This window comes from Streptomyces sp. Je 1-332, assembly GCF_040730185.1.
Classification (GTDB): Bacteria; Actinomycetota; Actinomycetes; order Streptomycetales; family Streptomycetaceae; genus Streptomyces.
The window spans coordinates 7,962,442-8,073,296 of sequence record NZ_CP160402.1; the positions used below are offsets into that span (position 1 = coordinate 7,962,442).

Annotated in this window: 107 protein-coding genes and 4 pseudogenes (1 of these 111 running past the window's edge); 63 read left to right on the forward strand and 48 right to left on the reverse strand. The window is 69.4% G+C overall.

The genetic code is table 11. The features are described 5' to 3' along the window. A protein-coding gene (locus ABXJ52_RS35905; RefSeq protein ID WP_367048158.1) for a hypothetical protein crosses the window boundary here: on the forward strand, positions 1 to 818 show its 3' portion. It extends 358 nt beyond the left edge of the window; the window shows 818 of its 1,176 coding nt (coding positions 359–1,176); the start codon falls outside the window, past its left edge; it ends in the stop codon at positions 816 to 818. Positions 819 to 894: 76 nt separating this feature from the next. On the opposite strand, the gene ABXJ52_RS35910 is transcribed toward ABXJ52_RS35905, so the two are convergent. Next, on the reverse strand, positions 895 to 1,413 hold the full coding sequence (locus ABXJ52_RS35910) for an Rrf2 family transcriptional regulator (RefSeq protein ID WP_367048160.1): 519 nt from the start codon (positions 1,411 to 1,413) through the stop codon (positions 895 to 897). A 106-nt stretch (positions 1,414 to 1,519) separates the two neighbouring features. Between ABXJ52_RS35910 and ABXJ52_RS35915 the strand changes: the two genes are divergently transcribed. From ABXJ52_RS35915 to ABXJ52_RS35935, 5 genes are all read left to right on the forward strand, one after another. After that, on the forward strand, positions 1,520 to 2,260 hold the full coding sequence (locus ABXJ52_RS35915; RefSeq protein WP_367048162.1) for an NAD(P)H-binding protein: 741 nt from the start codon (positions 1,520 to 1,522) through the stop codon (positions 2,258 to 2,260). Between the two features lie 104 nt (positions 2,261 to 2,364). Then, on the forward strand, positions 2,365 to 2,547 hold the full coding sequence (locus tag ABXJ52_RS35920; protein WP_367048164.1) for a DUF1272 domain-containing protein: 183 nt from the start codon (positions 2,365 to 2,367) through the stop codon (positions 2,545 to 2,547). 412 nt (positions 2,548 to 2,959) lie between these two features. Beyond that, positions 2,960 to 3,472: a transglycosylase SLT domain-containing protein gene (locus ABXJ52_RS35925; RefSeq protein WP_367048166.1), complete on the forward strand. Its 513-nt coding sequence runs from the start codon at positions 2,960 to 2,962 to the stop codon at positions 3,470 to 3,472. Between the two features lie 86 nt (positions 3,473 to 3,558). Beyond that, positions 3,559 to 4,695 (forward strand): LCP family protein, encoded by a 1,137-nt coding sequence (locus tag ABXJ52_RS35930; RefSeq protein ID WP_367048168.1) that lies wholly within the window; start codon positions 3,559 to 3,561, stop codon positions 4,693 to 4,695. 296 nt (positions 4,696 to 4,991) lie between these two features. Next, positions 4,992 to 5,333 carry an STAS domain-containing protein gene (locus ABXJ52_RS35935; RefSeq protein WP_367048170.1) on the forward strand — a complete coding sequence of 114 codons (342 nt, stop codon included), beginning with the start codon at positions 4,992 to 4,994 and terminating at the stop codon, positions 5,331 to 5,333. On the opposite strand, the gene ABXJ52_RS35940 is transcribed toward ABXJ52_RS35935, so the two are convergent. Both ABXJ52_RS35940 and ABXJ52_RS35945 read right to left on the reverse strand, forming a co-directional pair. Next, a complete protein-coding gene (locus ABXJ52_RS35940) occupies positions 5,317 to 5,913 on the reverse strand; it encodes a HutD family protein (RefSeq protein WP_367048172.1) in 597 nt (198 codons plus the stop codon). The two genes, ABXJ52_RS35935 and ABXJ52_RS35940, sit on opposite strands and share 17 nt — an antisense overlap. 70 nt (positions 5,914 to 5,983) lie before the next feature. Then, the gene (locus ABXJ52_RS35945) at positions 5,984 to 6,538 is read right to left on the reverse strand and encodes a DUF6417 family protein (RefSeq protein WP_367048174.1); all 555 of its coding nucleotides are present in this window, start codon (positions 6,536 to 6,538) and stop codon (positions 5,984 to 5,986) included. 222 nt (positions 6,539 to 6,760) lie between these two features. Between ABXJ52_RS35945 and ABXJ52_RS35950 the strand changes: the two are divergent. Both ABXJ52_RS35950 and ABXJ52_RS35955 read left to right on the forward strand, forming a co-directional pair. After that, positions 6,761 to 6,877 (forward strand): annotated as a pseudogene (locus ABXJ52_RS35950) (oxidoreductase); the annotation flags it as partial. 234 nt (positions 6,878 to 7,111) lie between these two features. Further along, positions 7,112 to 7,486, forward strand: a complete 375-nt coding sequence (locus ABXJ52_RS35955; protein WP_367048176.1) for an ANTAR domain-containing protein — start codon at positions 7,112 to 7,114, stop codon at positions 7,484 to 7,486. Between the two features lie 12 nt (positions 7,487 to 7,498). Here ABXJ52_RS35955 and ABXJ52_RS35960 read toward each other — a convergent pair whose 3' ends face one another. Next, positions 7,499 to 8,563 (reverse strand): AsnC family transcriptional regulator, encoded by a 1,065-nt coding sequence (locus ABXJ52_RS35960; protein ID WP_367048177.1) that lies wholly within the window; start codon positions 8,561 to 8,563, stop codon positions 7,499 to 7,501. Positions 8,564 to 8,655: 92 nt separating this feature from the next. Here ABXJ52_RS35960 and ABXJ52_RS35965 point away from each other — a divergent pair, with 92 nt between their 5' ends. The 4 genes from ABXJ52_RS35965 to ABXJ52_RS35980 all read left to right on the forward strand — a co-directional run bounded on the left by ABXJ52_RS35965 (position 8,656) and on the right by ABXJ52_RS35980 (position 13,028). Next, positions 8,656 to 9,966, forward strand: coding sequence for an amidohydrolase family protein (locus ABXJ52_RS35965; protein WP_367048179.1), 1,311 nt, complete (start codon positions 8,656 to 8,658; stop codon positions 9,964 to 9,966). Beyond that, positions 9,963 to 11,555, forward strand: coding sequence for an AbgT family transporter (locus ABXJ52_RS35970; RefSeq protein WP_367048181.1), 1,593 nt, complete (start codon positions 9,963 to 9,965; stop codon positions 11,553 to 11,555). The genes ABXJ52_RS35965 and ABXJ52_RS35970 overlap by 4 nt, the downstream gene beginning before the upstream one ends. Positions 11,556 to 11,574: 19 nt before the next feature. Continuing rightward, the gene (locus ABXJ52_RS35975) at positions 11,575 to 12,075 is read left to right on the forward strand and encodes a hypothetical protein (protein WP_367048182.1); all 501 of its coding nucleotides are present in this window, start codon (positions 11,575 to 11,577) and stop codon (positions 12,073 to 12,075) included. 86 nt (positions 12,076 to 12,161) lie between these two features. Continuing rightward, positions 12,162 to 13,028, forward strand: coding sequence for an LLM class flavin-dependent oxidoreductase (locus tag ABXJ52_RS35980; protein ID WP_367048184.1), 867 nt, complete (start codon positions 12,162 to 12,164; stop codon positions 13,026 to 13,028). Positions 13,029 to 13,080: 52 nt separating this feature from the next. Here ABXJ52_RS35980 and ABXJ52_RS35985 read toward each other — a convergent pair whose 3' ends face one another. Then, the gene (locus ABXJ52_RS35985) at positions 13,081 to 13,707 is read right to left on the reverse strand and encodes a maleylpyruvate isomerase family mycothiol-dependent enzyme (protein ID WP_367048185.1); all 627 of its coding nucleotides are present in this window, start codon (positions 13,705 to 13,707) and stop codon (positions 13,081 to 13,083) included. Between the two features lie 134 nt (positions 13,708 to 13,841). Here ABXJ52_RS35985 and ABXJ52_RS35990 point away from each other — a divergent pair, with 134 nt between their 5' ends. After that, positions 13,842 to 14,786 carry a TIGR01777 family oxidoreductase gene (locus ABXJ52_RS35990; protein WP_367048187.1) on the forward strand — a complete coding sequence of 315 codons (945 nt, stop codon included), beginning with the start codon at positions 13,842 to 13,844 and terminating at the stop codon, positions 14,784 to 14,786. Between the two features lie 203 nt (positions 14,787 to 14,989). On the opposite strand, the gene ABXJ52_RS35995 is transcribed toward ABXJ52_RS35990, so the two are convergent. Both ABXJ52_RS35995 and ABXJ52_RS36000 read right to left on the reverse strand, forming a co-directional pair. Continuing rightward, positions 14,990 to 15,670: a hypothetical protein gene (locus ABXJ52_RS35995; RefSeq protein ID WP_367048189.1), complete on the reverse strand. Its 681-nt coding sequence runs from the start codon at positions 15,668 to 15,670 to the stop codon at positions 14,990 to 14,992. Between the two features lie 355 nt (positions 15,671 to 16,025). Next, on the reverse strand, positions 16,026 to 17,216 hold the full coding sequence (locus ABXJ52_RS36000; protein WP_367048191.1) for a MalY/PatB family protein: 1,191 nt from the start codon (positions 17,214 to 17,216) through the stop codon (positions 16,026 to 16,028). A gap of 138 nt (positions 17,217 to 17,354) precedes the next feature. On the opposite strand from ABXJ52_RS36000, the gene ABXJ52_RS36005 reads away from it, so the two are divergent. Beyond that, a complete protein-coding gene (locus tag ABXJ52_RS36005; RefSeq protein WP_367048193.1) occupies positions 17,355 to 17,915 on the forward strand; it encodes an MSMEG_1061 family FMN-dependent PPOX-type flavoprotein in 561 nt (186 codons plus the stop codon). A gap of 288 nt (positions 17,916 to 18,203) precedes the next feature. Beyond that, positions 18,204 to 20,636 (forward strand): RICIN domain-containing protein, encoded by a 2,433-nt coding sequence (locus ABXJ52_RS36010; protein WP_367048195.1) that lies wholly within the window; start codon positions 18,204 to 18,206, stop codon positions 20,634 to 20,636. 91 nt (positions 20,637 to 20,727) lie between these two features. Here the strand turns inward: ABXJ52_RS36010 and ABXJ52_RS36015 are convergent, their stop codons facing one another. From ABXJ52_RS36015 to ABXJ52_RS36025, 3 genes are all read right to left on the reverse strand, one after another. Next, entirely contained in the window at positions 20,728 to 20,901 is a 174-nt protein-coding gene (locus tag ABXJ52_RS36015; protein ID WP_367048197.1) for a CsbD family protein, read from the reverse strand. Positions 20,902 to 21,009: 108 nt separating this feature from the next. Further along, positions 21,010 to 21,753 carry a class I SAM-dependent methyltransferase gene (locus tag ABXJ52_RS36020; RefSeq protein WP_367048199.1) on the reverse strand — a complete coding sequence of 248 codons (744 nt, stop codon included), beginning with the start codon at positions 21,751 to 21,753 and terminating at the stop codon, positions 21,010 to 21,012. Between the two features lie 195 nt (positions 21,754 to 21,948). After that, positions 21,949 to 22,620, reverse strand: coding sequence for an AIM24 family protein (locus tag ABXJ52_RS36025; protein WP_367048201.1), 672 nt, complete (start codon positions 22,618 to 22,620; stop codon positions 21,949 to 21,951). A 208-nt stretch (positions 22,621 to 22,828) separates the two neighbouring features. Here ABXJ52_RS36025 and ABXJ52_RS36030 point away from each other — a divergent pair, with 208 nt between their 5' ends. Beyond that, positions 22,829 to 23,173, forward strand: a complete 345-nt coding sequence (locus tag ABXJ52_RS36030) for a hypothetical protein (RefSeq protein WP_367048203.1) — start codon at positions 22,829 to 22,831, stop codon at positions 23,171 to 23,173. A gap of 85 nt (positions 23,174 to 23,258) precedes the next feature. Here ABXJ52_RS36030 and ABXJ52_RS36035 read toward each other — a convergent pair whose 3' ends face one another. Beyond that, positions 23,259 to 23,591 (reverse strand): hypothetical protein, encoded by a 333-nt coding sequence (locus ABXJ52_RS36035; protein WP_367048205.1) that lies wholly within the window; start codon positions 23,589 to 23,591, stop codon positions 23,259 to 23,261. A gap of 145 nt (positions 23,592 to 23,736) precedes the next feature. On the opposite strand from ABXJ52_RS36035, the gene ABXJ52_RS36040 reads away from it, so the two are divergent. From ABXJ52_RS36040 to ABXJ52_RS36060, 5 genes are all read left to right on the forward strand, one after another. Further along, entirely contained in the window at positions 23,737 to 24,000 is a 264-nt protein-coding gene (locus tag ABXJ52_RS36040; RefSeq protein WP_367048207.1) for a BatC protein, read from the forward strand. Further along, the gene (locus ABXJ52_RS36045; protein ID WP_367048209.1) at positions 23,997 to 25,202 is read left to right on the forward strand and encodes a cupin domain-containing protein; all 1,206 of its coding nucleotides are present in this window, start codon (positions 23,997 to 23,999) and stop codon (positions 25,200 to 25,202) included. Before ABXJ52_RS36040 ends, ABXJ52_RS36045 begins: the two co-directional genes overlap by 4 nt. 7 nt (positions 25,203 to 25,209) lie before the next feature. Continuing rightward, positions 25,210 to 26,109: a sucrase ferredoxin gene (locus ABXJ52_RS36050; RefSeq protein ID WP_367048211.1), complete on the forward strand. Its 900-nt coding sequence runs from the start codon at positions 25,210 to 25,212 to the stop codon at positions 26,107 to 26,109. Positions 26,110 to 26,232: 123 nt separating this feature from the next. Beyond that, entirely contained in the window at positions 26,233 to 27,918 is a 1,686-nt protein-coding gene (locus ABXJ52_RS36055; RefSeq protein WP_367048213.1) for a ribonuclease J, read from the forward strand. Positions 27,919 to 27,980: 62 nt separating this feature from the next. Further along, entirely contained in the window at positions 27,981 to 28,694 is a 714-nt protein-coding gene (locus ABXJ52_RS36060; RefSeq protein WP_367048216.1) for a spermidine synthase, read from the forward strand. Between the two features lie 32 nt (positions 28,695 to 28,726). Here the strand turns inward: ABXJ52_RS36060 and ABXJ52_RS36065 are convergent, their stop codons facing one another. The 4 genes from ABXJ52_RS36065 to ABXJ52_RS36080 form a co-directional block, all read right to left on the reverse strand. After that, positions 28,727 to 29,473 (reverse strand): DUF1838 family protein, encoded by a 747-nt coding sequence (locus ABXJ52_RS36065; protein WP_367048218.1) that lies wholly within the window; start codon positions 29,471 to 29,473, stop codon positions 28,727 to 28,729. 158 nt (positions 29,474 to 29,631) lie between these two features. Further along, the gene (locus tag ABXJ52_RS36070) at positions 29,632 to 29,871 is read right to left on the reverse strand and encodes a chaplin (RefSeq protein ID WP_367048220.1); all 240 of its coding nucleotides are present in this window, start codon (positions 29,869 to 29,871) and stop codon (positions 29,632 to 29,634) included. 169 nt (positions 29,872 to 30,040) lie between these two features. Next, positions 30,041 to 30,430 carry an STAS domain-containing protein gene (locus ABXJ52_RS36075; protein WP_367048222.1) on the reverse strand — a complete coding sequence of 130 codons (390 nt, stop codon included), beginning with the start codon at positions 30,428 to 30,430 and terminating at the stop codon, positions 30,041 to 30,043. A 91-nt stretch (positions 30,431 to 30,521) separates the two neighbouring features. Beyond that, positions 30,522 to 31,754 (reverse strand): cytochrome P450, encoded by a 1,233-nt coding sequence (locus ABXJ52_RS36080; protein ID WP_367048224.1) that lies wholly within the window; start codon positions 31,752 to 31,754, stop codon positions 30,522 to 30,524. A gap of 229 nt (positions 31,755 to 31,983) precedes the next feature. Here ABXJ52_RS36080 and ABXJ52_RS36085 point away from each other — a divergent pair, with 229 nt between their 5' ends. From ABXJ52_RS36085 to ABXJ52_RS36095, 3 genes are all read left to right on the forward strand, one after another. Continuing rightward, positions 31,984 to 32,178 carry a hypothetical protein gene (locus tag ABXJ52_RS36085; protein ID WP_367048226.1) on the forward strand — a complete coding sequence of 65 codons (195 nt, stop codon included), beginning with the start codon at positions 31,984 to 31,986 and terminating at the stop codon, positions 32,176 to 32,178. A 134-nt stretch (positions 32,179 to 32,312) separates the two neighbouring features. After that, a complete protein-coding gene (locus ABXJ52_RS36090) occupies positions 32,313 to 33,281 on the forward strand; it encodes a DUF3500 domain-containing protein (protein WP_367048228.1) in 969 nt (322 codons plus the stop codon). 142 nt (positions 33,282 to 33,423) lie between these two features. Continuing rightward, the gene (locus ABXJ52_RS36095; protein ID WP_367048230.1) at positions 33,424 to 34,644 is read left to right on the forward strand and encodes a lipase family protein; all 1,221 of its coding nucleotides are present in this window, start codon (positions 33,424 to 33,426) and stop codon (positions 34,642 to 34,644) included. A gap of 100 nt (positions 34,645 to 34,744) precedes the next feature. Here the strand turns inward: ABXJ52_RS36095 and ABXJ52_RS36100 are convergent, their stop codons facing one another. After that, positions 34,745 to 37,705 carry a family 16 glycoside hydrolase gene (locus ABXJ52_RS36100; RefSeq protein ID WP_367049478.1) on the reverse strand — a complete coding sequence of 987 codons (2,961 nt, stop codon included), beginning with the start codon at positions 37,703 to 37,705 and terminating at the stop codon, positions 34,745 to 34,747. Positions 37,706 to 38,355: 650 nt separating this feature from the next. On the opposite strand from ABXJ52_RS36100, the gene ABXJ52_RS36105 reads away from it, so the two are divergent. Genes ABXJ52_RS36105 through ABXJ52_RS36125 form a run of 5 tightly spaced genes read left to right on the forward strand, consistent with a single transcriptional unit; the run spans position 38,356 to position 42,267 of the window. Beyond that, a complete protein-coding gene (locus ABXJ52_RS36105) occupies positions 38,356 to 38,538 on the forward strand; it encodes a hypothetical protein (protein WP_367048232.1) in 183 nt (60 codons plus the stop codon). 12 nt (positions 38,539 to 38,550) lie between these two features. Then, positions 38,551 to 39,261, forward strand: coding sequence for a hypothetical protein (locus tag ABXJ52_RS36110; RefSeq protein WP_367048234.1), 711 nt, complete (start codon positions 38,551 to 38,553; stop codon positions 39,259 to 39,261). Continuing rightward, the gene (locus ABXJ52_RS36115; RefSeq protein ID WP_367048236.1) at positions 39,258 to 40,253 is read left to right on the forward strand and encodes a hypothetical protein; all 996 of its coding nucleotides are present in this window, start codon (positions 39,258 to 39,260) and stop codon (positions 40,251 to 40,253) included. The genes ABXJ52_RS36110 and ABXJ52_RS36115 overlap by 4 nt, the downstream gene beginning before the upstream one ends. Further along, positions 40,250 to 41,173: a hypothetical protein gene (locus ABXJ52_RS36120; RefSeq protein WP_367048238.1), complete on the forward strand. Its 924-nt coding sequence runs from the start codon at positions 40,250 to 40,252 to the stop codon at positions 41,171 to 41,173. The genes ABXJ52_RS36115 and ABXJ52_RS36120 overlap by 4 nt, the downstream gene beginning before the upstream one ends. Next, positions 41,170 to 42,267, forward strand: a complete 1,098-nt coding sequence (locus ABXJ52_RS36125; protein WP_367048240.1) for a serine hydrolase domain-containing protein — start codon at positions 41,170 to 41,172, stop codon at positions 42,265 to 42,267. Before ABXJ52_RS36120 ends, ABXJ52_RS36125 begins: the two co-directional genes overlap by 4 nt. Before the next feature lie 30 nt (positions 42,268 to 42,297). On the opposite strand, the gene ABXJ52_RS36130 is transcribed toward ABXJ52_RS36125, so the two are convergent. Then, entirely contained in the window at positions 42,298 to 43,728 is a 1,431-nt protein-coding gene (locus ABXJ52_RS36130; RefSeq protein WP_367048243.1) for a carbohydrate-binding protein, read from the reverse strand. 216 nt (positions 43,729 to 43,944) lie between these two features. After that, positions 43,945 to 45,303 (reverse strand): NADP-specific glutamate dehydrogenase, encoded by a 1,359-nt coding sequence (gdhA, locus tag ABXJ52_RS36135; protein WP_367048246.1) that lies wholly within the window; start codon positions 45,301 to 45,303, stop codon positions 43,945 to 43,947. A 323-nt stretch (positions 45,304 to 45,626) separates the two neighbouring features. On the opposite strand from gdhA, the gene ABXJ52_RS36140 reads away from it, so the two are divergent. Both ABXJ52_RS36140 and ABXJ52_RS36145 read left to right on the forward strand, forming a co-directional pair. Continuing rightward, positions 45,627 to 46,454 (forward strand): PP2C family protein-serine/threonine phosphatase, encoded by an 828-nt coding sequence (locus ABXJ52_RS36140; RefSeq protein ID WP_367048249.1) that lies wholly within the window; start codon positions 45,627 to 45,629, stop codon positions 46,452 to 46,454. Between the two features lie 78 nt (positions 46,455 to 46,532). After that, positions 46,533 to 47,555 carry an MASE1 domain-containing protein gene (locus ABXJ52_RS36145; protein WP_367048251.1) on the forward strand — a complete coding sequence of 341 codons (1,023 nt, stop codon included), beginning with the start codon at positions 46,533 to 46,535 and terminating at the stop codon, positions 47,553 to 47,555. 29 nt (positions 47,556 to 47,584) lie between these two features. On the opposite strand, the gene ABXJ52_RS36150 is transcribed toward ABXJ52_RS36145, so the two are convergent. Further along, positions 47,585 to 48,760 carry a PP2C family protein-serine/threonine phosphatase gene (locus tag ABXJ52_RS36150; RefSeq protein ID WP_367048253.1) on the reverse strand — a complete coding sequence of 392 codons (1,176 nt, stop codon included), beginning with the start codon at positions 48,758 to 48,760 and terminating at the stop codon, positions 47,585 to 47,587. A gap of 239 nt (positions 48,761 to 48,999) precedes the next feature. Between ABXJ52_RS36150 and ABXJ52_RS36155 the strand changes: the two genes are divergently transcribed. Further along, positions 49,000 to 49,377: an ATP-binding protein gene (locus ABXJ52_RS36155; RefSeq protein WP_367048254.1), complete on the forward strand. Its 378-nt coding sequence runs from the start codon at positions 49,000 to 49,002 to the stop codon at positions 49,375 to 49,377. Between the two features lie 65 nt (positions 49,378 to 49,442). On the opposite strand, the pseudogene ABXJ52_RS36160 reads toward ABXJ52_RS36155, so the two are convergent. From ABXJ52_RS36160 to ABXJ52_RS36170, 3 genes and pseudogenes are all read right to left on the reverse strand, one after another. After that, positions 49,443 to 49,574 (reverse strand): annotated as a pseudogene (locus tag ABXJ52_RS36160) (SAM-dependent methyltransferase); the annotation flags it as partial. A 97-nt stretch (positions 49,575 to 49,671) separates the two neighbouring features. Further along, entirely contained in the window at positions 49,672 to 50,175 is a 504-nt protein-coding gene (locus tag ABXJ52_RS36165; protein WP_367048256.1) for a metallophosphoesterase, read from the reverse strand. A 105-nt stretch (positions 50,176 to 50,280) separates the two neighbouring features. Further along, positions 50,281 to 51,162 (reverse strand): UbiA family prenyltransferase, encoded by an 882-nt coding sequence (locus ABXJ52_RS36170; protein WP_367048258.1) that lies wholly within the window; start codon positions 51,160 to 51,162, stop codon positions 50,281 to 50,283. Between the two features lie 146 nt (positions 51,163 to 51,308). Here ABXJ52_RS36170 and ABXJ52_RS36175 point away from each other — a divergent pair, with 146 nt between their 5' ends. Genes ABXJ52_RS36175 through ABXJ52_RS36185 form a run of 3 tightly spaced genes read left to right on the forward strand, consistent with a single transcriptional unit; the run spans position 51,309 to position 53,944 of the window. Further along, the gene (locus ABXJ52_RS36175) at positions 51,309 to 52,367 is read left to right on the forward strand and encodes a 3-oxoacyl-[acyl-carrier-protein] synthase III C-terminal domain-containing protein (RefSeq protein ID WP_367049479.1); all 1,059 of its coding nucleotides are present in this window, start codon (positions 51,309 to 51,311) and stop codon (positions 52,365 to 52,367) included. A 27-nt stretch (positions 52,368 to 52,394) separates the two neighbouring features. Next, a complete protein-coding gene (locus ABXJ52_RS36180; RefSeq protein WP_367049480.1) occupies positions 52,395 to 52,934 on the forward strand; it encodes an isoprenylcysteine carboxylmethyltransferase family protein in 540 nt (179 codons plus the stop codon). Next, positions 52,931 to 53,944 carry an FAD-dependent monooxygenase gene (locus ABXJ52_RS36185; RefSeq protein ID WP_367048260.1) on the forward strand — a complete coding sequence of 338 codons (1,014 nt, stop codon included), beginning with the start codon at positions 52,931 to 52,933 and terminating at the stop codon, positions 53,942 to 53,944. Before ABXJ52_RS36180 ends, ABXJ52_RS36185 begins: the two co-directional genes overlap by 4 nt. Positions 53,945 to 53,997: 53 nt before the next feature. On the opposite strand, the gene ABXJ52_RS36190 is transcribed toward ABXJ52_RS36185, so the two are convergent. The 3 genes from ABXJ52_RS36190 to ABXJ52_RS36200 form a co-directional block, all read right to left on the reverse strand. Next, positions 53,998 to 54,555: a hypothetical protein gene (locus ABXJ52_RS36190; protein WP_367048262.1), complete on the reverse strand. Its 558-nt coding sequence runs from the start codon at positions 54,553 to 54,555 to the stop codon at positions 53,998 to 54,000. A 310-nt stretch (positions 54,556 to 54,865) separates the two neighbouring features. Next, positions 54,866 to 55,147 carry a hypothetical protein gene (locus ABXJ52_RS36195; RefSeq protein WP_367048264.1) on the reverse strand — a complete coding sequence of 94 codons (282 nt, stop codon included), beginning with the start codon at positions 55,145 to 55,147 and terminating at the stop codon, positions 54,866 to 54,868. 108 nt (positions 55,148 to 55,255) lie between these two features. Then, positions 55,256 to 56,002 carry a phosphotransferase gene (locus ABXJ52_RS36200; RefSeq protein ID WP_367048266.1) on the reverse strand — a complete coding sequence of 249 codons (747 nt, stop codon included), beginning with the start codon at positions 56,000 to 56,002 and terminating at the stop codon, positions 55,256 to 55,258. Between the two features lie 132 nt (positions 56,003 to 56,134). On the opposite strand from ABXJ52_RS36200, the gene ABXJ52_RS36205 reads away from it, so the two are divergent. Continuing rightward, entirely contained in the window at positions 56,135 to 56,509 is a 375-nt protein-coding gene (locus ABXJ52_RS36205; RefSeq protein ID WP_367048268.1) for a VOC family protein, read from the forward strand. A gap of 10 nt (positions 56,510 to 56,519) precedes the next feature. Here ABXJ52_RS36205 and ABXJ52_RS36210 read toward each other — a convergent pair whose 3' ends face one another. Then, the gene (locus ABXJ52_RS36210) at positions 56,520 to 57,707 is read right to left on the reverse strand and encodes an acyl-CoA dehydrogenase (RefSeq protein WP_367048270.1); all 1,188 of its coding nucleotides are present in this window, start codon (positions 57,705 to 57,707) and stop codon (positions 56,520 to 56,522) included. A gap of 281 nt (positions 57,708 to 57,988) precedes the next feature. Between ABXJ52_RS36210 and ABXJ52_RS36215 the strand changes: the two genes are divergently transcribed. Beyond that, positions 57,989 to 58,726 carry an alpha/beta hydrolase gene (locus ABXJ52_RS36215; RefSeq protein ID WP_367048272.1) on the forward strand — a complete coding sequence of 246 codons (738 nt, stop codon included), beginning with the start codon at positions 57,989 to 57,991 and terminating at the stop codon, positions 58,724 to 58,726. 90 nt (positions 58,727 to 58,816) lie between these two features. Here ABXJ52_RS36215 and ABXJ52_RS36220 read toward each other — a convergent pair whose 3' ends face one another. The 4 genes from ABXJ52_RS36220 to ABXJ52_RS36235 form a co-directional block, all read right to left on the reverse strand. Next, on the reverse strand, positions 58,817 to 60,793 hold the full coding sequence (locus tag ABXJ52_RS36220; protein WP_367048273.1) for a glycogen debranching N-terminal domain-containing protein: 1,977 nt from the start codon (positions 60,791 to 60,793) through the stop codon (positions 58,817 to 58,819). Next, positions 60,790 to 62,175 (reverse strand): trehalase family glycosidase, encoded by a 1,386-nt coding sequence (locus tag ABXJ52_RS36225; protein ID WP_367048275.1) that lies wholly within the window; start codon positions 62,173 to 62,175, stop codon positions 60,790 to 60,792. Before ABXJ52_RS36225 ends, ABXJ52_RS36220 begins: the two co-directional genes overlap by 4 nt. Next, positions 62,172 to 62,972 (reverse strand): sugar phosphate isomerase/epimerase family protein, encoded by an 801-nt coding sequence (locus ABXJ52_RS36230; RefSeq protein ID WP_367048277.1) that lies wholly within the window; start codon positions 62,970 to 62,972, stop codon positions 62,172 to 62,174. Before ABXJ52_RS36230 ends, ABXJ52_RS36225 begins: the two co-directional genes overlap by 4 nt. A gap of 91 nt (positions 62,973 to 63,063) precedes the next feature. Beyond that, the gene (locus ABXJ52_RS36235; RefSeq protein WP_367048279.1) at positions 63,064 to 64,110 is read right to left on the reverse strand and encodes a zinc-binding alcohol dehydrogenase; all 1,047 of its coding nucleotides are present in this window, start codon (positions 64,108 to 64,110) and stop codon (positions 63,064 to 63,066) included. Positions 64,111 to 64,245: 135 nt separating this feature from the next. Between ABXJ52_RS36235 and ABXJ52_RS36240 the strand changes: the two genes are divergently transcribed. From ABXJ52_RS36240 to ABXJ52_RS36260, 5 genes are all read left to right on the forward strand, one after another. Continuing rightward, positions 64,246 to 65,652 carry an extracellular solute-binding protein gene (locus ABXJ52_RS36240; RefSeq protein WP_367048281.1) on the forward strand — a complete coding sequence of 469 codons (1,407 nt, stop codon included), beginning with the start codon at positions 64,246 to 64,248 and terminating at the stop codon, positions 65,650 to 65,652. Between the two features lie 76 nt (positions 65,653 to 65,728). After that, positions 65,729 to 66,760, forward strand: coding sequence for a sugar ABC transporter permease (locus ABXJ52_RS36245; protein ID WP_367048283.1), 1,032 nt, complete (start codon positions 65,729 to 65,731; stop codon positions 66,758 to 66,760). Further along, positions 66,757 to 67,713: a carbohydrate ABC transporter permease gene (locus ABXJ52_RS36250; RefSeq protein ID WP_367048285.1), complete on the forward strand. Its 957-nt coding sequence runs from the start codon at positions 66,757 to 66,759 to the stop codon at positions 67,711 to 67,713. Before ABXJ52_RS36245 ends, ABXJ52_RS36250 begins: the two co-directional genes overlap by 4 nt. 119 nt (positions 67,714 to 67,832) lie before the next feature. Further along, on the forward strand, positions 67,833 to 69,044 hold the full coding sequence (locus ABXJ52_RS36255) for an ROK family protein (protein WP_367048287.1): 1,212 nt from the start codon (positions 67,833 to 67,835) through the stop codon (positions 69,042 to 69,044). 132 nt (positions 69,045 to 69,176) lie between these two features. Further along, the gene (locus ABXJ52_RS36260) at positions 69,177 to 70,079 is read left to right on the forward strand and encodes a Gfo/Idh/MocA family oxidoreductase (protein WP_367048289.1); all 903 of its coding nucleotides are present in this window, start codon (positions 69,177 to 69,179) and stop codon (positions 70,077 to 70,079) included. A 117-nt stretch (positions 70,080 to 70,196) separates the two neighbouring features. Here the strand turns inward: ABXJ52_RS36260 and ABXJ52_RS36265 are convergent, their stop codons facing one another. Together ABXJ52_RS36265 and ABXJ52_RS36270 are read right to left on the reverse strand one after the other, a co-directional pair. Further along, positions 70,197 to 70,562: a hypothetical protein gene (locus ABXJ52_RS36265; RefSeq protein ID WP_367048291.1), complete on the reverse strand. Its 366-nt coding sequence runs from the start codon at positions 70,560 to 70,562 to the stop codon at positions 70,197 to 70,199. 198 nt (positions 70,563 to 70,760) lie between these two features. After that, positions 70,761 to 71,486: a nucleotidyltransferase domain-containing protein gene (locus ABXJ52_RS36270; RefSeq protein WP_367048293.1), complete on the reverse strand. Its 726-nt coding sequence runs from the start codon at positions 71,484 to 71,486 to the stop codon at positions 70,761 to 70,763. 276 nt (positions 71,487 to 71,762) lie between these two features. Here ABXJ52_RS36270 and ABXJ52_RS36275 point away from each other — a divergent pair, with 276 nt between their 5' ends. Continuing rightward, positions 71,763 to 72,599: a PIG-L family deacetylase gene (locus tag ABXJ52_RS36275; RefSeq protein ID WP_367048295.1), complete on the forward strand. Its 837-nt coding sequence runs from the start codon at positions 71,763 to 71,765 to the stop codon at positions 72,597 to 72,599. Between the two features lie 94 nt (positions 72,600 to 72,693). Here the strand turns inward: ABXJ52_RS36275 and ABXJ52_RS36280 are convergent, their stop codons facing one another. Beyond that, on the reverse strand, positions 72,694 to 73,437 hold the full coding sequence (locus tag ABXJ52_RS36280) for a metallophosphoesterase (protein ID WP_367048297.1): 744 nt from the start codon (positions 73,435 to 73,437) through the stop codon (positions 72,694 to 72,696). A 176-nt stretch (positions 73,438 to 73,613) separates the two neighbouring features. Between ABXJ52_RS36280 and ABXJ52_RS36285 the strand changes: the two genes are divergently transcribed. Further along, positions 73,614 to 74,228 (forward strand): CGNR zinc finger domain-containing protein, encoded by a 615-nt coding sequence (locus tag ABXJ52_RS36285; RefSeq protein ID WP_367048299.1) that lies wholly within the window; start codon positions 73,614 to 73,616, stop codon positions 74,226 to 74,228. 100 nt (positions 74,229 to 74,328) lie between these two features. Here ABXJ52_RS36285 and ABXJ52_RS36290 read toward each other — a convergent pair whose 3' ends face one another. From ABXJ52_RS36290 to ABXJ52_RS36305, 4 genes are all read right to left on the reverse strand, one after another. Then, positions 74,329 to 74,754, reverse strand: coding sequence for a DUF6069 family protein (locus ABXJ52_RS36290; RefSeq protein WP_367048301.1), 426 nt, complete (start codon positions 74,752 to 74,754; stop codon positions 74,329 to 74,331). After that, positions 74,751 to 75,362, reverse strand: coding sequence for a TetR/AcrR family transcriptional regulator (locus ABXJ52_RS36295; protein WP_367048303.1), 612 nt, complete (start codon positions 75,360 to 75,362; stop codon positions 74,751 to 74,753). Before ABXJ52_RS36295 ends, ABXJ52_RS36290 begins: the two co-directional genes overlap by 4 nt. Positions 75,363 to 75,553: 191 nt before the next feature. Then, positions 75,554 to 76,351, reverse strand: coding sequence for an SDR family oxidoreductase (locus tag ABXJ52_RS36300; protein ID WP_367048305.1), 798 nt, complete (start codon positions 76,349 to 76,351; stop codon positions 75,554 to 75,556). A 120-nt stretch (positions 76,352 to 76,471) separates the two neighbouring features. Beyond that, positions 76,472 to 77,707, reverse strand: coding sequence for an MFS transporter (locus tag ABXJ52_RS36305; protein ID WP_367048307.1), 1,236 nt, complete (start codon positions 77,705 to 77,707; stop codon positions 76,472 to 76,474). A 205-nt stretch (positions 77,708 to 77,912) separates the two neighbouring features. Here ABXJ52_RS36305 and ABXJ52_RS36310 point away from each other — a divergent pair, with 205 nt between their 5' ends. Both ABXJ52_RS36310 and ABXJ52_RS36315 read left to right on the forward strand, forming a co-directional pair. Continuing rightward, the gene (locus ABXJ52_RS36310; protein ID WP_367048309.1) at positions 77,913 to 78,353 is read left to right on the forward strand and encodes a VOC family protein; all 441 of its coding nucleotides are present in this window, start codon (positions 77,913 to 77,915) and stop codon (positions 78,351 to 78,353) included. A 53-nt stretch (positions 78,354 to 78,406) separates the two neighbouring features. Continuing rightward, positions 78,407 to 79,351, forward strand: a complete 945-nt coding sequence (locus ABXJ52_RS36315; protein WP_367048311.1) for a bile acid:sodium symporter family protein — start codon at positions 78,407 to 78,409, stop codon at positions 79,349 to 79,351. Here the strand turns inward: ABXJ52_RS36315 and ABXJ52_RS36320 are convergent. Continuing rightward, positions 79,335 to 80,408, reverse strand: coding sequence for an alpha/beta fold hydrolase (locus ABXJ52_RS36320; RefSeq protein ID WP_367048313.1), 1,074 nt, complete (start codon positions 80,406 to 80,408; stop codon positions 79,335 to 79,337). The two genes, ABXJ52_RS36315 and ABXJ52_RS36320, sit on opposite strands and share 17 nt — an antisense overlap. Positions 80,409 to 80,506: 98 nt before the next feature. Between ABXJ52_RS36320 and ABXJ52_RS36325 the strand changes: the two genes are divergently transcribed. From ABXJ52_RS36325 to ABXJ52_RS36360, 8 genes and pseudogenes are all read left to right on the forward strand, one after another. Continuing rightward, positions 80,507 to 81,079: a helix-turn-helix domain-containing protein gene (locus tag ABXJ52_RS36325; protein ID WP_367048315.1), complete on the forward strand. Its 573-nt coding sequence runs from the start codon at positions 80,507 to 80,509 to the stop codon at positions 81,077 to 81,079. Between the two features lie 142 nt (positions 81,080 to 81,221). Next, positions 81,222 to 81,821, forward strand: coding sequence for a dihydrofolate reductase family protein (locus ABXJ52_RS36330; RefSeq protein ID WP_367048317.1), 600 nt, complete (start codon positions 81,222 to 81,224; stop codon positions 81,819 to 81,821). Between the two features lie 114 nt (positions 81,822 to 81,935). After that, on the forward strand, positions 81,936 to 82,622 hold the full coding sequence (locus ABXJ52_RS36335) for a hypothetical protein (RefSeq protein WP_367048319.1): 687 nt from the start codon (positions 81,936 to 81,938) through the stop codon (positions 82,620 to 82,622). 209 nt (positions 82,623 to 82,831) lie between these two features. Next, complete coding sequence (locus ABXJ52_RS36340; protein ID WP_367048321.1) at positions 82,832 to 83,614, forward strand: phosphodiesterase; 783 nt, start codon at positions 82,832 to 82,834, stop codon at positions 83,612 to 83,614. Between the two features lie 85 nt (positions 83,615 to 83,699). Continuing rightward, complete coding sequence (locus ABXJ52_RS36345) at positions 83,700 to 83,954, forward strand: hypothetical protein (protein ID WP_367048322.1); 255 nt, start codon at positions 83,700 to 83,702, stop codon at positions 83,952 to 83,954. 356 nt (positions 83,955 to 84,310) lie between these two features. Continuing rightward, positions 84,311 to 84,523 (forward strand): annotated as a pseudogene (locus ABXJ52_RS36350) (helix-turn-helix domain-containing protein); the annotation flags it as partial. A gap of 48 nt (positions 84,524 to 84,571) precedes the next feature. Further along, complete coding sequence (locus tag ABXJ52_RS36355; RefSeq protein WP_367048324.1) at positions 84,572 to 85,447, forward strand: alpha/beta hydrolase; 876 nt, start codon at positions 84,572 to 84,574, stop codon at positions 85,445 to 85,447. Positions 85,448 to 85,614: 167 nt separating this feature from the next. After that, on the forward strand, positions 85,615 to 86,919 hold the full coding sequence (locus ABXJ52_RS36360) for a bifunctional GNAT family N-acetyltransferase/ATP-binding protein (RefSeq protein ID WP_367048326.1): 1,305 nt from the start codon (positions 85,615 to 85,617) through the stop codon (positions 86,917 to 86,919). Between the two features lie 71 nt (positions 86,920 to 86,990). Here ABXJ52_RS36360 and ABXJ52_RS36365 read toward each other — a convergent pair whose 3' ends face one another. Both ABXJ52_RS36365 and ABXJ52_RS36370 read right to left on the reverse strand, forming a co-directional pair. Next, the gene (locus tag ABXJ52_RS36365) at positions 86,991 to 88,814 is read right to left on the reverse strand and encodes a ThuA domain-containing protein (RefSeq protein WP_367049481.1); all 1,824 of its coding nucleotides are present in this window, start codon (positions 88,812 to 88,814) and stop codon (positions 86,991 to 86,993) included. Positions 88,815 to 88,819: 5 nt separating this feature from the next. Next, positions 88,820 to 91,276, reverse strand: a complete 2,457-nt coding sequence (locus ABXJ52_RS36370) for a carbohydrate-binding protein (RefSeq protein WP_367048328.1) — start codon at positions 91,274 to 91,276, stop codon at positions 88,820 to 88,822. Between the two features lie 360 nt (positions 91,277 to 91,636). Here ABXJ52_RS36370 and ABXJ52_RS36375 point away from each other — a divergent pair, with 360 nt between their 5' ends. Continuing rightward, complete coding sequence (locus tag ABXJ52_RS36375; RefSeq protein WP_367048330.1) at positions 91,637 to 93,373, forward strand: glycoside hydrolase family 18 protein; 1,737 nt, start codon at positions 91,637 to 91,639, stop codon at positions 93,371 to 93,373. Positions 93,374 to 93,472: 99 nt separating this feature from the next. Here the strand turns inward: ABXJ52_RS36375 and ABXJ52_RS36380 are convergent, their stop codons facing one another. Further along, positions 93,473 to 94,306, reverse strand: coding sequence for an alpha/beta hydrolase (locus ABXJ52_RS36380; protein WP_367048332.1), 834 nt, complete (start codon positions 94,304 to 94,306; stop codon positions 93,473 to 93,475). A 330-nt stretch (positions 94,307 to 94,636) separates the two neighbouring features. Between ABXJ52_RS36380 and ABXJ52_RS36385 the strand changes: the two genes are divergently transcribed. The 4 genes from ABXJ52_RS36385 (at position 94,637) to ABXJ52_RS36400 (ending at position 98,023) form a co-directional block, all read left to right on the forward strand. Next, positions 94,637 to 94,939 (forward strand): phosphopantetheine-binding protein, encoded by a 303-nt coding sequence (locus tag ABXJ52_RS36385; RefSeq protein WP_367049482.1) that lies wholly within the window; start codon positions 94,637 to 94,639, stop codon positions 94,937 to 94,939. A gap of 12 nt (positions 94,940 to 94,951) precedes the next feature. Continuing rightward, on the forward strand, positions 94,952 to 96,181 hold the full coding sequence (locus tag ABXJ52_RS36390) for a beta-ketoacyl-[acyl-carrier-protein] synthase family protein (RefSeq protein WP_367048334.1): 1,230 nt from the start codon (positions 94,952 to 94,954) through the stop codon (positions 96,179 to 96,181). A 250-nt stretch (positions 96,182 to 96,431) separates the two neighbouring features. Then, positions 96,432 to 97,043, forward strand: a complete 612-nt coding sequence (locus ABXJ52_RS36395) for an RNA polymerase sigma factor (protein WP_367048335.1) — start codon at positions 96,432 to 96,434, stop codon at positions 97,041 to 97,043. Next, on the forward strand, positions 97,040 to 98,023 hold the full coding sequence (locus ABXJ52_RS36400) for a CU044_5270 family protein (protein WP_367048337.1): 984 nt from the start codon (positions 97,040 to 97,042) through the stop codon (positions 98,021 to 98,023). Before ABXJ52_RS36395 ends, ABXJ52_RS36400 begins: the two co-directional genes overlap by 4 nt. Before the next feature lie 77 nt (positions 98,024 to 98,100). Here the strand turns inward: ABXJ52_RS36400 and ABXJ52_RS36405 are convergent, their stop codons facing one another. The 6 genes from ABXJ52_RS36405 to ABXJ52_RS36430 all read right to left on the reverse strand — a co-directional run bounded on the left by ABXJ52_RS36405 (position 98,101) and on the right by ABXJ52_RS36430 (position 104,559). Further along, entirely contained in the window at positions 98,101 to 99,057 is a 957-nt protein-coding gene (locus tag ABXJ52_RS36405; RefSeq protein WP_367048339.1) for a winged helix-turn-helix domain-containing protein, read from the reverse strand. Between the two features lie 176 nt (positions 99,058 to 99,233). Then, a complete protein-coding gene (locus ABXJ52_RS36410) occupies positions 99,234 to 100,739 on the reverse strand; it encodes a helix-turn-helix domain-containing protein (protein WP_367048341.1) in 1,506 nt (501 codons plus the stop codon). 269 nt (positions 100,740 to 101,008) lie between these two features. Continuing rightward, positions 101,009 to 101,671, reverse strand: a complete 663-nt coding sequence (locus ABXJ52_RS36415) for a helix-turn-helix domain-containing protein (protein ID WP_367048342.1) — start codon at positions 101,669 to 101,671, stop codon at positions 101,009 to 101,011. A 39-nt stretch (positions 101,672 to 101,710) separates the two neighbouring features. Further along, entirely contained in the window at positions 101,711 to 102,370 is a 660-nt protein-coding gene (locus ABXJ52_RS36420; RefSeq protein ID WP_367048344.1) for a helix-turn-helix domain-containing protein, read from the reverse strand. A 96-nt stretch (positions 102,371 to 102,466) separates the two neighbouring features. Further along, entirely contained in the window at positions 102,467 to 103,792 is a 1,326-nt protein-coding gene (locus ABXJ52_RS36425; RefSeq protein ID WP_367048346.1) for a peptide synthetase, read from the reverse strand. An 83-nt stretch (positions 103,793 to 103,875) separates the two neighbouring features. Next, positions 103,876 to 104,559, reverse strand: coding sequence for a DUF3159 domain-containing protein (locus ABXJ52_RS36430; protein WP_367048348.1), 684 nt, complete (start codon positions 104,557 to 104,559; stop codon positions 103,876 to 103,878). A 327-nt stretch (positions 104,560 to 104,886) separates the two neighbouring features. Here ABXJ52_RS36430 and ABXJ52_RS36435 point away from each other — a divergent pair, with 327 nt between their 5' ends. Both ABXJ52_RS36435 and ABXJ52_RS36440 read left to right on the forward strand, forming a co-directional pair. Then, complete coding sequence (locus ABXJ52_RS36435; protein ID WP_367048350.1) at positions 104,887 to 106,809, forward strand: S9 family peptidase; 1,923 nt, start codon at positions 104,887 to 104,889, stop codon at positions 106,807 to 106,809. Between the two features lie 60 nt (positions 106,810 to 106,869). Further along, positions 106,870 to 107,523: a GPP34 family phosphoprotein gene (locus ABXJ52_RS36440; protein WP_367048352.1), complete on the forward strand. Its 654-nt coding sequence runs from the start codon at positions 106,870 to 106,872 to the stop codon at positions 107,521 to 107,523. Between the two features lie 83 nt (positions 107,524 to 107,606). Here the strand turns inward: ABXJ52_RS36440 and ABXJ52_RS36445 are convergent, their stop codons facing one another. Beyond that, positions 107,607 to 107,792 (reverse strand): hypothetical protein, encoded by a 186-nt coding sequence (locus ABXJ52_RS36445; RefSeq protein ID WP_367048355.1) that lies wholly within the window; start codon positions 107,790 to 107,792, stop codon positions 107,607 to 107,609. 299 nt (positions 107,793 to 108,091) lie between these two features. Between ABXJ52_RS36445 and ABXJ52_RS36450 the strand changes: the two are divergent. Further along, a pseudogene (locus ABXJ52_RS36450) lies at positions 108,092 to 109,546 on the forward strand (NF041680 family putative transposase). A 610-nt stretch (positions 109,547 to 110,156) separates the two neighbouring features. Then, on the forward strand, positions 110,157 to 110,711 hold the full coding sequence (locus ABXJ52_RS36455) for a hypothetical protein (protein WP_367048359.1): 555 nt from the start codon (positions 110,157 to 110,159) through the stop codon (positions 110,709 to 110,711). Positions 110,712 to 110,855 lie beyond the last annotated feature (144 nt).

Here is a 110,855-nt window from a genome sequence, read left to right on the forward strand (position 1 = left end):
TGACCACCGCGGCCTCGGTGCTCCGCCTGGCAGCCGTCGCCCGCTCCGTCGAGGACGTCACCCGGCTGGTGGAACTGCTCGGCCCGCCGGAACACCCCGCCGAGCACATGGACGAGGCCATCCGGCATGCCGCCGAGGAACGGCCCGTTCCGGAGGTGGGCCGACTCGTCCATCTGCTGTCCCGCCCTCCGTACGATCCGCACAGCGGCGCGGAGGCGGTGCACGCCGCCGGTACGACCCGGTCCGTCGAGGATCTGATGCAGTTGATCGGCAGCCTCCGCGAGCACAAGGAAGCCGACTACCCCGACGTCGTGGTCCCGGCCGCGCCGCTCGCGCCGCCCGCCGCGGCGGCGGCCCAGCCCGCGACCGCCCCCGCCTCCGCCTCCGAGGCCGCGGAGGCGACACAGGCGCAGAGCAAGACCCCCCTGGTGTGGCTGCGCCGTGTGGCGGGCGTACTCCTCCTGCTCTGTGCGGCGGCTCATCTCCCGCTGAACTGGTCGGACGCGTCCACCGTCGGTCTCTTCACCGCACTCGGCGTCTTTGCCCTCTGCGCCGTGGCGGGCGCGGCGCTCTGCTTCAGCAGGTCGCCGATCGTGGCCGTGGTGAGCACCTTGATCGCCGGCGGGTTGTCCCTCGGCCACCTCGTGGACGACCGGGTCAACTCCCGGACGCTCGCCTACGTGTTGCGGCCCGACTGGGTGCCGGCGCCGCTGCCGACCCTGGCGGCGGTGGCCGCGACGCTGGCCGCGCTGCTGGTCGTGGCGCTCACGATCGCCGGCCTCAGGGCGGCCAACCGCAAGGCCGCCCCGCGCTTCTAGGCGTGGACGCAACGAATGCTCGCGCTCCTCGGCGAAAGCCGGGGGGCGCGAGCATTTACGTCGGGCCGTATGCCTGTCAGCCGTGCGCGCCGTCGGCGCCCTCGGCGCCGCCGGGGCCGCTGGACCCATCGAGCCACGTTCCGATGGCCGGCAGGGCCTGGGGCCCGCTGTCCTGTTCCACCGAGCCCACCAGGTCGGCGACGGAGACCGCCGCAAGGGACGCTCGCCAGGCGGCGTCGGCCGCGGTCATCGCGCGGGCGATCGGGCACGGCTTGGTGCAGTCGTCGGGCGGCGTCCCGAAGGGCCCACGCTGACGGATCTCGGTGCACGTGAACGCCGGACTCGCGCCGTCGACGGCCTGCACCACGTCCAGGACCGTGATGTCGCCGGCCGCCCTGGTCAGGACGTAGCCGCCCGTCTTGCCCTGAACGGACTTCACCAGGTCGGCCCGGGACAGAGCCTGCATCTGCTTGGCCAGATAGCTGGGCGAGACGTCGTGCAGCTGCGCGAGACGCGCGGCCGGGACCGGCTCGGTTGCCGCGGTCAGGACCACACAGCAGTGCAGCGCCCACTCCACGCCGCCGGACAGTTTCATGCACCCTCCCGATTGACTCGGACACAGGATATCCGAGTATTATCTCGGACATCGGATATCCGAGTTAGAGCCGACCTGGCCACTCGGTACACAGAAGGGCACGATCATGAACATCACGGTCATCGGCGGCACCGGACTGATCGGTTCCCAGCTCGTCTCCCGGCTCCGCGACGCGGGGCACGACGTAGTCGCCTCGTCCCTGTCGACCGGAGTCGACCTGCTCACCGGCGCGGGCCTCGACGAGGCGCTCAAGGGCGCGGACACGGTCGTCAACGTGTCGAACTCGCCTACGTTCGACGAAGCCTCGCCGGACTTCTTCCGTACCACCGTGGGGAACCTGCTGGCGGCGGGGGAGCGCGCGGGCGTCGGCCATCAGGTCGTCCTGTCCATCGTCGGCGTCGACCAGGTGCCGCAGCTGGACTACTACCGCGCCAAGACCCTCCAGGAGGACCTGCTGAGGCAGGGGCCCACCGCGTACTCGATCGTGCGCGCCACGCAGTTCTTCGAGTTCATGGACGCGGTCATGGCCTGGACCGCCGACGAGCGGACCGTCCGGCTGCCCGCCACGCCCGTTCAGCCCATCGCGACCGCCGACGTGGTCCAGGCTCTCGCCGACGTCACCACCGCCGCACCGCTCAACGGCACGCTCGACATCGCAGGACCCGACGTCTTCGCACTCGACGAGCTCGGCCGCCTGACGCTGTCGGCCCGCAAGGACCCCCGCACCGTCGTCACGGACGGGACGGCGGGCATGTTCGCGGCCGTCGAGGGTGACGTACTCGTCGCGGGGCCCGGCGCGCGCGTGGCCTCCACCCGATACGAGGACTGGCTCGGCGCTTCCCGCTAGCCGACCGTCCGCCGAGGCCCTACGTCCGTATCCGCCACCACGGCAGGGCTTTCCTGCGTACTCTTCCTCGCAGACACCGGTCAGCGAGGTACGGGGGAGCAGTCATGGCGTTGGAAATGCGTGAACGGTGCGAGCGCTGCGAGAACGCGGCCCTGCCGTGGGACGCACCGGCCAGGATCTGTTCCTACGAGTGCACGTTCTGCGAACCGTGCGCCGCGGCCATGCAGGACGTCTGCCCCAACTGCGGCGGCCAGCTCGTCAGCCGCCCCACGCGCGCCCAGCCCTGACCGCATCCCCGGAGCCACCGGCAGTCCTGGGTCAGCGCCCGCCGCTACGGGCACCGCCGCCACCTCCAGGGACACCGCGGTCACGGGATTTCACCCGGTGCTTCCGCTCCGACAGGACGCTCCGCGAACCGGCCAAACCCCGCTTCAGCTGTGAGCCCACCCATAGGAGCCACGTCACATGCTATGGCCGGTAGTAGACCCCTCGCCGCGTGCACGGGCGGCCGTGGGCCCCTTGGGCGGCGTCTGACCAGGGGCGTCCTGCGTACCGCGGTAGTACGTCACATCATTGCGTCCTGCTCCCGCCACCGCTAACCCTTGCTGAAGTTCCGGAGAGACGGGATCGATCGGGCGAAATCGCCGGCCCCGGTCCAGTCCCTCCTCAACAGACTTCGCATTGGAGAGTTACCCCCGCATGGCCATTACTCAGACGCAGACCAAGCCCGGCCGCACCACCCGACTGCGCAAGATCTCCGTCGCCGGTATCGCCACCGCCGGTGCAGCTGCCGCCGCCCTCACGCTGGTGCCCTCGCAGGCCCACGCCGCCGAGCCGGCCGCTGCGAGCAAGAACGTCTCTCAGGCCGCCGCGAAGGCCGAGAAGAACTACCCGAACAACCTCGACGGCTGGATCAAGGAGTCCCTGGACATCATGAAGTCCAAGGGCATCCCCGGTTCCTACGAGGGCCTGCACCGCAACATCATGCGCGAGTCCGCAGGTGACCCGAACGCCCAGAACGGCTGGGACGTGAACGCGCAGAACGGCACCCCCTCCAAGGGCCTGCTCCAGGTGATCCAGCCGACCTTCGACGCGTACCACGTGTCGGGCACGCCGAATAACCTGACCGACCCGGTCGCCAACATCACCGCGGCCGCCAACTACGCCGCCGACAAGTACGGCTCGATCGACAACGTCGACTCCGCGTACTGAGCCACGGGCCGACCAGCCCAGGAAGACGCCGGTCGTCCAGCCCGCTGAGCCGCCGGTCAAAGAGAATGAAGGAGAAGGGGCAGCGCATGCCGCACGAGAGCAGTAACGAGCAGCAGGCGCACATGGCCGAAGGCCCCGCAGTGCCCGGCTACGGACCCCCGCGGGTACGGGGCTCCCGGCGCAAGCCGAAGAAGAAGACCCTGCGGTACGTCGCGTGGGGCGCGCTGGGAGTGTTCCTGATCGGCGGGGGAGGTGCCGCCTACGCATGGCAGCACCTCAACGGCAACATCCAGGGCACGGACATGAACGCCGCGCTCGGGAAGGACCGGCCCAGCGAGCAGAAGGACGGCTCGATGAACATCCTCCTGCTCGGGTCCGACTCCCGAGCGGGAACCCACGGCCACTTCGGCAGCGGCATCAGTGGTGCCCGCGCCGACACGGCGATGGTCCTGCACGTCGACAAGACCCACAAGAAGGCTTCGGTCGTCAGCATTCCGCGCGACACGATGGTCGAGCGGCCCCAGTGCGCGAAGCCGCACGGAGGTACGGCGGACGGCGCGCAGCAGGCCATGTTCAACTCGTCCTACCAGGTGGGTGGACCGGCGTGCACCGCGAAGACGGTGGAGAAGATGTCGGGCGTCCGCATGGACCACTACCTCGAAGTGGACTTCAAGGGATTCCAGAAGCTCATCGACGAGCTCGGCGGTGTGGACATCACCACCCGCAAGGCGATCCACGACCCCAACAGCGGTCTCGCCCTGAGCCAGGGCAAGCACACGCTCAAGGGCAAGCAGGCACTGGAGCTCGTCCGCACCCGGCACGGCGTGGGTGACGGGAGCGACCTGGGCCGCATCCAGCTCCAGCAGGCGTTCATCAAGGCACTGATCCACCGCGCCGAGACGGTCGATCCGCTGGGCAGCCCCGCCAAGTCCTACGACCTGGCGGACACCGCGACCAAGACCATCAGCGCGGACTCCGAACTGGCGTCCGCGGACAAGCTCCTCGGTCTGGCCAAGGAGCTGAAGGGCATCAGCCCGGACCGCACCAACATGGTCACGATGCCGGTCACCTACGACTCCCAGGACTCGGGACGGGTTCTGCCGCTCAAGAAGGCCTCGCACAAGGTGTGGAGCGCCCTGCGGCACGACCGGCCCATCCCGAAGTCCGCGACGCAGGACTCCGTGGGCGACCAGGCCGACTCCCCGGTGTCGGCGGGCACCTGACCTGTCCGCAGGGCCACAACACGTCCTGAGTCGTACGGCGTGTTGTGGCCCTGTCGGTCAGGATCCCTACAGGAGTAGCCTGTTGACCTAGTCCGTGGAACGAATGTCTGCCGTCAGCGCGGCAGCGGCGTACCGGCGACCTCTCGGGCTCGGAGTATGGCCCCCACCGCCAGCGGCTGTATCCGCGGGGCTCTGCCCCCGCCACCTGGCACCGCGAAGACGCGCCGCTCCCTCCGGGGCTTTGCCTCCCCTGAGCTCCGCTCCTTCTCGACGGTGCACGGCACCCGGGACTTCTCATGCGTGGCTACTTCGCCGACGATCTGCTGCTCATCGTGCCCTCCACCGCCGCCGCCGGCGTGTGCCTGTTCGGAGAGGTCCTGGGCGCGCACAAGGGCGCGCTGGCCATGGCCCTGAACGCACAGCGCGATGCCACCCAAGAGATCATCGTCGACCTGACGGGCGTGCACTACCTGGCCAACAGTGCCCTGGAGATTCTCGTGGCCCTCGCCAAGAACCTACAGCCACCCCAGCGGCTGCTCGTCCACGCCGCCCCCGAACTGGCATTACGGGAAAGACTCGACGCACGCGGATGGGGGGACATCGAAACCCTGCGGCTCACTGTCAGCTCGCCGCGGTGATCCTGATTTCGGCCACTGCGCCGTCGCCCCGTAGAGCCAGCACCCCGGGGCCCTCCTGCCGCACACAGTCGAGACGGCCGAGCGCCGTTTCCCGTCCGTCCGGGCCGCCCACGGTGATCCCCTCGGTGGCAGCCATGATGAGCAGCACCTCGCCCTCGTCACACCGCACCCCCGCTTCGGAGGTGACGGTGACGACCCGCACCTGTGCGCTCGCGCGGCCCCTGCGGGTCATCGCGTTCAGGTCGCGCACCGCGCCGGCCTCGAGCCGACAGTCCGTCTCAGCGTCACCGGAGAAGGCGAACGGGCTCAACGGGCTTACCACTTCCGGGACCCCGTCCACGGTCAAGACCATGCCTTCGCCCTCGATCAGGGTGATCACGCGATCAATCCCGGGAAAGGAAGAAAACGCTCCTCCCGCGTCCACGTCCGCGATACTCACCCGCCAGTCGAAGCCGTCCACCGGCTCCACCGCGCCAAGAGGCGCTCGCACGACGCCCGACGCGACCTCCCGGGTCACGCCGCCACCGTTCTTCCACGGCATGCTGCGGTAGTCGCTCCAGCGCAGAACATCGCCGCCCATAGGATGCCGCCTCCCTCTTCCTCCGTCGTCCGAGCGGCCACCTTACGGGCTGGAAGGAAGCAGGCCGGTGTCAGCCGAGCTTGCCGCGCTCCGGCTCAGGGATGCTGGTGGGAGGAGGGGGCGTGTAACTCACCCCGTAGACACGGGAGAACCGGTTGGCGGGCGCTGCAGAGCCTGCGAGTCGTTCGAGGAAGAACGCGCGTGCCATCGACTGCATCTGCTCACCGCTCACGTACACGACCCACCGGTTGGACGCGGCGTTGAAGCGGGCCGCGTCCACGACCGACTCCAGGCCCGACGCGGGCTCGTGGTGCAGTCGCCCGCGGAGTTCGACGAACCGTCTCAGGGCGTCCAACTCCGATAGGCGCAGGCCTACTTGCTGCAGGCCGGGCGCCGGATCGCCGATGGGCAGCGGAGCGGCCCTCACCTGTGCGTAGAGGAGCGCGTCCCATCCGTCGGCCGTCAGCTGAACCGCCCACACGACCGGTCGGCCCGCTGCCGAGGACAGCTCCGTCGGCTCCTCGCGGGGCGCCGCCCGGGCGAGCCCGAGTCTCACCAGGGGCGCCGTGGTGCGTTCATCGAGGCCTGGCCCTGCCGTCGCCCATCCATCGGTGGTGCGCTGCATGTCAGCCACCCGTCGCAGCAGCGCGAATTGCTCAGCCGAGCGCCGCATCCCCGCCCCTCCCGCCGAACAGTGAGTTGCCGCGACGCTAGCGTGCATCTCCGCCCGGAGGAGGGCTGTTGCGGCGGACTCCCTCCGAATTGGTGCGTACGGGGGCGCGGGGGAGCGGGGGCGTGGCGGCTCAGCGCGTTGCGCGCGAGGTGGCGGCCAGCGAGCGGACCCCTCTACCGGGCGCACGCGATCGGGCCCGAGGCCATCGCGAGTGCCGTCTCGTACGCCCTGGCGCAGCCGGCCGATGTAGACGTCAACGAAATCGTCGTACGCCCTGTCCGTCAGCGCTGACCCCTGAACCTGAACCTGTCCGTTTGAGATCAATGCAGGTGGCTACCCGATCGCTGCGTAAGCACAGCGCTGTGCGACGTAGGCGCCGGTTGGTTGGGACACACAGCCACCGGCGCTGCCGCACGCACAGAACCGCAAACTATGGCCAGGCATGTGCGGAATCTGCGATGCTCGGCTCATCAGCGGTTCTGCCGGCCCGACAGAGGCAGCCCGAGCGGACGAGAGGCAGAGCAGGTGGCTTCCTCACCGGACTCTCCCAACACATCGGCCCTGAACCCTCGTTGTGGCTCCGCGCCGCAGGCCCCCGACAACGATTGCGCGGAAGAGCTCGCCGAGATCAAGGCGCTGCGCACCGAGGTCAACGACCTGCATCGCGCCATGGAGTCCCACCCGTGCATCGACCAGGCGCGGGGCATGCTGATGACACTGGGTCCGTGTACCGCGGATGAGGCGTGGGAGATCCTCGTCGAGGTGTCGCAGCACTCCAACACCAAACTGCGCGCGGTGGCGGAGGAGTTGATCGCCACGACAGAGGGCGAGCCGCTGCCAAGCCCGGTGCGCGCCGCTCTCGGTGAGGCGCTGAGGAAGCGGCAAGCGGCCACGGGCTGAGCGCATCGGCTCTTATGCGTCCCAGTAGTTGAGCGGAGCGGAACCCAGACTGTGCCCTCGGCGGTCGAGTACCCGCCCCACGTGCTTGATCGTGCGCAGCACCACGGCACGCTCCGTGATGCGCAGATCCAGGTGCGCGAGGCGGCTGTTGAGCAGCGCCTCGGTGGTGTGGACCTCGGACAGGGTCGGCAGCCAGATGTCGAGCACCAGATTGTGCGCGCCCGCCGTGATGCTGCACATGCGCAGGCCGGGCAGGGTACGCAGCGCGCTCACCGTCTCGTCGAGATGCTGGGCGGGCACCGAACCGAAGTAGACGACCGATACCGGGAACCCCGTCAGCGGCCTGGCCAGCGCGCAGCGCAACGAGAGCCGCCCGGTCCCGGTCAGGACGCGCAGCCGGCGCCGGACGGTCGCGGCGGAGGCGCCGACGGTCTGGGCCAGCTCCGTCAGGGGCATACGGCCGTCGGTGCCGAGCGCGAGCGCGATGCGGCGGTCGAGAGGCCGCAGTGGCTCGTCGGGCACCGCGGGTCGTTCCATGGTCAGGGCGCTCCGCTGCTGCCGGGTGAGACTGCGCAGCCGCCAGGAAGCTCCCTCGAAGGGCGCCGCGGTGATGACGTGGCTGCGTACGGCGCGCACGCCGGGCAGCTGCGACACCCGGTCGCCGGAGAGCCGGGCGAGGCCGTCGAGATCGGTGGCGCCGACGATCGCGAGCAGATCACGCCCGCCCGAGGTCTGCTTGAGGCTCAGCACATGGGGATCGCGGGCGAGCTGCCCGATGGTGTCCTCGCTCAGGCGCCCGTCCATGTCGATCTCGATCTGGGCGTAGACGCCCTCGTCGTGGCCGGGTGAAAGGTAGCCGTCGACCCAGGCCATGCCTGCGCGCACCATGCGGTCCCAGCGGCGGGCGACCGTCACCGCGTCGACCTCCAGAACCTCACCCATCCGTACCCAGGACACCCGGGGCTGGATCTGGAGGGCGTGCACGATGGCCAGGTCCAGTTCGTCCAGCGTGTGCGCTCGCTGCGAGTCCACGAGGCCTGTGTCGGCGGTATGGGTGTCCGTGAGGCGCGCGTCCATGAGGTGTGCCGAATCCTGCGTCGATGGCGTTCTGATGAAAGATTCCGGCGATTTTACACAGTCGTGATTCCTGATACCGAGGATCGTCGGCCATGAGCCACGAACAGTTCTCCTCTCTGCGCATCATCCGAGCCCGCCTGGTCGACGGCACCGGCGCGTCCCCTGTCGAGGACGCCGTCATCGACGTCGACGAGGACGGCACGATCGCATACGCCGGACCGGCCGCGACGGCACCGCAGGCGCCCGCAAGGACCCGCACCGTGGACGCGGCGGGGCGCACGGTCCTGCCGGGCTTCATCGACACCCATGTCCATCTCGCCATCGAATCGCCCCGGCAGATGGTCCGCCGCCACGAGAGCGACCCGACCGTGGAGACGTTCCGCACCGCGGAGCGGCTGCGCATCACCCTGGAGGCGGGGATCACCACCGCCCGCGACCTGGGCGGTCTGCAGGCCGGGTACCGGGACGCGGTCGCCGCGGGCCTCACCACAGGACCCCGGCTGCACACCGCGGTCCGCATCCTCAGCCACACCGGCGGCCACGCCGACTTCCGCTCGGAGTGCGGCTTCGACCCCAGCGCCGGGGTGGGCGAGATAGCCGACACCCCGGACGAGGTACGGGTCGCGGTGCGCCGCCTGCTCCGCTCCGGCGCGGACGTGATCAAGGTCTGTGCGACCGGCGGCATGAGCAGCCCCTACGACCAGCCCGACGACGAGGGCCTGACCGTCGAGGAGATCCGCACGGTCGTCGACGAGGTGGCCCGGCACGGCGGCCGCCCCGTGGCGGCCCACGCCCAGGGCACCGCGGGCATCATCAACGCGATCCGCGGCGGCGTGAGCAGCGTCGAGCACGGCTACGGCCTCACCGCCCAGGCGCGCGAACTGGCAGGCGAGCAGGGCACGTTCGTGGTGCCGACCCTGTCGACGGTGTTCGACGGCATCGACCGTTCGACCATGCAGCCCTTCCACTACGAGAAGAAGGTCCGCTGGTCCGGCATCACCCGGGAGAACATCGCCGCGGCCATCTCCGACGGCGTACGCATCGCGATGGGCACCGACGCGGCGATGGTGCCGCACGGCCGCAACCTGCGCGAGCTCTCCCATCTCGTCTCCCTGGGCATGACCCCGGAGCGGGCCATCGAGACAGGCACGCGCAGCGCCGCCGAACTCCTCGGCCTCGCCGCGGAGATCGGCACGTTGGAAACAGGCAAACACGGCGACCTGGTGATGTGCGACGGCGATCCGCTCGCGGACATCTCGGTGCTCGCCGACCCGGCCCGCATCGTGCTCGTCGCCCAGCGCGGCGCCGTACGCAAGGACACGCTCGGCCTGGCGCGGACCGCTCCCGCGGGGAGCGGCGCCTCCGCGGCGAGCGGCACACCATCGCAAGGAGCCGCCGGATGAGCACGTCGACCACCCCCGCGAAGACGCCGGCCGGCGGCGGGCCACCGCAGCACTCCGTACTCGACAAGGTCCTGAACGGCATCGAGCGCGCGGGCAACAAGCTGCCGCATCCGGTGCTGCTGTTCCTCGGCCTGTTCCTGATCATCGGCACGGTGTCGACGGTCCTCGCGGCCACCAACACCACCGTCACGGTGCCGGGCGAGGACAAGACACTCGCGGTGAAGGGGCTGTTCAGCGGGGAGGGTGTGCGCTGGCTGCTCGAGAACTTCATCCCGAACTTCACGGGATTCCCCTCGCTGGGCACCGTCCTGCTGATGATGGCCGCGGTCGGCGTGGCCGAGAAGACGGGCCTGCTGGAGACGGCCGTACGCGCGTCCATCGCGCGGGCTCCGAGGCGACTGCTGCCCTACCTGGTCGCCTTCGTCTCCTGCCAGGCGCACCTGATGAGCGACGTGGCGATCCTGGTGATCCCGCCGCTGGCCGCACTCGCCTTCAAGAACGCGGGCCGCAACCCGATCGCGGGCCTCATCGGCGGCTTCGCCTGCGTCTGCGCGGGCTACGCGGCGGGCTTCTCCATCGGCGCGCTCGACGCGCTCTACACCGGCATCACTCATCAGGCCGCCGCGGTCGTGCCGGGCGGCGGGAGTGCCCCCACGCACATCCTCATCAACTACTTCTACACAGCCGCCGCGAGCTGCGTGCTCGCCCTGATCGGCGGGTTCCTGATCTCCCGCGTCCTGGAACCCCGGCTGCCACGGCCGGACACGACGGCCGACTCCGGGACCGAGCCGACTGAGGCGGATGGAGTGACGGTCGTCACCGTCACCGTCACAGCCCGGCAGCGCACGGGCCTGCTGCGCTCAGGCCTCGCCGTCCTCCTCTACGCGGCTGTCGTCATCACCTGCTGGCTGCTGCCGGGCTCCCCGCTGCGCGGCGAGGGCGGCGCGCTGGTGCCGTCGCCGGTCCTCGACGGCATCGTGCCGTTGCTGTTCGTCGCGTTCGTCCTCGCGGGTGTCGTCTACGGCCGTACCGTCGGCACGCTCAAGCACGCCGAGGACGCGCCCCGCATGATGGCCGATTCGATCACCGGGATGTCCGGGTACATCGTGCTGATCCTGGTGATATCCCAGGTCATCGGAGTCTTCGACTGGTCCAACGTCGGCACCCTGCTCGCGGTGAACGGCGCAGACCTCCTGGAATCCGCGGGCCTGACAGGCTTCACGGGCCTGGTCCTCTTCGTCCTCCTGGTCTGCGTCCTGAACCTGTTCGTCACCTCGGGCTCGGCCCTGTGGTCCCTGGTCGCCCCGGTCTTCGTACCGGCGTTCATGCTCATCGGCATGGAACCCGCGGTCACCCAGGCGGCGTTCCGAATAGGCGACTCCGCGACCCAGATGATCACGCCGCTCAACCCGTACGTCTTCCTGATGCTGACGATCCTGCGCCGCTACGAACCCGGAGCACAACTGGGCACGGTCCTGTCCCGACTCTCGGTGTTCGTGGTCCCGTTCCTGATCGCCTGGCTCGCGGTCCTCGGCCTCTTCTACGGCTTGGGCCTGCCACTGGGGCCGGGGGCGGACATCCATCGGTGACGCTGGGCTACCTTGCGGCGTGAGCAGTCGGCGGTCGGAGCTGCTGTTGCGGTCGGAGGACGGCCCTCTGAGCGATCTGGAGTTCCTCGACTGGGAGGACGAGGCGCTGGTGGCCCAGTTGACCGAGGCCGGATTCCTCTCGCAGCCGGAGGCAATCGTTCGGGCCGGGGCCGTCCCCGGCTGGGCCTACGCCATCGAGAGCCATACCTCCCGTTCGAGATACCACCTGGAAGCGCTCTCGCGCGGCACGCGCGTGTACACGGTGTTCCGCAGCGGCGCGGGAATGCAGCGGGTGGGCCATGCCCGCGACGGCCGCGAACTGTCCGACTACGAACCGCGGGAACCGGTCCCGGGAGTCGTCGCGACGGACGAGCAAATGCCCGGTTTCACCTACACGGGTGAGGAGTTGCCCGACGTGGCCTTCCTCGGGTTCCTCGAGCGAGAGCTCGGGGTCCGTATCGCCTGGGAGGACACCCTGGCGCCGCTTCCCGCGGCCGCCTTCGCCGAGGGCTTCGCCTGAGCCTCCCGGCTCCCGGCTCCCGGCTCCCGGCTCTCGGGTCAGGTACTGCGATTGCCGACCCCCGTGGGGTGCAGCAGGATGCGGAGATGCGTTTCTCGGTGAACATTCCGAACTTCGGTGACTTCGCAGATCCCAGGACCGTGGCGAAGCTGGCCGTGGCGGCGGAACTGGCAGGGTGGGACGGGCTGTTCGTCTGGGACCACGTGCAGCATCGCAAACACGCGGGCAGGCCCTTCGGGGACCCCTGGATGCTGCTGACCGCCGCCGCGCTCGCCACCTCCCGGATCAGGCTGGGCACGCTGGTCACGCCGGTCGCCCGGCGGCGCCCGCAGCAGCTCGCCCGCCAGGTGGCGACCCTGGACGTCCTGAGCGGCGGGCGGGTCACCTTCGGTGCGGGTCTCGGCGGTCCCATCGAGGACGAGTACGGCAGCTTCGGCGACACCACCGACCCGAAGGTGCTTGCCGAGCGGCTGGACGAGGGCCTGGACCTGCTGCAACGCTATTGGTCGGGCGAGCCGGTAAACCACGACGGACGGCACTACCAGGCACGTGACGTGACACTGCTGCCGGCGACGGTGCAACGCCCCCGGCCGCCGATCTGGGTCGCCGGGTTCTGGCCGAACCGTCCGCCCATGCGCCGGGCCGCACGTTGGGACGGCGCGGTCCCGCTGTTCACCGACGCCAAGCACGGATACGTGCCCCCGATCGACCAGGTCCACGACCTCGTGACCTACGTGAAGGAGCAGCGCGAGGGCAGTTCCGACACCCCCTTCGAGATCGTCCTCGGCGGTGCGTCGCCGGGCGACGACGCTGCCAAGGCCCGTGACCTGATCGGCCCGTTGGCCGAGGCAGGCGTCACCTGGTGGGACGAACGGCAGATCCAGACCGGCGAAGGACTCGACCGCCTCACCCCAGTGCTGCGCCGCGTGGAGCAGGGCCCGCCGGTCTTGTAGGGCCCCCGGCGGGGGCTACACACTGAAGCCCGTCCCGTCGGCCGACAGATCGTCAGCCGGACGCCCGTAGCCTGTCCGCCCCTGGCCCGTCCAGCTCGTCCAACGCTCCCCGCCGCCCGGAGACGGCCAACAGCAGGGACAGCGCGGTTCCGCGCACGGGCGGGCCCTCCCCGATCAGCAAATCAGCGTCGCGCGGGGCCAGTTGAACCCCGGCCACCCTCTCCTTGGCTCCGCCGAAGGACACCGACGTACGAGTCTGGAGGCGGAGTGCCCTGACCACGGCCTCTGGCCGGTAGGCGCGGGTGAGTCCCAGGGGGCGACGAATGTCCTCGCCGTGTACGACCTCCTCGACGAGCCGCGTATCGAGGGGCGCCGGCGGTGACGACCTCCGCGAAGCCACCTGACGCAGCCGCTCCAAAGTTTCCTGCGGCGAGGCACCGCGCTGCCGCTCCACCCCGCGTGCGTTCTGGCGGTCGAAATCAAAACGCGCCCGGACCATGGCGCCGACGAAGCCGAGGCGCGTGGCGCGAGCCGTGTCGATCAGATGGGCCGCCACATCATGCACGGACCATCCCTCGCACAGCGACGGGACTTCCCACTGCTCGTCATCCAGACGCGCGAGATCCTCGATCAGCGCCGCGCGCTCCGCGTGGACCAGTGACCAGACATCATCGTTCACGGCTGTTCCTCTGCTCGACCCCAGTGTCTGTCGGAGAGACTCATGACGCGGCGGGAACTCATCGCGGGGCGGGTGCGACCACCGTTGAGAATGGGCAGTCGACGCCGGTGGCGTCCACGAGGGGGGAGTCCCAGATGAAGGTAGTCCTGGCAGGAGGCACCGGGCAGGTCGGAGCCGTCCTGGAGCGTTCGATGACCGCCGCCGGGCATGACGTCGTCGTCCTGACCAGGAGCCCCGTACGTGCCCGGCAAGTAGCGTGGGACGGGCGGACGTCGGGCCCCTGGGTCGAGGAGATCGACGGCAGCGACGTCGTGATCAATCTGGCGGGCCGCAGCGTGAGCTGCCGTTACACCGATGCCAATCTCCGGGACATGATGGACTCACGGGTCCAGTCCGCGGAGGCCGTCGGCGAGGCCATCGCGGCCGCGGCGAAACCGCCACAGGTCTGGCTGCAGATGAGCACTGCCACGATCTACGCGCACCGGATCGACGCACCCCATGACGAGGCAACCGGCGTCATCGGCGGTACGGAGACGGGAGTTCCGGACTACTGGGAGTACAGCGTCCGCATCGCCAAGAACTGGGAACACGCACAGCGGGCAGCCGCCACCCCGCACACCCGCAAGATCGCTCTGCGCGCCGCCATGGTGATGAGCCCCGACCGCGGCGGTGTCTTCGACGTCCTGCTGCGGATGGTCCGCCTCGGTCTCGGCGGGCCGGTCGCGGGCGGAGCTCAGTACCTGTCCTGGATCCACGACCGGGACTTCGTGCGCGCGGTGGAGTTCCTGATCGCCCGCGAGGACATCGCGGGCCCGGTGAACCTCGCCGCCCCCGGCCCACTCCCACACCGCGCGTTCATGCACGGGCTGCGGGCCGCGGCAGGCGTCCCGGTGGGGCTCCCCGCCACTAGATGGATGGCGGAGGTGGGTGCCTTCGTGCTCCGCACGGACACAGAACTGCTCCTCAAGAGCCGCCGAGTCATCCCCGGACGACTACTCGAAGAGGGCTTCACCTTCGAGCACGGAACCTGGCCGGACGCGGCGACCGATCTCGTCCGGCGCGCAAGGGGCCGCCGCTGAGCGGCCACGGTCACCGCACGCGGAAACCGAGCCGCGGGGCGCCCTCCGTACGCACCCGCCCGGGTCCGGGGCGCGCACTCCCGCTGCGCCGTTCACCCGCTGCGCCGGCCCCACCAGCCCTGCCGCCAGCCCGGTCCCGCGTGGTCGACCGGGCTGGGCGGGCAGCGCAAAGCAAGCACCTGTACGTGTGGGTGCGAGCCGCTTCAGCTGGTGGCGCTCTCCGCCTGCGGTGCGGCCGCCGAAGCCGCCGAGGCCGCCGGTGCGGCCGCGGTGTAGAAGACGGAGGAGCCCTGCTTGGTGCGCTGCGCCCGGCCCCTGGCGACCAGGCCCTCCACGGTGGTGCGCACGACCGTGGTCTTGATGGTGCGGTCAGGCAGATCCTGGGCGAGTGCGCTGGTGATCTCGGCGGCCGAGCGCGGCTCGCCCTGCTGGGCGAGGTGGTTGTCGATCAGCTCGACCAGCGTCGGCCCCGACGCCGAATCGGCGGACTTCTTCGCGCCGGTCTTGCCGGTCTTGGGAGCACTCTTGGCTGCCTTGGCAGCCTTCTCCTTGGTGTCCTTGGCCTTGTTGGCAGTGGGCTTCTTCGTTCGGGCCGCCCCGGAATTGTTCGCACTTGCCCGAGGAGCGGGTACTGCCTTCTTGCCGGTTGACGCGCGGCTCGACGCCTTCTTCGCGGTGGCCGTCAGTGCTCCGGAGGAGCCGAGTGCCTGCTGCATGCTCAGCAACAGCGCGTGGTCGTTCTCCAGCGTCCGCAACTGTTCCTGCAGCGCTGTCAGCTGAGCCCCGACGCGCTCCTGCTCCTTGCGGTTGGTCTCGAGATCGGCGGTTACGCGTGCGGCGTATTGGGCCTGAACTCCGGCAGATTCCGGCTGAACGTCCGACATGACATTGACCTTTTCGTGAGCGCACACGGTCGTGCGGATGGTGGGTCGTGCTCACGACTGAGCACTCCTGAAGGGGGGCGCACTTGATGCACCCATGAATGTTGGCTGCCCAACCTGCAACAGCAGTAACTCATGTGTGAGCAGTGAAGGCTACGTTCTGGCGTCCACCGACGAATACACGGAATGAAAAGTGACCCACACCTCCACATCATGTCGATCTCGCGTTCGAAAATGAGGTAGTCGGCGCCTCGGAAAGCATGCGTCCTCCTCGCAAAGCATGCGTTCCGAGCGGAAAGCATGCGCCCTGGGGGGAGTTGCCATGGTGGAGGGAGACACAACACCTCGGCGCTCGCCGTCAGGTGACCGCCAACCCCATCCGCCGGACCGCCTCGGTGACGACCTCCGGCGACGCGGCAAGGTTGAGGCGGACGAAACCGTCGCCGCCCGTTCCGAAGGTGCTGCCCGAGTTCAGAGCGACGCGGCCACGCTGCAAGAAGACCTCGGCCGGGTCGCCGCCGAGCCCCAGTCCCCGGCAGTCCAGCCAGGCCAGGAAGGTGCCCTCCGCCGGCGTATAGCCAATGGCCGGCAGGTGCTCGGACAGGAGGGCGGCCAGCAGTCGGCGGTTGTCGTCAAGGCCGTCGAGCAGCCCGTCGAGCCATGCGCCGCCGTCCCGCAGGGCCGTCGTATGGGCGATGACCCCGAGGTGGCTCGGGCCATGGCTGACCTCTTCGGGCATGCGGGCGAGGTCGCTGGCGGCCTCGGGACCGGCGATGGCGAGGGCGGCCTTGAGTCCGGCCAGGTTCCAGGCCTTCGACGCCGACATCAGCGACAGCCCGTTCTCCGCACCCGCCACGCTCAGGAAGGGCACGAACGACACGCCAGACGCCACGATCGGGGAGTGGATCTCGTCCGCCACGACGCGTACCCCGTGCTCGCGAGCCAGGTGGGCGATCCGCGCCAACTCGGCGGCGGTGTGCACTGTTCCGGTCGGGTTGTGCGGGCTGCACAGCAGGTACACCGGCCGGGCGGCGCCCCGAGCCGCACGCCGGAACACCTCCTCCAGGACGTCGAAGTCGATGCGCAGGTCCGGCCCGAGCGGCGACTCGACGACGAGCCGGTCCAGGTGGCCCACGAACTGATAGAAGGGCGGATACACGGGGGAGTTGACGATGACGGGATCGCCGGGCGACGAGACCAGCTTGAGCATCTCGACGATGCCGAGCATCACGTCGGGCACGATCGCCGTACGCTCGACCGCGAGCCCGTCCCAGCCCCACCGCTTACGGGAGAACTCCGCCAGCGCCTCGGCGTATGCCGTTCCGGCGGGGTAGCCGGTGTCGCCGAGTGCCACGGCCTCGGTGATCGCCTCGGCGACCGGCTCGGCCAGCGGGACGTCCAGCTCGGCCACCCACAGCGGCAGTACGTCGTGCGGATACGTCCGCCACTTCATGCTCGTACGCCGTCGCAGTTGTTCCAGCGACAACCTACGCAGGGGGTTCGTGTTCGTGCTCTCCGGCCCGTCGACATCGCGCGACACATTTTCCATACGTCAAACGTAGGCAGACTCCAGCGGATTTCCGCCTGCTTCGACGCGATCAATGAGCTCGGGTCCACCCATGTAAGGTGAGCCTAACTTACTGGATCACCAGTCAGTTCGCCTGCACGCCGACCCGAGGAACGCCCCGTGCCCGACACCGCGCCACCCACGACCGTTCCGCTCTCGGGCAGTGGCGCCGCGGCGCCGCACGCGTGGCAAGAGCTCCGCTCGGGCGACGAGCTGACCCGGCTGCTCGGCGAACCGCATCCGATCGTCATCGACAAGGTCCATGACGAACTGACCGAGGACGACCTGGGAATCCTGGCCCGCTCCTCGTTCTGTGTCCTGTCCACCGCGGACGCGGCAGGCAACTGCGACACGTCCCCGCGAGGCGACGCACCGGGCTTCGTGCACGCCCTGGACGCGCACACCGTCGCCCTGCCCGACCGCCCCGGCAACCGGCGCGGCGACAGCTTCCGCAACATCCTCGGGAACCCCCACGTGGGCCTGCTCCACCTGGTGCCGGGCAGTGATGACATCCTGCGCATCAACGGCCGGGCGAGGATCCTGACGGACGCCCCGTTCTTCGACTCGATGACCGTCAAGGACCGGCGGCCCCTGCTGGCCGTCGTCGTGGAGATAGACGAGATATTCCGGCACTGCTCACAGTCCCTGCGGCGCGCGGGTCTGTGGCATCCGGAGACATGAGGTCACGACCGCGCAGCCGGTGTAGTTCGTGTCGGACACCATGTCGCCGGTGTCGTCGAGTACCCCCGTCATCGGGTCCCGCGGGCCCTCACTGCCCTCTTTGGCGCTCGGCTATCCCTCCCTCTGGACAACGCCGTCACTCGGTGCTGGGATGCCAGCGGCCCCCTTGTGCTCCAACTGCCCTTGTCTCCCACGTGATCGAGGTCTTGCACGCCGCGGTTTTCCAACGTTGTAAATCTCCCTGTACGGCAGTCACCAGCGAACATGGACAACGACGGGACGGTATTCATGACGCAGTTCGGCCGACGCCTCTTCCTCCTGCGCTCCGGCGCCATCACCCTCGGTGCGGCCGGTGGCACGGCCGCCGTCACCAGCACCTCCGCGCGGGCGGACACCCCGGCGCGCGGCGGCCTGTACGGCCCGAACGCCGCGCCCCTGGCGCCCACCGCGTTCCAGAAGCTGCCGGTGGGCAGCGTCACCGCGTGCGGCTGGCTGCGCGTACAGCTCGACCTGCTGCTCAACGGCCTGTTCGGGCGGTACGCGGAGATCTCCCACTTCCTCGCGTACGACGACTCCGGCTGGGTGCACCCGGAGAAGGCGGGGTGGGAGGAAGTGACGTACTGGCTGCGTGGCTACGTCGACCTCGCCGCCCTCACCGGCGACCGCGCCGCCCTGGCGGAGAGCCGCCGGTGGATCGACGCGATCATCGCCACTCAGGAAGCCGACGGGTTCTTCGGGCCGCGAAGGCTGCGCACCCAGCTGAACGGCGGCCCGGACTTCTGGCCCTACTTGCCGCTGCTCCAGGTGCTGCGCTCGCACGAGGAGTTCACCGGGGACGAGCGGATCGAGCCGTTCATGCTGCGCTTCATGCGTTTCATGAACGCCCAGGGACCCGGCGCCTTCAACTCCAGCTGGGTCTCCAAGCGTTGGGGTGACGGGCTCGACGTCGCCTTCTGGCTCTACAACCGCACCCGGGAGAGCTTCCTGCTCGACCTCGCCGACAAGATGCACACCCATGGGGTGGACTGGGCGGGCGGCGTCGCCGACTGGCACAACGTCAATGTGGCGCAGGGCTTTCGCGAGCCCGCCCAGTACGCGCTGCGCTCCGGAAAGCAGGCCCACACCCGGGCGACCTACCGCAACTACGCGACCGCGCTCGGGACGTACGGCCAGTTCCCCGGCGGCGGCTTCGCGGGCGACGAGAACGCGCGCCCCGGCTTCGGCGACCCCCGTCAGGGCTTCGAGACCTGCGGCACCGTCGAGTTCATGGCCAGCCACGAACTCCTCACCCGCATCACCGGCGACCCGGTCTGGGCGGACCTGTGCGAAGAGCTGGCCTTCAACATGCTGCCCGCGGCGACCGACCCCGCCGGGTCGGGCATCCACTACGTCACCAGCGCCAACAGCGTCGACCTCGACAACACCCGCAAGACCCAGGGGCAGTTCCAGAACGGGTTCGCGATGCAGGCCTTCCAGCCGGGCGTCGACCAGTACCGCTGCTGTCCGCACAACTACGGGATGGGCTGGCCGTACTTCACCGAGGAGTTGTGGCTCGCGACCCCGGACCGCGGCCTCGCAGCGGCCATGTACGCGCCGTGCCGGGTCACGGCGAAGGTCGCCGACGGCACCTCCGTCACGATCACCGAGGACACCGACTACCCCTTCAAGGAGACCGTCACCCTCACCCTGGACATGGACAAGCCGGTGCGCTTCCCGCTACGGCTGCGCATACCCGGCTGGTGCGACGGCCCTCAACTCTCCGTCAACGGCGACCGGTTGCGTGCCCCGGACGACGGACCGGCCTTCGCCGAGGTCGAGCGGACCTGGCGCAAGGGTGACCGCGTCACGCTGCGACTGCCGCAGCGCACGACGGTCCGCACCTGGAAGAGCGGCGCGGTGAGCGTCGACCGCGGCCCCCTGACGTACTCCCTGCGCATCGGCGAGTCCTACGAGCGGTACGCGGGCACGGACGACTTCCCGCACCGAGCGGTGCACGCGACCACCCCGTGGAACTACGCGCTCGCCCCCGACCCGGCGGGCGGCCTGACCTTCACCGCCGACCCCGGACCCCTGACCGGCGACCCGTTCACGCACGAGGACGTTCCGGTACGCATCCGAGCTCGCGCTCGGCGCCTGGAGGAGTGGGTCGCGGACGACGAGGACGTGGTGGCACCCCTCCAGCGAAGCCCGGCCCGTGCCACCGGCGCGCAAGAGGAAGTGACGCTCATCCCGATGGGCGCGGCACGCCTGCGTGTCACCGCCTTCCCCACAGCGACCCCCGACGGCCGCCCCTGGACGCCCGAGCCGCCCTACCGCCGGGTCGAGAACCGGCACAGCGGCAAGGTCCTCGCGGTCGACGGCATGTCCCTGGACGCCGGCGGACGCGTGGTCCAGTTCGACAACTCCGGCACCGGCGACCACGCGTGGCAGCTCATCGACCGAGGCGAGGGCTGGTACACCCTGCGCAACGGATACAGCGGCAAGGTGCTCGGCATCGAAGAGGCGTCAACGGCCGACTCGGCAAGGGCCGTTCAGTACACCGACACCGGAGCCGATCATCTGCGCTGGCAACAGGTCGACAAGGGGGACGGCTGGTTCCTGCTCCGCAACCGGCACAGCGGCAAGGTCCTCGGGGTGGACGGTATGTCGACGGCCGACAGCGCACAGGTCGTGCAGTTCGAGGACAACGGCACGGCGGACCACCTGTGGCGGCTGACCTGACGCCTGGCGCGGGGCGGGCTCGCCCACAGGCCGCTGGGGCGGCCCCCAACAGAGAGGGGCCGCCCCAGCGACATGGTGATGCGAGATCGTGTCAGTGCTTGCCGATGTCCTTGGTCTTTTCCTTGGCCTGGCGTGCGTCGCCCTTCATCTGCTGGGCGCGCCCCTTGGCGGTGAGGCTTTCGTTGCCCACCGCGCGCCCGGCGGCTGCCGCAGCCGCGCCGGTGGCTTGCTCGACCTTTGCCTTGGCCTTCTCGTTGGCGGTCATCGTCCGCTCACGCTCCTTGGCATCGACATCATGTGCTGTCAGTACGCCTGGCCGCTCAGCCGCCCGGTAAACATGTCATCCAGTTGTTTACGAGTCGGTTCTGATTGCTCACGCCCGGCAGCGCAGCATCTCCAGTGGTGGGTTGGTGTGGAAGTCCGCCCAGTGGTCCGCGCCGAACTCGCGCACGCCGGCTTCTGAGACCGTCAGCGGCACCCAGGTCAGATCGCGGAACCCGGCCGCCTGAAGGCACTTCTCGTAGACCTCGCGGCGCGGCAGGTTGGCGAGGAACGAGACCGGTCCCGGGTCGAGCAGCGCCGTGGTCCTCACCTGCGGGCCCGTCTCGACTTCCGTACCGGTGAGCTCGCTGCGGAAGCCGTACTTGTCCGGGCCCGGCCCGTCGAAGCGGAAGTCGGGCGACTGGTTCAGGGCGAACAGTTCGCCGCCCGGCTTCATGTTCCGGCGGATGTTGCGGCACATGCGCTCCGTGGTGGCGATGTCCGGGGCGTAGTTGAGCAGCTGGACCGCGAGCACGATGTCGAAGCGCTCGCCGATCGGCCACAGTTCCGCCACGTCGCCGATCTCGTAGCGCACACCGAGCGGATCGCGTTCCTCCAACTGCTGCGCCACGCTCACCATTTCACCGGAGATGTCGATGCCGAGGACATGGGTGGCGCCGCGCCGCTTGAACTCCCTGCTGTAGAAACCGGTGCCCGAGGCCAGGTCGAGGACCGACTTGCCACGCACGTCCCCGACCAGCCCCAGGAAACTGGGCACTACGGCGTACTGTTCCAAGGGCAGTGCCTTGAACCCCTCGTACGCCTCTCCGATTTCGTCGTACTGCTGCGCGCTCATGACGCCGCCCTTCCATCCTCCGTGGGAATGCCCGTGCGACTGCCCCCCGTTGCCGGGCACGCCGCGGCTCTTGGCTGGCAGTCTCTACGAGCCCCGGCGGCCCTCCGTACTGGCAGAACCCACGAAGATCCGGACGTCGTCCCGGCTCGGCGCACAAAGGCGCCGCGGCACACAAGATGCCGCGGCGCCCACAGATCAGGAGGCAGGGGCGGGCTTGGGTTCGCCGGGGTTGACCACCACGACGCCCTCCCCCTCCAGCTTGAGTTGCACGGCCTCGCCCGAGCCGCCCTTCACCATCGAGCCGACGCTCTGCGAACGGTGCAGCGACGCGGCCAGCTGCGGGCTCCACGCAACGATGGCATCGGTGTCCACATGGACGGGCGCCTGCGGGGTCACGGGCAGCACCAGGGGGATGCCCGCACTGGTCAGTGCCAGCCGACCGGTGCCGGCGAACGTGCAGTTGAACAGGCCGCCGCCCGCCATTCCGGCGCCCTTGACCGTGGTGATGTCGTAGCTCAGCGAGGCGTCGAAGCACAGGATGTTCTTGCCGTTGACCGTGAGGCCGTGGTTGTCGTCCACGTCGACGAGGAAACAGTGCGCCGCGTCGGACGCGAACCACGCCTCGCCCTCACCGCTGACCGCCATCAGGGCCAGGCCCTCACCGGTCACCGCGCGCTTGAGGAAGTTGCCCACCCCCTGGCCCTGCCGCTCGAACTCCAGGTTGCCCCGCCAGGCGACCATCGTCCCCTGCCGGGCTAGCGCCTCGCCCTTGACGGTGTAACGGACCGCCATCGCGTTGTCCTGCGTGAGCCCGGGGGCCGACGCGGGCTGGATGAGATTCTCGGGATCGAAGAGATTTCGCTGCATACGTCCCCGGGTACCCCGTCAAGTCGCCGTCAGCCATGGGTGGTTGAGCGGTGGAATCCCGCCCCTGAAGCCATGGGCTGAGCAGCGGGAACGCGTGTGTGACCGCTGTCGTGACGTGTCGTCGCGCCATCCGCGGGTACCTGCTCCGGCCAGGCGCCGAGCGTCGAAGAACGTAGCGTCAGCGTCGAAGGGCCTAGGAGGAGACATCATGAGCGATCGGATACCGGCTTCCCCCGGCGAGGACGGCAGCACGCCTGTTCCCAGGGACCCCCCGGACCAGCAGGCGACGGACGAGCCGGACGCCTGGGACCTGGACGTGGGCAAGGTCGCCGCCGAGAACGACGACGGCGACGACAGTGGCAACGACAGCGGTGGCGACAGCAGCAGTAACAGCGGCGACGAAAGCAGCAACAGCAACAGCAACGGCGACGGCGAAAGCGGCGCCTCGACCGACGTCCCCCGTACGGACGAGGGCGGCACCGCCAGGCGCGGTGAATCCCGCGCCCTGGAAAGCCACGCGGAGAAGCCGGTACCGGACGAGCCTTCCGGGTGAGCGCGCGTGGGGGAGAGGCTCCGGCCCCGGCTCCGCCCTGACCCGCGGGGCCCCGGAGCCTTCGCGGGGAGTCCGCGTGGCAGCGTCAGGCGTGCTCCCCTTCCTCCCCTCCCTCCCGTTCCTCCAGGCGTCGCAAGCAGTCCTCCCAGCGTTGCCGTCGCTCGGCCGGCGTCTGCTCCCACCAGGCTGTCCCGCGTTCCCCCAGCCCTGTCTTGGCGAGCTGCACACGGGCTCGAGCGGCCTTCACCGCACCTTCGTCGTCACCCGCGGCGGCGACAGCCCGGCGAGCCGCCATGAGGTGGTGGGTCAGGCGCTTCTCCTCTTCGTCGGGTACGAGGGGATCGGTGGCCCGCCAGCGGCGGCCCTTGATGATGAGGAAACGGCCGTCCTCGGTGTACTGCGGGTCGTCAGTCGCCATGCGGCCATCATGGCCCGCACGCCGGGCCGGCTTCAGGTTGCCGACCGCAATCGCGTGAGCGAGCTTGGTGAAAGCAGCAAGGGATCTCGAGGGTGTGCCCCCGTCCCAGCCCAGCCGTTCGATTCCCAGATTCTCAGGAGGAACGATGACCAACCCCGAGCAGGATCCGAACCAGAACGAGGGGCCTGCGGACGGCGGTGCCGCGGGCACGCCCGGTGTCCACGACGGAGGAGCCGACGGTGGGGCCGAAGGGCCCGCGGACGGTGGCGCGGCGGGCACCCCGGGCGTTCACGACGGAGGAGCCGACGGTGGGGCCGAGGGGCCCGCGGACGGCGGTGCGGCGGGCAGGCCGGGCGTCCACGACGGAGGCGCCGACGGCGGAGCCGACGAGTCCGCAAGCGGCTCTTGAGCATCCCCCCGACCGAGCTCCAGAACGCCGACGCCGCAGCAGGCGTCGGCGTTTTGGAGACACGGCTGACCGGCCTGAGCAAGGAGCGGTTCGCCCGCGACGTCTGGGCGCGCACGGCGCTGCTCACACGAGGAGCGAGCGACTTCTCCGACCTGTTCTCCGCCGACGCCGTGGACGAACTGACCTCGCGTCGGGGCCTGCGTACGCCCTTCCTCCGTGTCGCCAAGGACGGCTCCACACTCCCCGAGTCGTCCTTCACCTCACCCGCCGGCGTCGGCGCCACCATCGCCGACCAGCTCGACGACACCGCCCTGTGGCGAAGCTTCGCGGACGGCGCCACGCTCGTCCTGCAAGCTCTGCAGCGCACATGGGCGCCGGTCGCGGACTTCACCGCCGGGCTGAGCACGGAGCTGGGGCATCCGGTGCAGGCCAACGCCTATGTCACGCCGCCGCAGAATCGCGGGTTCGACGACCACTACGACGTCCATGATGTCTTCGTACTGCAGATCGACGGCACCAAGCGCTGGCTCGTCCGCGAGCCCGTCCACCCCGACCCCCTGCGCGATCAGCCGTGGACGGATCGCCGCCGCGCCGTCGCCGAGGCCGCGAAGGGCGAGGCCTGCATCGACACCGTTCTCGAGCCCGGGGACGTCCTCTACCTGCCGCGGGGCTGGCTGCACGCCGCCCAGGCGCAGGGGGAGGTCTCGATCCATCTGACGCTGGGGATCCACAGTTGGACGCGGTACGCGCTGGCCGAACAGCTCGCCAAGGCCGCACTCGCGGAGCTGCGCGACGACCCCGAGATGCGCGGCACCCTGCCCCTGGGGGTGGACGGGCCTGACGGCGAGCTCGACATCGTGCGCGAACGCCTCGCCGCCGCGATCACCAAGGTCGATTCCGCTCCACTGTTCCACCGCACCAGACGAGGCCAGGCACGCCCCGCGCCGCTGGGGCCGCTGACCCAGCTCAAGGCCGTCGACGGCCTCGGCCGGCACTCACGGGTACGTCTTCGCGGTGAGTTGGAAGCGCGCCTCGACGGCCCGCGTCTGTCCACGCGCGTGGGCTGGCTCGACTTCCCCGCGGCTGAACTGCCGTCGGTGGCCCGCATGCTGGACGGCGAGATTCGCACCGCCGGCGATCTCGGCATCGAACTCGTCGAGAGACTGCTGCGTGCGGGCGTACTGGTGCCCGCGGAACAGTGACACAGCCATGGTGATCGCGGCAGACCGCTTCTTCTGCGCCGAGGCCGCGCGGACCCGCGGCGACCCACTGGCGGGCACAGCACCGCACGGTTCCATCTGGGTACTCATCGAGTACGAAGGCGGCTGGCCGCCCAACGGCTTCGACGGACTCCGTCTCGAACCCCTCACCAAAGGGCTCGTGTTCGCCGCCGCCCAGGCGGTGCGGGCACGCATCCTCCTGGTCAGGCGGCACGGACGCCGCACCCCCGAGAATTCCAGGCGCTGGGCCGTGCTGCGCCAGGACAGCTCCGGCGCCTGCCGCCAGCAGTGGGGCACATGGAGCCGTGATCAGGACCTGGCGGGGATCGCCGACGCCCTCAGCGCCCCCGGAGAGCTCGGGCTTCCGCCCGTCGTCCTCGTCTGCACCCACGGTCAGCACGACACCTGCTGCGCCGTGCGCGGCCGGCCCGTGGGACGTGCCCTCAGCGAGCGCTGGCCCGACCTGGTGTGGGAATGCACCCACATCGGCGGTGACCGGTTCGCGGCCAACGTCGTCGTCGCGCCCGACGGCGTCTACTACGGCGGACTCGACGCCCCGTCATCCGTCACGGCGGTGGAGGAACACCTGGCGGGCCGGATTCACGGGGCACATCTGCGCGGTTACACGGATCTCTTCCCGCCGCAGCAGGCCGCTGTCGCGGCCGTTCTCAGACGCTTCGGCCCGGCAGGCCGGCACGACTACGCGGTCGTCGAGACGTCCCGCGAGGACAACCACTGGCGCATCCGCCTCACGGGCCGCCCGCCCCACCCGACGACGCTCGACGTCGAGGTGCACTCCTACCGCACCCCGCCGTGTCAGCTGACCTGCCGCGGACTGTCCATGAGCTCCGCGGCCGTCTACGAGGTCACCTCCATCGGCGTCGGCTGAGCCCCGCTGCCAGGCTCGTTCACCCGTCCGGACCAGCGTGCGAGCGGCCACGATCGCCTGGATCACAGCGGAAGGCCGGCGTCCTTCGGGCCGGCTCTTTCAACTCTCCGGTAGCGTCGGCGTATGAGTCATCCGCACCCTGAGCTGAAGCCCGCCCCGCCGCTCACCAAGGGGGGCCTGCGCGTGGTCGCCCTGGGCGGGCTGGGTGAGATCGGCCGCAACATGACGGTCTTCGAGCACGCCGGCAAGCTGCTCATCGTCGACTGCGGCGTGCTGTTCCCCGAGGACAACCAGCCCGGCGTAGACGTCATCCTTCCCGACTTCACGTCGATCCGGGACCGGCTGGACGACGTCGTGGCCGTGGTGCTCACCCACGGCCACGAGGACCACATCGGCGGCGTGCCCTACCTGCTGCGTGAACGGCGCGACATCCCCGTCGTCGGATCGAAACTGACGCTGGCCTTCCTCGAGGCCAAGCTCAAGGAGCACGGCATCCGGCCGCGCACGGTGCGGGTGCGCGAGGGGGACCGGCGTGGATTCGGGCCCTTCGACTGCGAGTTCGTGGCAGTCAACCACTCCATCCCCGACGGGCTCGCCGTCGCCATCCGCACAGGTGCCGGAATGGTGCTCCACACCGGTGACTTCAAGATGGACCAGTTCCCGCTGGACGACCGGATCACCGACCTGCGCGCCTTCGCCCGGCTCGGAGAGGAGGGCGTCGACCTCTTCCTCACCGACTCCACCAACGCCGAGGTACCGGGCTTCACCACCTCCGAGCGCGAGCTGAACCCCGCGATCGAGCAGGTCCTGCGTACGGCGCCGAGACGGGTCATCGTCTCCAGTTTCGCCAGCCACGTACACCGCATCCAGCAGGTGCTCGACGCCGCCCACCAGTACGGCCGCAAGGTCGCCTTCGTGGGCCGCTCGATGGTCCGCAACATGGGCATCGCCCGCGACCTGGGCTATCTGAAGGTTCCCTCGGGCCTTGTCGTCAGCATGAAGGAGCTGGAGAAGCTCCCCGAGAACCGGATCGCCCTGGTGTGCACCGGCTCCCAGGGTGAGCCGATGGCCGCGCTGTCCCGGATGGCCAACCGCGACCACGTGATCCGCATCGGCAGGGGAGACACCGTACTTCTCGCCAGCTCCCTGATCCCCGGCAACGAGACGGCGATCTACCGCGTGATCAACGGCCTCACCCGCTGGGGCGCCAACGTCGTCCACAAGGGCAACGCCAAGGTGCATGTCTCGGGGCACGCGAGCGCCGGTGAGCTCATCTACTGCTACAACATCGTCAAGCCACGCAATGTCATGCCCGTGCACGGCGAGTGGAAGCATCTGAAGGCCAACGCCGATCTGGCCATCCGTACCGGCGTCGACCCCGACCGGGTCGTCATCGCCGAGGACGGCGTCGTCGTCGACCTCGTCGACGGCCGCGCCTCCATCACCGGCAAGGTCCCCGCGGGCTATGTCTACGTGGACGGGATGACCGTCGGCGGCGTCACCGAGGCCTCGTTGAAGGACCGGCTCACGCTGGCCGAGGAGGGTGTCGTCACGGTGGTCGCCATCGTCGACGCCGACACGGGGGCACTGGCCGAGGCCCCCGACTTCCTGGCCCGCGGTTTCGTCCACGACGCGGCCACCTTCGAGTCCGTCATCCCGGTGATCGAGAAGACCCTGGCCACCGCCGCCGAGGAAGGGGTCGGCGACGCCCACCAGCTCGAACAGCTCATCGCTCGCGCCGTGGCGAACTGGGCGTTCCGCACCCACCGCCGCAGGCCCCTGATCATCCCGGTCATCATCGACGCCTGACCACGCGCCGGTCATCCTGCCCCAGCCGCCCGAACTGCCCGGCCTGCCCAGAAAGTGAACGGATGAGCGTGCGTTTCGAGGAGATCGACTGGCGTCCGACACCGATGGGGGACATCAGCCTGCGACGGCGAAGGGACCCGGCATCGGGCGATGACGTGTACGAGGTGAAGCTCGGTGACGAGTTCCTGATGTCCAGCCTCTTCACCGCCGGCGAGATCGCGCTGACCCGGCTCGGCCTCGCGCAACTGCCGGACACCGAACTGGACGTGGCGGTGGGCGGCCTCGGCCTCGGATACACCGCACGTGCCGCTCTCGACGACCGGCGGGTGCGCTCGCTGACCGTGATCGAGGCACTCGGCGAAGTGATCGACTGGCATCAGCGCGGGTACGTGCCGCTGGGCGCCGCCCTGTCGTCGGACCCCCGATGCCGCCTGGTCCAGGGCGACTTCTTCGCGATGGCGGGCGAGGACGGCGACGGTCTTGACCCCGAGGAGCCGGACCGCCGCTTCCACGCCATCCTCCTCGACGTCGACCACTCGCCCCGCCACGTACTGCACCCCAGCCACGCGGCGCTCTACGAGCCGAGCGGCTTGCGTGCCCTTGCCCGGCGGTTGCACCCCGGCGGCGTCTTCGCCCTGTGGTCGAACGACCCGCCGGACGCGGAGTTCTACGCCGTACTCGGCGAGGTCTTCCCGAAGGCGGAGAGCCACGTCGTCGATTTTCCCAACCCGCTGCAAGGCGGCAGCGCCACCAACACCGTGTACGTGGCGGGGTGAAGAAGAGCAGAGGTCCGTAAGCCGGTGGAGCGCTACTTCGGCGGGTGGAGCTTGCGGAAGTACGTCCAGCTGGTCTCGTTGGGCTCGCTCCACTTCTCCGGGGCGCGGGCGAACTCCGGGTGGTGGGCGGCGATGTAGGCGCGGGTGCGCTCGGGGACCTGGTCGTACGAGCCGAGCTTGCGGCCCCGGCAGTGATAGGTGAGCCCGCCGGGCCGTTGGCCGCGTTCCATCCACGGGAGCCAGGGGGACATGCGGGTCCACGACATGGTGGCTGGGACGCTGGGCGCGGCGCCGGCCAGGTCGGCGCGGTCCGCGAAGAACTGGAAGAGCTCCAGAGCCTTGTACGTGTCGTCGGCCGAGTTGAGGGGGTACTGGGCCACGGGCAGCGGCGAGGGATAGGCGAGCGGGATCTCCAGGCTGAAGCAGACCTGTCCGCCGAGATCAGTCGTCGGAATGGGGAAGGGACGCCATTTCTGGTTCGCTGGGTCGTTCCATATGTGCACCACCGGCAGACCCTGCCAGGTCTTCAGGATCTCGCGCGTCCCGGGGTCCAGGTAGAACGCGGCCTCGCGGGTGAGCAGTTGGTAGGCGTCAGGTCCGGCTTCGACGTCCTGGACGAGCCGGGCGACATTGATCCCCTCGAAGCCGAACAGGCGCTGGTAAGGCTCGTCAGGCGCCCAGGAGTACACGTCTCCGGACCACCAGTACGTGACCTCGTCGCCGTCGAGCGAGGCCCGGGTACGCGCGAAGGAACGGAGCAGCTCTGCGGGTGTCGTCATAGGGACCACTCTGCGCCACCGCCGCCTGTTCCGGCGCGTCCGCGTGGCCTGTCCATCGGCTCCAGCAAAAAAGCGAGCGTGCCACCGAAAAGGAGGGTCGGTGGCACGCTCGCTCAGACCGTGTGGAGCCAGTGGCTCCTACGGTGCTTTACGACCGGTCAGGCGTTGACGCAGGTGTTGCCGAAGGCCGGGTTGAGCAGACCGATGACGTTGACGGTGTTACCGCACACGTTGACCGGGATGTGGACCGGGACCTGGGCCTGGTTGCCCGAGAGCACGCCCGGCGAACCCACGGCAGCACCCTGGGCGCCGGCGTCCGCGGAAGCGAGACCCGCGGCGCCCATCACGAGACCACCGGTGGCCAGCACCACGCTCATCGTCTTCTTCATGGCAGACATACTTCTTTCTCCTAGGGTTCGACCAGCAGGAAGGCGCCAAGCCAGCCTCAACAGACGTCGCGTGGCCGGAGCACCCCGCTTCTTTGGCGCCTCGGCTTGTCAACGCCCCAGTCGGGCTTCGGACACGCTGATTCCCCCGAATGCCAGCCCCCTGGCCCGGCCAGGAGTGTCAGGTGCTGGGAGCGGTCGTGGCGTCGAGGAGCGCGCGCAGTTGCTGAAACCCCTCTTCGCGGGTGTCGGCCAGAGGCAGGACGCCGGCGGCGCCGGTGATCTCGAGTACGCGCTGCACGGACGTGTGGAACGGGCCGGCCAGGACGAAGGGGCGTTCTGCCTGCTCGTGCTCGGTGCTGGTGTGCAGGATCAGGCCGAGCAGGGTGCTGTCGGCGAAGGTGAGTTCGTCGACGGCGAGCAGGGTGGCATCGGTGTCACGGTGCGTCCGGGCGCTCTGGAGGGCAGCGGTGACCGCGCTCGCGTCCTGGATGTCGATCTCGTGGCGCAGCGTGACAACGGCCACCCGTTCCATCAGGGAGAGTTCAATTTTGTTGTCGTCGGGAAACATTCCCCGACCCTGTCATATTCGCGCCCGGGCGTGCACGGAACACTCCTACTCGTGGAGGCCGCCCTGGCGCCCACGAGGAGGAGAGGGAGCGTCAGTTACCAGTGGCCGGGCGGAGGATGACCGGCAGTTCCCGGTGCCCGTTGGAGATGAACGACTCCGCGGGGCTCAGTGTGGAGGCGGGGACGGCGAGGGCGAGGTCCGGGAAGCGGGTGAACAGTGCCCTGAGCGCGGTCTCTGCCTCCATCCGGGCCAGGGCGGCGCCGAGGCAGACGTGGACGCCGTGCCCGAACGCGAGATGGGTCTTGTTGGCTCGGGTCAGGTCGAAGGTGCCGGCGCTCGCCCCGTGGAGGTCAGGGTGCCGGCCCGCTGCCGCGTAGGAGGCGAGGATCGCCTCACCCTGGCGGATCGTGAGCCCCTGTGCCAGCGGAATGTCCTCCACCGCGAACCGCATCGGCAGGTGCGCCACGGGGGCCTCGTAGCGCAGCGTCTCTTCGACGACATCTGTCCACGCGCTCTTGCCCTCGCGGACCAGGGCGAGCTGTTCGGGGTGGCTGAGCAGCGCGGCGATGGCCTGGTCCAGCAGGTTGACGGTGGTCTCGTAGCCCGCGCTGATCACGAGGAGGAGGGTGTCGAGGAGCTCCTGCTCGGCCAGGACGGAGCCGTCGTCGTCCCGGGTGGTGATGAGTACGGAGGTCATGTCGTCGCCGGGCTCGGCTCGCCTGGCCGCGACCAGGTCGGTCAGGATCGCGTACAACTCCTGGGTGTTCGTGGCGGCCTGGTCGGGGTCGAGCGTGGTGTCGAAAACGCGGTCGACGGTACGGCGGAACCGGGCCTGGTGGTGATCGGGCACCCCCATGAGTTCGCTGATGACACGGATCGGCAGCGGGTAGGCGAACCGATCGCGCAGATCGACGGGCTCTCCGGCGGGAAGGGCGGCGAACTCGTCGAGCAACGTGTGGGATATCTCCTCGATACGCGGCTGCAGGGCGGCGATACGGCGCGCGGTGAACGCCGGGCTGACCAGACGGCGCAGCCGCCGGTGGTCGCCGCCGAAGGCGGTGAACATGTTGTCCACGGCCACCCACAGCGCGAGCGGCCAGGTGCCGACGATCTTGTCCGGGAACATCGGCCAGTGCTGACGGGGGTCCTTGGATACCCGCGGGTCGGTGAGGAGCTGTTTGAGCAGGGACGGATCGGTCACGGCCCACGCCTCGACGCCCAGGACATCGACGCGGGCGGCCGGGCCGCGCGCACGCAGGGCGGCGTCCTCGGCGTGCCGGTCGCTGCCGGTGGCGTCCAGGACAAGGATCTGCGGCTGGTCCATGCGAGTGCTCCTCAGGGGTCGGGAATGCGCGGCCGGCGACCAGGCACGGGACACATTAGTTGGCCATCGGCGGGTCGGTGAAGGGCACTTGGGGGAGGGGACGCGCAGGTGGAGAGGACGTCACTCTCGTCGACTTTCCCTCGCTGCGGCGCGTTGACCGCCGAGGGCAAGCGGTGCCAGGTGATCATCGGACTGTACGGCTGACGTGCCCCGGAGGAATGAGAATGAGATGACCGACGCCATCGTCCTGCTCGGAGTGGTCATCGGATTGTCCGTGCAGATCCAAGCCGTGTGGGACATGAGTCGCGCCCCTCTGGAGGGCGAAGACACGGATGCCGTGCAAGCCCAGGCGATCCTCCTGGCGATGGCGGGGGCCCTGTGCGCCGTCGTCGCCCTGTGCGTGGCGCTCTTCGTCCCGAGCTGACCGAGGCGCTCTCCAACCGGAAACCGGCATCGATTCCGGTGTCGCGTCGTCACTGGATGGCGCACCATGGGGCCCAGGAGAACGACATCGTCTTGCGGGTGCGCCGGGTACGGCGCCGTCGGGGAGGAAGAACGGTGGACGGACAGCAGTGGGAGGCGACGGCCGCGGCCGTGCGGGAGGCGGTGCGTGCGCTGCTGCGCGTGCTGGAGCCGGAGCAGGTGCGTGTGCTGCGAGCGGGGCCCGACCGCCTGGACGCGCCCGAGTGGCGGGAGTGGACGTATCTGCCGGGCTCGCGCCCCGGGTTGGCGACCGAGGGTCTCGATGCCCGGCAGCGCGAGGCGGTCGACGCCGTGCTGGCCGCGGCGCACAGCGTCGAGGGGGCCGAACTGGCCCGTGGGGCAATCGAAGTGGAGCGGTACCGCCGCGCCGCCGCCGGCGCCACGGGGGATGACCGCTACTGGGTGCGCCTGTCGGGCGACCCGGACAGCGGCGGCCCGTGGGGCTGGCGGATGAACGGCCACCATCTCGCCGTACACGTACTGATCGCGCCGGACGGCATGCGCGTGACGCCGCACTTCATCGGCGCGGAACCGGCGCGTATCGCGGACGGCCCGCAGGCCGGACGCAGGCTGCTCGGGCCGGAGGAGGACCTGGCGCGGCAGTTGGTCACGGACCTCGACGTCGGTCGGCGGGCCAAAGCGGTCTTCGCCGATTCACCGCCGGACGACATCCTGACCCGCGACGACCCCTTCGCTGATCCGGATCTGTTGCCGACGGGCCTGACCCACGGCGACATGGCTCCCGGTGAACAGCGGCTGCTCGAGCGTCTGGTGCGCCGCTACCTGGACCGCGCACCCGCCGCGTACGCGCGGGAGTGCTGGTCCGACACCGTGGCGCAAGGGCTGGACACCCTGTCGTTCTCCTGGGCCGGTGGCCGCGCGCCCGGGGACCGGCACTACTACTGCGTCCGGGCGCCGGACTTCCTCATCGAGTACGACAACACCCAGGACGACGGCAACCACGCCCACTCGGTCTGGCGGCACGTCCGCCACGACTGGGGCGCCGACCTGCTTCGCGCGCACTACACCGAGCAGCACGGCTAGCCGGGCCTCGGCGCGCGTCGGAGACGGTCCCCAACGCGTGGTCGGCTTCGCGCCGGACCCCGCACGACTATGGCCGTATTACTGACGGGTCAGTACGGTGCTGCCGAACCCCCCTTGCCCACAGGAGAGTTGGGAGAGCTGCATGATGTCAGCCTTACGCGGACGACCGGTGGCCGCGGGTGCCGTCCTCGCGGTGGCGGTGGTCGGACTCCCCGGGTCCGCCGCCGCGCAGAGCACGACCGCGCCGGACGACGCCCCGAACGCGACCCGCTCGGCCCCGGGTGCGAAGACCGCACCCGGCAAGATCATCCGCTCGGAACCGTCCTCGTTCCAGTACACCCCGGGCGTACCGACCCCCACCAAGGCCTGGAAGATCACGTACCGGTCCACTTCCGCCAACGGACGGCCCAACGCCGTCTCCGGCACCGTGATCGTTCCCGACGACGGCAGAACCACCCCTCGCCCGCTCATCACGTACGCCGTCGGCACGGTCGGTCTCGGCGACAAGTGTGCGCCGTCCGCCGGATTCCCGGGCGGTACGACGGCCGAGGCGCCACTCGTCAACGCCGCGCTGGTACGCGGCTACGCGGTCGTCGTCACCGACTACGAAGGCCTCGGGACGCCTGGAGACCACACCTACATGGTCGCCAAGGCTCAGGGCAGCGCCGTCCTCGACGCGGCACGCGCGGCCCAGCGGCACCCGGAAGCGGCGAAGTTCGGCGTCTCCGCGAACGCGCCCGTCGGCATCATGGGCTACTCCCAGGGCGGCGGCGCCAGCGCGAAGGCCGCCGAGATGGCCAGGACCTACGCCCCCGAGCTGAAGGTCAAGGGAACGGCGAGCGGCGGCGTCCCCGCGGATCTCGCCAAGGTCGCCGAGTCACTGGAGGGTGGGGACAGCGCCGGTTATCTGCTGATGTCCGCCGTCGGCCAGAACGCGGCCAACCCGGCCCTGGGACTGAAGAAGTACCTCACCAAGGAAGGCCGCAAGCTCGCCGAGGTGGTGCGGAACGAATGCGTCGGCACGGTCCTGGAGGCAGGGCGCGGCAAGACGATCGAGGACGTCACCACGTCCAACCCGCTGGACCGGCCCGAATGGCAGCGGGCCATCGCCAAGCAACTGATCGGGACCAAGCGGACGTCGGCGCCGACGTTCGTGTACCACGGGGACGCGGACGAGACGATCCCCTACGCGGTCGGGCAGAAGCTGCGGGCCGACTGGTGCGCGAAGGGGAACACCGTGGAGTGGCAGTCCTTCCCCGGGCAGTCCCACGTGGGGACGGCAATCCAGGGCAACGGCCCGGCACTTGAGTGGCTCGGCCGACGCTTCGCCGGCGAGCCCACGTCAGGCAACTGCGGTACCTGACGCGACGACCCGCGGCCGACGGCATCCAGACGAAGACCGGGCCCGCCCTCGTGCTGAGGGGCGGGCCCGGCAGATGTGCGGGATGAATCAGCGCGTCGACTCAGCGGTCGGTGGGCTCGATCCAGACGTTGCGGAAGCGGACCTTGTTGCCGTGGTCCTGGAGCCGGATGGCCCCCGCGGCAGCGGATTCGGCATCCCCTGCTCCCGTGGGACCGTCGACGGCCACGTTGTCGTGGACCTTCTTGCCGTTCCACACCACGGTGATGCGCGCGTCGGCGGTCTTCTTGCCGTCCGCGTCGAAGCGGGCCGCCCGGAAGGTGATGTCGTAGGTCTGCCAGGTTTCGGGCGCCGTGGAGGCGTTCTCGTCGGCGGCTTTCTTGGTGTAGATGGAGGCGGCTTCGTTCGCGGCGAGTTTCTCCACTCCGTAGGAGTCCAGGATCTGGACCTCGTAGCGTTCCTGCAGATAAATGCCGCTGTTGCCCCGGTCCTGTCCGGTCACGTCGTCCGGGAGCTTGGGCACCCGGAATTCGGCGTGCAGTGTGAAGTCGTTGAAGGCTTGTTTGGTGCGGATGTCGCCGCAGCACACCTCGATGGACTTGTCGGCGGTGCGGGGCCATTGAGGGCTGCTGCCGTCCGGATGCTGCCAGGCGGCGGCGGTGCTGCCACCCGAGAAGAGGTCGATGCGGCTGTCGGGGCGGCGTACTTCGATCATGTCGAGGTTGACATGACCGGTGTCCTCGGGCCGGTAGGAATACGTGATGGTGTTGCGCCCCTTGCGCAGGGCGAGTTTCTCGGTCTTGGTCGACCAGCGCTTCCACGTCTCGGTGGAGGGCAGCTGCGTCTGGCGCGCGGACCCGCCGTTCACACTCACGCCGAGGGTCTTGGTGCCGGGGGCGGGGTGGGGGCCGTTGGCGTAGCGCAGGTCCACCGCGTACGTGCCCTTGGCCGGGGCCTGGACGTCGAACGTGGCCGTGGCACCGGGTTCGCCGAAGCCGTCGACGAAGCCGCTGCCGGTGAATCCGGCGTGCTCGGTGTCGATGTCCGCGCCGCCGGACAGCCGCGCCGACTCGGCGTCGTACGACGTGACCGGCTCGGTCTGGCCGGGGCGGGCGTTCAGGGTGTACCAGGCCTCGGTGGACCACAGCTGCTCGTCGTCGGCCGAGGAGAACGGGCGCGGTGAGCGTACGTGCACCACGCGGTCGCTCTTGAGTCCCGGGATGGTGAGCTGGACGGTGCGCCGGTCGTCGGAGATGTCGGCCTTCGTGACGGTCAGGGCCTCCTCGTCGACCTTGGGGCCGCCATAGGCGGGGGTAGGGGCGTAACGCCACTGCTCGACGGAGTACGCCCCGCTGGTCAGCTTCTCGACGGTCTTGTCCGAAAGCGGCTTGGTGTAGGTGAGCTTGAAGCCGTCGGAGGTGGCGCGCATCGTCTTGATGTCGAACGCGGTCTTGCCGTTCGGGGTGAGCTTCTGCAGGCCGAAGCGGAGCTTGCCCTCCTGGCCCCAGTTGCCGTCCGCACCGAGCCCGCCGGTGTAGATCGCCCCGTCAGGACCGGTGGAGATACGGGTGATGCCGGACTCCAGACCCTGCGTGTGGCGGAACACGGCGCCCTGGAACTCGCCGTTGACCTTCTCCAGATCGGCGCGCTGCAGTCCGCCGTACGTGACGTCACCGAACATCAACTGCCCGGCGAAAGTCCCCTTCTTGACCGTCATGGGGGTGCTGGGGGAGTTGGCTATCTCGTTCTGCGGCAGCCACAGCACCGGCTTGGTGACGGTGTTGTCGTCGAACGGGCCTTCCGGGTTCGTGTAGTGATTGAAGAACCGGTCCTGTTTGACGTGCATCAGCTTCGAGGCGGGCAGCCAGCCGCCCTGGTTGTCCGTGACGAACAGCTCGTTATCGGGGCCGCGGCCGATGCCGTTGGGGGTGCGCAGGCCGCCGGCGAGGTAGGTGACCTTCCCGGTGTTCTTGTTCACCTTGATCGTGGTGCCGCGGTTGGGAGCGGGCTGCGGGTCGGTCGTCGCGCCGCCGTAGTTGATGGCGACGGACAGGTTCAGATAGAAGTCGCCCTTGTCGTAGAGCAGTCCGAAGGCGAATTCGTGGAAGTTCCCGCCGTAGGGCCACTCGGCGATCTTCCGCCGCTCGCTCGCGTCGTCGTCGCCCTCCAGATCGGCGAGCTCGGTCAGCTGGTGCTTCTCCGAGACGTACAGCTTCCCGTCCACGTACTTGACGCCCATCGGCTCCTTGAGCCCGTCGGCGATCTTCTCGAAGGTGACCTTGTCCGGTCCGGTGTCGCCGGTGACGTTGTCCAGGACGTACACCTCGCCCTTGGTCTCCTCGCTGCCGCCCCAGGTGGTCACGGCGAGCCGGCCGTCGGGCAGCCAGTCCATCGCGGAGACCTGCGGCTCGAAGCCCTTGGGGCGCAGATCGGTCAGCGTGTAGCCGGGGTTGACCGACGTCAGGGGGAGGCCGTCGCCCGGGGTGTCGTAGCTGCCCTCGCACTCCTTGCGGCCCGGCGCGGTCACCCGCACCACGTCGGCATCCGTACTGAGCACGGAGTTCGGTACGAGGGTGAAGGCGTCGGCGCCGGGCGGCTTCCACTGCAGGGTGACCTGCTGGTCGTTGCTCCGGTCGAAGTGGTCGACGCGCAGCGGGTGATAGCCCGGGGTGAGGGTGATCTCGCCGTCCTTGGGCTCGGCGCCGTGCAGCCCGTCGTGGTCGACGACCTTCTTGTCGCCGATGAACAGGCGCGAACCGTCGTCGCTGATCAGACGGAAGGTGTACGCGCCGTCCGCGGGCACGTTGATGTTGCCGATGATCTGTGACACGAAGTTGTCGCTGAACCCGAAGCCCTCCGTGGAGGACCAGTCGACGGTGGGGATCAGCTTGTCGACGTTGGGGGTCTGGGCGGGCTTGAGGTCGCAGAGCTTGCTCAGCGGCGACTGGACGTCGAACACCCGCAGCGTGACCCCGGGTTCCTGTGGGGGCAGGTCGGCGAAGGGCCTGTCGTCGTCCTTGTCCTCGGCGCCGACGGCCGGCGCGGTGAGTACGCCGCCGGCCATCAGCAGCCCCAGGAGGATCCCGGCGGCTCTTCGCGGTCTCAGCCGCGTACGGGGGCGGATGCGGCGGGGGCGCGGGGGGTGCTCGTGTGGCGTCACTCGGTCTCCTGCTGGGCGCTGTGAGGCGGCCCGGGCCGCCGGAGCCCGTGTCCGCGGAGGGAGTTGGTGCACATGCGGATGGTGCGAGCCGCGGCATGACGCCGCGCGGTGCGCAGAGTGCTGTACGAGAGCGACGCCAAGCGTACGAAGCATGCCTCGCATCGTCCATACTTTGTCCTCAACAAGGAGAAACTGGCGGGGAGTTGGCGCTCGGCGGCTGCCGCGCTCGAGGCGGCCGCCGGGCGCATCGGGGCACGGCCTCGAGCGGGACTTTCCGGTCGGTAAACTCCGCGCAGATCGCGATAGTTCGCGTATGCAATATCGTCTGCGGATGCCGCCCCATGCTTGTTCGTCTAGGCTTATAAGGGCGCCTCGAAGAGAACGGTTCTGAGGCGTGCAGCATGTAAGGCCTTGCCTCGGTCACGCATTTCACTGATGCGGGTGAGGTAAAGGAAAAGAAATGCGCTGAGTTTCCACGATCTGGCAGTACGGGCGGGAAACGCGCTGACAATACGTGGCGAAACCCAGTGTTCTATGATGGAAGAGGTAGAGGCATGGCTTCCACCGAATTCACGGATCAGGACGTGGCTGAAACTCTGGACGTTGAGGCAGCTCTCGATCCGGTCGAGGTCGACGGTTCCTACCGCGACAGCCGCGAGTGTGCGGCGCTGGCCCTGACGAGCGGGACGACCTCGCTTCTGTTGTCGCCTCCGACACCTCGGCCGAAGAAGGGCTGACGGGGCACTGGTATGGAGGAGTCAGGCACTACGACGCCTCTTGCAGGCGCGGTGCATGGCCTCACATCGGAACTGGTCTCCGCTCTTCGGAGCGGGGGCCGCTTCCGGTTGGCCGGCACCATGACCGGCCCCGACGGGCTGGCTGCCGGAAACGGTCTCGCTCTCGCCGCCGTTCGGGTGGTGGGTGCCGATGCCGTACTGCCGGGCATCCTGCGGCGTACACCGCTCGAACCCGACGATCTCGCCGTGTTCAGCAAGGCCGTGCACGCGTATCCTCCCCCCGCCGATGCCTCGCCCACGTCGGTGTGGAGCCACTGGGCCATGCGACGGACGCTGGCGGGGCTGAACACGTCCCTCGACGGCGCACCGGACCATGGAACAGAGCCTCGGGCGGCCTGGCTCGAGGACGCTCCGTGGCAGGTGCTGACCCATCAACTCGCCGTGCTTGCGCCCCTCGCGGTGCCCGGCGTCGACTGCGCGGTGGCCCGGGTGGCCCGCGCTCGGCCCGTGGACGTCGCCCGAGGCTTCGTCCGTGCGGTCCGCCGCCGCGACTGGCTGCAAGCCGCGGGGGCAGGCCGCTGGCTGGTGCTGCTCGACGGCGTGCCGCAGACGCTCGGTCTGGAGACCGGTCTTGAGTTCGTGGCGCAGATGGGCAGCGAGGACCCCCGCGTGGTGCTGCAAGTGGAGGCGGCGCAGCTGATGCGGGCCGGAGTGCCGGGGTGAGGGCGGGCGACGTCCGGGGGGTCGCCGACGCGGCGCTGGCCTGGGTGTCCGAGCACCGCGACGACTTCGCGCTCGGGGATGACGCCCTGGCCGAGTCCGGCAACGTGAACTTCACCTGGAAACCGATCGGGGAACTGGCGCACGTGTGCGTGACCGTCCGACGGCACACCGAACCGTCCACGCCCCTGCACCAGAAGGCGCGTGACCTGCTGACCTTCGCCTGGCGGCAGACCGGGCAGGGCGACCTCCTGCGCCAACTGCAGGGTTTGGAGCCCTTCGCGACGTATCCCTTGGAGATCTACGCGGCGTTCGCATCGGCCGGGCTGCGCCACCACGGCTTCGAGAAGGCCGCCGCGACGGTGGCGCGCACCCGCTCGTGGCAGATGACCGAGCAGCAGCCCAACCGGCGCCTGGGCATCCTGAACTCCGAACGCCACAGCGGGATGCGGCCGCACCAGGGCATGGAGCGGGCGCTTGAGCGCACCTGGCTGGGCGGACTGCCCGAACCCTGGATGTTCGAAGGGGACGCCGGATACACGCTCACCCATGTGATCTTCCACCTCACCGACTGGGGCGCCGCGCCGCACCACGTTCCCCCGCAGGTCGCCGACTACCTGGCGCAGTGGCTTCCGCCGTGGCTCGACACCTGCCTGGAGGACGAGCGGTGGGACCTGAGCTGTGAGCTGCTGGCCGTGGCCGGAAGCCTGCCCGGCCCGCCCGACCGCACGATGCTGCGAGACGCCTGGACGCGACTCGCCCGCGCGCAGGACGCGTCCGGAGCCGTCCCCGAGGTCGGCCCGCAGCGGGACGGTCGGGCCGGGCAGGCGCCCAGGGACGATTTCATCGGTTGCTATCACTCGACTCTCATGACCGCCTTCGCCGCCGTCCTGACCGCCGGCGCACTGCACGAGGACACCGTGGGGCCCGCTCACCAAGGCCGGCTCGCGCATCAGGAACGGGACGGACAGAGGGGACGAGGAGTGTCGAGATGACCAGCACCCGCCTCATGCACACCGTCGGCAGCCGCGCCCTGGAATGGCTGCACGCCCACCGCGACGGGTTCCGCCTGGAACCGGACGTCGACCCGGAAGTGGGCTTCCTGGAGCGCTTCAAACCGGTCGGCGAGCTGGCTCTCATCTGCGCGGTGCTGTTCCGTGAAGGCGTGGCAGGGTCCCGGGAGGCACAGCTGGCGCGGCAACTGCTCGACCATGCCTGGCGCAACACGTTGGACGGCGGCCAGATGCTGGTGCGCGGCCAGCGCATCGAGCCCCTCTCGCCCATTCCCTTCGAGGTCTACCTCCCGTTCAAGGAGCTGGGCTACAGCCACCCCGCCTTCGAGCAGATGTTCCAGCTCAACCAGCGGCTCGAGAGTTTCGCCGCCCGTGAGATGCCACCGGCGCGCCGCCTCGGGCTCTCCGCCTTCCAACGCCGCTGCGGGCTCGAGCCCCGGCCGCCGGAGGCCGAGGTCATCGGCCGGACATGGCTGGGACGTACCCCCGAACCCTGGACCGTGGAGGGGCACACCGCCTACGACATCACCCACACCGTCTTCCACCTCACCGACTGGGGCAAGACCCCCGACAACATCCCCGCCCCCCTCGTCGACTACCTCGCCACCTGGCTGCCGGTCTGGCTGGACGACTGGCTCGACCTGCAACGCTGGGACCTCCTCGGCGAACTCCTCGTCGTCGACGCCTGCCTGCCCCGCCCCACCCTGGACGAACGGGCCTGGGAGGGCTTCGCCGCGGCCCAACAGCCCGACGGGGCGATGCCCGCCGTTCGCACCATCCCACCGGGCGATCCCGAGGAGCTCTTCGACCTCATCTACCACCCCACGCTCGTCGCCGCCTACGCCTCCGTCCTGGCCACCTCCCGCGCCCTGACGCAACTGGCCCACCCCACACCCGCATGACACCCCCACGCGCACCCTGGCCGGGCGAGCAGATCAAGGCCACCGACGACGGGCCCCCGCCCGAGCACCCCCCGGCCGAGGCCCCGTCGGACGACGAGACGGTGAGCCGACGGCTGGATGAGGCCATCGCCGCGGTGGAAGCGCCCGACGTCGTCTTCGCGCTGTCCCGGGAAGGCCGCCGCACGGTGCGCTGCGGCGGTACACAGCCGCCGCCCCCCGTTCCCCGTGACCGGCTGCGTTACGAGATCGGCTCGGCCTCCAAGACGTTCACCGCTCTGCTGCTGGCGCACCTGACTCGATCCGGCGTGCTCTGCGGGGGCGAGCCGGCCCTTTCCTTCCTCGCTCCGGCGCGGGCCACCGGCACAGACCCCATCACCCTCGCCCACCTGATCACCCACACCTCCGGACTGCCCTCCCTGCCCCTGGACTTCTACCCCCGGGCCCTGCCCACCTGGCGCACCGAGCCCTATGCCGGCTACCAGGACCGGCACGTCATCGACGCCTTCGTACGCCGCCGGCCGCTCCGGCGGCCCGGCACCCGCTGGCACTACTCCAACTTCGGTGTCGCCGCGCTCGGTCACGCCTTGGCCGCCGCCACCGCCACCCCCTGGGACGACCTGCTCACCCAACAGGTCCTGCGGCCAATGCGGTTGGACGGCACGGCCCTGCGCCCCGCCGGCCCGGACACGGACGCCACCGGCCACCGCAAGGACGGCATCACGCCCACGCCACCACTGACCATCGGCGGCTTCGAGGCGGCTGGCGCGGTCCGCGCGACCCCGCACGACCTGCTGACCTTCCTCGAAGCCCACCTCGACCCGACGGGCCACCCCTTGGCCGCAGCCCTGCGGACAGCGAGTCGCCCGGTCCTGCGGCGCGGCTGGGGGCACCGGCACACGCACACCATGTCCTGGTTCCAGCACCCCTCCCAGCACGGCCCCCTCTACTTCCACTGCGGAGCCACGCTCGGCCAACAGGCGTTCCTGGGCTACCGGCCTGACACCGCGACGGCCTTGGCCGCCGTCTGCACCCGCCGCTACCGCGCCCGCGAAACGTTCGTCACCACCGCGTACGCCCTGCTCACTCAGGACTGAGCCGACAGCGTCGACCGCACAGGAGGCCCGTCAGATGCGCTGCCACAGGGCCGGCGTGCGGGCGGGCTGCCATACGCCCTGTGACTGGTGGGGCTGCAGGCACACGTAACTGACACCGTCGTACGTCACTCGTGCCCCGGTCTGGTAGACCTTGCCCGTGCCCCAACTGCCCGAGGCGTCCTGAGGGTTGGTGTCACGCTGGGTGGGGGCGGCCTTCAAGGTGAGCCCGAACTCGTTGAGCAGCGGGTTCAGCGGCTGGTGGAAGGTGACCCCGCCGCTCTTGCAGTCGCCGCTGCCCCCGGACGTGATGCCCTGGGCCTGGGCGCCGGAGAGGTAGGAGCCGCCCGAATCGCCCGGCTCCGCACACACCGTGGTCCGGGTGACCCCCTTGATGACCCCCTCGGCGTAACTCACGCTGGTGCCGTGCTGCTCGATGGTCCCGCAGTGCCAGCCGGTGGTCGACCCCGACCGGCAGATCGCCGCGCCCACCAGTGCCTGCACCGAACCGGCGACCTGAACGTCCGCCGTCCCTTCGCTCTTCACCCGAGGTGTGGCGGTCCACTGGTCGTTCACGCCGACCCAGGACATGTCCTTGACCGGAAAGACCGACGCCTCGAAGGCGCCCTGGGCGACCTTGTTGAAGCCGGTGGTCTTGGCGCCCGGCTTGCCGCAGTGCCCGGCGCTGGCGAAGCCCTGCTTGGCGCCCTTGGTCACCGAGAACCCCACCGAACAGCGGGCCTTCTCGTCGATGTAGTACGCGTCGCCCCCTCGCACGTCGTGCAGCGCCCGCGGGCGGTCGGCCGACACCCTGACATCCAGGAGCCGTCGGTCGACCCCGGCCGCCGCGATCAGCTTGTCGGCTGCAGTGCTGCTCGTCGCCTGCACCGTCGCCTTGTTGGCCCGCACATCGACGTACCGCACCGGCGTATCGAGGCCGCCACCCGTCACGGCGGCGGCATCCAGCTTCGCCGTGAGCGCCTCCAGGTCCTGCAGACCATGCTTGACGACCTTGGCCTGCGCCCCTTCCGCCTTGATCGCAGCAACATCCGTGGCCTTCGTGGTCGCCACCACCAGGCGGGCGGAGGTCGTGCCCTGCACCCAAGCACCCGCGAAGTTCTTGCCCAGGGTGTTCTGAAGACGGCCCGCCCGCGTCCCCGCCTCCGCCTCATTGACCAACCGGGTCCGAGCCTGCTCGCCCGACAGGCCCAGATCACGCTGCAGCGCCCGCAGCAGAACCTTCGGCGGCTTGTCGGCGGCCAGCGTCTGCGCGGCCGACGGGGGCGCAGGCGCCGCGGACGACTGCGGCGCCGGTACAGGCGGGGTGGGCGTGGGCGGCACGACAGCCGCGGCGGCCACCGGCAGCCCCGTCAACACGAAGGCACCCAGCACACTCACCACGAGCCACGCGCGCCGGGCAGGTCGGGCGGGTTGGCCGGGTCGGTCGGCGCGTCTGTCAGCCATGAGTGATTCCTCATTCTCGGAAGATCCGGTTCGACGGGTTGGAGGCAGAGAAACGTCGAAACCTAGACCTTGCCGACACCGACTCAGAAAATGCCCCCACACGTCCAGTTCGGCACAACGGACCACACCAACGACCCACCCGGCCCAACACCCGAGATCCATACGCCGACGAGGCGCGAGCCGTGCTCGCGCCTCGTCATGGTGGGGTCTGTCCGGTCAGATGACGCCCTGGGCCAGCATCGCGTCCGCCACCCGCTCGAAGCCCGCGATGTTCGCGCCCGTCACGTAGTCGCCCGGGGCGCCGTAGCGCTCGGCGGTCTCGTCGCAGGTGGCGTGGATGTCGTTCATGATGTGCGTCAGCTCTTCCTCGACGCGCGCCGCCGACCACGACGTACGGGCGTGGTTCTGGGCCATCTCCAGGGCGCTGACCGCGACGCCGCCCGCGTTGGCCGCCTTGCCCGGCCCGAACGCGACACCCGCCTGCTGGAAGAGGCGTACCGCCTCCGGAGTGGTCGGCATGTTGGCGCCCTCCGAGACCACCTTCACGCCGTTGCGGATCAGCGCGCCCGCGTCGTCGCCGTCCAGCTCGTTCTGGGTGGCCGACGGCAGCGCGAGGTCGGCCGGTACCTCCCAGACCCGCCCGCCCGGCACGAAGCGGGCCGAGGCGCCCCGGCGTTCGGCGTACGTGTCGACCCGTCCGCGTTCGACCTCCTTGACCTGCTTGAGGAGGTCGAGGTCGATGCCCTTCTCGTCGACCACGTAGCCGGACGAATCCGAGCAGGTCACGGCATTGGCGCCGAGCGCGGCCAGCTTCTCGATGGTGTAGATGGCGACGTTGCCCGACCCGGATACGACCGCAGTGCGGCCTTCAAGGTCCTCACCGCGCCGACGCAGCATCGCCGCCGCGAACAGGACGTTGCCGTATCCGGTGGCCTCCGGACGGATCAGCGAGCCGCCCCAGCCCTGGCCCTTGCCGGTGAGGACGCCGGCCTCCCAGCGGTTGGTGATCCGCCGGTACTGGCCGAACAGGTAGCCGATCTCCCGGCCGCCGACGCCGATGTCACCCGCGGGCACGTCCGTGTGCTCGCCGATGTGCCGGTACAGCTCCGTCATGAACGACTGGCAAAAGCGCATGACCTCCGCGTCGCTGCGGCCCTGGGGCTTGAAGTCGCTGCCGCCCTTGCCGCCGCCGATGCCGAGGCCGGTCAGCGCGTTCTTGAAGATCTGCTCGAAGCCCAGGAACTTGATGACGCCGAGGTTCACCGACGGGTGGAAACGCAGACCGCCCTTGTACGGGCCGAGCGCGCTGTTGAACTCCACGCGGAAACCGCGGTTGACGTGGACGCGCCCCCGGTCGTCCTGCCACGGAACCCGGAAGAGGACCTGCCGCTCCGGCTCGCACAGTCGCTCGATCAGCCCGGGCTCGGCGTACTCGGGGCGGGCCGCTATGACCGGCGCCAGTGTCTCCAGAACCTCGTGAACGGCCTGGAGGAACTCCGGCTGGGCGGGGTTGCGGTGCTCGATCTCGGTGAGCAGCTGCGCGAGCGTGGTCTTCGTCTCGGATCGCGTGGTCAAGGGAGCCCTTTCTGGCACGGCTGCGGGGGCCCGGTACGGGGCGCGGCTCGCTCCGGTGCAGGCCGGTCGGGGCGCTCGGCGGCGTTGCCGTGCGCGGGACGCTCAGGTGTTACGCGCATGGAAACATACGGACCGGCCCCTGGGTCCAGGGGGTGCGACCACGATGCGAGACCGGGCGCGACGCCGGGACCGAGTGACGGCCGTGACGGGGTGCGGTTCGTGTGATCTGGGGGCAGAGTTGATGGCGTGACTGTGCCGAGTGGTGCATGTGGTGGACGACAGATGAGCTGACGCGGGGTGTTCTCGCGGGTCCGGGGCGACCGATGTTCCGTACGCAGGCGGCCGACGGCGGCGATGAGCTGCTTGCCCGGCTGGGGGCGCTGACCGCCCGGGCCCGGGAGCTGGCACGGATGCAGCGTTCCCGGGTGGAGCTGGCGGTGGCTCTGCAGCGCGGCATGCTGCCGCATGACCTTCCCCAGGTCGCGGGCGTGAGGCTGGCGGTGGGTTACATGCCAGCCAATCGCGGGCTGAACGTCGGTGGGGACTGGTACGACGCTTTCACGATGCCCGATGGCCGTGTGGGCCTGTCCATCGGGGATGTACAGGGGCACAACATCCAGGCGGCCGCGTTCATGGGACAGGTGCGGGTCGGTCTGCGGGCGCTGGCGTCGGTCACCGGTGATCCCGGGGAGCTGCTCGCACGTACCAACGACCTCCTGGTGTCGCTGGGCGCGGACCTCTTCGCGACGTGCACGTTCCTGCGGCTCGATCCGGCCACCGGAGTCCTGGAGTGCGCCAGGGCCGGCCACATTCCCCACATCTGGGCCACGGCGGATGGCCGCTCCGGTGTCGACGAGGGAGAGTGCGGTCCCCCGCTGGGGGTGCTCGAGGGCGCCGAGTACCCGGTCGTGTGCCACCGGCTCACCACGGACGGGGTTGTGGTGCTGCTGACCGACGGGGTGGTGGAGGGGCCGTCGCTGAGCCTGGACGAAGGCCTGCGGCGGGTGAGGCGGCTTGCGGAGATCACCACCGCCGCGAGTCTGGGCATCGACGAGCTGGCGCGCGGTGTGATGCGGCTGGCGGACACGGTGGGGCACGAGGACGACGCCGCTGTCCTGGTCGTGGGCCATGAGGGCGCGGCCTTGGAGTAGGACGCGTCGTACGCCTCTGAAGGGCGGGGGACACGGACAGGCGCCCTGGCCTGGCTGAAGTGGCCCGCCCGGTGTCTGATGGCTGCTGTGTGGGCGAAGCGGCGGTTCCGGGTGTCTGTGGAGGGTGCCCTCAAGACACTGGCCGTGGCCGCCTGCTACTACGTGGCCGGACGGCTGGGACTACTGGGCCGGCTGACTGTCGAGGGAGTGGTCGTCACACCCATCTGGCCGCCCACCGGCGTCGCCGTCGCCGCGCTGCTGGTCTACGGCGCCCGGGTCTGGCCCGGGATCGCGGTGGGTTCCCTGGCCGTGATCTCCTCTCTGACCACCCCGGAGCTGACCACCGTGGTCACCATCGCGGGCAACACCATCGCCCCGCTCTGTGCGTATCTGATGCTGCGCCGGGCCGGCTTCAGGGTGGCGATCTCACGGTTGCGGGATGGTCTGGCCCTGGTCTTCCTGGGCGGACTCGGCGCCATGCTGATCAGTGCCACGGCGGGGGTCGGGCTGCAAGTGCTGACCGGTGCACTGGACACGGGGGAGTTCTGGTCGGTGTGGCTGGCCTGGTGGGTGGGCGATGCGATGGGCGTTCTGCTCGTCACGCCGCTCCTGCTCGTGCTTGCGGGAGCCGTCGGGCCGCTGCGGACCAGACGCTGGAAGGAGATGCTGTTCCTGGGGTTGGCGGCGCTGATCGTCGTTCCGGTGGCCGTGATCGGCGAATTGAGCCTGCTGTTCCTCGTCTTCCCGCTGCTGATCTGGGTGGCGTTGCGCTTCCAGTTGGCCGGGAGCATGTTGTGCGCGCTTTTCGCGTCCGTGCTGACCACTTTCGAGGCGAACAGGCAGCAGGGTGCCTTCTTCGATCTGTCAGCCGTGGAGATCATGACCAAACTGCAGGCGTTCAACGGCGCCACGGCGTTGACGGCGCTGCTGCTGTCCGCCATGGTCGCAGAACAGCGCGCGACCCGGCGATCGGTACAGAGCGCGTGCCGGGAACTCGCGGAGGTACTGGACCACCTCGCCGCCGGCGAAACCCCGCCTGAACCATCCCCGGGCCTCCACCGCAGCGCCACGACGACGCCGGACCGCCACCGAGAGCGGTAGGCGGGCCCACCGCCCCCAGTGCTTCACGGTCATCGCGGGCCCGTGGTGCCGTGCCAGTCCAGGAGGAGGACCGTGGCGTCGTCCTTGAGGTTGCCCCGGCAGGCGTCCAGTACCGCTGTCGTCAGAGTGCGAACCGCCTCCCTGGGATGCATGGCGCGGGTGTCGCGTACGAGAGAGGCCAAGTCGACAGCCGCGGCACCGCGGTCCAGCATGCCGTCGGTGAGCAGGACCAGGCGGTCGCCGGCGTGCAGTTGGAGTTCCTGGAGCCGGTACGAGGTGGGCGACGCGACGCCGAACGGCAAGTTGACGGTGAGCTCGACCTCCTCGGCTTCGGCAGCGCCCTCCCGTAGGCGCAGAGGCCAGGGATGCCCTGCGTTGACCAGTTCGCAGGTGCCCGTCTCGAGACGTACGCAGAACAGTTGTCCCGTGGCCAGGCCGCGTCCGTGGGCCAGCAGGGCCTCGTGCGCACGACGGGCTTGGTGCAGTGCGTCGCACCCCGTGCGGCGGGCGCCGCGCAACGCACCCATGACCAGCGTGGCCAGCAGAGCGGAGTCGGTGTCGTGGCCCATGGCGTCGGTGATGGACAGGTGCAGCGTGTCCCGGTCGAGCGTGTAGTCGTAGGTGTCGCCACCGATGTCGTCGGCCGGGACCAGCCCCGCGGCGAGGGTGAACTGGGGGGCCTCGCAACAGGATGACGAAGGGAGTAGCTGGTGCTGGATTTCGGCAGCGAGGCTGGTCCGGGTGGTGCGCCGGCCCGTGTGGTAAAGGTCGGTGAAACGACGGTCCGTGACGATGATGTAGGCCAGTGCGTGAGCTGCGGCGCTGATCTGTTCGAGCACGGCGTCATCGGCGTACTGCAGCGTTATCTCCAGCACGCCGATGCAGTCGCCGCGATTGGTCACCGGCGAGATCACGCGACATCCGCCCTGCCCGTCCGGTTCGACATGCTGGCGCTGGCTGCGCAGAATCGCGTCGTAGACGCTGCCCTGCAAATCGATTTGTTCCGCGGCGTCCGCGGTCCCTCCCTCGTCGTGCACGCTCAGGCGCAGAAGTCGCTGCCCCATGAGATCGACGAACAGGAACGACACGCGCTCCGCCCCGAAGCGCTTGCGCAAGTCGTGTGCGACGACGCCGACGGACTCTCCGGGCGGCGCGGATTCCGCGGCGGCTAGAAGCTCACCCAGTTCAAGATCTCTGCTTTCCATGGCAACCTCCCATCGTCTGTCGCCACTTCTTCCCCCGGATGTCCCGATCTCACCAAGTAGGTCCGTGACGCTCGGCGACACGGTTGTGCGCCGGGCGCGACAAACAGCCGGTGCCAGGCATTTTCACCGCGGGTTTTACCGGGGCCCTATCGGGGGCACGTGGGCAACTCGGACAGAAGCCATCCCGTACAAGGAGGCGGCTTATGTGTTTTAACGATGTGCGAACGGATGCCGGGCCCATGGACAGGGCAACTCTCGACAAACAGCCGGAGGCCGTTGCTCTGGCTCGCGATTTCACCCGTAACTTCCTGGGCGGGATCCACCCGGCCGTGGATCCCGAAGACGCCGCGAGCGTGGAGCTCACGGTGTCAGAACTCGTCACCAATGTCGTGCGTCACGCACGCGGGACCACGTGCTCCCTGCGGCTGCTGGCCCAGCCGGACGGCATCGCGGTCGAGGTGGCCGACGCCGACCCCCGGCCGCCGCGTGAGCGGGCGCCCGACCTCACCGCCGGCACCGGCGGCTTCGGCTGGCCCATAGTGCAGCAACTGGCCAAGGCGGTCACTGTCTCCGCGGGGGCCGGCGGCAAGACCATCCGGGCGATTCTGCCGCGGTAACGGCCCGCGCGGACCGCGGAGTTGTGGCTGGTCGAGGCCGTATGACGGTGACCCAGCGGACTGCCTCAGGAGGCATCGGTGCGGACGGCGGTCGCGGCCAGGGTGGTGAAGGTCATCGTGAAGCGTCCGCCCAGCGAGTCGATGGTGTCCCCGACGGCGTCCAGTATCTCGGCCAGCTGACCCGGACGGAGTTGGGTCCGTCGGCAAGCTGGTGACGGCGGTCATCGCCGACGCAGTGCAACGACGGCCGAACTGAGAAGGCCTGCGGGACGTCGAGAAGGCGATCTCCTACGCTCAACCTCTCGGCGGCAGCTGATGCAGCGTCACGTCGTGCAGCGCGCCGTCGAGGACGGTCAGGGTGAGGAACGTGCAGTACGGCTGGCGTCTGCGGTCGGTGGGTGAACCGGGGTTGAGCAGTCGGAGGCCTCCGGGCGCCTCGGAATCCCAGGGAATGTGGCTGTGGCCGAAGACGAGCACGTCCAGGTCCGGGAAGCGTTGGGCGCACCGGCGCTCTCGTCCGGTGGCCGCGCCGGTCTCGTGCACGACACCGAAGCGCACGCCGTTCAACTCCGCGCGGGCTACTTCCGGGATACGTCGACGCAGCGGGGGACCGTCGTTGTTGCCGAACACGCCGATCAGCCGACGGGACCTGGACTCGAACAGGTCGAGCGTCGCCTCATCGATCCAGTCCCCGGCGTGAATCACCACGTCGGCCTCGTCGATGCCCGCCAAGAGCGCGTCGGGCAGGGCCTTCGCCCGCGTCGGCACGTGCGTGTCAGAGGTCAGCAGCAGCCGCATGGGACCACCGTAGGCCAGCCCGCGGCCGTGAAGTCTGAACCCCACGGCTCCACGGCTCCACGGCCCCACAGCCCCGCTGCAACCGGCCTTGTCACTGAGGGGCTGTCAAGGTGCTGCCGGACCGGCGATCGCGACGCCGCGCAGCAGCAGCAACGCCACGTCCGCCAGCGCCACGGCCACGGCTGCCGCGAACGCGGCCTGCTCCCAGACGCGTCCGAGCAAGGTCCCCGCTACCGCGATCAGCCCTGTCAGCCCGAGTGCCGTCAATCCCCACGCGCCGGGGGGACCCGTGGGCCCAAGCGCCAGAACCGCGGATGCCATCACCAGCGGAACAGGCAGCAACAGACGCGCACGGTCCGGGCCCAGCCGATGCGGCCATCCCCGTACGCCCGTCGCCAGATCGCGGCGGATGTCCGGCAGCACGTCTCCCAGATGGGCTCCGACACCCAGTAGGGCCCCCGCGGCGACGACCCACCAAGCAGGCCACGGTTGCCCCGGCAGTCCCAGCGTCACGAACGCCGGGAGCGCGGCGAAGCCCAGCGCGTACGGCGCCCACGACCACGCTGTCGCCTTGAGGCGCAGGTTGTACGCCCACGCGGCAGCGACTCCGACCAGGTGAACGACGCCCGCCCACCATCCGCAGACCAGGGAGAGCGGAACGCACAACGCCAGTCCGGCATACGCGGCCACCCACACCTCTCTCGCGCGGACCGTGCCGTCGACGATGGGTTTGCCGCGTCGGCCTGCGGCGATGTCCCGTCTCGCGTCGAAGGCGTCGTTGCACCAGCCGACGGACAGCTGTCCGGTCAGGACGGCGGCGGCGGTGAGGACCGAACGCGCGGAGCCCTGCCCGGCGGTCACGGCCAAGGCGGTGATCAAGACGGTGACCGCTACGACAGGACCCGGGTGGCACGATCCGGCAAGGCCACCCAGCCGGCTGCCCCAGCTCGCGGCCGCGCCGGCCGCCGACTGTTCGGGAGTTCCCACCCGGCCGATCGTAGGCGGCCGGCCCCCAGCCGACGGGACCACGCGGCCCGGGCGAGCCCCCGGACGGGCGATCCATGGTGCGGAAGCGGCGGAACGTGGAACAGGTGCAGAGCAACACTCCACTCGGCACACCGGACGGGGAAGCCATGACGCGGATCGTCGCCGTTCGCGGTGCCCTTGCACCGCATCGTCACACTCAGTCCGAGATCACCGACATAGTGGCCCGCACCTGCCTGCCCGAGGGCGCTGACCGGCGGGTACTCGACCGGCTGCATCGCAGTACGCAGGTCCGCTCGCGGCACATGACGCTTCCTCTCCAGCAGTACGGGCAGCTCGACGGATTCGGTGCCGCCAACGACGTCTTCGTGGACCGCGCACCGGGCCTGGGTGCCAAGGTCGTCCGGGACGCGCTCCACACGGCGGGCCTGAACGCAGCTGACGTGGACCTGCTGATCTATACCTCGGTCACCGGCATCGCCACCCCCTCGATCGACGCACGGCTGGTCGGCCGACTCGGGCTGCGGCCGGACGTCAAGAGACTTCCCTTGTTCGGCCTCGGCTGTGCCGGCGGCGCCGCCGGCTTGGCCCGGATGCACGACTACCTGCTGGGCCGGCCCGACGACGTGGCGGTTCTGTTGTCGGTCGAGTTGTGCTCGCTGACCTTCCAGCGTGACGACGCTTCCCTGGCCAACCTGGTCGCCACCGGGCTGTTCGGTGACGGTGCCGCCGCATTGGTCGCGTGCGGCGTGGAGCGCCGGGGGGAAACCGCCGGCCCGACGATCGTGGACACTCGTAGCCGCCTGTATCCGGACACCGGGCGTGTCATGGGCTGGGACATCAAGGACTCCGGCTTTCAGGTCGTTCTCGACCCGATGGTCCCCGACGTGGTGCGCCGTCACCTCGCCGACGACGTCGAGAGATTCCTCGGGGACCACGGCCTGAAGCCGAAGGACGTGGCTGCCTGGGTGTGTCATCCCGGCGGGCCCAAGGTCCTGCACGCGGTCACCGAGGCGCTTGATCTGCCGGAGGAGGCACTCGATGTGACCTGGCGTCACCTGGCCGACGTGGGCAACCTGTCCTCGGCGTCGGTGCTCCACGTACTGCGCGACACATTGGCCGAACGCCGCCCGCCACCGGGTGCGCCGGGCGTTCTCCTGGCGATGGGACCGGGCTTCGCGTGTGAACTGGTCCTGCTGCGCTGGTAGTTCGGTCGGTCGAAGGGCATGGGACACATGATGTGGTACGGACTGCTGGTGGCCGCCGTCGCTGCCGAGCGCGTCGCCGAACTCGTCGTGGCGCGCCGGAACGAGCGGTGGAGCATGGCTCGTGGCGCGACGGTGGCCGGGGAGGGGCACTATCCGGTGATGGTCGCCCTCCACACCGGCCTGTTGGTCGCCTGCTTCGCCGAGGCGTGGCTCGCGGACCGGCCTTTCGTGCCCGCCCTGGCCTGGGCGATGGTGTTCGTGCTTGCGCTTTCGCAGGCGCTGCGGTGGTGGTGCGTCCACGCCCTGGGCCCACGCTGGAACACCCGGGTGATCGTCGTTCCCGGGCTGCCGTTGGTGACGCGTGGCCCGTATCGCTTGAGGTGGCTGCGCCATCCCAACTATGTGGCCGTTGTCGCCGAGGGCGTCGCTCTGCCTTTGGTGCACACGGCCTGGGTCACGGCCGCCGTGTTCACGGTTCTCAACGCCGCCCTCCTCGCGGTGCGCATTCGCTGCGAGAACCGTGCGCTGGCCGTGATGACCACACCGTCCACGTCTGTTCCGGCGTGATCGACGTCCTGGTGGCCGGCGGCGGGCCCGCGGGACTGGCCGCCGCCATCCACGCCGCGCTCCTCGGACTCGAGACTGTCGTCGTCGAACCCCGGAGCGGGCCGGTGGACAAGGCCTGTGGAGAAGGGGTCATGCCCGGCGGCGTCGCCGCACTGCAAGCGCTGGGCGTCCATGTCACCGGCCGCGAACTGCGGGGCATCCGTTACGTGGACGGCCGCACCCGCGCCGAAGCGTCCTTCCGCGGCCGCGGCGGCCTGGGGATCCGTCGTACGACACTGCATCGCGCCCTGCACCAGCGTGCTCTCGGCCTCGGCGTGCGCATGCTGCGCGGCAAGGTCGGCGAGGTACACCAGAGTGCGGAATCGGTCACCGCCGCCGGGCTGACGGCTCGTTGGCTGATCGCCGCCGACGGCCTGCACTCTCCGGTACGCCGGAGCCTGGGGCTGGAGGTGCCGGGGAGTTCCCACCGCCGCTACGGTCTGCGCCGGCACTATCACGTCGAGCCGTGGACGGACTTCGTGGAGGTCCACTGGTCTCGTCGAGGTGAGGCCTACGTGACACCGGTCGGCGACGGCCTGGTGGGTGTCGCCGTCCTCAGTCCTGTCCGCCGCGGGTTCGACGCGCACTTGGCCGAGTTCCCGGCCCTCGGCGCATCCCTGCGCGGCCCGGTCGCGACCGATGTGCGCGGGGCAGGACCGCTGCGGCAGCAAGTGCGGTGCCGGGTCTCCGGCCGCGTACTGCTCGTGGGTGACGCCGCTGGTTACGTGGATGCCCTCACGGGTGAGGGCATCGCCCTCGGGCTGGCTACGGCTCGCGCCGCCGTCGACGCCCTGGCTGCCGGACAGCCGGGGGAGTACGAGCGCGCCTGGACTCTGCTGACCCGCCGCCACCGGCTGCTGACCGGGGCCCTGCTGGCCGCGAGCCGCCGCTCCGGCACCTCCCGCCTCATCGTCCCCGCTGCCGCCCGGATGCCCTCGGTGTTCTCGGCGACGGTCCACGCACTGCAGTAGCCGACCCATGCTCGCCCCCCGCGAGGATGTGATCGCCGCTTTCCACCCGGGAGTCAGAGCAGGGTGAAGGTGTGGACCGCGCCGAGACTGGACACAGATCCGAGCCCCAGCGTGCAGGCGGTGATCTGGAGGGAGGGGGCGGTCATGGTCTCCACGAAGCTGTGGCCCTGGAGGTAGCCGCCGGTGACGGTGCCGGTGAAGGTGTTGGTGAAGACGGCAGCGGCGAGGTTGGAGACGCGCTGGGCTGTGACGGTGCTGCTGTGACCGTTGCTCCAGTGGATGGTCCAGCTGACAGTCGCCGTGGAGAGCAGCTGCAGGCAGGACCGGCTGGTGGTGTTGGAGGAGTTGTGCGTCCCCCCGGTGATGGCGGCTGCGCCACCGGTGCCCACGCAGGGGCCGTAGGTCTGGTCGATCGTGCGGGTGCTGGAGGCAGTGGTGGAGGTGATGGGCGGGTCGTAGGTGGTGGTCGAGGTGCCGGTGCACGTAAGGGTGTCGAGAGCCTGCGTCGAGGCGTGGGCATCGGCATCGGCAGCCGTGGCCGGGGCGAGGGGGGCGAGCGCTGCCGCAGCAGCTATCACGGTGCTCGCCAACCATTTCGACGTTCTGCGCATGAGCGGTCCTTTCGGGTGGGTCGGGCGAGGAACTCGCCCGGACAGCAGCGCACCGGTCCCCTTGGCGACGCGGGGACTTGGGTCCGGCGTGGGCCGGACGGACGGGCACCGCCCCACCACCTTCGGGGCATGGCCCACGCGCCCCAAGGGCGCGACAGTCGTCTGTGTGGGTGGTGGCAACACACCCCGTGCGAGCGCTCGGGCAGGGCTTGGAGAGCGCCCGACGGCGACGCGGTGAGCCGAGGATCTGACCAACACCTTCCGCCGGGTCGACGCGGAAAGGTCCGGCTCTCCTACGGGCGGTCCGCGGTCAGGCCGGGTCGTTGCCTGCTGCCCTCAGCTTCGTCTCCACCGCTGCCTCGACCTCCTGCCGGGCAACACCCTGCTCGGCCGCATGCTCAGCGATCGCGTTTTGGGCGTCGCGGGCCAGGTCGCGCCACGCGCGCCACGCCGTCTCGTAGGTCTTCTTCTGCGAATCGGACCACTGCGCGGTGGCCGGTGGGCCGTACTCTCCCCGCAATCCAAGGACCTCGCGGTGCGCCGCGTCCGCAGCCTGCTGTCTTTCGGCCAGTTCATCCAGTGTGTGCGCCACCGGCGAATGCTAAGCAAAAGCGACATATCCCCAGACGTGCCGCGCGGGGGACGAGGAAAGTGTCATCGATGGGGCGCCGGAGTACCAGGCAGCTCCATCGCCGATGGGTCACAGCCGCGACCTCAGCACGTCGACCTCACAGCCCGGCGCGAACGGGTCGAAGCCGTGCTCGACCAGCCAGCGAACCGCGAGCAGACTACGCACCGACCACCACGCGTGGATCACGTCGAGGTCGACGTCGGAGCCGTAGCCGGCGATGACGTCGCCCAGGTGCTCTTCGTGTCCCAGCGTGTATGTGGCGAGGTCGAACAAGGCGTCACCCTGGCCCGCCTCGGACCAGTCGATGATTCCGGTGATCTCATCGCCGTCGATGAACACGTGGGCGATCTGCAGGTCGCCGTGCGTGAACATCGGAGTCCACGGGCGGAACGCGGCCTGTGCGACTTGGCGGTTACGGGCGACCAGGTCGGCGGGCAGGACGCCGTTCGTCACGAGCCACTCGCCCTCGCTGTCGAGCTCCGCCGCCAGCTTGTCGAGATCCCGGCCGGCCCGGCCGGGCCATGGCGGCAACGGCGCGTCGTGCAACTTCCGGATGGCGGCACCTGCCGTGGCCCACGCCGCCGGCGGCGCGGTCACCGACTCGCCGAGACGGCCGAGCGTCTTTCCCGGGACCGCGGCGATCGCTACAGCGGGGGGCTTGCGCCACACGATATCCGGGGTCGGGACCGGCGCCAGGGACATCGCTTCGACCTCGCGATCGATGCGCGCTTGATCGGCGTCCACCTTCAGGAACACGTCGCCGACGCGCAGCGTCGCGCGCTCGGAGTGAGCGACGACGACCTCGACTTCATCCATGGCGACCACTATCCCGGATGACTGCCCGTGGGTGCCGGGGAATATCGCGGGACGCAGCGCACCCCGCGAACTCCGGTGCTGGCGGCCCAACTAGGGTGTGGCGCGAATGTCCGTGATCGGATCGGAGCTGCCATGCCCCTGCAGATGAAGTTGAGCGCCATCACGCTCGACTGTCCCGATCCGATGGCTCTGGCGGAGTTCTATCAGCAGGCCACGGGTCTCGAACTCCACCCGAAGTCAGATGACGAGTTCGCCGGCCTCAACGGCGAGGACGGACTCCTCGTCGGCTTCCAGCGGGTCGCGGACTACCGGGCTCCGAGCTGGCCCGACCAGATCGTTCCGCAGCAGCTTCACATCTGTTTCAAGGTCGGGGACGACCTGGACGGGGCCGAGGCCCGGCTGCTCGAGTTGGGGGCGGGCAAGCCCGAGCACCAGCCTCACGGCACCAAGGCGCGGGTTTTCACAGATCCGGCCGGGCACCCCTTCTGTGTGGTCAGAGGCAGATAGTTCATGTAGTTCATGCAGGGGGCGCCAAGTCGAGGAATTCCCAGTGAGCTTGGGGCTGTGCGTCGCTGAGCCACTTCCCGCAGTTCTGCAGGACCGTGGGGCTTGAGGTGATGTGCTGCGTACCCGTGTTGAGATCGCGCAGGAATCGGTCGATCGGACCGCGCCGGATCGCCGCCGTCCCGGCCCATCGATGCACCGTCCGGCCCACTTCCTGCACGGTCCACGTCGTGTGGTTGAGCGCCAGCCTGAGTAGTGTGTCCTGCTCGGTACTCGGCAACTCGCCCGCGTCAAGGGCGACTTCGATGCCCCGCCAGACCTCCATCGCCCACGCCCGCGCGGAACGAAGCTTTGCTTCGGCGCTCGCGTACTCCGCGTGGAACTGCGCGGTGTCGACGGCGGCGTTACGTGTGCCGGACTTGGCCGCGGCGACCAACTTCAGTTCGTCGAGCAGGCGCCGCCCGACACCGAGCGCCCAGCCCGTGTGCCCGATGGCGGACATGTTGACCAGGCCGATGCGGTAGATCGCCCCGCCGTTGGTCGGGTTCGTCGTCGTGGCGACATACGTGTGCGTGGCGGGCACGTGCACGTCGGTGCAGTGGTAGTCGATGCTGTGTGTCGCACGCAGCCCCAGCACATCCCAGTTGTCGACGAGTTCCACCTGCGGTTTCGGCATGGCAAGGACCCGCAGCTCATCCGTGCCCTCGACCTGGACCGCACTGTGGATGTGGGTGGCGTGCGCCATCCCGGAGGCGAACTGCCAACTGCCGCTCACCAGATAGCCGCCCTCCACCGGGACCGCCCGGCCGGGCCGGGTGCCATGCCCTGCCAGTAACGCGTGGTCCCCGCCCGCGACATCCGGGAACAAGTCGGCCGCCGCAGCGGCATCGACGTAAGCCGCGGTGGTGCCTGTCATCAGCTGGAGCGCCATCATCGTCCACCCGGCCGTGGCGTCGTGGTGGCTGAGCCGCTCGACTGTCTCTATCAGTTGGCGCGGGGAGAACTCGTAGCCGCCGAGGTTCTGCGGCAGTGCGGCCCTCACGATCCCGGCACCCAGCAGTGCCCGCGCGGTGTCCTCGGTGAGTCTGCCGAGTTCCTCGGCGGTCTCCGCGTCCGCGTCGACCGCCCCGCCGAGTACGTCGATTCGCTCGAGCAGCGCGGGAAATTCCGGGCTGACGTGCAATCCGGCCGAGACCGTCATGGATGATCGCTCCTCGCAACTAGCGCCGCCGTTCCTGCATTCCTAGGGGGGACGCGCTGTGGACTTGGCGCGGTTCTCCGGATGCGCTCCGGCCCGGACGGTCCCGGAAAACCGTTGGGCGGGCCACGGCGGCCACTGCTAGTCTGCCCGCGGCCGTGCGAGAGAACGAGGAGGTGGTACCCGTGAACGCAGTATCGACATGGGTGCTCCCCTCCGGGGTCACGGCCGGGCGATAGGTCGTCCGGGAGCGCCGCTCAAGCGCACTCCCGAAAGGCACGACCATGCACTTCACTTCAGAACAACGCCTCGACGACGGTGTACTCGAACGCGAATTCACCCTCGGCGAGATCCCAGGCATGGAGATCCCCGGCACCCTGTGGACGCCTGATGCCGCAGGACCCGCCCCGCTGATCCTGATGGCCCACAACAACGGCCTGCCCAAGCGGGAACCGCGGCTGGTGGCCCGAGCCCGGCACTGCGCGGCGTACGGCTATGCGGTGGCGACCATCGACGCCGCAGGGTGCGGCGACCGGCCCCGATCCGCCGCCGACGAGCAGGTGCGCGCCGAGCTGCGCCGGGCGATGCAGGCCGGCGAGCCGGTCGACGAGATCTTCGAGTCCTTCATCGGCCCGCTGGTCGACAAGGCGGTCCCGGATTGGCAGACCACTCTGGACGCCCTCTCCTCACTGCCCGAGATCGGCGGCCAGGTCGGGTACTCGGGGTGGACTGCCCTCGGTATTCGCCTCGCGGCGGTCGAGCCGCGCATCGCGGCCGCCGGTTTCTTCGCCGGCGGTTATGTGCCCCGGGCTCAGCGCGAGGAGGCCCGGCAGATCACCATTCCGCTGCTGCTCCTGCTGCAGTGGGACGACGAAGGCAACCCCCGGCAGCGGGCCCTGGACCTGTTCGAGGCGTTCGGCAGCAAGGAGAAGACGCTGCACGCCAACCTGGGCGGGCACACCGGGACCCCGTGGTTCGAGGCGGACGACGGGAACCGCTTCTTCGGCCGGCACCTGAACTGACGTGACGCCGTCATGGAGGACAGGCCTCGGCCTGTCCTCCATGACGGCGGCGAACGCGCCCGCCAACAACTGCGACGAACGCCCCCGCCGCTACGACGACGTGTTGCTCAGTGCCGTGAGAACGGCCAGCGGCGTCGCCGCTGCCCATGCCTGCGGGGAGCAGGAGTGGGGGTAGGGGACCGGCCGCTCGTGCTGGGCGCGCTCGTATCCCGCCATCACCTCGGGCAAACGGTGGTCCTGGTGCGCCGACGCGGCCACCAGCCCCTGCGCGACCGCCCGTGCCTCGTCGGCGAGCCCGCAGCGGGCGAGACCGAGCAGGACGACCGCGGTGTCGTGGGGCCAGCAGCTGCCCCGGTGGTAGGAGAGCGGGTGGTATCCGGGCTGCCCCGAGGCCAGCGTCCGGATGGCCCACCCGGTGAAGAAGTCGGGCTGCAGCAGGCGTTGGCCCACGCGGCGGGCCTGCGACGCGTCGAGGATGCCGGACCACAGGAGGTGACCGGCGTCGGAAGCCAGCGAGTCGACGTGCCTGCCCTCGCCGTCCAGTGCGAGAGCGGGGAAGTCGGCCTCGGCCATCCAGAAGTCGCGTACGAAGCGCACGCGCAGCTGAGCCGCCGTCTCCTCGAGCCGGTCGGCGAAGGCAGCGTCGTTCCACAGGGAGCGGGCGAGGCGTGCCGTGCGTACCAGCGCGTCGTAGGCGTAGCCCTGGGCCTCGGCGACGGCGATCGGCCCTTCGGCCTGGGTGCCGTCGAGGAAGCAGATCGCCCCCGCGGAGTCCTTCCAGTTCTGGTTGACCAGGCCCCGCGGATCGGGTGAGTAGACCAGATAGCCGCGGTCGTCCAGACCACCGTCCCGGAACATCCAGGCGACGGCGGCCCGTGCCTGCTCCTCCAGGCGCTGTGCGAGCGTGTGGTCGCCGGTGGCCTGCGTGTAGCTGTCCAGGAGCACCAGGAAGAGCGGGGTGGAGTCCACCGAGCCGTAGTAACGGCCGTACGGCACCTGGCGGAAGTGGGCCAGCTCGCCGTGCCGTATCTCATGGACGATGCGGCCCGGCTGCTCGTTGCGGAACGCGTCGTACTCCGTGCCCTGCGTCGCGGCGAGCGCGCTGAGCGTGCCCGCGGCCAGCTGCGGCCGGTAGGGGAGTGCGAAGAGCGAGGTGAGCAGTGAGTCGCGCCCGTAGAGCGACAGGAACCAGGGCACTCCGGCGCCTGGCAGGCGCACGCTCTCCCCGTCCGGCCCGGGAGCGGACACCTGGAGCGAGGCCAGGTCGCTGAGCCCACGGGCGCAGGCGGCGGCGAGCCCGTCGGGAGCGTCGGACGGCATCGGCAGTGGAGCACCGACGAACGCCGCCCGCTCGGCGGCCAGGTCGGCCGCCGCCCGGGAAGGCGTGATGGGCGCGGTCGGCGCGGCGGATTCCGGCGCACCGGGCGCGTGTGCCGCGGCCGACAGGAGCAGTTGCGCGCTGCCGTGAGCGGGCAGATCGATGTGCCATTCCAGCCGGTGGGCGGTGTTGGCCCGCGACGGCCCCAAGGGCTCTTCGGGTCGCACCGCCGTGGGGGCAGGGGTCGCGGACACCGTGGTCCTGGCGACCCAGTCCGCCCGCTCGTAGACGAAGGCGACACCGTCGGGCAGGACAGTCGCGGTGCGCCGGGCACCGTCCTTGGCGTAGTCCCGCTTGTCGGACCGCAGTTCGAGCTGATCGGCGAAGTCGGCGTCCACGGTCAGGCCGAGGACGGCCGTGGTGGGGGACGGGCGGTTGTTGACCAGTTGGATACGTTCCGTCAGAACCCCTGGAGCCGGGGCCTGTTCGCGGAAGACGGTGTAGGCCGGGGGCTCGTCGCGGGTGCCCGGCGGGGTGAGCACACACTGGGCTGACGTCTCGCCCGCGGACGGGGTGAGCACGAGGGGAGTGGCGCCGTCGACCGTCAGGGTCCACCGGCTCACATGGCGTGCGTCGCGGTGGAAGAACCCGTCGGGCGATGAACCGCTGCGGCCGGTGAGACCGCCGTCGGCGCCGAGCACGGCGAAGGTTCCAGAGTGGATCAAGGTGGTGTCCGCTGCGCCGTTCACGTACGCGCTCCGTTCGAAGGGCTTTCGGGGCCGGGGCCCGCGGAGCGCCGGCCGGCCAGCAGGTCGAGGGTGAGGGCCGCGGTCCATCCGAAGTCGCGGGTGCCGCGGGCCTGGGCGGTGACCGGGTCCACGTACTCGGCGAAGCCACTCGCACCCGCCGCGCCGAGCATGGCCGTGCGCAGCGTGTCCGCCGCGCGGAGTTGTCCGTACTGGCGCAGGCCGCGCTCAAGGAGCCAGTTGGTGTTGAACCACGCCGGTCCCCGCCAGTAACGGGACGGGTCGAAGGCACGCCCGTCGAAGTCGTACGACGGCAGCATGGGCACCGCGCCGAGCCGGAAGCCGGGGCCGCCTGCCGTGGTGAGCAGGGCGTCGACGATGTGCTGGGGGAGTGCGGGCACGATCAGCGGCACGAGCCCGGCGATGCTGCGCTCGGCGATGAGCTCGCCGCCCACCAGGTCGCGGTTGAGGAACATGCCGTCGGCGGGCGACCAGAGCCGCTCGACCAGCGCGGCCGTCAGGCGCGCCGCCCGCTCCTCGTGCGGAGCCGGGTCCGCACCGATCTCGGCGGCGATCTTGGCGAGGGCGTGTTCCGAGACGATCAGCAGCGCGTTGACGCAAGGGTCCTCGACGGCGAAGGCGTGGTCGCTGCCCGCATCCGCGTAGCCGCTGTCCCGGTAGTCGGTGGCGAGGCGCACATAGCGCCCGTAATCCAGGTCGGTGGGACGTTCCGCGGGCTGACCGTGGTCGAGATCGGCGCGCCGGTAGGAGCCCGCGGCGACGGGGTCGACGCGCGCCAACGGGCCGTCCCAGCAAGGGCTGTTGTCCATGCCGGGCTCCCATGGGTGCACCATGGCGGCAAGCCCCCCGCGGCCGAGGTCGCGCGGCCCCGTCAGGTAGTCGTGCCAGGCGGCGAGCCGGCCGTACAGGCGGGGCAGAAAGCCGCGGCGGCGCGAGGCCTGGGGGTCGGCTTCGTGGACGAGCCAGGCGGCCATGGCGTGGACCGGCGGCTGCACGATGCCGGAGGTCTCGGTGTGGGTGGGGGCTCCGGCGGCGGCGCCGGCCGTGGAGGAGCGCCAGAAGTCGGGGCTGGGGAAATAGGCGTCCAGCGGCACCTGCGGATTGAAGACGATGTGGGGAACGCGTCCGTCGGCCCACTGGGCGCCCAGCAGGCTCTCCAGCTCGCGCTGGGCCCTGCGTACGGAGAGGTGGCGCAGGCCGATCGCGATGAACGCCGAGTCCCAGCTCCACTGGTGCGGGTACAGCCCGCGGGAGGGGACGGTGGAGATGCCGGTCCAGTTGCGGAGCAGGACCCGTGCCGCGCCGCGCCGAAGGGTCAGGTCATCGGCGGCGGCGGGCACGGGAGTTTCGAGCAGCGAGGTCACGCGCCGGACCTCCGCAGGAACGCGGGGATGGAGCGCACCGCCTGGACGGGGTCGCCGGTCAGCCGGCACTCGGCGGCGAGGTAGCCGTCGAAGCCGATGGTGTGCAGGGCGCCGAGCCATGCGGGCCAGTCGAGGTGACCGGCGCCGGGCTGGAACCGGTTGGAGTCGCTGACCTGCGCGTGCCCGATGTAGGGGGCGACGGCGAGGATGGCCGCGGCGGGGTCGGCCTCCTCGATGTTCATGTGGTAGCTGTCGATGCCGATGCGCACGGAGTCGAGGCCCACAGTGCGGATCAGGTCCGCCGCCTGGTCGAGGCGGTTGACCATGTGGTCCTCGTAGCGGTTGAGGGGCTCCAGGTACAGGGTGACGCCCTCGGCGCGCGCGTGTTCGCCGAGCTCGCCCAGCCCTTCGAGGAGCACATCGCGGTCCTGCTGCTCGGAGCGGGGCGGCTCGAAGGGAGGCAGGCGGCGCGAGAACATGCCGTACGAGGCCGGTGTCTGCACGCCGAGCGCGCCGATCTCGGCTGCCACGCTGAGCTGCGACTTCATCTGTGCCAGCGCGTCGCGCCGCAGGTCGTCGTCGAACGCGGCGAAGAAGTGGAGCATGTCGACGCAGACGGTCGGCATGACCACTCCGTCGGCGAGGGCCTGCTTCAGCTCGGGAAGCCGGTCACGGAAGTGGAAGTCGCCCTTGGAGCGCAGCTCGACCGCGTCGTAGCCGGCGTCCTGCGCGAACGCCCACTTCTCCTGGAGTGTGTCGCCCGGGAGAAGCTGTTCCTGGCAGGCGGTTTTCAGCATGGTGAAGCCTTTCAGCGCTGAGCGTCAGCGGTCTGGTGTGTCTGGGTAACTGCTCGTGTGCCGAGGCCGTGCGCCTGGCCGTGCGCGGGGTTCAGAACTCCAGCACGATCTGCAGGGCGTCGGCGGGCCGCTCGTCGAGCAGCACGTAGGCATCGGCGGCGTCCGCCACCGGCACGACGTGACTGACCAGGGACTTCACGTCGACCTGGCCCTCGGCGACCAGCGAAAGGAACGTCTGCTGCAGCCGCTCGACGGTCCACCGTCCGGCCAGCTGCGGGGGAACTCCGCCGATCTGGGAGCAGATCAGCTGCACCCGGTTGTGGTGGAACTCGTCGCCCAGGCGCAGCCCCGCTCCGTCGCCCTGGTAGAAGCCGGACGCCACGACGCGGCCGCCCACGGTCACGGATCGCAGGGCCTCGTGCAGGGCCGGGTACACGCCGCTGATCTCGATGGCGACATCGGCGCCCGTGCCGCCGGTGGCCTCGCGGATGCGTTCGGCGACGGTGTCGGTGCGAGCGTTGAGAGTGTGCCGCGCGCCGTACTCACGGGCCGTCACCAGACGTCCGTCCAGGGCGTCCACGGCGGTGACGCGGGCGCCGTTGAGCTGGGCAAGGCGGGTGGTGAGCAGGCCGATGACGCCCTGGCCGAAGACCGCCACCTCCTCGCCGAGGTGGATGTCGGCGGCGAGCACCGCGTTGTACGCGATGGCGCCGACCCGGGCGAAAGCCCCGGCCAGGGGTTCGAGACCGGCGGGCAGGGTGTGGCCGATCATGCGCTCGGCGGGGACGATGCCCTCGCTGCGGTGGCCCCAGATGCCCCACACGAGGTCGCCGCGGGCCGGCATGCCGGGCGTGTCCACGAGTTCGGGGGAGACCTCGGTGACCTCGCCGACCTCGGAGTAGCCCCACCCGGCGACCGGGTACTCGATGCCGGCGGCGCCGTCGCGGAAGATCCGCGCCTCGGCGTCCCAGGTGCGCGTCAGGTAGGGGTTCGTGCCCCGGTAGGCGGTGAGTTCGGTGCCCGCGGAGATGCCGGAGTAGCGGGTGCGCACCCGCAGATGTCCTGCGGGCAACGGCGCACTCTCGTGCTCGGCTACTTCGACCTGACGGGGGCCGGTGAACTGGACGACGCGTTCCACGGGAGCTCCGGTAGTGCTGGGAATGGGTGTTACTCGCTGACTTACGTCGAAGGTATCTCAGAGTTATGTCTTGTCAATACGCAAAAGTGGTGCTGAGATGCTCGGGACAGTGCGTGAGTGGCGTGAGGACACAGCATGTTGATGAAAACCCGGCGGTCGAGGGCGGCCCGGTTCGGGCTCGCGGCGACCTTGGCCGCGGGCCTGCTCGCCGGCTGCTCCGGCAGCTCCGACGCCGAGCGGCAGGCCGACAACACGATCACGGTGTGGTCACAGGAGAACCTCCCTCCCCGGATGGCGGCGACCGAGAAGATCGTCAGCCGTTTCGAGAAGGAGACGGGCGTCAAGGTGAACCTGGTCGGCGTGGACGAGGCGCAGCTGCCGCAGCTGATCATGTCGGCGGCCGCATCCGGCAAGCTCCCGGACGTCATCGGCGCCGTCCCCATGGGCCAGGTCTGGCAGATGTACGGCAACGGCCTGCTGAACACGAAGGTCGCCGAACAGATCGTCCAGGACCTGGACCCGGACACCTTCAACGCCAACGCCCTGTCCCTGACCGAGGACCACGGCACCCGCCTCGGCGTCCCCTCCGACGCCTGGCTCCAGCTGCTGGTCTACCGAAAGGACCTCTTCGCCGAAGCCGGCCTCAAGGCCCCGGACACCTACACGAAGGCCCGGAAAGCGGCGGCCGCTCTCGACAGCGACGGCAGGGCGGGCATGTCCGCCGCCACCGACCCCTCGGACGTCTTCACACAGCAGAGCTTCGAGGACCTCGCCCTGGCCAACGGCTGCCGGCTGGTCGACGCGGCCGGCAAACCCGCGCTCGACTCACCGCAGTGCCGTGAGGCCTTCGCCGCGTACGACGATCTCGCCCGCGAACACGGCGCCTCCGGCACCCAGAGCGTGGACACCACCCGCGCCACCTACTTCGCGGGCAAGTCCTCGATGATGATCTGGTCGTCCTTCCTGCTCGACGAGTTGGCCGGCCTGCGCTCGGACGCGCTGCCCAGCTGCCCGCAGTGCAAGAAGGACCCCAAGTTCCTCGCCCGCAACACCAACGTGATCACCGCTCTGCAGGGCCCCGACGGCAAGGAACCCGCCCAGTTCGGCGAGATCACCTCCTGGGCCGTCACCAGGACCGCCGAGACCGGCGCCTCCCGCAAGTTCATCGAGTACATGATGAGCAAGGGGTACGAGGACTGGTTCGGCATGGCCCCCGAGGGCAAGATCCCGGTCCGTACCGGCACCCAGAGCGAGCCCGGAACCTTCGACCGGGCCTGGCGCTCCAGCGTCATGGGAGTCGACCGCCGCGCCTCCATGCAGAAGGCCTACCCGCCGGAGCTCCTGGACCGGCTCGTCGCGGGCGTGGGCAACATGAAGCGCTGGGGCCTCACCGAGGGTCAGGGCACGTTGGTGGGGGCCACCAACGGAGAACTGCCCGTGGCCAAGGCCATCGGCGCGATGACCAGCGGCCAGATCTCACCGGACGAAGCCGCCGAGGAGGCCAACGACGAGGTGGCCGCCCTCCAGAAGTCCCTCCAGTAGCCGGCCGCACAGGCGCTCCCCTCAGACGGTCCTTCAGGCGCTCTTCCCGGCGCTCCTTCTTCGAGGTAACCCATCCATGAGCACACTCCAGAGCGGCGCGAAGAAGCGCCGCGACCACCAATCCCGGCCTGCCGGCAAGAACCAGCCGCAACTCTCCGGCAAGAACCAGCCGCAGTCCGCCAGCAAGCGGGAGAACCGCGCCGGACTCGCCTTCGTGACCCCCACCTTCCTGGTGGTCCTGGTCGTGGTGATCCTGCCGATCCTGTGGACCGTCCTGCTCGCCTTCCAGCACGCCAAGCTCGTCAACATCCAGGACAGCGGTCTCTTCGGCCGCTGGACCCTCGCCAACTTCGAGCAGGTATTCGGCTCGCCCGGCTTCTGGAGCAGCCTCGGTACCACGCTGCTCTACACCGTCGGCTCCACCGCGGGCTCCGTCGTCCTCGGTCTCATCGCGGCACTCGCCCTGCGCAAGCCCTTCCGCGGCCGGGGCATCCTGCGGGCCGCGATGCTCCTGCCGTACGTCGCGCCGGTGGTCGCCGTCGCCTTCGTCTGGGAAGTGGCGCTCAGCCCCCAGTTCGGCATCGTCAACGAATGGGGCCACAAGCTCTTCGGCTGGGACGACCCGATCGCGTTCCTGTCCACCCGGTCCTACGAAGTGAGCCTGCTCGGCGTGCACTTCGACATCCCGCTGGCACTGCTCACCGTCATAGCCTTCGAGACCTGGCGCTACTTCCCCTTCGCCTTCCTCTTCATGCTCGCCCGCCTCCAGGCCGTACCCAGCAGCCTGGAAGAGGCCGCGGAAGTCGACGGAGCCACGCTGACCCAGCGCTTCCGCCACATCCTGCTGCCGCAACTGATGCCCGTCATCGCGCTGTTGTCCGTCCTGCGCTTCATCATGACGTTCAACAAGTTCGACGACATCTACCTGCTCACGGGCGGCGGCTCCGGCACGGACGTCGTGGCCGTACGTGTCTACGACTTCCTCACCTCACGCTTCGACGTCGGCGCCGCATCCGCCCAGGCACTGGTCCTGGCCGTCGCGCTGATGGCCCTCCTGGGCATCTATTTCAAGTTCTTCGGCAAGAAGGTGCAGGAGGAGTCGGCATGACCCGGACCCAGACGATGACCCGAGCGGGGACCGAGCAGCCGCAGCCGGACGGCCCCCGCTCCGAGCCTCGGCGCCGCACGCCGCGTCCGACCCGCGCGCAGTTCGAGGAGCGCTTCTTCGGCGTCCTGCGCTGGGTCGTGATCGCCTTCCTCGCCGCGATCACGATCGTGCCCTTCTACTACATGCTCCTGCTGTCGGTGAAGCCCATCGACGCACTGCTTCTCGACCCCGGCAACCTCTGGGTCTCGGCCAAGGACTTCACCCTCAGCACGTACGAGAACGTCCTCAAGTCGTCCTCCGACGGCGGCCAGGGCTTCCTCGGCATGCTGCTCAACTCGGCACTCGTCGCCGTCGCCACGGTCCTGCTGACCCTGGCCGCCGCGGTACCCGGCGCGTACGCGGTCAGCCGACTGAAGTTCTTCGGCAACCGGCACGTCAGCGCCATCTTCCTGGCCGTCTACCTCTTCCCCGCGACGCTGCTCGCGGTGCCGCTCTTCGTCATGTTCGCGAAGATGGGGCTCTCCGGCAGTCTCGTCGGTCTGGCCATCGTCTACATCGCCCAGACGGTCCCGGTCTCGATCTACATGCTGAAGAACTACTTCGTCACCATCCCCCACAGCATCGAGGAAGCGGCGGCGATCGACGGGGCCTCACGGCTGCAGACCGTCCGCAAGATCATCCTGCCGCTCGCCACGCCTACCCTGATGGCCACCGGCCTTTACGTATTCATGATCGCGTGGAACGAATTCCTCTTCGCGCTCCTCTTCCTGGCCGCCGAGCCCGACAAGTGGACGGTCTCGCTGGGACTGCAGCAACTGGCCAACGGCATCGAGGTGTCCAAGACCGTACTGATGGCCGGGTCGGTCATCCTCACCATCCCCGTGGTACTCCTGTTCTTCGCCGCCGAACGGCTCCTGACCGAGGGCCTGACCAGCGGCGCGGACAAGGGCTGACACCGGCTCAGCACGACGGCAGCCAACAGCCGTACGGCTCGACCGGCCGACGGCATGCACCACACGCATCACACGCACGACACGGCACAGATCAACAGGACAGGACGGGGACGGCGGGCATGGCAGGAAACCAGGCCAGCGCAGGGCACCTGCTGCAGCTCATCCGCAGCGGACAGGCCACCACGCGCGGAGCACTCCAGCAGGCCACCGGACTCTCCCGGTCGACGGTGGGCCACCGGCTCGACCAGCTCTTCGCGGCCGGCTGGCTGCGCGACGCGACGGGCGCCTCCACCGGCGGACGCCCCTCCGCCCGCCTGGAGTTCGACCCGACGCACGCCGTGGTGATCGCCGCTGACCTGGAGACCCGGCACGCGCGCGCCGCGGTGCTCGACCTGTCGGGAAAGGTCCTCGCCGAGCACAGCGGCGCCCTCCTCATCGGCGACGGCCCCGACCGCGTCCTGGACGAACTGGCCCGCTGGTTCGCCCCTCTGCTCGCCGAGGCAGGTGCCGACGCGGCACGGGTCTGCGGCATCGGCCTTTCCGTGCCCGGCCCGGTCGACTGGGAGACGGCCCAGATCGTGCAGCCGCCGATCATGCCGGGCTGGGACCGCTTCCCCGTACGGGAACGACTGCGCGAAGCGTGGGCGGAGCACATCGGCCCCGCGTCCGATGCGGGGCCCCCGCCCGTCTACGTCGACAACGACGCCAACCTGATGGCCTTGGCGGAGCAGCGAGTCGGTCACCCCGACTGCAGTGCCTTCGTCCTGATCAAGGCTTCCACCGGCATCGGCGCTGGCGTCATCGTCGGCGGAGAGGTCTACCGAGGCATCGACGGTGGGGCCGGTGACATCGGCCACATCCGTCTGCACGACCGCCCTGACGCCCTGTGCATGTGCGGTTCCTACGGCTGTCTCGCCGCGGTCGCCAGTGGTGGCGCCATCGCCAGGCAGCTCACCGCCGCCGGAGTGCCCACCGCATCGGGATCCGACGTCCGCGCCCACCTGGCCACGGGTCACCCGGACGCCACGCGCTTCGCCCGGGAGGCGGGCCAGCGCGTGGGCGAAGTCCTCGTCACCGTCGTCACCTTGCTGAACCCCGGCGTCCTGGTCCTCACCGGCGACCTGGCCGGAACACCCTTCCTCACCGGTGTGCGTGAACTCCTCTACCAACGCGCCATGCCGCGCACCACCTCCCACCTCCAGGTCGTCACGTCGGAACTGGGCGACCACGCCGCCCTGATGGGCGCCACCCTTATGGTCGTCGAACACCTCTACGCGCCGGAGACGGCGGATGCGCGCCTTGCCGCGCTCCTCGCCCCCGGTGACAGGTGACCGCTGGCGCGCGACGCCGGGCCCACTTCCGCGCACTACAGGCCACGCGCACCACAGGCCACACACACGCGCACCACAGGCCACACACACGCGCACCACAGGCCACACACACGCACACCCCGGAGTAGCACCATGCCCCACCTCAGCGCCCCCGACGCCGCCGCTTGGGCCCATGCGCCTGTCCGCGTAGGCCTCGTGGGGGCCGGTCCGTGGGCCCGTGCCATGCATGCGCGCATGCTGGCAGCGGGCCCGGAGACGACCCTCGCGGGGGTCTGGGCCCGTCGGCCCGAGGCTGCCGCCGAGGTCGCCGCGGCGTACGGTGCTCCGGTCGCCGCCTCCTACGAGGAACTCCTCGACATGTCCGAGGCAGTGGCCTTCGCCGTACCGCCGGCCGTGCAGTCCGCCCTCGCCCCGCGTGCCGCCGCGGCGGGCCGCGCACTGCTCCTGGAGAAGCCGCTCGGTGTCGACCTGGACGCCGCCCGCGGAGTCGCGGACGCGGTTGCCGAGCATCAGGTGATCTCCCAGCTCGTCCTCACCAAGCGGTACCACCCGGCCACCCGCGCCTTCCTCGCCGAAGCGGCGACGCGGGAGGTGTCCGGTGCCCGCTCGTGCTACCTGCACGGTGCCTTTCTCGGGGGCGACTTCGCCACCGGGTGGCGACTGGAGCACGGCGCGCTGCTCGATCTGGGCCCGCACCTCCTGGACCTGCTCGACACCGCGGTCGCCCCGATCGTCTCCGTACGTGCCACGGGTGATCCGAGGCGTTGGATCGAACTGACCTGTGAACACGAGAACGGGGCGATCAGTCAGGCTTCCCTGTCCGGCAGCGTGAACCTGCCGCGGGCCAGGACGCGGGTGGAGCTCTTCGGGCCCGGCGAAGAACTGGTCTACGACACGGCGGGCATCGACCACGAGGAGTGCTGGCCCATTCTGCGCCGCGAGTTCGCCACCGCGGTCCGTACGGGCCACGGAACGGGAATCGACGCGGCCCACGGCCTGCACATCCAGCGACTGCTCGACCACGCCGCGGGCTGACGATACGGGCGCCCCCTGCCAGCGCGACAGCGGGCTCTACGACTGAAGGCGTCAGGGTGGAGAGGGACAATCCCTCTCCGCCCTGACGCCTTCAGTGGATGATTTATGCGGCAGAAGTCAGATGCGCCCATGTGTCAGCCGCGTCAACGGTCCGCCCTGGACCTTCGCGGTCCGGCGCCCGGCGGTGAAGGAAACACCGACCACACTGACCAGACCGGCGGCGGCCCCCGCGGCAATGGCCTTGCGGTTCTTCACCAAGGTCCAGCCGGCGACTGCCGTGGAAGCGACCTTGCCGGAGGCCGACACCACCGTCTTGCCGCCGCTCTCGATACCCGCGGCTGCCGCCTGCTTCGCACGCTGTGTCGCGAGCCCGAACGAATGCGCACCAGAACCGGCGGCATCGGCCGCCTCCCCGGCGGTCCCCTTCGCCTTCTCGGCAGCCTCGGCCGACTCCTGCTTGGCCTTCTGTGCAGTGGTGTTCACCTTGCTCGCTCCTGTACTCGCAGCGGACCGCCCCTTGGCGGCAGTTGCCTTCGTGCTCTGCCGGGCGTTACCGGCGCTGTCACTGGAATTTCTTCTCTCGTCAGCCATGGAGTCCGTGTTGCCGTTCAACGCCTCGTGAAACAAGAAGGGTTCGACTACTGGTGAGCGTCGCCCCCGCGCGGGGGCCGCACCGCGTGCTCACGCGCGCCAGCGCTGCACGTATCCCTCCATCAAGGGGCCCCCGACCAAGTCGAGAGCCTGCTCGACCGCAGCGGCCAACGGCGCCGGGTCGGCGTGCTCGGCCACGGCGCGGTGCCCGGCCAGCAGGGCTGTGCCCAGGGCGGGATCCGCGATCAGCAGCCGACGGGGAAGCCACTTGCCGATCCCTGTCCAGGCACTGTGATGGGCGGTGACCAGGTCAGCCGCCAAGCGCAGCACCTGGTCGGCGAGGGAGAGCTGTTCGTACCGGTCTGCCGGTGGGATGTCGCTGAGGTCGTCCAGGAAGCAGGTGAGGGCGTAGCGGCCGTGTTCCCATTCGGCCTCGGTGAGCGGCGGGGGACCGGACGCGAGCACGCTTCGAGCCAGCTGGCGTGCACGGGCCACGTGCCCGTGCGGATCAGCCAGGGGCAGACCTTGGTCGTAGACGAAGAGGACGGTGCCGCGACGCCGGGCTCGGTCCCAGGCGAAGAACTCCGGTATGTCCGCAAGGGTGTTCAGGAACAACTCGACTATGCGGCCATCATGACGGATCACCTCCCGGCGGCTCGTATCGGAGTCGGGGAGGAGAACGGCCACATCCAGATCGCTGGCAGGAGTGGCGCGACCTAGAGCGGCGGAACCTCCGAGCAGGGCGCCCAGGGCATGCGGGAAGAGCTCGTCGACCACACGGAGAGCTTGGGCTTCGACAGCTTCTTGATCGTCCATGGGCGCTCATCGTGCCAGCTTGTCCGCAGCAGCCTGACGGACGCTGCGGCCACACCTGGAAAACTGGGCGCCCGTGCCGGGAACAGGTGATCCGGGCGGTGCTGTTGCACCGACGGGGCACCGGCGCCCGACGGCCGGGAATCGGAGAGTACGAGGTCGTCGGCCCCACCGGGATTCGGGCGCCCGCGCCCCAGGATCGTGGGGCGCACGCCGCGCAGAGGGGCCTGGGCCATGACGCCTGGGTCGAGATAATTTCTTCCAGGAGGACTGTTTCTTATGACTGACTACCGGCCTTTGACACTCATGGCAGTACACGCCCACCCCGACGACGAGGCCACCGGAACCGGAGGTGTCCTCGCGCGGTATGCGGCGGAAGGATTCCGTACGGTTCTCGTGACCTGTACCGACGGCGGTTGCGGGGACGGGCCGGGGGGCGTCAAGCCAGGCGATCCCGGCCACGACCCGGCGGCCGTCGCCCAGATGCGCCGTCAGGAACTCAGGGAGAGCTGTGACGTCCTGAAGATCAGCGATCTGGAGACGCTGGACTATGCCGACTCCGGGATGATGGGCTGGTCGAGCAACGACGCCCCCGGGGCCTTCTGGCAGACCCCCGTCGAGGAAGGCGCCGCCCGCCTCGCGGAACTCATGCGGCACTACCGCCCCGATGTGGTCGTCACGTACGACGAGAACGGCTTCTACGGCCACCCCGACCACATCCAGGCCCACCGCATCACGATGGCGGCGCTGGCGATGACCACGCTGACACCGAAGGTGTACTGGACGACGATGCCCCGCTCGGCGATGCAACGGTTCGGGGAGACCATGCGCGAGTTCCAGGAGGACATGCCGGAGCCGGATCCCGCCGAGGCCGCGGCGCTGGCGGAGATCGGCCTCCCCGACGACGAGATCACCACGTGGGTGGACACCACCGCCTTCAGCGGCCAGAAGTTCGATGCGCTGGCCGCGCACGCCAGTCAGGGCGAGAACATCTTCTTCCTCAGGATGGGCAAGGAAAGGTTCGGCGAGTTGATGGGCATGGAGACCTTCGTGCGCGTCGCGGACTCCACCGGCGCGGCCGTACCGGAGAACGACCTGTTCGCCGGACTCCGCTGATCCACCCGACAGGGGCAGCGCGCGCCAGTCATCCGATCGGCGCGCGCATCTCCTTGCGTACCTGCAGCGTCGTCCACCCGCGACCTGCGCCAGGTCAGAGCACAACGCGGTAGTGGGTGGTGAGGCGTCGGTCGTCGCCCAGGACGTGGAAAGCGAGGCCGGGGGGCTGGTCGCGGTCGGCGGGGTGGTCGCTCTCCCAAGGCATGCGCAGGGTCCAGGTGACGGCCGGTCCGACGATCAGTGGGCGAGCGGCAAAGGTCGAGGCTGCCGCCGTGTGAGCGTGGCCGGTCAGGACGGCGACGACCTGGGGGTGCGCCTGAAGCAGGCCGGCCAGTCGCTCGGGCTGTTCGAGCATTCCGGAGTCGGGCAGGGGATGGTGGAGCTCGACCGGTGGCTGATGGAAGGCCATCAGCGCGGGGGTGCCGTGCGGCAGGCCCGCGAGCTGGGTGTCGAGCCAGTCAAGTGTCTCGGCATCGAGGCGCCCCTCGTCGCGGCCGGGGATCGTCGAGTCGCACATGAAGATGGCGGCCCCGGCTATGTGGTGCAGCCGGTTGATGGGGCAGGTGCCGGGGGTCTCTCCGAGCAGGGCCTTGCGGTAGGCCGGACGCGCGTCGTGGTTGCCGGGGCAAGTGAGCACCGGGAAAGGGGCCTTGAGGATGCGCACCGCTTCCTCGTACTCCGCCTCTGTGCCGTGGTCTGCGATGTCCCCGGTGACCAACAGGGCGTCGACCGGGCGGGGCAGGGCTCGCAGGTAGTCCATGACGCGGTCGGCTCGCCGGATGGACCTCTGACTGCCGTCCAGGTGCAGGTCGCTGATCTGGGCAAGCAACACTGTCATGATCCATCCCCCGTAATTCGTCTGCTTCGAGACGACCTGACCGCTGTTCCACGCCGGGACAGATCTTCGCCCTCCCAGCGTCTAACGGTAATTATCATTTAACCGTTAGGGACTCTAGGGTGTACGTGAGCGTGTGATCAAGTAGCTGACGCAGACAGATCCGGACGGAGGCGCTGATGGAACGTTGGCTGGCACTGGAGTTGGCGAGCACGATCCGCCACGACGGAGACGGCGGCGTCGCCGACGACCTCGCCACGGTGCGTGGAACGGGCCACTGGATCCAGGCTCAGGCCGACCTCCTGGCTGTACACGTCGCGCCGGGAGAGATCGCCGTGGACGAAGGCCTCAGGAGCGAGATCATCGAGCTGCGGCGCGCGATTCGCGCGCTGTTCGCACGAACGGTCAGCCCGGCGCCCCCCAGCCCGGCGGACGCGCGCCGGCTGATGCCGGCCGACCAGGCGATAGCGCACATCAACGCCGTCGCTGCCGGCGAACCAGTCGTCCCGCAGTTGGACTGGCCGTCAGAAGGATCACCTACTGCCCTTCTGCAGTCGCCGGAGAGCAACCTGAGGACCCGGCTCATGGCCACGTTGAGCCGCGACGCCATCGACTTCCTGAGCGGCCCCCAGCGCGAGCACCTACGCGCCTGCGCCGCTCCGCGTTGCGTGCGCTACTTCGTCAAGTCCCATGGGCGACAGGAGTGGTGCAAACCGTCCTGCGGAAACCGCGCCCGGGCAGCGCGCCATTACCGACGCCAGCGCCTGACACCGGAGGGTGGCCCCGCCTTGTGATGTCCCCTTCGGCGGGCTGAGCCATGAACGAAAGCACCGACCGCCCCAGTGGTCCCAGGACGGCCGGGCTCTGGCGTTCAGCGCCACCTTCCCCCGTGCGTCAGCGCCGCGCGCCTGTCACATCACTGTCGTTGCTCCGCGTCCCGGGGCCCCTGCCGGCCAGCCCCGGGATCAGTACCGCCGCCACCGCCAGGTGCATCAGAGCGAGGGCGGACCGGGTGCCGCCGTCCATGCCGTCGCCGATGAACGGCAGGAAAGACACAGCCAGTACGACACTGGCTGCCCAGGTCCAGATGGCGCGGGCGCGGTGTGCCGTAAACCGCTCCAGGGTGGCCAACAACTCCCAGGCGGAGAGCGATGCCAGCAGCGCTACCGACGCCACCGGTGCGGCTCCGATGTGAAGGGTCTGCTCGCCGTCGGCGATTTGCAGCCGATGTCCCAGCAGGGGGTCCGCGATCAGCCACACCAGGGCGGCGGTCAGGACGGCTAACGCCGTAACCACCAGGCGCCTTCTCGGCGCGCTCACTTGACGCCCCCCGAGACCGCTCCGTGCAGGAAGACGTCCACCAGCTCCTGAGCGGTCAGGTCGGGTTCGTCCTCCGTTCGCGGCTGGGTGAAGAGCAGCCCGAAGAAGAGGGCGGCGATCTGCTCGGGCGGCCGGCGCAAGGCCGCCCTCTCCGGCTCCAGTAGCTCCGCGAGGGCTGCGCGGATACGGGACGTCGACTCTTGGCGGCCCGCGCCGCGCACCGTTCCGGGGTGCTTGCCGCCGCGATGCCCCAGCGAGCCGACGATCGCGCCCATCCTGTCCATGTGCGCCTGCAGCGCCTCGGCCGCCTCCGCGAGCCGGTCGGGCAGAGGCTGGGACACGTCGATCGCGTCGAGCTCGCGGATCGCGTGCTCGGGGGAGAGGGCCTCGGCCACGCAGGCCTGCAGCAGTTCGTCCTTGTCGGCGAAGACACGGAAGATCGTGCCCTCGCCGATGCCCGCGGCGCGGGCGATCTTCGAGGTCGTCACCGTGGCCCCGTACTCGGCGATCAGCGGGATGGCGGTCTGGATGATCATTTCGCGGCGCCGCTCCGGCGACATGGCGGCGGCGCGGCGGCGGGGGGTCGGGTTCTCCTTGGCTGCTGTCATGACCGTGAGCTTACGGAGTGAGTCCTCACTCCGTCAATGAGTGAGGACTCACTCCGTTCGAGTGGCGTACTCGCCCTAACCCTGAACCTGACGGTCAGACACCACTCAAGTGGACCTGCGTCTTTCAGCAGTCGCGGTGGTTTGAGGGATGAGCCTGGCAAGGCGTTCGACGGTGGGGTGCATGCGCTCGGTCACCCGAGACCGCCGTCGCTCTGGAGAAGCTGGCCGTTGATCCATCCGCCCTCGGTGGAACAGAGAAACGAGACCAGGTTCGCGCAGTCCTGCGGCACGCCCAGGCGCCCCAGGGGAGCAGAGCGGGCCATGTCCGCCCTCTGCTCCTCGGTCATCCACCCGGTGTCGGTGGGCCCGGGGTTGACCGCGTTGCAGGTCACTCCCAGGTGGGCCAGTTCACGCGCGGCGGCCAGCGTGATGCGGTCCATCGCACCCTTGCTTGCCCCGTAAGGCAGGTTGCCGGCTGTGTGGTCGCTGGTCAGGCTGACGATGCGCCCGCTGCCATGTTCCCCGCGAAACCGCAGCCCGTACTCCCGGATCAGTAGCCAGCTCGCGCGCGCGTTGACCGCGAAGTGCAGGTCGAAGCTTTCCACCGTCGTGTCCAACAGCCCCGAGTCGACCGACTCGCAGTGGCAGAGCGCCAACGCGGTGACGTTCCCCAGTTCGCGCTCGACGCTGTCGAAAAGCTGAGCCGGCACGACCGGATCGCTCAGGTCCGCCTCGATGGCATGGGCCCTCGCCCCGAGTGACGCCACCTGCTTCCGTAAGTTCTCAGGCGCCCCCGGCTCTCCGCCCCACTGCATCCGCGCGTCATACGGAGTCCAGTACGTGAACGCCACGTCCCAGCCCGTCCGGGCCAGATCCACGACCACGGACGTCGCGATTCCCGCCGAACGCCCCGCCCCCGTGACCAGGGCAAGCGGGCGCCCCGAAGCTGCCATGTCCCGTCGCTCATCCCCGTACGTCTCGCCGCTCATGATCCCCATCCTGGCGCGACACGCGGCCCCTGGCACTCACTTTTCCCAACGGCGCGACGCCCTCGGCGTCCGGAGCCGGAATCACAAACGCCGGTTCCTGCGCCCAGCGGCCACCTCCCATCACATAGGGAGCAACTGGGATCGAGTTCGCGTACCCCAGCGTTCGAGCGAGGGGCCGACGGCGCCCACCGTGGCGAAGAACGCGCCGAGGACCAGCCAGCCGGTGGTGCCAAGTCCGAGTACGACGGTGGTGAGGATGGCGGGGGCGAGTGCCTGGCCCGCGCTGAAGCCGAGCCCGAGAAGGCCTTGGTACTGGCCTTGCGCATGGTCCGGCGCCAGGCCGAAACCGAGGGCGAATCCGGCCGAGGACTCCCAGATCTCGCCGAGGCTGTGGACGAAGATCGCCGCGACGACGAGGGCGACGGCCGCCCACACCGGAGTGTGCGCGGTCAGGGCCATCATCGGACAACTGAGGAGGAAGAGCAGCCCCGCCGTGCGGAATGCTCTGCCGCCGTCGCGAGGCGTTTCGATACGGGATCCGATTCTGGTCTGCAAGAGGACGCAGACTCCCGCATTGAGCGCGAATACCGCGGCCACGGTCCAGCGCGGCGCGTCGGTGTGCTCCGAGATCCAGATCGGCAGAAGCAAAGACACCGCCGGGTATTGCAGCCCCATCGCACCATAGAGGGCGGTGAACGCGACGAACGGACGGTCGCGGAGAGCGATCCAGCGACGCTGTTCCGGCGGTCGCGCCAACGCTCGGTAGTGGGGGAGCAAGAACAAGAGAAGCGCGCACAGCGCAAAGCTGGTCGCATTGCCGAGAATCAGAACGGTGTAGGCAGTGCGAGTATCCGCAGCGACCGCGACTCCGGCACTCACGGTTCCCAGGACGACGCCCAGATTGACGTAGGTGCGGAGCTTTGCCCTGAACAGCGCAGGGCGGTCGGTGCCGACCCGGACCACGAGGGCTCCCCAGGCCGCGCCGCCGACTGCCGCGGCGAGTTGATCGACGGTTGCGACGACCGTGAGTGCGCCCCAGCTCTCGACCAGTACGAGAGCGGACATCGCCACTGCCTGAACTGCCAGAGCGAGCACCATGATCGTGCGAGGCCCGCGTCGATCGGCCAGGTGACCCCCCGGTATGCCCGCGAGCAGGCCCAGCAACCCAGCGACCGTGAGAGCGGCACCGACCTGCGCCGGCGGTAGACCCACGACCAACGTGAAGTAGAGCGCCGACGCCGCGTTGAAGAGTCCATTGCCGACGCGGTTCACGAAGCTGGCCAGGATCAGTACACGCTCAGGCCTGTCATTCCCCGCTATGTGAGCTATTCGACCGGGCTTTCTTCCGGTGATCATGGACGCAGGCTAGCAGTGGTCGAACGCACCGCCAGGGGGGCGAAGTTGCGGCAGCGCGGTGCAGTGTCTGCTGTAGCGGTGCCGGGGACCGATCCAGAATATTTCGGAGTCCGGCGGTCCGAGGATGTCGAGAACGTGCCATCGGCTCCGTCCCAGGGACATCAGCGGCCACCACCGGCCGCACGAGGAAGAAGGAGAAGCCAGCATGGCGATTCAGCGGATGGACAATGTCGGCATCGTCGTCGAGGACATGGACGCGGCCATCGCGTTCTTCGTGGAACTCGGTATGGAGCTGGAGGGCAGGGCGGAGGTTCAAGGCCCCGTCGCCGACAAGTGCACCGGCCTCGACGGCGTCCACTGTGACATCGCGATGGTCCGCACTCCGGACGGACACAGCCGGCTCGAGCTGTCGAAGTACCGCAGCCCCGCGGCGATCAGCGCCGGGCCGCGCAACCAACCGCACAACATTCTGGGCACGCACCGCGTCATGTTCGCCGTCGACGACCTCGAGGACACCGTTGACCGCCTGCGCCCGCACGGCGCCGAAGTCCTCGGAGAGATCGCCCGGTTCGAGGACAGCTATCTGCTCTGCTATGTCCGCGGCCCCGAGGGCATCATCGTAGGACTGGCCGAGCAACTGGACTGAGACCGGGGACGATCCCACCAGGCCGCGTTGTTCCGCATGAGCGTGTACTTAGCGTGTACTTTTCGAGCGGCCTCCCGGAGTCTGTTCGCGTGGACTCACCGTTGACCACCTATCTGCTTCCCGCCGTGCTCGCCGTGATCATGTTCGGCCTCGGGCTCGGTCTGACCGTGGCCGACTTCCGAAGGATCGCGGCGTATCCGCGGGCCGTGGCCGTGGCGCTCGTCTGTCAGCTGGTGCTGCTGCCCGCCATCTGTCTGGGTCTGGTGCTCGCCTTCGACCTGAGCCCCGCGCTGGCCGTCGGCATGATGCTGCTCGCGGCGTCTCCCGGCGGCACAATGGCGAACATCTTCAGTCATCTCTTCGGAGGTGACGTCGCCCTCAACGTCACGCTGACCGCGATCAACTCGGTCATCGCCGTCGTCACGCTGCCGATCGTCGTGAACCTCTCCCTCGACCACTTCATGAGCGGCACGGACGAAGCGCTGGGCCTGCGCTTCGACAAGACGTTGCAGGTCTTTCTCGTCGTGCTGGTGCCGGTCGGGGCCGGGATGCTGGTGAGGCGCCGGCGGCCGGACTTCGCCGAGCGCGCCACCGGGGCGGTCAAGGTGACGGCCGTGGCGGCGCTCGTCGGCATCATCATCGCGGCGCTCGCCGCCGAGCGGAACAACGTGCTCGACTACCTCGCCGACGTCGGCCTCGTCGTCTCCCTCTTCGCCGCCATATCCCTCACCGTCGGTTACGGTGCGACCCGGCTGGCCCGCGGCGATCACCGGCAGTCCGTCGCCACCTGCTTCGAGATCGGCATGCACAACACGACGCTGTCGATGGCGATCGCCCTGAGCCCCTCGCTTCTCGACAGCACCCGGATGGCCATTCCCTCGGCGGTCTACGCGGTGCTCATGTTCGTCATGGCCCTGACCGCGGGTTTCCTGCTGCGCCGCATGGCTCCGGACCTGCGGGGGAACGCGTCAGGGCGGCAGGTCACCGAGCGGCGGTGAAACTGAGGATCTCGCGCGCCACGGCACCGGGGTTCTCCTCAGCGAGCCAGTGCCCCGACTTCGGAATCTCGACGGCGCGTGTGACGTTGCGCAGCATCGGCGTCAGGGTCGGCCGGGTGGCGGCGAGCGAGCCGGTCGCCGTGAGGAGGAGGGTGGGGGTGTCCGTGGGCGTGGCGGCGGCGTTGTCCCGCTCGTCCCTGTCCAGGCTCCGGTAGAGCTCGAACCCCGCGTGCCGCGCGTCCGGACGCCCGTAGGTGCGGACGTACTCGTCGGTCTCCGCCTCGGTGAAGGGCGGCTCGGTCCTCGTTCCGCCGAAGGCCGTTCCGCCGTAAGCGACTTGAGTGGTGAAGGTCGTGAAGTACTCACGCATGTCGTTCCGGTCGTCGACGAGTCTTTCGGGTATTGCCTGCTGGCTGTTGAAGGCCATGTGCCAGGAGAACGTCCGGTACTTGGCGGCGGGAAGCCTTCGTCCGGGGAGCGGATAGTCCATGTGTACATAGGAGTTGACCTGCCGAGGGAACTGCGAGACGTATTGGGCGCCGACTCCGGCACCCAGGTCGTGTGCCACCAAGTCGAACCTGTCGAGTCCGATGCGATCACGCAGCAGTTCGTGGACGTGACGGGCCAGCGTCTTCTTGTCGAAGCTCGCCGGGTTTCCCCTGCTGTCGCCGAGGCCGGGCAGGTCGAGCGCGTACACGGTGTGATGGCGGGCGAGCGCAGGCATGACCTTGCGCCACTCGTACCAGGTCTGCGGCCAGCCGTGCAGCAGCACCAGAGCCGGCCCCTCGCCGCCCGTGACGTAGTGCATGCGCACGCCGCGCACCGTCGCGAACTTGTGCCTGAACGTCGCGTTGAACCCCGCGTCGTGCTCCGTCGCGGCGTCGTACGCCGTCGCCTTCCCGGTGGTGGAGGCGGAGTTGGAGGCAGAGTTGGAGGCAGAGGTGGAGGCGGAGGTGGAGGCGGCGGTCAGGGGAGTGGCGAGTGAGAGAGCCAGGGCGCCGGTCAGCAGAAGCACGCGTCGGCGATGGGGGTGCCTCGTGTTCGGAGTGAGTGTCATGGTGCGATCCTCGAAGAGATCCTTGCGGAACTGCACGCACTTTTGCAGACTTGCAAAACGCATATCAGGTGCCCACGCGGCAGTGGAGGTGTCGGCCGGTGACGGAAGACCAGGCGGTACTGGAGAACGTCGGGCCGAGGCTGCGGGGCTTCCGGCAGGCCCTCGGCCTGACGCTCGCCACTCTGGCGGAGCGCACAGGGCTCACGCAGAGCACCATCTCGCGACTCGAACGCGGGCACATCCGCCCGACTCTGGAACAGCTCCTGCCCCTCGCCCGCGCCTACGCCGTGCCGCTCGACGAGCTCGTAGCCGCGCCGTCCACCGGCGACCCGCGGGTCCACCTGCGCCCCTTTCACAAGGACGGGCTGACCTTCGTGCCGCTGGGCGTGAAGACGGGTGGCATGCGCGCGTACAAGGTGATCTACCCCCCACTGTCGACACTCCCGGTACCGCGATTCCACACGCATCCAGGCCGGGAGTGGTTCTACGTGCTGCACGGGACGGTCCAACTCGTCCTGACCGACACCCGGACAGAGTTGACGGCGGGCGAAGCCGCGGAGTTCGACACAGCGGCTCCGCACTGGATCGGCAACGCCCGGGATGACACACCGGCGGAGACCATCGCCATCTACGGGCAGCAAGGCGAGCGCGTGCACGTCACCGACGTCTGACACATCGTCTGACACATGAAGATGGCTGCTGCTGAGGTTCTCGGCCTAGGGTGACAGCGTCGCTCAGCGGCACCGCACCCTGGCCACGCCAACCGGCGGCCCCGGGCCGCACCGCGACAGCGGACTGACGGAAGGAACCTGCGTGCGCAGACTCGTCTACTACGTCGCCACCACTCTCGATGGCTTCATCGCCGGCCCGGACGGCGCGGACCCCACCGGACCGAACGGCTTCTGGCCTCTACAGGAGGACTACATACAACACCTCGTCGCCGAGTACCCGGAGACGTTGCCCGTTCAGGCCCGGCAGGCACTGTCCGTCACGGCGGAGGGCACGCGCTTCGATACTGTCCTCGAGGGCCGGCGCAGCTACGAGATCGGTCTCGCGGCCGGAATCAACGACGCCTTTCCCCACCTGCGGCATCTGGTGTTCTCCCGAACCCTGACCGAGGTCCCCGCCTCGGCCGTCGAGCTGGTTGCCGACAACGCGGTCGCGGCCGTGCGGGAGTTGAAGCAACAAGACGGCAAGGACATCTGGCTGCTCGGCGGCGCCGAGCTGGCCGGCTCCCTGTATGCGGAGATCGACACGCTGATCCTCAAAGTCGGCCCGCTGACCATTGGCGACGGGATCCCGCTGTTCTCCCGCAAGGCCTCCTTCGACCCGCGCACCTGGACCCTCGAGGACCAGACCGTCCTCAAGAGCGGCGCGGTCTTCCTGACGTACGGGCGCGGCGTCACCAGCTGAGCGACGCGACCAAGGGTTTCGTTTTCACGATGGTGGTGATGTCTCGCACCATCGGTACCGGATAGCCTGACGGCGCATCAAAGTGCTGTGCGAGGTGGGCGAGGAGGGCCTGTCGTGACATCCAGGGGTAAACGACGCGTCATCGCCGACCGTTTGGGCATCCAGGCCGAGGCCGCGGAATGGTGCACGCTCGACAAGATTCCCGCGCCCCCCGCCGATGTGCTCCAGGCGGCCGGGTCACCGCGGCTCCGGCCGGGGCGAATGCCCATCTTGGAGATGCTCGGAACGGCGCTCATCTCACCGTTCATCCTGATCGGGTGGTTGCTGACGCCGCTGGACGGCGCGCACGAGGCGGTCATGCGAGCCCTCTCCACCAGCAAGAGAGAGAGGGAGCGGCGCCGGGAGAAGCACGCCGACGACGAGCGGCGTGAGGCTCTCATCGTCGAGCAGGGGCTCGACCGCGTCTTCGACGGCAACTGGCAGGGGGCCGCGGGGCAGTTCCTGCTGCGCTGGTACACCCACTCCACCTGCGACGCGCGCCTCGTCGTCATCACCCAGGACGGCATCGTCCTGGCCGCTCCGCCCGTGCGAGGAGTCATGGACCGCGAGAAGCGCATGAACGTCGTCGCCAGGCTCGCCCCCGAAGAGGCGAGCCTGGCCGACCCCTTCCCCTACGAGTACGAGACACGGATGCTGCTCCTGAGCTTCCGCGACGGGACGTGGCTGCGGATCGAGGCGGGGGACACCCACAGCGACCTGCACAAGTACCTGCTCCGAGGACCGCAGAAATCCGACGTCTAACAAACCCGCTCCGGCGGCGCTCCGGCTTCCAACCGCCGGACGAACCCCAGGAGTTCTTCTTGGCTCGTGAAGAGCTCCACCTCCGGGATGTCTCCCTCGAAGTACACGAAGTAGATGAAGTCGTGGTGCCTACGAGGACCGTCGCCATCACAAGTTCACCCTGAGCGTTATCAGTTGCCGCACCTGAAGTGGCGTTGGAGCGTTGCAGGATGATTGCATCCATCGCGCACCTCAGTGACCCGCACATCGCAACCGGCCCACTGGCCGGCGCTCCCGCTGAAGGGCTGACCCGGGCACTCTGCCGTATCCTCACGCTCGACCCGCAGCCTGACTGCGTGGTCATCACCGGGGACCTGGTCGATCGTGCCACCCCGGCGAGCTACCGGGCGCTGCGCGAGGTGATCGACCGCTTCCCCCTGCCGCTGCATTTGGTGGCAGGCAACCACGACGATCACCGAGTGCTGCTGGGGGAGTTCGCCGGCTCACGCTTCCTGGATGCCGGAGCGCAGGCACACTACGCGGTGGACTACCCCACGTTCACCCTCGTCGTCCTGGACTCGTCGGTCCCCCAGTCACCCGGCGGCCGCCTGGGTGACTCGCAGTTGGCGTGGCTTGACGGGGTCCTCGCTCGCAGGCCGGAACTCCCGGCGGTTGTCTGCCTGCACCACCCGCCGATCGCGGTCGGCATCCCGTTCTTCGACGGGATGCGCTTGGACGACGGCGAGGACCTGGCCGATCTGCTCACCCGGCACGGCAATGTCGCCCGGGTTCTGGCGGGCCATGTGCACCGCCCCATCACCGCCGCGTTCGCGGGCAGCGTCCTTGCCACGGCTCCCAGCACCCACCTGCAAAGTGGCCTGGCCCTCCGCGGCGGCGTACCCAACTACCTCCCGGAGCCGACGTCCTTCCTCCTCCACCTCCTCAGCGGACCCTCCTGCATCACCCACACCGTCTCCGTCAGTCACGCCGCAGCACCCATCGCCCACTTCTGAGAAGCCGGGTGTGGCTGCCGCTGAACCGGAGGGTTGTTCAGATACTCGGTCGTGAACCGGCGGGTAGCTTGGCAGACTGCTTGCTATGAGCAACTCGTACGCGCAGGCGGTGCTGAGGACGACGAATGTCGCCGAGGCACTGCGAGTCGCCGGGCGGCTGCTTGCCCTTGCCGACACCGGGGGCCTCGAAGTCGACTTCGAAGCACTCGTCTCCACCACCCGTGAGCTGGAGCGGTTGACCAAAGTCATGCCGGATGCCGACTGGTGGTCCTACGGGGCCGACCGCCATGGCTCCTCGCGCACGGGTGACTCCCCGTCGGACTGCTCCCGATCTTCATGAGCAGGTGGTGCATGGCCCCGGAAACAGTGGAGGAGTTCCTGGCTGCGGCAGGGGACGTCCCGGCCATGGTCCGCTGGGATTTCAGTGGCTGGCCCGAGGCTCCGGAGGTCGGCCTCGGTCGCGGGGGCTCCAAAGGCGCTTACTTGACGGTGTGTGTGAATGCCCGCGACCTCAACCTCGAGGAGCCTGCGCCTGACCACACGGTGTATGTCCACGTGAAGCAGGTCGAAGCCCGACGGGCAGCGTGGCTGGCGGCACGAGTCGGCCTGGGGGCCATCGGCGAGTTGCAGATGGCACCTCTCTGAGCCTGCCGGAACGGCCTCTTGAAGCGTGTCACTCACCTGGGCATTGGTGGTCCGCAAGACCTGGACCAGGAGACGCTGGACGCCTACTGCGCCACCGGCTCCCTGCGCCGGGCAGCCGACCTCTGCCCCCTGCACCACAGCAGCCTCGCCCGTCGGCTCGAACGGATCGGCAAGATCCTGGACTTCGACAGCACCGAGCCCACCAGCCTGATCCGAGCGGGGCTCGCGCTCACCGCTTGGCGGCTGCTGCTCGACGACGTATGACCGGTCATGGAGCGGACACAAGAGTGTTTCCGAGACTAGGAGGCCGGGGTGTTCGAAGGGTTCACGGCGACGCAGGTCGATGTCGGGGAAGCGCGCATCTTCGTCCGGTTCGGTGGGGACGGCCCGCCAGTGGTGCTGCTGCACGGCCATCCCCGCACCTCGGCGACGTGGCACCGGGTCGCTCCCCTGCTCGTACGAGCCGGCCGCACGGTAATCTGCCCGGATCTGCGGGGATACGGGCGCTCCCGAGGGCCGGCCTTTACGGCGGATCACGCGGGCTATTCCAAGCGCGCGGTCGCCGCGGACGTGGTGGCCGTGATGCGGCACCTCGGACATCATCGGTTCGCACTGGTCGGGCACGACCGCGGCGGGAGCGTGGCACTGCGCCTCGCGCTCGACCATCCCGAGGCCGTCTCGCGGTTGGTCTTCGCCGACTGCCTGCCGTTGACGGAGCATCTGTCGCGAGTCACCGCCGATTTCGCCACCCAGTGGTGGCACTGGTTCTTCTTCGCGCAACCGGCCATTCCCGAGCGAGTCATCACCGCCGATCCCGACAGTTGGTACGTCGGCGACCCGGAGGCAATGGGACAGGAGAACTACGACGAGTGGCGGCAGGCCACACGCAACCCCGACGTGGTGCGGTCCATGCTCGAGGACTATCGCGCCGGCCTCACCGTCGACCGACGACACGAGGAGGTCGACCGCGCCGCCGGTGCACGCGTCGGCTGTCCGACGCTGGTCCTCTGGTCGCTTCAGGACGACCTGGAGGAGCTGTACGGAGATCCCCGCGCGATCTGGCGCCGGTGGGCGCACGACGTCCGCGGTCACGGCATCGACTCCCGGCACCACGTCGCCGAACAGGCGCCCGAAGCGCTGGCCTCCGCACTCGTAGGTTTCCTTCGGTCGGGCCCAGACCCCCAGTAGCGGCCGTTCAGGGGCGGTCCCGAGCATGTTCGCCGTCCCGCGCCCAGTGACGGTTCGTAGCGTTTCCCCCTCGCGCCTTGTGCACTGTGGCGCACGACCCGTGGTCTTCGGCGCCTCTAGCCTCGCCGCATCGGCGCGACCACGAGAATGACCGAGGAGCGGCACCTGTGAACTGGCTGATCCATGACTACCGCGAGAGCGATCTCGCTGCAGTGGTCCACCTGATGGACACCACGGCCGAGCTCGGCCAGGAATCCGTCTTCTCCGTGGCGGAGTGCATCAGTGCTCTGACGTCCCGCCAGCCCGGTGTCGTCGCGGTCCACCAGGGTGTGCCGATCGGGATGGCCCTCGGCTGTGTGGCCGGGGAGCGGGCCTGGGTGATGCGGATCGCGATTGCCCCGGCCTGGCGCGGGCGGGGCCTGGCCAGCGCGCTTCTGGTCGAGCTCGAGCGCCGCCTGGTCGCCGCACGGGTCGGCCGGATCGCCTATGTCCTGCCGGAGGAGGACTTGTTCGGTGACGGACTGCTCAACGCGGGCTACACCCGCCGGCCTGCCGTCGCCTACTTCGAGAAGGTCGAGCCGGTGCACGGCCCCGCCGCCAGTCTTCTCGACGACCTCGGCGGCCGACTGCTGCCCGGTGATCTGTGGGCCAAGGTCGTCGGCATGGAGCGTGAGAAGGATCTGATCGAGCGGCGGGTCGTGCTACCGCTCGCCGAGCCGGAGCGCGCGGCGCGCCACGGTGTGCGCCCGCCGCGGGCGGTGGGTCTGTTCGGCCCGCCGGGTACCGGCAAGACGACCTTCGCGCGCGCGATCGCCTCGCGGCTGGGCTGGCCGTTCGTGGAGATCCTGCCCTCGCGGCTCGCTGACGGGGGCAATCTGGCGGCGGCGCTGCGCTCCGCGTTCGCAGCCATCGCCGAGCTGGAACGAGTCCTGGTCTTCATCGACGAGGTCGAGGAGATCGCCCCGGTGCGCCAGGAACCGGCGCAGCCCGGCGGGATGCACGGGGTGACCAACGAACTGCTCAAGCTCATTCCGGGCTTCCGGGAGCGCGACGAGCGGCTCCTGATCTGTGCGACGAACTCGATCCGCTCCCTGGATCCGGCCTTCCTGCGCCCCGGCCGGTTCGACTACCTGATCCCGATCGGTACGCCGGACAAGGCGGCCCGCGCGGCGATCTGGGAGCGCTACACCGACGGCAGACCGGAGGTGGACATCGACGAACTGGTGGCAGCGAGCGACCAGTTCACGCCTGCCGACATCGAGCACGCCGCGCGGATCGCCGCCCAGAACTCCTTCGAGCGCGACCTGGCCTCGGTCGGCGTCTCGGCCGCCGGGCAGCGCGCCGCCGCGGAGGCACTGCCGGGCGCGAGCACGGCCGGCTACCTGGAGGCGATCGCCCAGTGCCGCCCTACGGTGACGCCTCAGATGGTCGACCAGTTCGAGTCCGACATCACCACACACGCCCGGTTCTGATCAGGCGCGAGCCCCCGGAGACCTCGTCGGCCTCCGGGGGCTCTTGCCTGCGTGCGCTGTCCCCCTGGGTGTCAGTTCCGCATGCCGTCGAAGCGCGACGCCCAGTACGCCGTCCGGTCCAGATAGGCGGTCTCCGCCGCCTCACCCGTCTTTCCGTACGCTCCTTCGAAGGTCAGATAGCCGTGACCGGCCGGCGGCGATCCGTCGGCGGGCTCGATGGAACTTCCCTCGTGCCACTCGTTGAAGGACGTCACCGACACCCAGGCCGGCGAGCCGCCGATGGCCGGGTCCAGGGCGTTGTTCCACTGCTTGTCGTACGCCGTTCCGTTCGCGCGGTCCAGGGTGGGAGTGGTGTTGCCCGGGACCGCCCGGTCGTCGATGTACCCGGGTGCGACCGACGGGGCCCAGATCAAGTCGTGGGCACGGGCGTAGTCACCGGCCTGCTTCCAGCCGGGGGCGGTCGCCCCCGCGATCCCGTCGTACGTGTACATCCCGGAGAAGTGCGCGATCTTCGTGGTGTCGGTCGTCTGAGCGAGCACGATGTTGTTGTCCGTCACCTCGTCGAGCGCCGTCCAGTCGGTGATCCGCAGGCTTTCGAAGACGTAGAACGCGGGCTTGTCGCCGTGCTCGGCGGAACGGTGGAAGGCGGGATGGCTGCCGTAGGTGTCGTTGATGTACTGGATGTCGGACACCGTGGAGGCCGCGGTGCGCCCCGAGTACGGCTCCAGGTGCCAGGCCACCTTGACGCCCTCCTTGGCCGCCGCGTCCAGGACGCCCTTGGCGAGCTGGTCCTCGTAACCGTCACGGCCCCACCAGCTGTAGACGATGACCCCGGCGCCTGACTTCCTCACCCACTTCATGTGCTGGGCGACGGCGCCCTGCATGTCTCCGGAGTCGTACGCGCCGAGTGCCGGGTAGTAGTCGGCGCCGACGTCGTCGGGCGGCGTGTGTCCGCCCTGGGGCCAGTGGCGCCAACTCCCGTTGAGGGACGGGCTTCCGTACCACGGGTAGTAGAAGAGATGGACGTTCTGCGATCCCTCCTCGGCGGCGGCCTTCTTGGCCGGCCGGGTATCGCGGTGGGTGCAGTCGCCGGGCGCCTGCCCCGCGGCCCAGCGGACCGCGCCCAGCAGCAGGGTGCGGAAGTCGGGGTCTGCGTACGACTCCGCGGTGTGACCGAGACCGGTGTAGAAGGAACGGCCCTGGCCCTGCGCATGGCACCACGTGATGGGGTGGTCACCCGCCATCTCTCCGCCGCTGTAGGTCGATTCGTCCAGACTCTGCAGGACGTGGACGCCGGAGCGGGGGTTGGCGCGGTAGTTGTACCACTCGTCGGTACGGGTCCAGGTGGCACCGAGGTGAGAGGTCGCCGGGTGGGTGCGGTCCTCGTTGACCACGGTGGCCTGCTGAATGGCGGGATGGCTCTTGAACCAGGCCCCGACGAGCTGCCCGTAGTACGGCCAGTCGTACTCGGTGTCGGCCGCCGCGTGCGCCCCGACGTAACCGCCGCCGGAGTCGACGTACGACTGCAGGGCGTCCTGCTGGGCGCTGTTGAGGACATCTCCCGTGGTGCTGAGGAAGACGACGGCCTCGTATCCGGAGAGGTTGTCCGGGCTGAAGGCCGTGGCGTCCTCGGTGGCCGTGACGGTGAAGCCCTGCTCCTGGCCGAGGCCGCGCAGGGCGTCGATGCCGGCCGGGATCGAGTCATGACGGAAGCCCGCCGTCTTGGAGAAGACGAGGACGTCATAGGGGGCGGTGTTCACTCGGGCGTCGGCCTCCTCCGTGGACGCGGCCCGCGCGGACCCGCTCGACGCGCTGATCGGCACGGTCAGAGCGGCGGCCAGTGCGAGGACGAGAGCGGCGGGTGCGCGGCCCAGCCGCCTCGACACTCTACGCATGCTGCTCATGGTCGGCGCCCCTTCTGCGTGGCCGTGGCGAGGGTGAACGCGTCGACGTCGAAGAGGTTGCCCTGACCGCTCGGGCCCTTGAAGACGAGCACGAGGTCCGTGGTCCCCGACGGCGCTGCGGAGAGGTTCGTCGTCACGTCCTGGAAGTTCTCCCAGCCGCCCGTCACCGGCACGGCCACCGAGCCGAGCTGGGCACCGGTCGGTGAACCGGCGCGGATCTCGATGGTGCCCCCGGCGCCGCCCGAGGAGATGCGGGCGGTGAACGACTTCGCGTCGCCGAGTGCGTAGGGCTTGAAGGAGATCCAGTCGCCGTCGTCGGTGAAGCCGACGGTGTTGGCGCCTTCCGCGTTGCCGTGCCCGGCGATCTGGATGCCTGACTGGGCGGTGAAGTGCTCGGCCTGGCGGTGGCGCGGCTGCAGGGTTCGGCGGTGGTGCGTGGTCAGGCCCGCCGTGTCCGTGTACTCGGCGTCGAAGACCCCGTACAGATTCGCCGCGCTGTCGTGCTCGCCGTCGGCCGGCACGGTGATGCTGCCGCTGCAGCCGTTCTTGGACGTGATGGCGTGCGAGTGGCTGTCGTGCCCGAGGAGATAGGTGACCTTGACCTTCGCGCAGTCGATCGCGCCGTCCTCCGGATCGCTCACCGAGACCTCGAAGGGCACCGTGTCGCCGAAGGAGAACAGCTTTCCGTCAGGCGGCTGTCGGAGGGAGACCGTGGGTGCGGTGTTGCCCGCGGTCACCACGAGGCTGGCGCTGCCGGTCAGGCCCTCGGGTTCCTTGACGGTGAGCGTCGGCCGGTAGGTCCCCTTCGTGGTGTACGTGTGGGACGGGTTGGCCTGGATCGATGTGGACCCGTCGCCGAAGTCCCAGGAGTAGCTGAGGGATTGACCCTCGGGATCGGAGCTTCCGGCGGAGGAGAACTGCGCGGTGAGCGGCACGGCGCCGGAGGTCTTGTCCGCGGCGGCCTTGGCTATCGGGCTGCGGTTGGAACCGCCGAGGTATTCGATGCGGTAGAGGGCCTGGTTGTTGCTCCCGGTGCCGTAGTCGAGTACGTACAGGGCGCCGTCCGGGCCGAAGTCGCTGTCCATGACCTGGGTGCCGGTCCACGGGAAGTCCTCGATGGTGCCCCGGGATCCGTCGGACTTCACCTCGATCGACTTGATCCATTTGCGGCCGTACTCGGTGGCGAGGAAGCGGCCGTCGAGGGACTGCGGGAACTTCACGGACGACTCGAGATCCGGGTCGTAGCGGTAGACCTCGCCGCCCATCGGGGACTCGGAGCCGCTGCCCAGCTCGGGCGGCGACCCTTCCCAGCCGTACTTGATCCAACTCGACTGCGCGGCGGGCAACTTGGCCTGGCCGGTGTTACGGAACGAGTCGTTGGCAGGGCCACCCGCACAGTCGTACTTGGCCCCGGACGGTCCGCTGGGGAAGGTGTACGCGTTGTATGTCTCGGCGCTGGTGTTCGTGCCGGTGCAGTACGGCCAACCGAAGTTGCCCGGGGCGGTGATGCGGTCGAACTCCACCTGGCCGCCGGGTCCGCGGTTGGCGTCGCCGCCGCCCGCGTCGGGTCCGTAGTCACCCAGGTAGACGATGCCGGTCTTCTTGTCGACGCTCATCCGGAACGGGTTGCGAAAGCCCATCGCGTAGATCTCGGGCCGGGTCTTCGCGGTGCCGGGGGCGAAGAGATTCCCGGCGGGGACGGTGTAGCCGCCGTCTGCGGTCGGCTTGATGCGCAGCACCTTGCCCCGCAGGTCGTTGGTGTTGCCGGAGGAGCGCTGGGCGTCGAACTGCGGGTTGCGGTCGGTCCGTTCGTCGATGGGCGCGTAGCCGGAGGAGTCGAACGGATTGGTGTCGTCACCTGTGCTGAGATACAGGTTCCCGGCCGCGTCGAAGTCGATGTCCCCGCCGACATGGCAGCACTGGCCGCGATCGTTGGCGACTTCGAGTACGACCTTCTCGCTGGCCATGTCGAGGGTGTTGTCGGACTTGAGCGTGAACCGGGAGAGATTCAGATGCCCTTTCCACCGCTCGAATTCGGCGGCGCTCCCGGTGGCCGGCGCGTCACCTGACGGGGTGTCGAGCTTGGGGGAGTAGTAGACGTACACGTGGCGGCTCGAGGCGAAGTCCGGGGCGGCGGATATGCCTTGCAGCCCCTCCTCGTCGTGGGTGTAGACGTCCAGTTTTCCGGCCTGGCTGGTGTTCCCGGTGGGGTCGGTGTATCTGACCGTGCCGTCACGGGCGGTGTGCAGAACAGAACGGTCGGGCAGCACGGTGAGAGACATCGCCTCGCCCAACTCCGCACCGCCGGTGGCGAGTTGGACCTGCTGGTAGTCAGCAGCCGGGATGTCCCGGACATCCGCGCCCGCACTGGCGGCCGTGGTGACGGTGAGCCCGGACAGTGTGAGCGCGAGTGCGGTGAGCAACTTGAGCCCTGTACGAGGGCGTGGGGACATGGGGCATCCTCCTGACGCTTGGGGGCGTGTCAGGCAGGGCGCGCGCCGGCCGCGCTGGCTGCGGTGATGGAGAAGTGCTGGGGAGGTGCTGGGGAGGTGCGAGCGCGTACTGAAGTACGGAGTGACATGCCGATGCCGCATACATGAATTACGCATTCGGCACAGGAAATTGCATAGAAATGCGAGTGCTTTGCATCCTGGCGATCCGTCGCCAATTTGTCAAGGCCGTGTCAAAATGCGGCCGTTGAATCCTTTCTCCAGAGGTCTTGACAACTCGATTGGTCTGGACCAACTTTACGCACAGTAGCGGTGGCCACCGGCTCTCACCTTCTACCGTCGCTTCTCCCTGGAGGCATTTCCATGGACCGTGTACGTAAGGGCAGACCCGGCGTTCGCCACAGGATAGGAGCGGCTATCGCCGTCGGTGCGGCTGCCGCGCTCGCCGTCACCGGGCTCGCCGCGCCCGCGCAGTCGGCGGACGCTGGGGCAGCTGCGGCGAAGGCGGCGGACGTCAACGTCGCCAAGAACGCCGGGTTCGAGTCGGACCTGAGCAACTGGACGTGCACCGCGAGCAGCGGTGCCATTGTCGCCTCGCCCGTGCACGGCGGCGCGAAGGCACTCAAGGCCACCCCCTCGGGTCAGGGCAACGCCGAGTGTTCCCAGATCGTTTCGGTCAAGCCCAACTCCACGTACAAGCTGAGCAGTTGGGTGCAGGGTAGTTACGCCTACCTGGGCGCCCGCGGCTCGGGAACCACCGATGTGTCGACCTGGACGCCGGGCAACTCGTCCTGGCAGCAGCTCTCCACCAGTTTCACCACCGGGGCGAACACCACGTCGGTCACCGTGTACACCCACGGCTGGTACGGGCAGAGCGCGTACTACGTGGATGACGTGAGCGTCCTCGGTCCCGACGGGGGCGGCGGCACCGACCCGGTGGAGATACCGGCGGTGCCGGCCGGTCTCAAGGCCGGTACGCCGACGTCCACGTCGGTGGACCTGTCCTGGACCCCGGTCTCCGCGGCCACCGGATACACCATCTACCGCGACGGCACCAAGGTCGCCTCGGCCGGCGGCGCCTCCGCGACCATCTCCGGACTCACGCCGGAGACCACCTACAGCTTTCAGGTGAGCGCCTCGAACGCGGCGGGGGAGTCCGCGAAGTCCACGTCCGTGTCCGTACGGACCGCCAAGGGCGGCGGCGGAGACGGTGGCCCCGTGCCCAAGCACGCGCTGACCGGCTACTGGCAGAACTTCGACAACGGCGCGACCGTGCAGAAGCTGCGGGACGTTTCCTCGCAGTACGACATCATCGCCGTCTCCTTCGCCGACGCCACCACCACGCCGGGCCAGATCACCTTCAACCTCGACCCGGCCGTCGGCTACTCCTCCACCGCCGACTTCAAGGCGGACATCGCCGCGAAGAAGGCCGCGGGCAAGTCAGTGATCCTCTCGGTCGGCGGGGAGAAGGGCACCATCTCGGTCAACAGTGACGCTTCCGCGACGGCGTTCGCCGACAGTGCCTACGCGCTGATGCAGGAGTACGGGTTCAACGGCGTCGACATCGACCTGGAGAACGGCCTCAACCCCACCTACATGACCAAGGCGCTGCGCCAGCTCTCCGCGAAGGCGGGCCCGAACATGGTGCTCACGATGGCGCCGCAGACCATCGACATGCAGTCAACATCGGGCGGGTACTTCCAGACGGCGCTGAACGTGAAGGACATCCTCACGGTCGTCAACATGCAGTACTACAACAGCGGTTCGATGCTGGGGTGTGACGGCAAGGTCTACAGCCAGGGCAGCGTGGACTTCCTGACCGCGCTCGCCTGCATCCAGCTGGAGGGTGGCCTCGATCCCTCGCAGGTCGGCATCGGCGTCCCGGCGTCGACGCGCGGTGCGGGCAGCGGTTACGTGGCTCCTTCGGTCGTGAACAACGCCCTCGACTGCCTGACCCGTGGCACCGGCTGCGGCTCCTTCAAGCCGTCCAGGACCTACCCGTCCTTGCGTGGCGCCATGACGTGGTCCACGAACTGGGACGCGACAGCGGGCAACGCGTGGTCGAACTCCGTCGGCCCGAAGGTGCACAGTCTCCCGTAGCGAACGGCCTCACGAGGCAGTCGGGCCGAGCTGACCGCAACTGCCGTTACACGTAGCCGGACTGGCGGCTCGGCCCTCTGTGAGGAGGGCCGGGCCTCATCACCCGCGGGGTGGAACCGCGGGGGCTGTGAAGTGCTTGCAGAACGGGAGATTCGAGGTGTCCGCGCCTCGAAAGTGCGCCAGGAGCAATTGGCAGTACTCACGGTCGCGTTCAAGGTGGACGAGATGGTCGGCTTCGTCGATCGTGACGAAAGTTCCGTTCGGGTAGGCGGAAGCCAGGCGGTGCCCCTGCGCGGGTGGCGTAAAGGTGTCGTGTTCGCCGGTGAAGACCATGGTGGGTACGTCTGAAGCGGCGTCAGTGTGGATCACCTCGGTCGTCCACAGACGGCGGGTGTTGTGGATGATCTTCTCCCGGGTGTCTGTCGTCGCTTTCGACAGCTGATGGGTCAGCACGCGTCGGACAGCGCGGAGCCGCTGGACGCGGCACCCTTCGTCCGAGCAGGTGAGCCGGTCGGTGGCAACCCGTGCGAAGTGCTGGATGTCGCCGCGGGTGAGCGCAGCGGTCGTCTCCTGGAGGTCCAGCCTGTCCGCACGAGTCAGGGCACAAGCCGCGCCGCCCAACGCCATACGCACGATGGCCTGCGACCGGCGCTGCCCCAAGCGGTGGGCGATCAGCGAGCCGTAGGAGCAGCCGACGACGTTCACACGGGCGGCCCCGAGGTGCTGGAGCGCACGCTCCACGGCTTGCGCCAGGAAATCGACGCCGTAGCGGTCCGGCAGAGTATCGGCGCGACCCCACCCCGGCAGATCCAGCGTGATCACGCTCGCATGCGGCAAAAGCGCCCTCTCCTGCCTCTGCCATGCGTACATGTCCTGGAAGGCGCCGCCGAGAAATACCACAGGGTCCAGTGATGGCTTTTCCGACGTCACCATCCGGCAGTAGTAGGAAAACCCTGCGTGGCGCAGATGCTGAAGAATCTCTTGGGGCACAGATCTGCAACGACATGGCGCACCTGAGGGCACGACGCATGTGCGCCGGCACGGTGACGTACGGCTAGGTGCGCCTCGTGAAGATGGCAGCGGGGCGCCGAACAGGTGAAAGCGAGTGCAATACGCGTAGGGGAGAGGTCCGCAGGCAAGCAGCCCAGTAACCGACGGAGACGGTAACCGACGGAGACGGTAACCGACGGAGGCAGTAACCGGCGGAGACAGTAATCGTCGGAGACAGCAGCCGCGCAGACGAGAGGTGCAATCGTGTACGACATGCTGGCGCACGTACTGATCAGCGAGTTCGAAATCGACGCCGACAGGATTCAGCCGGACACCAGGCTGAGCAGTCTGGACCTCGACTCCCTGTCCCTGGCCGAGCTGGCGGTCATCGTGCAGGAGGAAGCCGGTCTGGAGAACGTGGAGGACGTCGACCCGGACAGCACACTCAAAGAGCTGGCAGACAAGTTCGCTGCGGGTGCGGGTGCGGGTGCGGGTGCGGGTGCGGGTGCGGGTGCGGGTGCGGCTGCGCCTGCGCCTGCTGCTGCGGAAAATCCTCGTGCACAGGCAACGGCCTGAGAGGATCTGCCCGTGACACGCTCGCGTGACGTGGCCATCACCGGCATCGGCATGCTGACGCCGGGTGGCCGGACGGCGGATGCCACCTGGCAGGCCGTGTGTCAGGGCCGCAGCCTGGCCCGCACCGACCCCGAGTTGGCGGGTCTGCCGGTCGACATCTCCTGCCGCGTCGACGAGTTCGACCCCGACGCTGTGTACGGGCGGCGCCTCGCCCGTCGCCTGGACCGCTTTGCTCACCTCGTCCTGACCACCGCACGCCAGGCCGTCACTGACGCCAAGCTGGATCCGGCGTCCTGGGAGTCAGGCCGCGTCGGAGTTATTCTGGGCGTCGGAAGCAACAGCCTGGAGACCTATGAGCGAGAGTTCACTTCGCTCGGACGGGGCCGGCCCACTGCCGTCTCGCCGCTGGCCCTGCCGCGCAGCTTGCCGAACATGGTCGCCGGCGAGGTAGCGCTGTTCCTGGGTGCGCGCGGGCCCAACTTCACCGTGTCCAGTGCTTGTGCTTCAGGGGCGGCAGCGATCGGCGTCGGCCGCGAGATGTTGCTCTCCGGGGCCTGCGATGTCGTCCTGGTCGGAGGCACGGAGTCCGGGCGGAGCCGGATGTCGGCAACCTGCTTTGCCCAGATGCAGGCTCTGTCCCGCCGCACCGACGACCCCGCCGCCGCTTCCCGTCCCTTCGATACTGAACGCGACGGACTCGTTCTCTCCGAAGGGGCCGCCGTTCTCGTCATGGAGCGCCCCGAACATGCGCAGCAACGCGGCGCCCAGGTCCGCGCCCTGCTGCGCGGCTACGGCTCCAGCGCCGACGCCCACCATCCCGTAGCGCCGCATCCGCAGGGCGAGGGAGCCGAGCAAGCCATGCGCGCCGCCCTGTCGGACGCTGGTTGCGGCATCGGCGACGTCGATCATGTCAACGCGCACGGGACGTCAACTCCCGTCGGTGACACCGCTGAAGCGCTCGCCCTCCTGCGGCTGTTCCGCGGAGCTCCTCCGGCCGTGACAGCGACCAAGAGCGTCCTGGGCCACGCCATGAGCGCGTCTGCGGCCATCGAGGCCGCCTTGACCGTACTGGCCCTGGAGCACCAGGCCATCCCCCCGACCGCCAACCTCCGTCAGCAGGCGCCGGGCAGAGAACTCGACATCGTCACCGATCGTCCCCGTCCTGCGGCGCTCGGCGTCGCGCTGTCCAACTCCTTCGGCTTCGGTGGACAGAACTCCGTGCTGGTTCTCGCCACTCCCTGACCGGACATTCGCGGCCGCCGTGCACCCGTGGCCGCCGTGCACCCGTGGCCGCCGTGCACCCGTGGCCGGCGTGCCACCCGTGGCCCGGCGGCCCTCGGCGCGCCACGCGCACAGTCATCCTCATACTCAAGACCTGCTTCGAAAACTCGCTCCAGGGGCCCGATGGAACTCACCCGGGGCGAGCGGCGAAGGAGTGGTGAAAGCAAGCCCAAGCCTTCGAAGCAAGTTCCCCTGAACGAGAGGAGCCCCGATGACCGTCGAGCCAGGCGTCCGTGCGGCGGCGGAGAGTGATGCCTCGGTGATAGCGCGGTCCCGGGACGAGCCCGAGGCCTTCGCCGTGCTCTTCGACCGATACGCGGAAGCGGTCCATCGTTACCTGGCTCGTAGGCTCGGCGGTGAGCCGGCCGACGACCTGATGGCGGATACCTTCACCACCGCGTTCCAGCAACGGCACCGGTACGACCCCTCGCGGGCCACGGGCGACGGCGCAAGGCCCTGGCTGTTCGGCATAGCGACCAACCTGGTCGGCCGACACCGGCGGGCCGAGGCGCGCCGTTTCAAGGCCCTGGCCCGCCTGCCGGCTCCGGCCGACCACGAGGAACCGCTGGCCGACCGTGCCGCGGCCCGGGTGGGGGCGCAGGCCGTGGGCCGCGAGCTGGCGGCGGCGCTGGCCGCCCTGCCCGCGCGGCACCGGGATGTGCTGCTCCTGGTGGCGTGGGGAGGCCTTGGTTACGAGGAAGTGGCCCAGGCGCTGGATGTCCCCATCGGCACCGTCAGATCACGGCTGCACCGGGCTCGCGGCAAGCTACGCGAAGCGCTGGGCGGATCCGACCCGACGACACTGCGAGGTATCCGACCATGACTGACGAACTCGAACTCCTGCGGGACTGGGACGCGGACGCGGCCCCGCTCACCGAAACGGCCCGAGCGAAGGCCCGCCACCGCCTGCTGAACACGATGGCGCGCACGGAGCGGAACACCGACGCAGCCCCCAGCCGCCGCCACGCGCTGCGCCTCGCGACAGCCGTCGTGGCCGCCGCGGCGGTGACGGGAACGGCGATACTGATCGCCGAGGGCGCCGACGAGGGCGATCGCCGCGACCGAGCCGAGCGCCGATCGAGTACGGAGACCCCGCGGATGGGCAACGTCAGCGCCGCAACGGTGCTGAACGGGGCGGCAGTTCAGATCGGAAAGCACGAGAAGACGGTGGCGCCGCGCGACGACCAGTTCATCTACTCGAAGCGGATCATCAAGGAGACGGAACGCAGGACCGGCGAGGTCAAGACCTACGAGGACGTGAACTGGGACTCGGTGGACGGCTCCAAGCGCTCCTTGACCATGGAGCTCGGCCGGGTGATCTGGGAGGAGCCCTTGGGGAAGGGCGAGGGTGTGTGGCCGCCCCGGGAGTGGAGCAAGCTCAAGAAGCTGCCCACCGACCCGAAGAAGCTGATACCGAAGATCATCGGTGTCGGCACGTCCAGCAAGCCGCTCAGCGACTTCACCCCACACGACTGGTACGACGCCCACTTCATGCTCGGCGAACTCCTGAAGTGGCCGGTGCTGCCCGAGGGGCTGCGTCCCGCCGCGTACGAGGCGATGGCGCTGGCGCCGGGGGTCAGAGCGATACCGGGGGTGAAGGACTCCGCCGGGCGCACCGGGGTGGGGATCTCCTACCCCAAGAGTCCGTTCGCGCAGGGCAAGTACCTCATCTTCGATGCGGAAACCTACGAGTTCCTCGGCTTCCGGGACGAGCGGACTTCGGCGTCCGGCGACAAGACGTACACCCAGCTGTCACACGTGGTGGACTGGGCGATAGTCGACCGACTGAGGCAGCGCCCCTAGCCACGGCGGGCGCCGCTGGCCACGGCGGGCGCGTCTGGCCACGGCGGGCGCGCCTGGCCACGGCGGGAGGGGCATCATCAGGAACGTGGCAAACCGGCGTTGAGGAGATCGGCGCCCAACTGCGTGAGGGTGTGCCGGACTTGCTGGCGCACCCGCACGCTGGCCACCAGCCCTGCGCTGCGCAGTACCGCCGCATGCTCACTGGCCGATGACAGCGAAACACCGGCGTGCCGCGCCAGTTCGGAGGTGGTGCGGGGGTCTTGCAGTGTCTGCAGCACCGCGGCCCGGGTGTGCCCCAGCAGCGGCGCCAGCCTGAAGTGTGGCGTGCTCGCCTCCTCCGGCACAGGTGGGCAGGCGGGGTAGACCAGAACGGGCAGCAACTGTTCGTCCAGGAGCGCCACGGGTGTACGGCGGCAGAAGTACGAAGGGACGAGCAGTAGCCCGCGCCCGCCCAGGTGCACGTCCCTGTCGACCGGATACTCGGCGGAGAGCACGGAGGACTGCCAGCTCAGCATGGGCCCGAAGGTGTGCAGCATGGCCTCGGTCCCTGCGCGGCACTGCATCCCGGTGCGGTACTGGCGGTCGGCCTCGACGCGGGCGGCGATGTCTGGCCACCGGGGCCCCAGGACGTACGAGTGGTACCGGCGCAGGGCCCGGCCCACCCCGTGCAGCGCGGTTACTTCGCCGTCGGCGAGGCGTCGTGTCCAGGAGGGCAGCGGGTTGTGCTGCGCCAGCAGGGAGAGCTCGTCGCGCAGGCGGCTCTTGGGGGTGGACAGTACGGCGTCGATCCCGCTCTCCAGGCCGCCCGACGCTGCCGCGGGGGTGAGGAAATCCGGGAAATAGCCGCGGGCCGGCATCAGCGGAGTCAGTGCGCTCATCATGTGCCGCCGGTCGTGACATGTCCGCTCGGCGTGGCCGGCCTGGGCCCTCCCTCGTCCTTCGCGGAGTTGGTGCATGCTCAGGACGATCTCCCACAGAGGGTCCGGGCCGTCGGCGACCCGGGTTCGTGACAGATCTCCCACAGTGAAGTGCATACGCAGCACGGTTTCCCCCGATGGTCCGCTACGGCGTTGTCTTGATGTGAGCCGCCGATCCTGGTCAGGGCTCGGCGCTGTGTCGCGCGCGGGCGGTCACTGTAACGCTAGAAGTCACCGCGGCCAGGGGCCAATGTGCACGGTGCTCAATTCCGGGCGGTGGTTGTGCACGTTGCTCAGATGGCTCGCGCCGCGGCGATGCGCAGGGCGTGGACGACGTCGTGGGTGCCGGTGCTGGTGGTGAGCAGATCGAGGCCCAGGGCGGCCTCGGCGGTCCGCAGGTGTGCGCGGACCGTGTTGCGGCTGATGTCCATGCGGGAAGCGGCTTGCTGGGCGTCGGCGTTGGCGTCGATCCATGTCTGGAGGGTGCGGCGGTGGCGGTCCTGCAGAGGGCGCAGGATCGTCTGGGCCCAGGCAGCGGCGGACTCGGAGCTCAGCAGGTCGGCCAGAGCGGGCGGCCGTTGGGGGCCGGGCTCGGCGGGTGGGCAGGAGCTGGTGAGAGTGAGAGCCAGGTGGACGTCGGCGCGGGAGCGGACGTCGGTAAGGTCCTGCCCGAGAGCTTGCTGTGCACGTCTGAGATGCGCGGTGACGGTGTTGCGGCTGAGGCCGAGCAGACGGGCCACGCCGGAGCGGGGCATGGTTATGGCGAGGCGGGTGATGTCGGCGCTGTTCTTGGGGGCGGCGTCCAGCGGCCGAAGAAACGCACGGGCCCAGGCGAGGGCCGGCTGAGGGGGAAGAATGCCCGTCAGAGATGTCTGACCGTGGTGGTAAGCCACACGGTCGGCCGTGGTGCGGGCGGAGGCCAACGCGTGGGTGGCCTGCGTGTAGGCCTCGGCTGTCGCGTGCAGGGGCTGTACATCGCTGACGCCCAGCGCGTAGCGCGGGTTGTCGCGGACGAGACGGCGCAGTACGTCACCCAGAGCGGGCCCCGGGCTACTGGCGCCGGTGTCGCCGTCGCCGTCGGCGCCGTCGTCCTCGGCGATGAGGCAGATCAAGTGCTCCTTGAACACGGGGCAGTGCACCATCAGGGCCGTCCCCTGGTAGCCGGAAGGGTCCTGATGGGTCTGGGCGATCTCGTCACGGTCGGCCGATGGGCAGCGCAGCAGATGGACGCGCAGCCGGTCGGCGTCGAGCAGCGGGGGAACGGTCCCGGTCGTCATCCGGCGTGCCAGCAGCGGTCCTCCTGCCAGCAGCCCGTGCAGTACGGCGAACCGCAACTGCCGCGCCTTGTCCTGGTAGCCGCGCCGATTTCGGTCGCCGGCCTCAGCATGGCGCAGCAAGGTCAGCACGCTGCCTGTGTGCGACGTCAGCGCGACGGTCTGCGACGTTGGCTCCGCACGGGAGACCACCACCAGAACAGCGCGAGGACCGTGTGGCCCCAGCGCCTCACAGCGCACATGCAGTGCTTCGGCCTCTGTCGCGGCCGCGGCCAGGTGCCCATCGGAAAGGCGCGCGACCATCCCGGCGAGCGGGGCCAGCACCCTGCGCGGAAAATCTGCCGTGGACGACTCCACCGTGACCGCGTCCTCCGCGATCACCGCGGCGTCGAGGCCGGTCTGCCGGTGCAGCCAGTCGAGCAATCTGCCGACGCCCGGCCCGGCCTCGCAGGATGCCTGCCGCCTCACCTCACGCAGCAGACCGCCCAGTTGACCTTCCCACCCGCGCCCCTCGTCACGCTCCACGGCCCCGCCCCTCTGCCGGCATCTCGTACCTCCCGGCGCGCCACTCAACGCCCCAGCCACCCACAGTCTTCGAGCCGGCCCGAGCCCTCACAGCTTCTCATCGGCTGGTGAGCGCTGGGAGCGAGGAATCCGGCCCCGGATGGGGATGCGGATGCGGGGCGGGGGGAACGGGGGCGTCAGCCTGGCATCCGACGACGCGGACCTCGACTCCGATCGTCGGAGCTACGGCGGTGCACCGGCATACCGGCACACCGCGAGGGGATGTTGGTTCAGCTGGGCGCCCGGGAGTTCTCGGCAGGGGCGACCGCGTCGTTGATCGCATCGCCGATCGCGCCTCCGGTGGCGTCGCGAACGGCCCGTGCCACGTGGCGGATCACCTCACCTTCGAGACCCTCGGGTTCTACCCCGCGCAGCGCGGCGGCGCCGAGTTCCTCGTTGACGACCCGGAAGGCGGCGGAGGCCGCCGCGCCGTGCAGTCGCATCGCGAGCTCGTCGGGTGAGCGCCCGAGACGCTGCGCGATGATGCCGGTCATCTCGCGCTCCACCTGGTCACAGGCCATGAGCCAGGCCGTCCGGATCGACGGCTCGTGGTCCGCGAGGCGGATCATTCTGACCGCGAGCAGGGTGTCGGCCTGCGCTCCGGCATCAGCGGCGTTGTCGTACCTGACGACCTCCGCGGCGAGATGGTCCTCAAGGGAGAGGTGGCGCGGCCAGCTCCGCAACGCGCGCAACTCCCACTCCACGCCCTGCGTGACGATGGGCTCGGCGCAGCTTTCCTTGCTGCGGAAGTGGCGCCAGATGGTGCGGGTGGACAGGCCCACCGCCTCGGCGATCCGGTCGCCGCTGGTCGCTGCCACGCCGTGCTCCCAGAACAGGCGGGAGGCCTCGCGGGAGATTTCCAGACGCAGCCGGTGGCGCCGTCGCTCACTCATACCTCTGGCAGAGGGGCTCGGGAGCGTTGCCATGCGGTATCACCCCCGCACAGCTACCGGGTCCCCCACGGCCCCTCCCGTAGCCCTGCGGACGGCGCGTGCGATGCGTTCGGACGCGTCGGCGAACTGGGCGGGGTCGGCGCCGTCGAGGAGAGCCGCGCCGATGTCCTCGTTGAGGACGCGGATGGCGGCGGAGGCCGCCGCGGCATGCAGGCGCACATCGAGGTCGTCGGCAGGGCGGCCCAGACGCTTCGCGATGATGTCGGCCATCTCCCGCTCCACCAGGTCGCAGGCCATCAACCAGGCGGTACGCAGGGCAGGTTCCGTGTCGGCGAGTCGGATCATCCGCATCGCGAGCCCGGTGTCGGCCAGCTCGACCGCACTGGCCTCGCGCCGGAACCGGCTCGCCTCGGTGCTGAAGCGCTCTTCGAGCGACAGGTCGGCGGGCCAGTCCCGCAGCGTGCGCATCTCCCATTCCACGCCCTGTGTGACGATGGGTTCGGCGCAGCTTTCCTTGCTGCGGAAGTGGCGCCAGATGGTGCGGGTGGACAGGCCCACCGCCTCGGCGATCTGGTCCCCACTGGTGGCGTCCACGCCCTGATCCCAGAACAGGCGGGAGGCCTCGCGGGAGATCTCCAGACGCAGCCGGTGGCGCCGCTGGTCGCTCATTCCGTTGCCGCCACGCTTGGCCGCCGCCATGCCGGCCACCTCCGCTCGGTCCACTGCCAGCCCGTCAGTGTCATAATGACACTAAGTGACTCCTGTTTCCACTCGGGTCGGCGGCCGCGCGGCCCGCTACCGGGAGCTCGGCGAGTGTTCAGGGCCCGTCCGCCCCGTCCGCCCCGCCCCGTCCGCCCTGTCGCCCGACTCGGCGCACGCTTCAGCCAGTACGGCGGCGATGTCCCCGACCAGCCCGGCGACAGGATCGTGGGTGAGCTCCGTCATCCGGAGCCGCCCGGCAACGGTGACGACGCCGAGCACGTGCTCGCCGCGCAGCTGGGTGATCTGCCCCGGGCCCCACAGGGCGGTGAGCGTGCCCGTGCGCCGGAGCCGCGGTTCCGCCGCTCCGAGGTTGGTGATCTGGATGTCGGCGGCCGTGGCCGCGCCCATCATGGCCTCGGCCTCGCCCGCGCTGGTGGGGGCGTGCGCCGCCAGCGCCGCACCGGCGGCCTTGAGGGCGCCCGGACCGCGCTGCCGCGCGAGTGACTCGCGGGTTCGGCGGGCGAGCTTCCAGAAGTCGTCGGCCTCGTACGCCTCGCTCGCGGTCCGCGCCCCGGCGAAGCGGTTCACCACCTCGTCGGGCAGGCCGCAGGCCCGGCGCAGGTCCACCGGCGTCAGCACCCGTACGAACTCCCGTCCGCGCCGGTGGAACACCACTGCGGCAGCGGCACAGAGCGCGGCGTGCGCCGACGTGCTCTCCTGGCGGCAGCGGTGGAGGAGCCGGGTGGTCAGCTCCCGGTCGAGGGCCAGAGCCTGCAGGTGCGGCAACTGCCCGGAGAACGGCGCGAGTTCGCCGCCCGCGCTCATGCGCGGATCGTCCGGCGGTGCGGCGGCGGCCGTGGTGTCCGGTGCCGTGACGTCGCGGGCGAGCAGGTCTTCCAGGGCCTCCGGCATGCTGCCGGGCGCCAGTTCCTCGCCGTCCAGTACCGCCACCAGGTCCAGCAGCGCCCGCAGCCCGCCGACCCCGTCGGTGATCTGGTGGGCGAACGTGAGCACGATGTCGCACCGTTGGCCGCGAGGCAGAAGGACGGCGCGCACCGAAGGGCCGCCCGGAGCCGGGGAGATGGGACGAATCTGCTCGGCGGCCATGACGGCCTGCCAGGGCGTGCCCTCGGCGAGCGTCGTCACCGGGGTCGCGGCGCCGGTCTTCCGGTAGACGGCCTCGGGCCCCGTGCGGTCCACGCTCACCCCGAGCATCGGGTGCCGGTCGCGCAGCTTCACCAGCGCCGAGGCCAGCTCGGACTCCGGTATGTGCCGGTCGAGCTCGGCGACCAGGGAGAACTGGAGGGGGTTGTGGCGCATGTAGAGGTCGATGGTGCGCTCGAACGCGCCCAGCGGGCGGACTGCTTCTCCTCGGACTACTTCTCCTTGAACTACTTCTCCTTGGCTCCTCGTCGCCATGTCTGTCCTTCTTTCCGGGGGAGAGGGGGAGGGGAGAGCGGGCGGGCTCTGCCGTCCGAGGTCAGCCGCGCCCGGCGAGGAGGTCAGGTGCGCTTGGCGGGCAGCAGGCCGATGGCCACAAGTCGCTTGTTCGAGCTCCGGGCGGCCCAGGCGACCACCAGGAGCGCCAGAGCGAGCAGGGGAAAGCCCATGGCGATCTTGGCGGCGCCCAGCGAGCCGACCTGGTCCGTGGCGTAGAAGTACTGCTGGACGGCGAACCGGGCACCGAAGACGGCGGCGAGCACCAGGGTGGCGACGTCGTAGTAGAACCGCGAACGCTTGTCCGCGCGCCAGACGTTGCCCTTGCCGGTGGCCGCGTTCCAGATGACCCCTGCCAGCGGCCACCGCACCAGGACGGAGGCGAGGAAGAGGACCGCGCCGGCGAGACTCGCCCAGATGCCGATGAGGAAGTAGTCCTTGGCGGAGCCGGTGAACCAGACGATGCCGACGGCGATCACGACGCCGAACACGCCGCCGATCGCGGGCTGCACCGACTCCTTGCGCACCATCCGCAGCACGCCGATGGCCACCGCGACGCCGAGGGCGGCGATGACCGCCACCCGCATTCCGCCGGCGCTGTTGGCGACGACGAAGGCCAGTGCGGGCAGCGCCGAGTAGATGACCCCTTCGGTGCCTCCCGCCTGTTCGAGGACCGAGGGGCGTCGCTGGGGTGCCGTCTGCTCCGCCTGTGCGTCGGTTTCTGTCTCCAGGAAGCTCTTGGTCTTCATGGTGGTCAGTTCTCCCGAGTTCGTTTGGGGGCAAGGTGCGATGCCTCAATAGCTGTCACTAAGTGAAAGCTTGGCATTAAGTGACACGGATGGCCACCCCTCGGTGTATGTGGCGTGCGTCACTCAGTGGCCTTCCTGGCCGACTGCCCCGGCGGGGCGGTCGTACCCCTCAGAGGTTTTACGGAGGGCTGCTTGCGAGCGCCCGGAGGCACCCGCAGGCGCTTGCAGATCGTGTCACTAAGTGACAGTGTCATTAAGTGACAGGCGGGGCGCTCACGGCTCCCGCCTCCCCAGCGCCGCCGGGCGCCCACCGCAGGAAGGACCGACATGGCACAGCGGAAGACGATCTCCGTCGAGGAGTTCTTCGGACCGCCGCCTCGCGCGAAGGCCACCCTTTCGCCTGACGGCAAGCAGATGGCGTACCTGGCGCCCTGGAAGAACCGGATGAACGTCTGGACAGAAAGGGTCGACGCACCGGGAGACGCGCGGTGCGTGACCACCGAGGACCGCGGAGTGGTGAGCTACCACTGGACCCGCGACCCGCGGTGGCTGCTCTACTCCCGGGACCAGGGCGGCGACGAGAACCTGCACCTCTACCGCGTAGACCTGCAGGACCCGGACGCCACCGCGGTGAACCTCACGCCCTATCCCGGTGTGCGCACCGCCGGCCTGGACCTGCCCGCCGGGCGCCCCGGCAAGGTGATCACCCAGCTGAACCTGCGCGACCGGGCCCGGTTCGACCTGGTCGAACTGGACATCGCCACCGGCGACCTCACGACCCTCGCCCAGAACCCCGGCGGCGTCGAAGGATGGCTGTACAGCGAGCGCGAGCTGTTCGCGGTGGCGATGACGGCCGACGGCGACATCGAACTGTCACGGTGGGACGGGGCGACAGGAGCCCTGGACTTCGTGGCGCGGTTCGAGGGCGGCGACGCCCCGCTGGGGGTCTACCCCACGGAGGTCACGCCGGACGGCACCGGAGTGTGGCTCGGCTCGCACCTCGGGAGCGACCGTCTGCGCCTGGCCCGGCTCGACCTGGCCACCGGCGAGGAGGAAGAGGTCGACTCCCACCCGCAGTTCGACCTGGACACGCGGGCACGGGTCTTCCCGGCCCTGCCCTCCCCGCTGATCCGCAGCCGGCGCACGGGTGAGCTGCTCGGAGTCCGCTATCTCGGGGAGCGGCAGGTCATTCACGCTCTCGACCCGCACTTCGCCGCGGTCCTGGAGAACCTGGAGAAGCTGTCCGACGGCGATCTCGCAGGCCTGTCCTCCGACGAGAGCGGGCAGCGCTGGGTGGCCGCCTTCACCCACGACCGCGACCCCGGGGTCACTTACCTCTACGACCACACCACGGGCGAGAGCCGCCTGCTTCACCGGGCGAAGCCGCACCTCGACCCCGAGTCCCTGGCACCGATGCGAACGGTGTCGATCACCTCCCGCGACGGTCTGACGCTTCCCTCACACCTGACGCTGCCGGTCGGGTCCGAGCCCTCCGGGCTGCCGCTGGTGCTGTTCGTCCACGGCGGTCCCTGGACCCGGGACAGTTGGGGGTACAACCCCGCCGCGCAGCTCTTCGCCAACCGCGGCTGCGCGGTGCTCCAGGTCAGCTTCCGGGGCTCGACCGGTTATGGCAAGGCGTTCACCAGGGCCGGCATCGGGGAGTTCGCGGGCAAGATGCACGACGACCTCATCGACGGCGTGCGCTGGGCGGTCGATCAGGGGTATGCCGATCCGGACCGCGTGGCCATCATGGGCGGCTCCTACGGCGGTTACGCGGCCCTGGTCGGTGCCGCCTTCACCCCGGACGTGTTCGCCGCCGCCGTCGACGTCGTCGGCATCTCGGACCTGGCCAACTTCATGCGCAACCAGCCCGACTTCGTCAAACCGATGCTCGCCTACAACTGGTTCACGTACGTCGGTGACCCGGCCGACCCGGAGCAGGAGGCCGACATGCTGGCCCGCTCCCCGATCAGCCGCGTCGACCAGATCCGCACCCCGCTGATGGTCGCCCACGGAGCCAACGACGCCCGCGTCGTCCTCGCCGAGTCCGACCGGCTCGTCGAAGCCCTCCGCGCACGAAGCGTTCCCGTCGAGTACATCGTCATGGAGGACGAAGGTCACGCCATCGAGAACCCGGAGAACGTGATCGCCCTCTACACCGCCGCGGAACGCTTCCTCGCCGAACACCTCGGCTTCGAGGCCCACGAGGCCCACGAGGCCCACGAGGCCCACGAGGCCCACGAGGCATGAGGGCACCGGCCCCCCGCCGTGCGCCACCTGCACCCCCGCCCCTTCCTCATGGGAGACGCCATGCCCCAGACGCTGCCGCAACGCCTGTACCTGCTCTGCTACACCGTGGACCAGGGCAAGTTCCAGCTCGACAACCTCCAGGGCCGCGGCCAGCTGCTCCGTGCCGGCGCCCTGGCCGAGCTGGCTCGCGACGGGCTGCTCGACGCCACGGGAGGGAGGGTGATGCGCAGGCCCGGGAAGGCGCCGGAAGACGCCTTCATCGCCTCGGTATGGGATGAACTGCCCGACAACAAGCCCAAGGGCTGGCTGCAGTTCATACACAACAAGGCCCACACCGCGGAGACACCCGTCCGCGACCAGCTGGCCGCCAGGGGAGAGGTCGACGTCTCCCCTGGCAAGGTGATGGGACTCATCCCCGCCGACCGGGTCACCGTCGCCCACCCGCAAGAGGTGCGCGCTCTCCAGGACCGCGTACGCGACACCGTGCTCGGCGGAGCCGACCCCGCATCGATCGCGTTGGACGAGCTGGCGATGGCCGTGTTCGCCGCCGAGCTCGAAGTGACCTGCGTATGGAGCCGCGGAGACCGCCGCACCCACAAGGCGGCACTCAAAGCGCGCGCCGCGCGGTTCGATGAGCTCGTCCCCGGCCTACGTAGGGCGCTGCGCGACTCCTACCTGTCGAGCCGGGCGGTCGGCGGCGGCTGGAGTGCGTGAGCGCTGGGAGCGCTGGGGAGGGGGAGTTGGCGCTGGATGTCGTCCTTTTAGCTTGTTCTTTATCGTCTGCGACTTCGTTGAGGTCAGCAGCGCACGCGGGCGATGTCACCGTCGATACGGACGATGCACTCTTTGAAGAGCGCCATGGGCTGACCTTCGTCTTCGGGAACCAGCGTTAGTCCGAGGTCCATGATGGGCTTGATGGCCTGCGCTGTTCGAGAGCCGTCGGGGTCCGGGCCGTGCAGGGCCGTCCAGCTCTCGAACAGCACACGGACCCCTTCCCATCCGGGCCCTGGGCTGAAGTGGCAGACGAACGTTGGCTGAACAATTGCGTACTGCCGTAGTCCGCCGATCCGGGTGTCGCCCAGTGTGAGCCACCACGTCCCGTTCACTACCGCTCCCTTCAGCTCCGCCACGACTTCAAGCAGGTTGCCTGAGCTCCCGAGCTCCGCAGTGTCGTCCGTCGAACTGGCTCCCTCACGCAGAAGTTCACCAGCCGTGTGGGCGGCCTCCGTCCGATTCTGTGCTCCGACCAAGGGTGCACCGAACCAGAACGAAGGCCGTGGGGATGAGCCTGCCGCACCTCGATGTCCCAGGGGGTGCCTTCGCCGAAGCGTCACGCTTCCGGGACGACTTCTTCGACTGCCTGACCACCCGCGGGGACGAAACCACCCGCGGGGACGAACTGTTCGAGCTGGCCGACGCGCTGCTGTGCGTGGACGGTCCGGTGACCTCGCCGGTGGACCTCACGCTGGTGGCCGAGCACCGGCGTGGGCACGGCGCGATGTACGAGGCGTTGAACCACGGGTACGTGGACGTGCCCCGGCTGCGGCAGGTGCTGGCCGGTCTGCCGATACCATGGGTCACCGACCGGCGCCTGGTCCTGGCGGTCGACGTCAGCAACTGGCTCCGCCCCGACGCGCCGACCAGCGCGGAGCGTCTGTTCTGCCACGTCTACGGCCGCAGCGGACGGTCCTCGGACCAGTTCGTGCCCGGCTGGCCGTACTCGTTCGTCGCCGCCCTCGAATCGGGCCGGACGTCCTGGTGCCAGCTGCTGGATGCCGTCCGTCTCGGGCCCCAGGACGACGTCGTCGAGGTCACCGCCACCCAGCTCCACCGGGTGGTCACGAACTCGACCGAGATGGGCCGCTGGCACGTCGGTGACCGCGACATCCGCATCGTCTTCGACGCCGGCTACGCGCTCCGCGCATGGCCCACCCCCTCGACGGCCACCCGGTCGAGGTGCTGGGCCTGATGCGCTCCGACCGCGTCATGCGACGACCGACGCCCTCGCTCAAGGAGTACTCCCTGACCTATCCCCAGGGCGGGCGACCGTCGCGGCACGGCAAGGAGCTCCGCTTCGCCAAGCCGGAGACCTGGGGTCGACCAGACGTGGCATCCGTGCAGGCCACCGACTGGTACGGCACCGCCCGCGCGATGGCCTGGGATCGCATCCACCCCGCCTGACCACCCGCTCCGCGTGGATCGACCACGCCGGTGAACTCCCCATCATCGAAGGCACGCTGATCCGCCTCCAGGTCGATCGCCTGCCCGGCGGAGGCGACCCGCTCCCGCTCTGGCTCCGGCCTTCCGCCACCGGCCTGAACAGCGAGGACGTCGACGTGCGCTGGCAGGTGTTCCTGAGGAGGTTCGACATCGAGCACCTGTTCAGCTGATGAAACAGACCTCGGGTGAACCCGTCCGAAGCTGCGAACCCCCGAGGCCGGCGAGCGCTGGACCTGGCTGATCATCGACGCGCACACCCAGATCCGTCTTCTGCGCGAAGCCGCCGCCGACTTGCGGCGGCCGTGGGAGAAGCCCACCGAGACCGGCCGACTCTCTCTCCCCCCCCCGAGTCCGCCGGGGTTTTCGGAACCACCGCCCGCACCTGCACAGTCCGGCCCGCGCACCGAAACGCTCAACTCTTGGCCCTGGCAGGCCACTTGGATCGAAGAACCAGCGGCCCGCCACCCGCTACGACGAGGGCAAGACCGTGAAACGGCCCGAGAGTATCCTCGAATGAAACAGACTCAGACCATAAAGAACAAGTTAAGAACCCGTCTTGGAACCCGATTCGAGGGGTTTAAGACAGTTTTCAGCACCGCGAGCGACGCACTCACCGCCAGACCGCCGCGCCCCTGGCGCAGCGGCACGGCGGATCGCCCGCACCTGGGAACGCCTCCTGGCCCAGGCGCGCGCGGACACGGCGTGATCGACGCCCGCGCAGGCCGCTAGCATCGGCGGCTCGGGTACTGCTTTGGTGCGAGATCGGCGGGGGACTTCGAAGTGAGCGGTGGACTGATTTTCGCCATCATCATGGCTGTCGTATTCGTGGCTCTTGGCTCGGCTGATCAGTGCAAGGTGTGGTGGTGCTTCAGGGGTAGGTGATATCGCAACCCGGAGGCCGATGAGCCGTGTGACGCCGCCATGAAGACCATGCGCATGCTGTTCTTAATTGGTGCTGCGGTGATTCTCTTGTTCGGGGCAAATGCAGGCGGCTCAGAACGGCTTAGATCGGATTGAGCGAGAGATGGATTCCCACAACGGTTGGGACCAGAGAGTGTCAGACCGGCCGAATAGCTGAACCGCGTACACCATGCCAACAACACAACTCCCTTGAAGTGTCAGGAAAAATGGCTGACTTGCGCCGAAATGCTGTGCGCGCACTGACTCCCGCGCTTGCGGTCGCCGCCCTGGCGGCCGTGGCTTCTTGCAGCGGTGCGCCTGACGAGGACATTCCGCGTCGGATTTGCGAAACGAACATCAGTCCAGAGATCACACGCCCTCTAATCGGACGGGCCGGGGCGTTTGACGAATACAGCCGTCTCGACAACAAGGGCGCCCACACCGCGCCTTGCGTTCTCCTGCTTGACGAAAAAGCTGTCATGCGTTTCAGGTTTGCTTGGTCGTCGGATCGGGTTGACCCCATGAAGTACGCAGAATCCACGCTCTCCGTCAGCAACCTGACGGAACCGCGCCGAACAGAAGGCAGGTACAGAAGCGTCGTCGGCAACGAGGGAGCCATGTCTACTGTTGCCTGCAAGAAGGCTGGCGAATCCTACTTCACTCTCACCATGAAACTTCCGGAAGCACCTACGTCTGACTCGCAACTGCGCGGCGATATCGAGGAGTTCATGACCGCGTACATGAATGCGACCGTGAAGAAACTTGGCTGCCGTGGCAAGTGAGCCCTCCCCCACCGAGAGGGGAGGCGAACGACCGCCTCGCATAGCGCGGCGCCCTTGCCGTCGGTTGCGGCCGTCGACCTATGAGCTCCACTCTCGCTCCCTAGGCCGACGGCCGCTTCCAGGAGAACCTGTCTCGGACCCCTT

Bases quoted from the DNA above. Each gene is read 5' to 3' on its own strand.
- ABXJ52_RS35910 (WP_367048160.1), bottom strand. From the start codon at position 1,413: ATGAAACTGTCCGGCGGCGTGGAGTGGGCGCTGCACTGCTGTGTGGTC.
- ABXJ52_RS35915 (WP_367048162.1), top strand. From the start codon at position 1,520: ATGAACATCACGGTCATCGGCGGCACCGGACTGATCGGTTCCCAGCTC.
- ABXJ52_RS35920 (WP_367048164.1), top strand. From the start codon at position 2,365: ATGGCGTTGGAAATGCGTGAACGGTGCGAGCGCTGCGAGAACGCGGCC.
- ABXJ52_RS35925 (WP_367048166.1), top strand. From the start codon at position 2,960: ATGGCCATTACTCAGACGCAGACCAAGCCCGGCCGCACCACCCGACTG.
- ABXJ52_RS35930 (WP_367048168.1), top strand. From the start codon at position 3,559: ATGCCGCACGAGAGCAGTAACGAGCAGCAGGCGCACATGGCCGAAGGC.
- ABXJ52_RS35935 (WP_367048170.1), top strand. From the start codon at position 4,992: ATGCGTGGCTACTTCGCCGACGATCTGCTGCTCATCGTGCCCTCCACC.
- ABXJ52_RS35940 (WP_367048172.1), bottom strand. From the start codon at position 5,913: ATGGGCGGCGATGTTCTGCGCTGGAGCGACTACCGCAGCATGCCGTGG.
- ABXJ52_RS35945 (WP_367048174.1), bottom strand. From the start codon at position 6,538: ATGCAGCGCACCACCGATGGATGGGCGACGGCAGGGCCAGGCCTCGAT.
- ABXJ52_RS35960 (WP_367048177.1), bottom strand. From the start codon at position 8,563: ATGGACGCGCGCCTCACGGACACCCATACCGCCGACACAGGCCTCGTG.
- ABXJ52_RS35965 (WP_367048179.1), top strand. From the start codon at position 8,656: ATGAGCCACGAACAGTTCTCCTCTCTGCGCATCATCCGAGCCCGCCTG.
- ABXJ52_RS35970 (WP_367048181.1), top strand. From the start codon at position 9,963: ATGAGCACGTCGACCACCCCCGCGAAGACGCCGGCCGGCGGCGGGCCA.
- ABXJ52_RS35980 (WP_367048184.1), top strand. From the start codon at position 12,162: ATGCGTTTCTCGGTGAACATTCCGAACTTCGGTGACTTCGCAGATCCC.
- ABXJ52_RS35990 (WP_367048187.1), top strand. From the start codon at position 13,842: ATGAAGGTAGTCCTGGCAGGAGGCACCGGGCAGGTCGGAGCCGTCCTG.
- ABXJ52_RS35995 (WP_367048189.1), bottom strand. From the start codon at position 15,670: ATGTCGGACGTTCAGCCGGAATCTGCCGGAGTTCAGGCCCAATACGCC.
- ABXJ52_RS36000 (WP_367048191.1), bottom strand. From the start codon at position 17,216: ATGGAAAATGTGTCGCGCGATGTCGACGGGCCGGAGAGCACGAACACG.
- ABXJ52_RS36010 (WP_367048195.1), top strand. From the start codon at position 18,204: ATGACGCAGTTCGGCCGACGCCTCTTCCTCCTGCGCTCCGGCGCCATC.
- ABXJ52_RS36015 (WP_367048197.1), bottom strand. From the start codon at position 20,901: ATGACCGCCAACGAGAAGGCCAAGGCAAAGGTCGAGCAAGCCACCGGC.
- ABXJ52_RS36020 (WP_367048199.1), bottom strand. From the start codon at position 21,753: ATGAGCGCGCAGCAGTACGACGAAATCGGAGAGGCGTACGAGGGGTTC.
- ABXJ52_RS36025 (WP_367048201.1), bottom strand. From the start codon at position 22,620: ATGCAGCGAAATCTCTTCGATCCCGAGAATCTCATCCAGCCCGCGTCG.
- ABXJ52_RS36030 (WP_367048203.1), top strand. From the start codon at position 22,829: ATGAGCGATCGGATACCGGCTTCCCCCGGCGAGGACGGCAGCACGCCT.
- ABXJ52_RS36035 (WP_367048205.1), bottom strand. From the start codon at position 23,591: ATGGCGACTGACGACCCGCAGTACACCGAGGACGGCCGTTTCCTCATC.
- ABXJ52_RS36040 (WP_367048207.1), top strand. From the start codon at position 23,737: ATGACCAACCCCGAGCAGGATCCGAACCAGAACGAGGGGCCTGCGGAC.
- ABXJ52_RS36050 (WP_367048211.1), top strand. From the start codon at position 25,210: ATGGTGATCGCGGCAGACCGCTTCTTCTGCGCCGAGGCCGCGCGGACC.
- ABXJ52_RS36055 (WP_367048213.1), top strand. From the start codon at position 26,233: ATGAGTCATCCGCACCCTGAGCTGAAGCCCGCCCCGCCGCTCACCAAG.
- ABXJ52_RS36060 (WP_367048216.1), top strand. From the start codon at position 27,981: ATGAGCGTGCGTTTCGAGGAGATCGACTGGCGTCCGACACCGATGGGG.
- ABXJ52_RS36065 (WP_367048218.1), bottom strand. From the start codon at position 29,473: ATGACGACACCCGCAGAGCTGCTCCGTTCCTTCGCGCGTACCCGGGCC.
- ABXJ52_RS36070 (WP_367048220.1), bottom strand. From the start codon at position 29,871: ATGTCTGCCATGAAGAAGACGATGAGCGTGGTGCTGGCCACCGGTGGT.
- ABXJ52_RS36075 (WP_367048222.1), bottom strand. From the start codon at position 30,430: ATGTTTCCCGACGACAACAAAATTGAACTCTCCCTGATGGAACGGGTG.
- ABXJ52_RS36080 (WP_367048224.1), bottom strand. From the start codon at position 31,754: ATGGACCAGCCGCAGATCCTTGTCCTGGACGCCACCGGCAGCGACCGG.
- ABXJ52_RS36085 (WP_367048226.1), top strand. From the start codon at position 31,984: ATGACCGACGCCATCGTCCTGCTCGGAGTGGTCATCGGATTGTCCGTG.
- ABXJ52_RS36095 (WP_367048230.1), top strand. From the start codon at position 33,424: ATGATGTCAGCCTTACGCGGACGACCGGTGGCCGCGGGTGCCGTCCTC.
- ABXJ52_RS36100 (WP_367049478.1), bottom strand. From the start codon at position 37,705: ATGGCCGGCGGCGTACTCACCGCGCCGGCCGTCGGCGCCGAGGACAAG.
- ABXJ52_RS36105 (WP_367048232.1), top strand. From the start codon at position 38,356: ATGGCTTCCACCGAATTCACGGATCAGGACGTGGCTGAAACTCTGGAC.
- ABXJ52_RS36110 (WP_367048234.1), top strand. From the start codon at position 38,551: ATGGAGGAGTCAGGCACTACGACGCCTCTTGCAGGCGCGGTGCATGGC.
- ABXJ52_RS36120 (WP_367048238.1), top strand. From the start codon at position 40,250: ATGACCAGCACCCGCCTCATGCACACCGTCGGCAGCCGCGCCCTGGAA.
- ABXJ52_RS36125 (WP_367048240.1), top strand. From the start codon at position 41,170: ATGACACCCCCACGCGCACCCTGGCCGGGCGAGCAGATCAAGGCCACC.
- ABXJ52_RS36130 (WP_367048243.1), bottom strand. From the start codon at position 43,728: ATGGCTGACAGACGCGCCGACCGACCCGGCCAACCCGCCCGACCTGCC.
- ABXJ52_RS36140 (WP_367048249.1), top strand. From the start codon at position 45,627: ATGTTCCGTACGCAGGCGGCCGACGGCGGCGATGAGCTGCTTGCCCGG.
- ABXJ52_RS36145 (WP_367048251.1), top strand. From the start codon at position 46,533: ATGGCTGCTGTGTGGGCGAAGCGGCGGTTCCGGGTGTCTGTGGAGGGT.
- ABXJ52_RS36150 (WP_367048253.1), bottom strand. From the start codon at position 48,760: ATGGAAAGCAGAGATCTTGAACTGGGTGAGCTTCTAGCCGCCGCGGAA.
- ABXJ52_RS36155 (WP_367048254.1), top strand. From the start codon at position 49,000: ATGGACAGGGCAACTCTCGACAAACAGCCGGAGGCCGTTGCTCTGGCT.
- ABXJ52_RS36165 (WP_367048256.1), bottom strand. From the start codon at position 50,175: ATGCGGCTGCTGCTGACCTCTGACACGCACGTGCCGACGCGGGCGAAG.
- ABXJ52_RS36175 (WP_367049479.1), top strand. From the start codon at position 51,309: ATGACGCGGATCGTCGCCGTTCGCGGTGCCCTTGCACCGCATCGTCAC.
- ABXJ52_RS36180 (WP_367049480.1), top strand. From the start codon at position 52,395: ATGATGTGGTACGGACTGCTGGTGGCCGCCGTCGCTGCCGAGCGCGTC.
- ABXJ52_RS36190 (WP_367048262.1), bottom strand. From the start codon at position 54,555: ATGCGCAGAACGTCGAAATGGTTGGCGAGCACCGTGATAGCTGCTGCG.
- ABXJ52_RS36200 (WP_367048266.1), bottom strand. From the start codon at position 56,002: ATGGATGAAGTCGAGGTCGTCGTCGCTCACTCCGAGCGCGCGACGCTG.
- ABXJ52_RS36205 (WP_367048268.1), top strand. From the start codon at position 56,135: ATGCCCCTGCAGATGAAGTTGAGCGCCATCACGCTCGACTGTCCCGAT.
- ABXJ52_RS36210 (WP_367048270.1), bottom strand. From the start codon at position 57,707: ATGACGGTCTCGGCCGGATTGCACGTCAGCCCGGAATTTCCCGCGCTG.
- ABXJ52_RS36215 (WP_367048272.1), top strand. From the start codon at position 57,989: ATGCACTTCACTTCAGAACAACGCCTCGACGACGGTGTACTCGAACGC.
- ABXJ52_RS36230 (WP_367048277.1), bottom strand. From the start codon at position 62,972: ATGCTGAAAACCGCCTGCCAGGAACAGCTTCTCCCGGGCGACACACTC.
- ABXJ52_RS36240 (WP_367048281.1), top strand. From the start codon at position 64,246: ATGTTGATGAAAACCCGGCGGTCGAGGGCGGCCCGGTTCGGGCTCGCG.
- ABXJ52_RS36245 (WP_367048283.1), top strand. From the start codon at position 65,729: ATGAGCACACTCCAGAGCGGCGCGAAGAAGCGCCGCGACCACCAATCC.
- ABXJ52_RS36250 (WP_367048285.1), top strand. From the start codon at position 66,757: ATGACCCGGACCCAGACGATGACCCGAGCGGGGACCGAGCAGCCGCAG.
- ABXJ52_RS36255 (WP_367048287.1), top strand. From the start codon at position 67,833: ATGGCAGGAAACCAGGCCAGCGCAGGGCACCTGCTGCAGCTCATCCGC.
- ABXJ52_RS36260 (WP_367048289.1), top strand. From the start codon at position 69,177: ATGCCCCACCTCAGCGCCCCCGACGCCGCCGCTTGGGCCCATGCGCCT.
- ABXJ52_RS36270 (WP_367048293.1), bottom strand. From the start codon at position 71,486: ATGGACGATCAAGAAGCTGTCGAAGCCCAAGCTCTCCGTGTGGTCGAC.
- ABXJ52_RS36275 (WP_367048295.1), top strand. From the start codon at position 71,763: ATGACTGACTACCGGCCTTTGACACTCATGGCAGTACACGCCCACCCC.
- ABXJ52_RS36280 (WP_367048297.1), bottom strand. From the start codon at position 73,437: ATGACAGTGTTGCTTGCCCAGATCAGCGACCTGCACCTGGACGGCAGT.
- ABXJ52_RS36285 (WP_367048299.1), top strand. From the start codon at position 73,614: ATGGAACGTTGGCTGGCACTGGAGTTGGCGAGCACGATCCGCCACGAC.
- ABXJ52_RS36295 (WP_367048303.1), bottom strand. From the start codon at position 75,362: ATGACAGCAGCCAAGGAGAACCCGACCCCCCGCCGCCGCGCCGCCGCC.
- ABXJ52_RS36300 (WP_367048305.1), bottom strand. From the start codon at position 76,351: ATGAGCGGCGAGACGTACGGGGATGAGCGACGGGACATGGCAGCTTCG.
- ABXJ52_RS36305 (WP_367048307.1), bottom strand. From the start codon at position 77,707: ATGATCACCGGAAGAAAGCCCGGTCGAATAGCTCACATAGCGGGGAAT.
- ABXJ52_RS36310 (WP_367048309.1), top strand. From the start codon at position 77,913: ATGGCGATTCAGCGGATGGACAATGTCGGCATCGTCGTCGAGGACATG.
- ABXJ52_RS36320 (WP_367048313.1), bottom strand. From the start codon at position 80,408: ATGACACTCACTCCGAACACGAGGCACCCCCATCGCCGACGCGTGCTT.
- ABXJ52_RS36340 (WP_367048321.1), top strand. From the start codon at position 82,832: ATGATTGCATCCATCGCGCACCTCAGTGACCCGCACATCGCAACCGGC.
- ABXJ52_RS36345 (WP_367048322.1), top strand. From the start codon at position 83,700: ATGAGCAACTCGTACGCGCAGGCGGTGCTGAGGACGACGAATGTCGCC.
- ABXJ52_RS36365 (WP_367049481.1), bottom strand. From the start codon at position 88,814: ATGCGTAGAGTGTCGAGGCGGCTGGGCCGCGCACCCGCCGCTCTCGTC.
- ABXJ52_RS36370 (WP_367048328.1), bottom strand. From the start codon at position 91,276: ATGTCCCCACGCCCTCGTACAGGGCTCAAGTTGCTCACCGCACTCGCG.
- ABXJ52_RS36375 (WP_367048330.1), top strand. From the start codon at position 91,637: ATGGACCGTGTACGTAAGGGCAGACCCGGCGTTCGCCACAGGATAGGA.
- ABXJ52_RS36380 (WP_367048332.1), bottom strand. From the start codon at position 94,306: ATGGTGACGTCGGAAAAGCCATCACTGGACCCTGTGGTATTTCTCGGC.
- ABXJ52_RS36385 (WP_367049482.1), top strand. From the start codon at position 94,637: ATGCTGGCGCACGTACTGATCAGCGAGTTCGAAATCGACGCCGACAGG.
- ABXJ52_RS36395 (WP_367048335.1), top strand. From the start codon at position 96,432: ATGACCGTCGAGCCAGGCGTCCGTGCGGCGGCGGAGAGTGATGCCTCG.
- ABXJ52_RS36400 (WP_367048337.1), top strand. From the start codon at position 97,040: ATGACTGACGAACTCGAACTCCTGCGGGACTGGGACGCGGACGCGGCC.
- ABXJ52_RS36405 (WP_367048339.1), bottom strand. From the start codon at position 99,057: ATGCACTTCACTGTGGGAGATCTGTCACGAACCCGGGTCGCCGACGGC.
- ABXJ52_RS36415 (WP_367048342.1), bottom strand. From the start codon at position 101,671: ATGAGTGAGCGACGGCGCCACCGGCTGCGTCTGGAAATCTCCCGCGAG.
- ABXJ52_RS36420 (WP_367048344.1), bottom strand. From the start codon at position 102,370: ATGGCGGCGGCCAAGCGTGGCGGCAACGGAATGAGCGACCAGCGGCGC.
- ABXJ52_RS36425 (WP_367048346.1), bottom strand. From the start codon at position 103,792: ATGGCGACGAGGAGCCAAGGAGAAGTAGTTCAAGGAGAAGTAGTCCGA.
- ABXJ52_RS36430 (WP_367048348.1), bottom strand. From the start codon at position 104,559: ATGAAGACCAAGAGCTTCCTGGAGACAGAAACCGACGCACAGGCGGAG.
- ABXJ52_RS36435 (WP_367048350.1), top strand. From the start codon at position 104,887: ATGGCACAGCGGAAGACGATCTCCGTCGAGGAGTTCTTCGGACCGCCG.
- ABXJ52_RS36440 (WP_367048352.1), top strand. From the start codon at position 106,870: ATGCCCCAGACGCTGCCGCAACGCCTGTACCTGCTCTGCTACACCGTG.
- ABXJ52_RS36455 (WP_367048359.1), top strand. From the start codon at position 110,157: ATGGCTGACTTGCGCCGAAATGCTGTGCGCGCACTGACTCCCGCGCTT.